The sequence below is a fragment of the Fibrobacter sp. UBA4309 genome, from assembly GCF_002395745.1.
Taxonomy (GTDB): domain Bacteria; phylum Fibrobacterota; class Fibrobacteria; order Fibrobacterales; family Fibrobacteraceae; genus Fibrobacter.
In genome coordinates, this window is record NZ_DGUN01000051.1 from 1 (window position 1) to 115,343 (window position 115,343).

The 115,343-nt window shown below is 52.2% G+C and carries 87 protein-coding genes (1 of these 87 running past the window's edge); 25 read left to right on the forward strand and 62 right to left on the reverse strand.

Annotation, left to right across the window (positions count from 1 at the left end; all coding sequences use genetic code 11):
• The coding region (locus B3M32_RS07235; RefSeq protein WP_290744678.1) for an acyl-CoA dehydrogenase family protein at window positions 1-1,007 on the forward strand (1,007 nt) is incomplete at its 5' end.
• A gap of 111 nt (window positions 1,008-1,118) precedes the next feature.
• Here the strand turns inward: B3M32_RS07235 and B3M32_RS07240 are convergent.
• From B3M32_RS07240 to rpsB, 4 genes are all read right to left on the reverse strand, one after another.
• Window positions 1,119-2,144, reverse strand: coding sequence for a hypothetical protein (locus B3M32_RS07240; RefSeq protein WP_290744680.1), 1,026 nt, complete (start codon window positions 2,142-2,144; stop codon window positions 1,119-1,121).
• A gap of 2 nt (window positions 2,145-2,146) precedes the next feature.
• On the reverse strand, window positions 2,147-3,271 hold the full coding sequence (gene glf, locus B3M32_RS07245) for a UDP-galactopyranose mutase (protein WP_290744682.1): 1,125 nt from the start codon (window positions 3,269-3,271) through the stop codon (window positions 2,147-2,149).
• Window positions 3,272-3,443: 172 nt separating this feature from the next.
• Window positions 3,444-4,325 carry a translation elongation factor Ts gene (gene tsf / locus B3M32_RS07250; RefSeq protein ID WP_290744684.1) on the reverse strand — a complete coding sequence of 294 codons (882 nt, stop codon included), beginning with the start codon at window positions 4,323-4,325 and terminating at the stop codon, window positions 3,444-3,446.
• A 1-nt stretch (window position 4,326) separates the two neighbouring features.
• The gene (gene rpsB, locus B3M32_RS07255) at window positions 4,327-5,064 is read right to left on the reverse strand and encodes a 30S ribosomal protein S2 (RefSeq protein ID WP_290744686.1); all 738 of its coding nucleotides are present in this window, start codon (window positions 5,062-5,064) and stop codon (window positions 4,327-4,329) included.
• Between the two features lie 174 nt (window positions 5,065-5,238).
• Here rpsB and B3M32_RS07260 point away from each other — a divergent pair, with 174 nt between their 5' ends.
• Window positions 5,239-5,994, forward strand: coding sequence for a flavodoxin family protein (locus tag B3M32_RS07260; RefSeq protein ID WP_290744689.1), 756 nt, complete (start codon window positions 5,239-5,241; stop codon window positions 5,992-5,994).
• Here B3M32_RS07260 and B3M32_RS07265 read toward each other — a convergent pair.
• The 6 genes from B3M32_RS07265 to sppA all read right to left on the reverse strand — a co-directional run bounded on the left by B3M32_RS07265 (window position 5,991) and on the right by sppA (window position 11,962).
• Window positions 5,991-6,635 carry a hypothetical protein gene (locus B3M32_RS07265; protein WP_290744691.1) on the reverse strand — a complete coding sequence of 215 codons (645 nt, stop codon included), beginning with the start codon at window positions 6,633-6,635 and terminating at the stop codon, window positions 5,991-5,993. The genes B3M32_RS07260 and B3M32_RS07265 overlap by 4 nt on opposite strands.
• A complete protein-coding gene (locus B3M32_RS07270) occupies window positions 6,625-7,458 on the reverse strand; it encodes a hypothetical protein (RefSeq protein ID WP_290744693.1) in 834 nt (277 codons plus the stop codon). The genes B3M32_RS07265 and B3M32_RS07270 overlap by 11 nt, the downstream gene beginning before the upstream one ends.
• A gap of 64 nt (window positions 7,459-7,522) precedes the next feature.
• Window positions 7,523-7,927, reverse strand: a complete 405-nt coding sequence (gene rpsI / locus B3M32_RS07275; protein WP_173447304.1) for a 30S ribosomal protein S9 — start codon at window positions 7,925-7,927, stop codon at window positions 7,523-7,525.
• Between the two features lie 21 nt (window positions 7,928-7,948).
• On the reverse strand, window positions 7,949-8,377 hold the full coding sequence (rplM, locus tag B3M32_RS07280; RefSeq protein WP_290744695.1) for a 50S ribosomal protein L13: 429 nt from the start codon (window positions 8,375-8,377) through the stop codon (window positions 7,949-7,951).
• A 222-nt stretch (window positions 8,378-8,599) separates the two neighbouring features.
• Entirely contained in the window at window positions 8,600-9,661 is a 1,062-nt protein-coding gene (locus B3M32_RS07285) for a hemolysin family protein (protein WP_290744697.1), read from the reverse strand.
• A 6-nt stretch (window positions 9,662-9,667) separates the two neighbouring features.
• Entirely contained in the window at window positions 9,668-11,962 is a 2,295-nt protein-coding gene (sppA, locus tag B3M32_RS07290; RefSeq protein ID WP_290744699.1) for a signal peptide peptidase SppA, read from the reverse strand.
• A 55-nt stretch (window positions 11,963-12,017) separates the two neighbouring features.
• Here sppA and B3M32_RS07295 point away from each other — a divergent pair, with 55 nt between their 5' ends.
• From B3M32_RS07295 to B3M32_RS07365, 15 genes are all read left to right on the forward strand, one after another.
• Window positions 12,018-13,034, forward strand: coding sequence for a glycosyltransferase family 2 protein (locus B3M32_RS07295; protein ID WP_290744701.1), 1,017 nt, complete (start codon window positions 12,018-12,020; stop codon window positions 13,032-13,034).
• Window position 13,035: 1 nt separating this feature from the next.
• Window positions 13,036-13,944 carry a LicD family protein gene (locus tag B3M32_RS07300; RefSeq protein WP_290744703.1) on the forward strand — a complete coding sequence of 303 codons (909 nt, stop codon included), beginning with the start codon at window positions 13,036-13,038 and terminating at the stop codon, window positions 13,942-13,944.
• A 10-nt stretch (window positions 13,945-13,954) separates the two neighbouring features.
• Window positions 13,955-15,412 (forward strand): lipopolysaccharide biosynthesis protein, encoded by a 1,458-nt coding sequence (locus tag B3M32_RS07305; RefSeq protein WP_290744705.1) that lies wholly within the window; start codon window positions 13,955-13,957, stop codon window positions 15,410-15,412.
• A 35-nt stretch (window positions 15,413-15,447) separates the two neighbouring features.
• Window positions 15,448-17,274: an aminotransferase class I/II-fold pyridoxal phosphate-dependent enzyme gene (locus B3M32_RS07310; RefSeq protein ID WP_290744707.1), complete on the forward strand. Its 1,827-nt coding sequence runs from the start codon at window positions 15,448-15,450 to the stop codon at window positions 17,272-17,274.
• The gene (locus B3M32_RS07315; RefSeq protein WP_290744709.1) at window positions 17,271-18,236 is read left to right on the forward strand and encodes a hypothetical protein; all 966 of its coding nucleotides are present in this window, start codon (window positions 17,271-17,273) and stop codon (window positions 18,234-18,236) included. Before B3M32_RS07310 ends, B3M32_RS07315 begins: the two co-directional genes overlap by 4 nt.
• A gap of 39 nt (window positions 18,237-18,275) precedes the next feature.
• On the forward strand, window positions 18,276-20,378 hold the full coding sequence (locus B3M32_RS07320; RefSeq protein WP_290744711.1) for a polysaccharide biosynthesis tyrosine autokinase: 2,103 nt from the start codon (window positions 18,276-18,278) through the stop codon (window positions 20,376-20,378).
• 3 nt (window positions 20,379-20,381) lie between these two features.
• Window positions 20,382-21,593 carry a CotH kinase family protein gene (locus tag B3M32_RS07325; protein WP_290744713.1) on the forward strand — a complete coding sequence of 404 codons (1,212 nt, stop codon included), beginning with the start codon at window positions 20,382-20,384 and terminating at the stop codon, window positions 21,591-21,593.
• 15 nt (window positions 21,594-21,608) lie between these two features.
• Window positions 21,609-23,057 carry a lipopolysaccharide biosynthesis protein gene (locus B3M32_RS07330; protein WP_290744715.1) on the forward strand — a complete coding sequence of 483 codons (1,449 nt, stop codon included), beginning with the start codon at window positions 21,609-21,611 and terminating at the stop codon, window positions 23,055-23,057.
• Entirely contained in the window at window positions 23,044-24,162 is a 1,119-nt protein-coding gene (locus B3M32_RS07335; protein ID WP_290744717.1) for a DegT/DnrJ/EryC1/StrS family aminotransferase, read from the forward strand. The genes B3M32_RS07330 and B3M32_RS07335 overlap by 14 nt, the downstream gene beginning before the upstream one ends.
• 7 nt (window positions 24,163-24,169) lie before the next feature.
• The gene (locus tag B3M32_RS07340) at window positions 24,170-25,372 is read left to right on the forward strand and encodes an ATP-grasp domain-containing protein (RefSeq protein ID WP_290744719.1); all 1,203 of its coding nucleotides are present in this window, start codon (window positions 24,170-24,172) and stop codon (window positions 25,370-25,372) included.
• 8 nt (window positions 25,373-25,380) lie between these two features.
• Window positions 25,381-26,340, forward strand: coding sequence for a hypothetical protein (locus B3M32_RS07345; RefSeq protein WP_290744721.1), 960 nt, complete (start codon window positions 25,381-25,383; stop codon window positions 26,338-26,340).
• 101 nt (window positions 26,341-26,441) lie between these two features.
• Window positions 26,442-27,722, forward strand: coding sequence for an ATP-grasp domain-containing protein (locus B3M32_RS07350; protein WP_290744723.1), 1,281 nt, complete (start codon window positions 26,442-26,444; stop codon window positions 27,720-27,722).
• Window positions 27,723-27,744: 22 nt separating this feature from the next.
• A complete protein-coding gene (locus tag B3M32_RS07355) occupies window positions 27,745-28,797 on the forward strand; it encodes an NAD/NADP-dependent octopine/nopaline dehydrogenase family protein (RefSeq protein ID WP_290744725.1) in 1,053 nt (350 codons plus the stop codon).
• Window positions 28,798-28,802: 5 nt separating this feature from the next.
• Window positions 28,803-30,524, forward strand: a complete 1,722-nt coding sequence (locus B3M32_RS07360; RefSeq protein ID WP_290744727.1) for a glycosyltransferase family 2 protein — start codon at window positions 28,803-28,805, stop codon at window positions 30,522-30,524.
• Between the two features lie 4 nt (window positions 30,525-30,528).
• The gene (locus tag B3M32_RS07365) at window positions 30,529-31,539 is read left to right on the forward strand and encodes an acyltransferase family protein (RefSeq protein WP_290744729.1); all 1,011 of its coding nucleotides are present in this window, start codon (window positions 30,529-30,531) and stop codon (window positions 31,537-31,539) included.
• On the opposite strand, the gene B3M32_RS07370 is transcribed toward B3M32_RS07365, so the two are convergent.
• The 3 genes from B3M32_RS07370 to B3M32_RS07380 are packed head-to-tail and all read right to left on the reverse strand — an operon-like array spanning window position 31,519 to window position 33,580.
• Window positions 31,519-32,118, reverse strand: coding sequence for a hypothetical protein (locus B3M32_RS07370; RefSeq protein WP_290744731.1), 600 nt, complete (start codon window positions 32,116-32,118; stop codon window positions 31,519-31,521). The genes B3M32_RS07365 and B3M32_RS07370 overlap by 21 nt on opposite strands.
• Window positions 32,115-32,714, reverse strand: a complete 600-nt coding sequence (locus B3M32_RS07375) for an SGNH/GDSL hydrolase family protein (RefSeq protein WP_290744733.1) — start codon at window positions 32,712-32,714, stop codon at window positions 32,115-32,117. The genes B3M32_RS07370 and B3M32_RS07375 overlap by 4 nt, the downstream gene beginning before the upstream one ends.
• Window positions 32,714-33,580, reverse strand: coding sequence for an endonuclease/exonuclease/phosphatase family protein (locus B3M32_RS07380; RefSeq protein ID WP_290744735.1), 867 nt, complete (start codon window positions 33,578-33,580; stop codon window positions 32,714-32,716). Before B3M32_RS07380 ends, B3M32_RS07375 begins: the two co-directional genes overlap by 1 nt.
• Window positions 33,581-33,746: 166 nt before the next feature.
• On the opposite strand from B3M32_RS07380, the gene B3M32_RS07385 reads away from it, so the two are divergent.
• Window positions 33,747-34,880 (forward strand): acyltransferase family protein, encoded by a 1,134-nt coding sequence (locus B3M32_RS07385; RefSeq protein WP_290744737.1) that lies wholly within the window; start codon window positions 33,747-33,749, stop codon window positions 34,878-34,880.
• Here the strand turns inward: B3M32_RS07385 and B3M32_RS07390 are convergent.
• From B3M32_RS07390 to B3M32_RS07505, 24 genes are all read right to left on the reverse strand, one after another.
• Window positions 34,858-35,385: a hypothetical protein gene (locus tag B3M32_RS07390; RefSeq protein ID WP_290744739.1), complete on the reverse strand. Its 528-nt coding sequence runs from the start codon at window positions 35,383-35,385 to the stop codon at window positions 34,858-34,860. The genes B3M32_RS07385 and B3M32_RS07390 overlap by 23 nt on opposite strands.
• Before the next feature lie 71 nt (window positions 35,386-35,456).
• Window positions 35,457-36,050 (reverse strand): SGNH/GDSL hydrolase family protein, encoded by a 594-nt coding sequence (locus tag B3M32_RS07395; protein WP_290744741.1) that lies wholly within the window; start codon window positions 36,048-36,050, stop codon window positions 35,457-35,459.
• 46 nt (window positions 36,051-36,096) lie between these two features.
• Window positions 36,097-36,990, reverse strand: coding sequence for a glycosyltransferase family 2 protein (locus B3M32_RS07400; protein WP_290745089.1), 894 nt, complete (start codon window positions 36,988-36,990; stop codon window positions 36,097-36,099).
• Between the two features lie 2 nt (window positions 36,991-36,992).
• Window positions 36,993-37,979, reverse strand: coding sequence for a Stealth CR1 domain-containing protein (locus tag B3M32_RS07405; protein ID WP_290744744.1), 987 nt, complete (start codon window positions 37,977-37,979; stop codon window positions 36,993-36,995).
• Between the two features lies 1 nt (window position 37,980).
• A complete protein-coding gene (locus B3M32_RS07410; protein ID WP_290744746.1) occupies window positions 37,981-39,078 on the reverse strand; it encodes an EpsG family protein in 1,098 nt (365 codons plus the stop codon).
• Window positions 39,079-39,080: 2 nt separating this feature from the next.
• A complete protein-coding gene (locus B3M32_RS07415; protein WP_290744748.1) occupies window positions 39,081-40,175 on the reverse strand; it encodes a glycosyltransferase in 1,095 nt (364 codons plus the stop codon).
• Between the two features lie 6 nt (window positions 40,176-40,181).
• Window positions 40,182-41,102, reverse strand: coding sequence for a glycosyltransferase family 2 protein (locus B3M32_RS07420; RefSeq protein ID WP_290744750.1), 921 nt, complete (start codon window positions 41,100-41,102; stop codon window positions 40,182-40,184).
• Window positions 41,099-42,064, reverse strand: coding sequence for an NAD-dependent epimerase/dehydratase family protein (locus B3M32_RS07425; RefSeq protein WP_290744752.1), 966 nt, complete (start codon window positions 42,062-42,064; stop codon window positions 41,099-41,101). The genes B3M32_RS07420 and B3M32_RS07425 overlap by 4 nt, the downstream gene beginning before the upstream one ends.
• Before the next feature lie 12 nt (window positions 42,065-42,076).
• Window positions 42,077-43,447: a nucleotide sugar dehydrogenase gene (locus tag B3M32_RS07430; protein WP_290744754.1), complete on the reverse strand. Its 1,371-nt coding sequence runs from the start codon at window positions 43,445-43,447 to the stop codon at window positions 42,077-42,079.
• 57 nt (window positions 43,448-43,504) lie between these two features.
• Window positions 43,505-46,258, reverse strand: coding sequence for a CotH kinase family protein (locus B3M32_RS07435; RefSeq protein WP_290744756.1), 2,754 nt, complete (start codon window positions 46,256-46,258; stop codon window positions 43,505-43,507).
• Between the two features lie 74 nt (window positions 46,259-46,332).
• Window positions 46,333-47,181: a DMT family transporter gene (locus B3M32_RS07440; protein WP_290744758.1), complete on the reverse strand. Its 849-nt coding sequence runs from the start codon at window positions 47,179-47,181 to the stop codon at window positions 46,333-46,335.
• A gap of 3 nt (window positions 47,182-47,184) precedes the next feature.
• Entirely contained in the window at window positions 47,185-49,518 is a 2,334-nt protein-coding gene (locus B3M32_RS07445; RefSeq protein WP_290744760.1) for a lytic transglycosylase domain-containing protein, read from the reverse strand.
• Window positions 49,502-51,307, reverse strand: coding sequence for a phosphoenolpyruvate--protein phosphotransferase (gene ptsP, locus B3M32_RS07450; protein WP_290744762.1), 1,806 nt, complete (start codon window positions 51,305-51,307; stop codon window positions 49,502-49,504). The genes B3M32_RS07445 and ptsP overlap by 17 nt, the downstream gene beginning before the upstream one ends.
• Entirely contained in the window at window positions 51,279-51,551 is a 273-nt protein-coding gene (locus B3M32_RS07455) for an HPr family phosphocarrier protein (protein ID WP_290744764.1), read from the reverse strand. The genes ptsP and B3M32_RS07455 overlap by 29 nt, the downstream gene beginning before the upstream one ends.
• Window positions 51,552-51,559: 8 nt before the next feature.
• Window positions 51,560-52,468, reverse strand: a complete 909-nt coding sequence (locus B3M32_RS07460) for an MlaD family protein (protein ID WP_290744767.1) — start codon at window positions 52,466-52,468, stop codon at window positions 51,560-51,562.
• A gap of 76 nt (window positions 52,469-52,544) precedes the next feature.
• Window positions 52,545-53,201 carry a TrmH family RNA methyltransferase gene (locus B3M32_RS07465; RefSeq protein WP_290744769.1) on the reverse strand — a complete coding sequence of 219 codons (657 nt, stop codon included), beginning with the start codon at window positions 53,199-53,201 and terminating at the stop codon, window positions 52,545-52,547.
• A complete protein-coding gene (locus B3M32_RS07470; RefSeq protein WP_290744771.1) occupies window positions 53,198-54,277 on the reverse strand; it encodes a hypothetical protein in 1,080 nt (359 codons plus the stop codon). Before B3M32_RS07470 ends, B3M32_RS07465 begins: the two co-directional genes overlap by 4 nt.
• A 4-nt stretch (window positions 54,278-54,281) precedes the next feature.
• Window positions 54,282-55,793: a M16 family metallopeptidase gene (locus tag B3M32_RS07475; RefSeq protein ID WP_290744773.1), complete on the reverse strand. Its 1,512-nt coding sequence runs from the start codon at window positions 55,791-55,793 to the stop codon at window positions 54,282-54,284.
• A gap of 277 nt (window positions 55,794-56,070) precedes the next feature.
• The gene (locus B3M32_RS07480) at window positions 56,071-57,099 is read right to left on the reverse strand and encodes a vWA domain-containing protein (protein ID WP_290744775.1); all 1,029 of its coding nucleotides are present in this window, start codon (window positions 57,097-57,099) and stop codon (window positions 56,071-56,073) included.
• A gap of 15 nt (window positions 57,100-57,114) precedes the next feature.
• The gene (locus B3M32_RS07485; protein ID WP_290744777.1) at window positions 57,115-58,218 is read right to left on the reverse strand and encodes a vWA domain-containing protein; all 1,104 of its coding nucleotides are present in this window, start codon (window positions 58,216-58,218) and stop codon (window positions 57,115-57,117) included.
• A 63-nt stretch (window positions 58,219-58,281) separates the two neighbouring features.
• Window positions 58,282-60,489: a glycosyl hydrolase family 8 gene (locus B3M32_RS07490; RefSeq protein WP_290744779.1), complete on the reverse strand. Its 2,208-nt coding sequence runs from the start codon at window positions 60,487-60,489 to the stop codon at window positions 58,282-58,284.
• Window positions 60,490-60,819: 330 nt separating this feature from the next.
• The gene (locus tag B3M32_RS07495; RefSeq protein WP_290744781.1) at window positions 60,820-61,995 is read right to left on the reverse strand and encodes an acyltransferase family protein; all 1,176 of its coding nucleotides are present in this window, start codon (window positions 61,993-61,995) and stop codon (window positions 60,820-60,822) included.
• Between the two features lie 102 nt (window positions 61,996-62,097).
• Entirely contained in the window at window positions 62,098-63,930 is a 1,833-nt protein-coding gene (locus B3M32_RS07500; protein WP_290744783.1) for an endo-1,4-beta-xylanase, read from the reverse strand.
• Between the two features lie 197 nt (window positions 63,931-64,127).
• Window positions 64,128-65,996: an endo-1,4-beta-xylanase gene (locus B3M32_RS07505; RefSeq protein WP_290744785.1), complete on the reverse strand. Its 1,869-nt coding sequence runs from the start codon at window positions 65,994-65,996 to the stop codon at window positions 64,128-64,130.
• Between the two features lie 287 nt (window positions 65,997-66,283).
• On the opposite strand from B3M32_RS07505, the gene B3M32_RS07510 reads away from it, so the two are divergent.
• Window positions 66,284-67,816: a PHB depolymerase family esterase gene (locus B3M32_RS07510; RefSeq protein WP_290744787.1), complete on the forward strand. Its 1,533-nt coding sequence runs from the start codon at window positions 66,284-66,286 to the stop codon at window positions 67,814-67,816.
• 122 nt (window positions 67,817-67,938) lie between these two features.
• Here the strand turns inward: B3M32_RS07510 and B3M32_RS07515 are convergent, their stop codons facing one another.
• From B3M32_RS07515 to B3M32_RS07610, 20 genes are all read right to left on the reverse strand, one after another.
• Window positions 67,939-70,923: a glycosyl hydrolase family 95 catalytic domain-containing protein gene (locus B3M32_RS07515; protein WP_290744789.1), complete on the reverse strand. Its 2,985-nt coding sequence runs from the start codon at window positions 70,921-70,923 to the stop codon at window positions 67,939-67,941.
• 76 nt (window positions 70,924-70,999) lie between these two features.
• Entirely contained in the window at window positions 71,000-74,464 is a 3,465-nt protein-coding gene (locus B3M32_RS07520; protein WP_290744791.1) for a glycoside hydrolase family 2 TIM barrel-domain containing protein, read from the reverse strand.
• 153 nt (window positions 74,465-74,617) lie between these two features.
• The gene (locus B3M32_RS07525) at window positions 74,618-76,684 is read right to left on the reverse strand and encodes a family 43 glycosylhydrolase (RefSeq protein WP_290744793.1); all 2,067 of its coding nucleotides are present in this window, start codon (window positions 76,682-76,684) and stop codon (window positions 74,618-74,620) included.
• A 123-nt stretch (window positions 76,685-76,807) separates the two neighbouring features.
• Entirely contained in the window at window positions 76,808-79,441 is a 2,634-nt protein-coding gene (locus tag B3M32_RS07530) for a carbohydrate-binding protein (RefSeq protein ID WP_290744795.1), read from the reverse strand.
• A gap of 113 nt (window positions 79,442-79,554) precedes the next feature.
• Complete coding sequence (locus tag B3M32_RS07535) at window positions 79,555-81,222, reverse strand: cellulase family glycosylhydrolase (RefSeq protein ID WP_290744797.1); 1,668 nt, start codon at window positions 81,220-81,222, stop codon at window positions 79,555-79,557.
• A 93-nt stretch (window positions 81,223-81,315) separates the two neighbouring features.
• Complete coding sequence (locus tag B3M32_RS07540) at window positions 81,316-83,994, reverse strand: beta-L-arabinofuranosidase domain-containing protein (RefSeq protein WP_414655176.1); 2,679 nt, start codon at window positions 83,992-83,994, stop codon at window positions 81,316-81,318.
• A 201-nt stretch (window positions 83,995-84,195) separates the two neighbouring features.
• Entirely contained in the window at window positions 84,196-86,010 is a 1,815-nt protein-coding gene (locus B3M32_RS07545; protein ID WP_290744801.1) for a carbohydrate-binding protein, read from the reverse strand.
• A gap of 127 nt (window positions 86,011-86,137) precedes the next feature.
• Window positions 86,138-87,619 carry a carbohydrate binding domain-containing protein gene (locus tag B3M32_RS07550; protein WP_290744803.1) on the reverse strand — a complete coding sequence of 494 codons (1,482 nt, stop codon included), beginning with the start codon at window positions 87,617-87,619 and terminating at the stop codon, window positions 86,138-86,140.
• 179 nt (window positions 87,620-87,798) lie between these two features.
• The gene (locus tag B3M32_RS07555) at window positions 87,799-90,102 is read right to left on the reverse strand and encodes a family 43 glycosylhydrolase (RefSeq protein WP_349679864.1); all 2,304 of its coding nucleotides are present in this window, start codon (window positions 90,100-90,102) and stop codon (window positions 87,799-87,801) included.
• Window positions 90,103-90,338: 236 nt separating this feature from the next.
• Window positions 90,339-92,000 (reverse strand): sialate O-acetylesterase, encoded by a 1,662-nt coding sequence (locus B3M32_RS07560; protein WP_290744805.1) that lies wholly within the window; start codon window positions 91,998-92,000, stop codon window positions 90,339-90,341.
• A 157-nt stretch (window positions 92,001-92,157) separates the two neighbouring features.
• Window positions 92,158-93,747: a sialate O-acetylesterase gene (locus tag B3M32_RS07565; protein ID WP_290744807.1), complete on the reverse strand. Its 1,590-nt coding sequence runs from the start codon at window positions 93,745-93,747 to the stop codon at window positions 92,158-92,160.
• Window positions 93,748-93,961: 214 nt separating this feature from the next.
• A complete protein-coding gene (locus B3M32_RS07570; RefSeq protein WP_290744809.1) occupies window positions 93,962-96,046 on the reverse strand; it encodes a carbohydrate-binding protein in 2,085 nt (694 codons plus the stop codon).
• Window positions 96,047-96,289: 243 nt separating this feature from the next.
• Window positions 96,290-98,527, reverse strand: a complete 2,238-nt coding sequence (locus B3M32_RS07575; RefSeq protein ID WP_290744811.1) for a carbohydrate-binding protein — start codon at window positions 98,525-98,527, stop codon at window positions 96,290-96,292.
• Window positions 98,528-98,737: 210 nt separating this feature from the next.
• Window positions 98,738-100,963, reverse strand: coding sequence for a carbohydrate-binding protein (locus B3M32_RS07580; RefSeq protein ID WP_290744813.1), 2,226 nt, complete (start codon window positions 100,961-100,963; stop codon window positions 98,738-98,740).
• 117 nt (window positions 100,964-101,080) lie between these two features.
• The gene (locus tag B3M32_RS07585; protein ID WP_290744816.1) at window positions 101,081-102,316 is read right to left on the reverse strand and encodes a carboxypeptidase-like regulatory domain-containing protein; all 1,236 of its coding nucleotides are present in this window, start codon (window positions 102,314-102,316) and stop codon (window positions 101,081-101,083) included.
• Window positions 102,313-103,176 (reverse strand): DUF4423 domain-containing protein, encoded by an 864-nt coding sequence (locus B3M32_RS07590; RefSeq protein WP_290744818.1) that lies wholly within the window; start codon window positions 103,174-103,176, stop codon window positions 102,313-102,315. Before B3M32_RS07590 ends, B3M32_RS07585 begins: the two co-directional genes overlap by 4 nt.
• Before the next feature lie 137 nt (window positions 103,177-103,313).
• Window positions 103,314-103,610, reverse strand: a complete 297-nt coding sequence (locus tag B3M32_RS07595) for an STAS domain-containing protein (RefSeq protein WP_290744820.1) — start codon at window positions 103,608-103,610, stop codon at window positions 103,314-103,316.
• Between the two features lie 44 nt (window positions 103,611-103,654).
• The gene (locus tag B3M32_RS07600) at window positions 103,655-105,589 is read right to left on the reverse strand and encodes a SpoIIE family protein phosphatase (RefSeq protein ID WP_290744822.1); all 1,935 of its coding nucleotides are present in this window, start codon (window positions 105,587-105,589) and stop codon (window positions 103,655-103,657) included.
• 16 nt (window positions 105,590-105,605) lie between these two features.
• On the reverse strand, window positions 105,606-106,724 hold the full coding sequence (locus B3M32_RS07605) for a GTP pyrophosphokinase (protein ID WP_290744824.1): 1,119 nt from the start codon (window positions 106,722-106,724) through the stop codon (window positions 105,606-105,608).
• Complete coding sequence (locus B3M32_RS07610) at window positions 106,724-107,290, reverse strand: HD domain-containing protein (RefSeq protein WP_290744826.1); 567 nt, start codon at window positions 107,288-107,290, stop codon at window positions 106,724-106,726. Before B3M32_RS07610 ends, B3M32_RS07605 begins: the two co-directional genes overlap by 1 nt.
• A 100-nt stretch (window positions 107,291-107,390) precedes the next feature.
• Between B3M32_RS07610 and B3M32_RS07615 the strand changes: the two genes are divergently transcribed.
• Genes B3M32_RS07615 through B3M32_RS07625 form a run of 3 tightly spaced genes read left to right on the forward strand, consistent with a single transcriptional unit; the run spans window position 107,391 to window position 108,865 of the window.
• Window positions 107,391-107,936: an RNA polymerase sigma factor gene (locus B3M32_RS07615; protein ID WP_290744829.1), complete on the forward strand. Its 546-nt coding sequence runs from the start codon at window positions 107,391-107,393 to the stop codon at window positions 107,934-107,936.
• Between the two features lie 2 nt (window positions 107,937-107,938).
• Window positions 107,939-108,301: a hypothetical protein gene (locus tag B3M32_RS07620; protein WP_290744831.1), complete on the forward strand. Its 363-nt coding sequence runs from the start codon at window positions 107,939-107,941 to the stop codon at window positions 108,299-108,301.
• Window positions 108,302-108,304: 3 nt separating this feature from the next.
• Entirely contained in the window at window positions 108,305-108,865 is a 561-nt protein-coding gene (locus B3M32_RS07625; protein ID WP_290744833.1) for a Spy/CpxP family protein refolding chaperone, read from the forward strand.
• Between the two features lie 69 nt (window positions 108,866-108,934).
• Here the strand turns inward: B3M32_RS07625 and B3M32_RS07630 are convergent, their stop codons facing one another.
• From B3M32_RS07630 to B3M32_RS07640, 3 genes are all read right to left on the reverse strand, one after another.
• Window positions 108,935-109,633: an SIMPL domain-containing protein gene (locus tag B3M32_RS07630; protein ID WP_290744835.1), complete on the reverse strand. Its 699-nt coding sequence runs from the start codon at window positions 109,631-109,633 to the stop codon at window positions 108,935-108,937.
• Between the two features lie 20 nt (window positions 109,634-109,653).
• Window positions 109,654-110,220 carry a hypothetical protein gene (locus tag B3M32_RS07635; RefSeq protein ID WP_290744837.1) on the reverse strand — a complete coding sequence of 189 codons (567 nt, stop codon included), beginning with the start codon at window positions 110,218-110,220 and terminating at the stop codon, window positions 109,654-109,656.
• 200 nt (window positions 110,221-110,420) lie between these two features.
• Window positions 110,421-110,918 carry a hypothetical protein gene (locus tag B3M32_RS07640; RefSeq protein ID WP_290744839.1) on the reverse strand — a complete coding sequence of 166 codons (498 nt, stop codon included), beginning with the start codon at window positions 110,916-110,918 and terminating at the stop codon, window positions 110,421-110,423.
• Between the two features lie 324 nt (window positions 110,919-111,242).
• Between B3M32_RS07640 and B3M32_RS07645 the strand changes: the two genes are divergently transcribed.
• Window positions 111,243-111,950, forward strand: coding sequence for a hypothetical protein (locus B3M32_RS07645; RefSeq protein ID WP_290744841.1), 708 nt, complete (start codon window positions 111,243-111,245; stop codon window positions 111,948-111,950).
• A 49-nt stretch (window positions 111,951-111,999) separates the two neighbouring features.
• Here the strand turns inward: B3M32_RS07645 and B3M32_RS07650 are convergent, their stop codons facing one another.
• The gene (locus B3M32_RS07650; RefSeq protein WP_290744843.1) at window positions 112,000-112,155 is read right to left on the reverse strand and encodes a hypothetical protein; all 156 of its coding nucleotides are present in this window, start codon (window positions 112,153-112,155) and stop codon (window positions 112,000-112,002) included.
• 317 nt (window positions 112,156-112,472) lie between these two features.
• Here B3M32_RS07650 and pgi point away from each other — a divergent pair, with 317 nt between their 5' ends.
• Complete coding sequence (gene pgi / locus B3M32_RS07655) at window positions 112,473-114,137, forward strand: glucose-6-phosphate isomerase (protein ID WP_290744846.1); 1,665 nt, start codon at window positions 112,473-112,475, stop codon at window positions 114,135-114,137.
• A 69-nt stretch (window positions 114,138-114,206) separates the two neighbouring features.
• Here the strand turns inward: pgi and B3M32_RS07660 are convergent, their stop codons facing one another.
• Complete coding sequence (locus tag B3M32_RS07660; RefSeq protein WP_290744848.1) at window positions 114,207-115,031, reverse strand: tetratricopeptide repeat protein; 825 nt, start codon at window positions 115,029-115,031, stop codon at window positions 114,207-114,209.
• A gap of 185 nt (window positions 115,032-115,216) precedes the next feature.
• Here B3M32_RS07660 and B3M32_RS07665 point away from each other — a divergent pair, with 185 nt between their 5' ends.
• A protein-coding gene (locus B3M32_RS07665) for a hypothetical protein (protein ID WP_290744850.1) crosses the window boundary here: on the forward strand, window positions 115,217-115,343 show its 5' end (the start). 377 nt of this gene lie beyond the right edge of the window; 127 of the gene's 504 nt are visible here — the first part of the coding sequence; it begins with the start codon at window positions 115,217-115,219; the stop codon falls past the right edge of the window.

Here is a 115,343-nt window from a genome sequence, read left to right on the forward strand (position 1 = left end):
TGTTCATCTACGACAAGCGCGACGGCGGCGTGAACGTGCGCCGCATCGAGAACAAGCTCGGCATCCACGGAAGCCCGACCTGCGAACTTGTCTACAAGAACGCGAAGGCTGAACTCTGCGGCCGCCGTAAGTTCGGTCTCATCAAGTACGTGATGGCCCTCATGAACGGTGCACGCCTCGGCATTGCCGCACAGTCCGTGGGCATCAGCCAGATGGCTTACAACGAAGCTCTCGCCTACGCCAAGGACCGTAAGCAGTTCGGTCAGGCTATCGTGAACTTCCCGGCCGTCTACGAGATGATTTCCAACATCAAGGCTCGCCTCGACGCAGGCCGCGCTCTCCTGTACCAGACAGCCCGCTATGTAGATATCTACAAGGGCCTCGAGGACATCGAGCGCACCCGCAAGCTCACCGACGAGGAGAAGGCAGAACTCAAGCTCTACCAGAAGCTCGCTTCCGCTTGCACGCCGCTTGCAAAGGGCATGAACTCCGAATACGCAAACCAGAACAGCTACGACTGTATCCAGGTTCACGGCGGTTCGGGCTACATGCTCGAATACGCTTGCCAGCGCCTGTACCGCGACGCCCGTATCACTTCGATTTACGAAGGTACGACGCAGTTGCAGACGGTTGCCGCTCTCCCGCACGTGACCACCGGTACTTACAGCCAGATGCTCGAAGAATTCGAAGCCCAGGATGTGCGCCCGGAATACGAAGCACTCAAGGCCCGCGCAAAGGCCATGGACGCCAAGTACAACGAAGCTGTGGAATTCGTGAAGTCCGTCGAGAACAACGAGTTCACCGACCTTTGCAGCCGTCACCTCTACGAACTCGCCGCCAACTGCGTGATGAGCCAACTCATGCTCCGCGACGCCACCAAGGCACCTGAACTGTTCGACAAGAGCATGAAGGTGTACTTGAACCTCGCCGAAGCCGAAGTCGCAAAGCACTACAACTTCGTGAAGAGCCTCGACGGCGCCGCGATGGAAAGCTACAAGCAGGCGTAAGAAGTGGTAAGTGGTTAGTGGCTAGTGATTAGTGAATAATCGCGGCTACGCCGCCTACTGAAACGCGAAAAGAAATTGCCCCGGCTCGTTTGAGTCGGGGCAATTTCTTTTTTACAAGTCTTCTTTCTCTTTATCCAAGATACACCAGACACCCGAATATTGGCTTGCCACTCCTAGAGGGCGGCAAAGTCTCGGGAAGACATCCGACGAGACGCCCATATTGCGCTGGATGCACTTGATGGCATCGTTATGATACTTTCCATAACCCTTGCACGATTCTTCCGGTGTGGCGTCAGAAGCGCTTTCGTAGCCCTTGGTTGTACAGGTCTCGTTTTTAAAGATCCATGTACTTTGGGAGCCCGTTATTTTCACATTGTATTTCTCGATGAAAATGGTGTCGACATAAGCCGAACTGGAATCGTCACCGACAAACGTCACCAGGGAATCATTTTCGAAATAGCTCTTTTTCCATCCGGTATGCAAGCTTGTATCCACCTGGGGCTGCACCGTGTAACTGGGATTCCTTTTTTGCCACACGGAAACAGTCGAATCCGTCAGCTGGACCAGCATCAGGATTTTTTCAAACTCGCCATAGTAAAAGACATCTCCACCGACCGTAATTTTTTTCGTATAGGCATACTCGTCTTCGCGGCAATCGCCCCAGACATAAGTGGAACAATTCTGCACATCGGAAAACAGGAGGGAGTCCTCATGGGCAATAAGCACCCAATCCATCCAGTAACCCGTCGCCATATAGGTGACGCCCACTTCTCCGTTCGGCACTTCTTTCACATAGCACGATGAATAGTTTTTCTGTTCGCCAGATACGACATTCTTTGTATTCTCGCCATACTCCGGCTCATTTTCGGCATAGTGTTCATAGCCATATATTTCAAATGTGGCACCGGCGGTATCAAAAGGAAGCTGGTCTTCTGACGAGGAGCTAGTTACCGGCTCTTCCGACGAAGAACTGCCAGGCGTTTCTTGCGAAGACGAACTCACCGCAAGCTCTTCTGACGAAGAAAGTTCCTCCGCTTCTTCCTGTGATTCCAGTTCCTGTGTCCGCGATGAAACTGACCCATCGCAGGCCGCCAAGAGCGCGACTGCGCCGACGAACAAAAAGCCAAGACCTTTCATAACTAAATATCCTTGATGTTCAACACCTGCTCGATCACAGGCGCCATGTCATAATACCTGTACTGTCCCAGGCGGCCCCCGAAAAGGACATCCTTTTCGTCCGCAACCAGTTTGCGATATTCTTCGGCCAGGGAATTATTGCGGTCGTCGTTTACAGGATAATAGGGTTCCATCCCAATCTTGTATTCCGTAGAATACTCTTCGGAAATGACCGTCTTGGGACAGTCATAGACGGCCTGGCCAAACATTTCGAAATGCTTGTGCTCGATAATGCGCGTGTACGGTTGGTCATGCGAGGTGTAGTTGACAACAGCGTTCCCCTGGAAATTCGGGAAATCTTCTACGCGCGTCTTGAAGCTGACCGTGCGCCAATCCAGCCGCCCGAGCCTATAGTCGAAATATTCGTCAAGGGCTCCTGTATAGACGAGCTTGTCCGCCACATGGCGCCAGTTTTTCTTGTAGTCCGTAAAGAAATCGACTCCGGTACGGCACTCGACGCCCCGCAGCAATCCGTCGACAAGCTTATTGTAACCGCCAACGGGAATTCCCTGGTACTTGTCGTTGAAATAATTGTTGTCGTACACAAAGCGGACCGGCAGACGCTTGATGATAAACGCAGGCAAATCCTTACAGCTGCGCCCCCATTGTTTTTCGGTATACTCCTTGATGAGTTTTTCGAAGATATCCTTGCCCACAAGCGAAAGCGCCTGTTCTTCGAGGTTTGCGGGTTCGCGATGGCCCAACGCCGCGACCGCCTCCGCTTTTTGCTCCTCAATTTTTGCACTGGCTTCGGCAGGAGTCGTCACGCCCCACATCTGGTAGAACGTGTTCATGTTGAACGGCAAGTTATAGAGCTTGCCCTTGTAGTTGGCAACAGGGCTATTCGTATAGCGGTTGAACTCCACGATCGAGTTCACGAAATCCCACACCTGCTTGTTGTTGGTATGGAAAATATGAGCCCCATACTTGTGGACATTGATGCCTTCAACGTTTTCACAGTAGACGTTGCCGCCCAGGTGTTCGCGCTTATCGATAACGAGACATTTCTTGCCCGCCTTGGTGGCACGGTAGGCAAAAGTCGCCCCGAACAAGCCCGAACCGACGATGAGGTAATCAAACTGATTCATTTTACCACTGTATAACCTTTTGATGGAATATAAAAAACTGGCCGCCCCGCGAGGGAGCGACCAATTCAATTTACGGTCTGGATCCTTCGCGCTGTCGCGCTCAGGATGACACGATAAGCTATTTGCTCAAAGGGCCGAAGGCCCGACCTCATAGCTCATCGCCCAAAACCTCTTAGTTACCGCGTTCGAAGCGGATGAAGTTCACAACCTTCAGGCTTGCAAGACCGAGCTGCTTGGCGACGACTTCCTGGAGGTAGTCCTTGACGCTGAGCTTCTTCGGGTTCTTTTCGGACATGAAGAATTCCTGGTCTTCGAGAACGATTTCCTTGAGGACCTTAGCCACGCGGCCATCGATCTGGCGCTGCATGAACTCAGGCTTGGTCTGCTTGCCGGAGGCTTCGATCTGGGCCTTGGCAATTTCCTTTTCCTTTTCGATCGTTTCGGCCGGAACGGAAGCATCGTTCAGGGCGACCGGAGCGAAAGCGGCAGCCTGCATGGCGATGTCCTTGGCGGCAGCCTTAAGGGCGGCTTCGTCGGCAGAGCCTTCGTAAGCGAGTTCGGTAATCACACCGATCTTGCCCTTCATGTGGCTGTACACACCGAACACGGAGTTCGGAACCTTCTTGAGCTCGGCGAACTTGCGGAAGTCGATGTTTTCCTGGATCTTCACGAGCACGTCCTGGAGACGGTCGCCAACCTTGACGCCATCGACGACGGCGTTCTTCAAGTCATCGACAGAAGCGATGGCCTGAGTTTCGACAGCCTTGACGGCGAGAGCGGCGAGAGCCACGAAGTCGTCGTTGTTGGACACCGGTTCGGTCTCGCAGGAGAGTTCGAATGCGGCAGCCTTGTCGGCGGTTTCGATGAGGTAGATGCGGCCTTCCTTGGCGGCCTTGTCGGCACGCTTGGCAGCAACGGCAGCACCCTGCTTGCGCAGGAGCTCGATGGCCTTGTCCATGTCGCCATCAGTTTCGACGAGGGCCTTCTTGCACTGCATCATGCCCACGCCAGTCTTCTGGCGGAGTTCGTTAACGAGGGAAGCGGTAATCTGCATATTACTTGTCCTCGCCGTTATCGAACTTCTTAGCTTCTTCCTTGGAAGCCTTCTTGTCAGTGGAACGGGCCTTGACGTTGGCAGCGATGTAGTCCACAATGAGCTTGATGGACTTCACGGCGTCGTCGTTGGCCGGAATCGGATAGTCCACGAGAGTCGGGTCGACGTTCGTGTCGCAGATGCCGATGATAGGAATGTGGAGGCGACGGGCTTCGGCCACGGCAATCTTTTCGTGGGCGAGGTCGGTCACGACCAGGAGACCCGGAAGGTTCACCATTTCACGGATGCCGCCGAACACGCCGAGCAGCTTTTCGCGTTCACGGTTCTTGTCGAGAACTTCCTTCTTGGAGAGGGCCTGGAAGGTACCGTCCTGTTCCATGGCGTCGATCTTGTCGATCTTCTTGATGGACTTGCGGACAGTCTGGAAGTTCGTGAGCATACCACCGAGCCAGCGGTTGGTGACGGAGAACTGGTTGCAGGTCGCGGCAGCGTCGAGCACGCACTGGCGGGCAGTCGGCTTGGTGCCGACGAAGAGCACGGTCTTGCCGGATTCGGAAATCTTGGCAGCGGCCTTGGCAGCTTCTTCGAGGAGGTCACGGGTCTTGGACAGGTTGAGAACGTAGATGCCGTTCTTTTCAGCCAAGATGTAGGGTTTCATTTTCGGGTTCCAGCGCTGAGTCTGGTGACCAAAGTGGGAGCCTGCAGCGAGCAGGTCTTCAACGGAAGGCAGATTTGCCATAATGTATTCCTTTCGGTTAGTTCTACCCGGCATGCAAATAAGCCGCGAAGCGAAGCCCGAACCTAGGGGTGTGGACCGCGCCACCGAAGCGACTCTCGCAAGCCGGTGATTGGTTTCACTTAGGCGAAATTGCCCAAGCGCGCCAAAAGATAGAAAAATTCTAAATTTGTGTCCATGCCTGAAAAGAAGAAAATACTCGTAATGGTCGCGAGCCCCAAAAACGAACGCAGCGGGACGCTCATCCCGACCAAGGCCTTTGTGCAGGGAATCGAAGAAAACGGCGAATACGAGACGGAATACCTCTTTATAGACCGCCTGAACGTGAAACCGTGCCGGGGCTGCCTCAGTTGCTGGGGCCGCGAAGACGGAAGCTGCTTCATGAAGGACGACGACATCCCGATGGTGCGGGAGAAGCTCATCAACTCGGACATCGTCATCTGGAGTTTCCCGCTGTTCCTGTTCAGCATTCCCGGGCAGATGAAGGTCCTGATGGACCGCATTGTAGGCATGGTCCACCCCTACATGGGACAGAAGCTTAAGGAAGGCGCGAATGCGCTGAACTCGCACTTGCACGGGCTGCAGTTCCAAAAGGAAGGCCAGAAGATCATCTTGCTTTCGAGCTGCGCCTGGATGGACCTGGACGTCGTCTACGAACCCATCCGCAAGCAGTTCGACATCATCCTCGGGCACGAAGGCTATACGCTTATCGCCTGCCCGCAGATGCGCGCGCTCGACCACCGCGGAGGCCCGCGCCGCCTTGCCATGCTGCGTGAAAAATACCGCAAGGGCGGCGCAGAACTCGCCAAGACCGGCAAGCTCTCTCAAGAAGCGATTGACGTGATGCAGAAGCCCATCTTCAGCGACGAAGCTTACGTAACGCTCGTGACCGAGTTCGTCACGCACATGTTCGACCGCGACGACAATTTCTAGTTGCGTTTCTGGCCGAACCAGTAGGTAAAATAAAGGCGGAACCGGAGTTCGTGTATATCAACTTTGCGGTAACTATCCGTTTCCTTGTACATACCCAAGAATTCATAACCCGTCCGGAGTCCCAATTCGACGCCATTGTTCTTGTATCCAAAAGCAACCACTGCATCTAGCCAAAGGTCATTGCCGTAATCCACTTCTTCTTGCGAAAAGACTTCGGTTCCATCCACTTCAATTTTCTCGTCGACTTGCGGGATTCTGAAACTGGGACCCGCCGAAACAAACACGTTTTCCGCCACAAAAACATTCCACATCACGGTAAATTCCATACCGTAGGTTTCCACCGAGTCCACAACCGTTCGACGCAAGTATTCGTATTCACCCGCAAAACCGAAGGTTCCGTCTAGACCAATATCGGCAAGTACCGATGCCCTTGATGTAACAGGGAACGCCATTCTAAAATATATCCCGAAGCCAGCCGAATAATTATCGCTGTATAGATTTTTGTCGGAACCTGTCATGTACGACGGGCCCATGCCGAGCATGGCGCCCATACTGAACTTTTCGAAAGCGTCCACGCCATCTGCAAAAGCGGGAACGGCAAGCCACAAAGAAAGGAGAACGGTAACAATTTTATTTTGCATCGTTCACCACCGGGATTACAATGGGACTATCATTCACACCGCCGGACAAAATCAACTTATTCGGAAGCGGGCTCACTTTCAAGTAAGGATCAAGCGAATTTTTCGTCTCAAAATTAACATCCAGAGCCTCAACAACAACCATACCGGAACCAACCTCCCAATTGCCCGCAGAGTCAATCCTCTTGAGAACCTTGCTAAGATCAATGGAAAGGGAAGCTCGATTTTTCTTACCATCCGAAACAGAAAAAATGATTTTTCCAGCCGCATCGGCGTAAATCGTATCCTTAATGACGATTGTGGTATCGCGTTTAATCCATTCGTCTCCTTTATAATACCCTTCCAGCGTAATCGCATTGACAGAATCTTTTGCACAATTGAGGTTCATAACGGAGGGTACATAGGTATCGCCTTTCATGAATTCAATTTCACCCTGGAAATAGGAAATCAATGGTTTCATCTCGCCCGAACTTTCATCCTTGACTTGCAGGGAAAGGAGCGATGCGTCCTTGAATCCAGAAATCGTTTTGTAATAGGTGCAACCGGTATTAGGCGAGCAATCACTAATCCGGGACTCCTCCAAGGTAAAACCGGAGAAGACGATTCCGCAACTTTTCGACTTGGCAACCACTCGACAAGACAGAGCGAATTCCAAACCGGCAAGGTCCGTAAGCAGCACCTCGTTTTCTTTTTCGTTGACCGTGGTGATGTAGGAATCACCGCTGTTTGTGCTACAAGCGACAAACAATAAAAAAGAGAGCAATATGAAAGCAAGCTTTTCCATCAAAAACAAAATAAACTCAAAACGCACGAACAGCAAATTCATTTGTAAAATAAAAAGAAAAACCCCGGCGCGAAGCCAGGGTTTTCCATAAAAGCAATTTCGCAGATTAGCGCTTGCTGAACTGGAAGTGCTTACGAGCCTTCTTGCGGCCGAACTTCTTACGTTCAACGGCACGAGAGTCGCGAGTCATCAAGCCTTCCTTCTTGAGGGCCGGCTTGTCTTCGGCGTTGTTCGCGACGAGAGCGCGAGCGATGCCGAGACGGACAGCACCCATCTGGCCGGCGATTCCACCGCCGCGGGCGGTGACTTCGACGTCCCATTCTTCAGCGTTGCCGAGGATGGCGAACGGAAGGTTGGCGATCATGTTCTGCACTTCAGAATGGAAGTAATCCTTGAAATCACGACCATTGATAGTGCGCTTGCCGGAACCCGGCTTCAGGATCACAGCGGCGATGGCATTCTTGCGACGGCCGGTGCCGCGGTAGATCTTCTTATTCTTTGCGGTAGCGATAGATTTATCCTCCGTTCTAAATTACAAGTCTACGACTTCGGGATTCTGTGCTGCGTACGGATGTTCGGCGCCAGCAAAGATTTTGAGTTTCTTGACCATCTTGTGACCGAGAGCGCTGTGAGGGAGCATACCCCAGATAGCGGCCGTCAGCGGAGCGGTCGGATCCTTAGCCATGAGGTCGGCAAAGTTGATCCAGCGTTCGCCGGCGATGTGACCGGTGTGGTGGAAGTATTCCTTCTGCAGGTTCTTGTTGCCGCTCACAGCAACCTTTTCGGCGTTGATAACAACGACGAAGTCGCCAGTGTCGACGTTCGGGGAGAAGATGGCCTTGTGCTTGCCCATGAGGAGACGAGCAACTTCGCTTGCAACGCGTCCCATCGGCTTGTCCGCGGCATCCACAAGCTTCCACTTGCGGGAGACGGACTTCGGGTTTACCGTAATGGTCTTCATGTAAATCCTCTAGTTAAGATTTCCGGAGCAACCTTTGCCCCGTGAAAGTAGAGCCAAATATAGATGTTTTTCCAGACCCGAACAAGGGCAAAAAAAAGCTTTTTTCAAAAAAAGCCGCCATATTACGGACTTTTTTGTTGTATCAATTATATCAATTATAGCAATTAATAGAACAAAATTGCGTTTTTCGGTTTTTTCCCCGTTTTTTTTCGGGATTCCGCCCTACTTCCGGTTTTTCATCTCCCGACGCATGAACGCGAGCGCCTTGGAACGGCGACGGGCCGTTTCCTGCAGGTTCACGGACTCGTCGTACTCGTCCACGATTTCGCGTCCGAGAATTTCTTCGAGGACGTCTTCCAGGCTCACGATGCCGGCAATGGCGCCAAATTCGTCCACCACGCCCACCATGTGGCTGCGCTGCTTTAGGAACCGGAGCAACAGCTTGTCCAGGGCGACACTGTCGGGAATGAGCTGGAGCGGACGCATGAACTGGCGCAGTTTGACATCGCGGTTGCCTTCGGCCAGATGGTTGTACGCATCACGGCGCAGCACCACGCCAATCCAGGAATCCTTCTTTTCACCGTAAATCGGTATGCGGGAAAACGGCCAGTTGCCGCGTTCGTCAAGAGTCTCGCCGATGGTCTTGTCGGCCGGGAGGCTGAATACGACCTGCCGGGGCGTCATGACCTTACGCGCCGTCACCGACTTGAGCGAAAGGATGTTCTTGATGACGGAAGCCTGCTGGCGATCGATGACATCTTCGCGGAGGCCAAGGCTCACGAGGCTGTTGATGTCCTCGATACTCACGTCCTTCTTTTCTTCGCTTTCGTGCGTCCAGTGCTTAGTCAGCGTCAGGCAGAGCCAAATAACGCCCGTCCAGCCGAGAATCTTCGTGATGTAGTAGAACGGCACTGCCACCAGCGGGGCAGCAATCTTTGCCTGCTTCACGCCGAGCGTCTTCGGGGTAATCTCGCCAAAAAGCAAGATAAGCACCGTCAAGACAATAGGGAGCGCCATAGCTCCCGCCGAAGAAAGCCGCTTTACGGCAAGAGCCGTCGCAAGGGAAGCCCCCACGGTATTGGCGACAGTATTCACCACGAGCACCGAGGCGATGTAGCGGTCGATGTTTTCCTTCACATGCGTAAGGTACCGGGCCGTAAATTTCTTCTGGCGCTGCAGGAGTTCCACCGTAGAAGGCGGCACGCTATAGAACGACGCTTCCGTCACGGAGCAGAACGCCGATATCGCAAGGCAGGCAAGGACAGTAAGTACAATTTCTAGCATCGGATTCTACTCGTACATCAGCAGAGACGGTTCAATCGCCCAGAATCTAGTTTGTTCAAAATCAACAATATAATCCAGGAGAGCCCTGGGACTCGGCACAATAAAGTCGCTATCGGTATTCAGCTGGACAAGCTCGATGTCGGTAGACGCCCCGATATCGGCCATCTGCCTCGCCGCGGCGATGGCGGCATCCATGCCTCCCAGGCCATGCACCAGCCCGGCCTCGTACGCCTTGTAGCCGATCATCACGCGACCGCCGCCATATGCGGTATCGACCGTCGCCTGCGGGACTCCCGTCGCCTTCGAGACGACTCCGGTAAAGCGGTTGTAAAAGTCATCCATGTAATCCTGGAGGGCGGCCTTTTCTTCGTCGGTCCACGGGCGCGCAAAGGATTCCGCATCCGAATGTTCATGGGTCTTCACAAATTCCGTCTTGAGGCCAACCTTCTGCAGGAGCCCGCTCAAGTCCACCTTGCCTCCATAGATGCCGATACTCCCGACAATGGAATAGTCCTCGGCAAAAATCGCATCGGCACCGCAGGCGATGTAATAGCCGCCCGACGCCCCGACACTACCGATACTCGCCACCACGGGAATCCCCTGGCCGCTCACGTTCCGCAACGCATGCCAGATCTTGTCCGAGGCGATGGCGCTTCCGCCCGGCGAAGAAATGCGCACAATCAGCGCCTGGGCATCCGTAGAAGGCAATTTCCGCAAGGTCTCGCTGACCTCGGCCTCCATCTTCCCATCGATAGTCCCATCGATATTGAGCAGGGCGACCGATGCGCGGGGAGCCCAGCTTTCGTTGAACATACGGCGTTCACCCGGTTTCCACGTACTGAACTTCGCATAGGGGGCGTCCAGGTCGAAGAACGTCTTGAGCGCGTATGCCGGCACCTGGTCTATATAAAGCGTCGTATCGACAATCCCCGCCTGCATGGCATACTTCGCCGTCACCAACGGGACATTCGCAAGCGAATCCAGCTGCGCCTTGCGCTGTTCCAGGCTTGCCGCGCCGCCACGGCGGTTGTTCGCGACATTCGATTCGAGAACGCCCCACAGGTCCTTGTAGAGCGTCTCCGAATTTTCGCGGGCTTCCGCAGACATCGAATCGGCCACGTAGGGTTCCACCGCCGACTTGTACGCCCCATGGCGCAGGAATTCCACCTTCACGCCAAGCTTGTCCAGAAGACCCTTGTAGAACAAGACGCCACCGCCAAGGCCCCGCCACGTGAAATGGGCGGACGGCTCGACAACGATCCTGTCGGCAGACGATGCGGCCAGCAATACAGAAGGACGGACATCGTCAAGATAGGCTACCACCTTGCCGCCACGAGCCTTGTGCCTCTGCACCATGCGGTTGATTTCGGCAGACACGCCGAGGTTGCCCCTGTATCCCGAAAAGTCGAGGACGACAAGGCCGCACGAGGGGTCGTTAAAAAGATGTTCGAACAGGTTGCGCACCTTCAAGATGCCGATGGAATTCCTGCGGAAAAACGCGAATTCGTCTTCGACTTCTGAAACCTGCATGTTAAGCGGGACGCGCACGATCTGTGCCGAGAATGTCGCACGCGGATTACGCGCCCTGTGGATTCCCATGGAGCCGCCCTTAGGCAAGAAATCGTCAAAGACCTTTACCGACATGTCCGTGTATCCGCCGAAGGACGAAGACAGCGTAATCGTGTACTTGTCGTCATCGCCATAGATAGGCAGCTTGAAACCGACGCGGAGGTTGTACAGTTCCATTTCCAGGAGGAGCCGGTGCTCTTCCCAGTCTTCCAGATCATAGCTTACGCCAAAACTGCGGCCGAGCCTCAATGTCGCACCGACATTGTGCACCCGCTTCATGGACTCGGGCCCCACATAGAGCAGGTTGTCGCAGGAATAGCCGAGCGACACGTTCCGGAACGGACGAATCATCGCCCCCAAGGAATACATCCACTCCGTGCCGCCAAAATCGGCGCTCCTGAAAGCCGTGAAACGACTGCCGAGGAACAGGTAGCGATTCAGCAAATCCGTCGAATGGACCAGGTTCCAACGGGACTCGTCAAAACCCTCGCCATCCTGCCTATAGTCAAAAGAAACTCCCCAGTGGTCGAGATTGCCACCGACGCGGAAAGCGGAAATACCGTCATCGAACTGGTAATCGACTAGCGCGCCCCAGGAATCGAACGCGGCAAGACCCGCCGGGTTCGCAAAGAGGCCATGGTCGCCTTCCAGCGAAACAAAGCGGGATTCGCCGGGAATATACGCAAAAGCGGCGGCGCAAAACGCCAAAATACTAACTGCAAACTTCTTCATCGCAAACATATTAGAAAAAAATTATATTTGACGAAATTGACAAAGGCCCGAACCGATGCGCAAATCGCTCACAATAATCATCCCGACCTACAACATGGAACGGTACCTGGAAAAGTGCCTGTCCTCGCTGGTCGCCGATGAAAAGACAATGGAAAGCCTGGAAGCGCTCGTCGTCATCGACGGCGCCACAGACGGTTCGGAAGCCATCGCCCAGAAATTCCAGGCACAGCACCCGGAAACATTCCGCGTCATCAGCAAGGAAAACGGAAATTACGGGTCGTGCATCAACCGCGGGCTCCAAGAAGCTTCCGGCAAATACGTAAAGATCCTGGATGCCGACGACAGTTTCGATACTGCCAGCCTCGAAAAACTGGTAGATTTCCTGGGCAGAACCGACGTGGACCTTGTCATTACCGACTACAGGAAAGTGGGCGAAGACGGGAACGTCCTGGACACGCCGCATTTCTACACCACGGCCGGCAAGGACCTTGCCTTTTCGGCCATCAAGCCGAAACTTTCCATGGAAATGCACATGGTCACGTACAAGACGGAGAACCTGCGCCATATCGGTTACAGACAAACGGAGAAGGTTTCGTATACCGACCAGGAATGGATTTTCGCACCGATGATTTCGGTGAGCACGCTCCAGTATCTCGACATCGTCCTCTACAACTACCTCTGGGGACGCGAAGGACAGACCATGGACCCCGCAGTCGCAGCAAAGTCCCAGGCACAGCTGATGAAGGTCTGCATGGCGATGGCCCACACGTTTGAATCGCTGGACACCGACAGCATACACCGCGCCTACCTGCAAGAGCGACTCCACAAGAACCTGTTGCGCATCTACAGAAACTTCTTGTTGCGCTGCATCGTAAGCGACATAAGCCCGCTCGTCGACTTTGACGCAGAGCTCATGCACGCCAGCCCGACCATGTACAAGGTGACGGGCAGCTATATGCTCAACCACGTGTTTCCCTACGTAAAACTGTGGCGCCTGTTCAAATACAAGCATACACCTGCGCTATTGCGGAAAATCTATACCGGATGCAAGTCCGTGAGGAATCTCAAATAACATGGACATGCAAGAAGAAATCCGCAACGGTTACACCGTGACGGCGCAGACGAAGCGCGTATGGGCCATCCAGATGGACATGGCGAAAAAGCTCATCGACGTGTGCAACAGGAACGGGCTCAAGATATGGGCCGCAAGCGGGACACTCATTGGTTGCGTTCGCGACCACGGCTTTATCCCCTGGGACGACGACATCGACATGGTGATGCTTCGCGACGACTACGACAAGCTTCTCGCCATCGCCGACAGGGAATTCACCCACCCCTACTTTTTCCAGACGGCCTATTCCGAAAAGGCCCCGTACCCGAGGGAACATGCGCAACTGCGATACGAAGGCACCGCGGCAATCCTCCCCTACGACATCTTCGCCGATTTCGACCAGAGCATTTTCGTAGACATCTTCGTCATGGACGGGATTCCCGAGAGCGAAGAAAAAATCGCCCGCAAGCTGAAACGAATCAACAAGCTCAAGTTTTACCTGCAGAAAAAGACTTTCGGGTACAAGGTGCGCATCGGAGCCCCCTCCACCTGGATCAAGTGGCTCAAGCTCAAACTGCACTACCTGTTCCATTCATTCATTGGCACCTACCGGACATTCGAAGACGAGCTGCGCAAGGACCCGGTGAACGAGCGCAAGTTCGTCACCAAGATCGGGCTGTTCAGCACCATGCAGTACGTCTCCACCCGCAAGCTAGACAGGGAATGGTACCGCGACACGGAATACCTCCCGTTCGAAGACATGCAGATGCCCGTACCGAACGGATACGACCAGGTACTGAAAGCCCTCTACGGGGACTACATGAAACCGGCGAAAGCCCCTACCATCCATGGCGGGTTTGCCGCTCTGGACACGGAACATTCCTATAGGGATTACCTGCCCAAACTCCGGGCCGCACACGCTAAAAAGTAACTTTACCGATATGGCAGAAGAGAGCTTAAAGAACAAAGTGATTGGCGGCATGGCCTGGACCGGAGTCGAGAAGGTCGTAAGCAAGGCTGTCAACTTTGCCATCGGCATCGCACTCGCCCGCATGCTCGCCCCGACAGACTATGGCGTCGTGGGCATGCTCGCCATATTCATCGCCGTCGCGAACACGTTCACCGACAGCGGCCTTTCTAACGCGCTTATCCAGAAGCAGAACCGCACCGAAAAGGACTTCTGCACCATCTTCTACTTCAACGTAGGCGTGTCAATAGCATTCTATGCGGCACTCTTCTTCGCTTCTCCCTACATTGCGAAGTTCTACAACATGCCCATCCTCGAAGACGTGACGAAGGTCGTCGCGCTTTCGCTCGTGATTACCGGGTTTACCGCGGTGCAGCGCACAAGGCTCACGATCGATCTCAGGTTCCAGACGCAGGCGCTCATTTCCGTCATCAGCATCCTCGTGACGGGTGCCGTGGGCCTTACCCTCGCGTTCTTCGGATGGGGCGTATGGGCACTCGTGTTCCAGGCGCTTGCCGGCCAGCTTATTTCTTCCATCTGCATCTGGTACTGCTCGCGCTGGATGCCCAAGCTCATGTTCTCGAAGGAATCCTTCAAGTCGCTTTTCGGGTTCGGTTCCAAGCTGCTCTGCTCCAGCCTCATCAACACCATATACGGCAACCTCTACACGCTTGTCATCGGCAAGGCTTTCTCTCCGGCAGATGTAGGCTACTACAACAGGGGCAACGAATACGCCCTGCTCCCCACGCAGGCGCTGCAGGACATGGCACTGAAGGTGAATTTCCCCGTACTCGCCAAGATGCAGGACGACAACGAGAGGCTGCTCCGCGCCTACCGCAAGCTGCTGCGGACGCCGCTGTTCCTGCTTTACCCCGTGCTTACGACCATCGCCGTCATCGGGGAACCGCTTATCGAAATCATGATTGGCCCGAAATGGCTGCCCTGCGTGCCGCTATTGCAAGTTCTCTGTTTCGGCTACATGTTCTCGCCCCTCACCCATATCAACCTGAACCTGCTGTACGTGAAGGGACGTACCGACCTCGTACTCAAGCTAGAACTCATGAAGAAACCTATCGGTTTCGCGATCCTGTTCGCGACCCTCCCCTTCGGCATATATGCCCTGGTTATCGGCAAGGCCGCCTACGAGTTTGTCGCCTTCTCGTTCAACTGCTACTATACCGGGAAGATCCTCGGCTACGGCGAGCTGAAGCAGCTAAAGGTCCTGTTCCCGGTATTCATCCAGATTGCCGTCATGGGCGTCGTCACGCATTTTGCCATCATGCCTTTTGACGGGAGCGTTGCCAAGGTGGCCGTAGGCATCGTCACCGCCGCGGTCGTGTATTTCGGGATCGCCGCCGTCATCAAGGACGAGAGTTTTGCGGATATCAAGGAAATCGTGGTCAACAAGTTTAGCCGCAAAGCAGCCAAATAAAACTATATTCAAAAGAAAACGGAGAGCTCGGAAAGATGCAAGCAATCATCCTCGCTGCGGGAATGGGCAAACGCCTAGGCGAATACACCAAGAACAATACGAAATGCATGGTTCCCGTAAACGGGGTCCCCCTGATTGACCGAACGCTTCGCCAATTGAGCAAGTTCAGCCTCAACCGGGTCGTCATCGTCATCGGCTACGAAGGACAGAAGCTGAAGGATTACATCGGCAACGAACGCGACGGACTCAAGATTGAGTACGTAAACAACCCGATTTACGACAAGACGAACAACATCTATTCCCTCGCGCTAGCAGGAAAACAGCTGCAAGAAGACGATACGCTCCTTATCGAAAGCGACTTGATTTATGACGACGGGATGTTCGACTTGCTCTTGAGCAATCCGTTCCCCAACCTGGCCCTCGTCGCCAAATACGAAACCTGGATGGACGGCACCATGGTGAAAATCGACCGCGACAACAATATCGTCAACTTCGTCACCAAGGCAGCCTTTGACTATAGCGAAATCGGCAGCTACTACAAGACGGTCAACATCTACAAGTTCAGCAAGGATTTTTCGAAGACAAAGTACATTCCCTTCCTTGACGCCTACTGCAAGGCCGTCGGCAACAATGAATACTACGAAAATGTACTGCGCATCATATCGTTCCTGAGCAAGAGCGACCTCAAGGCCTTGCCCATCACCAACGAGAAGTGGTACGAGATCGACGACAAACAGGACCTGGATATCGCCGAAGCCCTATTCGCCGAAGAGAAGGATGTGCTCCGCAAGTATTACGGCCGTTATGGCGGTTTCTGGCGCTTCCCGCAAATGCTGGACTACTGCTACTTGGTAAACCCGTATTTCCGCAACTCCCGCATCATCGATGAGATGAACGCCAACTTCAGGACCCTGGTCGGTGAATACCCCTCGGGCATGAAGGTTAACACCCTGCTCGCTTCCAAGTGCTGGGGCGTCAAGGAAGAATACATCATCCCCGGCAACGGTGCCGCCGAACTGATCAAGGCCCTAATGGAAGAACTCCCAGGATCGCTCGGGATTATCCGTCCTACTTTCGAGGAATACCCGAACCGTCGCGACAAGGACAGCCTCGTCACCTTTGTACCGCAAAATGCCGACTATCGCTACTCCGTCAAGGACCTGATGGAATTCTTCGGCAAGAATCATGCCGAAAACCTGCTGTTGATCAATCCGGACAACCCGTCGGGTAACTTCATCGCCAAGAAAGACGTTCTCGCCCTCGCGAAGTGGAGCGAAGAAAACAGGACGCGCCTTGTCGTAGACGAAAGCTTTGTCGACTTCAGCCACGGCTACGAAGAAAACACCCTCCTCGACGACAGAATCCTGGAAACCTTTCCCCACCTGGTGGTAATGAAGAGCATTTCCAAGAGCTACGGGGTCCCCGGCATCCGTCTCGGAATCCTCTGTTCCGCAGACAAGGCGCTAATTGCCAAGATGAAAAAGACCGTGAGCATCTGGAACCTGAATAGTTTCGCCGAATTCTTCATGCAGATCTATACCAAGTACGAAAAGGACTACAAGATTGCCTGCGAGCAGTTCATTACGGAACGCGACCGTTTTGGCGACGAACTCCGCCAGGTAAAGTTCCTGCGGGTCATGCCCTCGGAAGCGAACTATTTCCTCTGCGAAATCCTCCCGCCGTTCACGGCGAACGGGCTCGTACTCGCCATGCTGAAGAAATACAACATCCTCATGCGCGACTGCAGCGACAAGAAGGGACTTGACGGCAAACAATACATGCGCATCGCCGTACGTAGCCACGAAGACAACGCGCGACTTATCAAGGCTTTCAAGGAGTTGGAAGCAGGAGCCACCGTATGAGAATCATATCCGAACAGACTATCCGCAGCCTCGGGATTTCGCCCAAACAATGCACTGACTGGATCTACGAAAGCTTTGCACTAAAAAGCGAAGCCCAGTTACCCGCCAAGATTAGCGTACACCCGACAGACACGGATTTCTTCACGTCGATGCCCTGCTTGCTTCCTGAATCCAAAAGCAATCCGGACATCCGCTATTTCGGCATCAAGGAAGTCCACCGCATCGAAGGCGCCGTACCGAGCCTAGGGAGCGACATGCTCCTGTACAACGCCAAGAACGGCGACCTCCTCGCCCTATTGGACGGCGACTGGATTACCACCATGCGGACGGGAGCGGTCGCGGCCGCTTCTTCCAAGGCGCTTCGAAAAAAGGATTCTTCCCGCTATGGTATGCTCGGGCTCGGCAACACCGCGCGAGCGAGCCTGCTCTGCATCCTTGAAGCCGAACCCGAAAAGCATTTTGATGTCAAACTGTTACGCTACAAGAATCAAGCGGAACTATTTATCCAGCGTTTCCAAAACTACAAGAATGTTTCTTTTGAAATCGTCGACGACGTCAAAGAAATCGCCCAGTCCGTCGATGTTCTCATCAGCTGCATCACCAGCGCGAACGGCCTTATCGTAGAAGACGAAAGCCTGTTCCCTCCCGGCATCACCATCATTCCGGTACACATGCGCGGGTTCCAGAACTGCGACACCACCTTTGACCGCGTTTTTGGAGACGATACCGGGCATGTGAGGAACTTCAAGTTCTTCCCGCAGTACCACGATTACAACGAAATCGGTGAAGTCCTCGCCGGCAGGGATCCCGGCCGCAAATCCGAAAATCAAAGGATTATCGACTATAATTACGGTTTAGGCCTGCACGACACTCTTTTTGCATCGAAAATTTACGAGATGACCCTCGACAAATCCCTCCCGGAAATACCCATCATCAAGGAAACGGATAAATTCTGGGTATAGGAAATTGTTAAATTAGCTCATATAAGCTAAAGGTATACTATGGCATCTGCAAAAAAAGAAGAAACCGACCTTTTTGACCTTCTAAAAGACCTAGCCAAGAATTGGCACATCATGTTGCCATGTCTTATCCTATCTGGAGTCATTGGCGTCATTGTCGCCCTGTGGATTAGGCCCGTATACCAGGTAGATGCCCTGCTGCAAATAGAATCTAAAAGTAACAAGGGAATGGCCGGAGCCATGATGGGCGGCCTCGGAAGCCTGTTTGCCAGTTCCAGCCCCGCCGAAACAGAAATCGAGCTCATCAAGAGCAGGCAGATTATCGGTGATGCTGTAGACAAAATGCACTTGCAATACATAGCTGTCCCAACGCGTAAATTGCAAAGGCTTTTGCACAAGGAAGGCCGAATGGAGCTAGTCCAGCTAGAAATTCCTTGGGACAATCTTCCCGAAGAAGAACGGGGCAAGCCGTGGGTTGCCGTTGTTAAAGACAGCCTCACATTCAAATTACTTGACCACAATAAAAAATTGATTGTCGACAACTGTCATGCCGGAGAAACCTATAAAATCCCCTATGCAGGTGATACGGTAACTTTCAGCGTTTTAAGAATGAACGTAAAAAAAGGACAATTTTTCAATCTGTATAAGAAAAATCGTCTTGACGCCATTGACGCGTTTAAAAGTGCATTTGAAATTAAAGAAAAAGGGAAGAAAACCGGAATTCTTGAATTCAGCTATCAAGACATTTACCCCGACCGCGCAACAGAAATCCTGAACGAAATTGCGACGACATACCTACGTCAAAACGTAGAGCGTAGCAACGCGGAAGCCCAGAAGACACTGGAATTCCTTGAAAAGCAGCTCCCCGAAGTCAAGGCACAAATGGATAGCGCCATGCTGCGCTTCAACCACTATCGCAACCGCGTAGGCTCTGTCGACATCAATGCAGAAACACGTCTCGTCCTGGAAAAACGCACCAAATTGCAACAAGACCTTCTGGTGCTTCAGCAGAAGAAACAAGATGCAATCCGGCTGTTCCAGCCTGAGCATCCCACCATCAAGACATATGAAGAACAAGAAAACGCCTTGAAACGCGAACTTGCTTCTAACACAAGCGAATCCAAAAGATTACCCGCAACACAGCAAGAAGTCCTAAAGCTCAGCAACGAAGTCGAACTGGCAAAAGTCATGTACACGACCATGCTCAACAACATCCAGCAGTTGAAATTGGTTTCCGCCGGCGAAGTCGGCTCCGTGCGCATCATCGACTTTGCCGAACAGGTTTCCAGGCCAACTAAGCCGAAGAAAAAAATGATCGTTCTCATTGCGCTTTTCTTTGGATTGTTGCTTGGCGCCGCCATCGTCAGCATCAAGAGCAAGTTCAGCAACGGCGTACGTGACGCCCACTTCATTGAACGCGAAACCGGCTACAGCGTCTACGCCAAGGTCCCGAAGGGCAATCCCAAGGGCACCAAGGGCACGAGGCCTCTTGCCGTGGTCGAACCTGACGATGTCGCCGTGGAAGCCCTCCGCGCCCTCCGTAGCTCTCTCGAATTCAGCATGGACGAAGGCTGCCGCCCCATCATCGGCATCAGCGGCCTTATCCCCGGCGTCGGGAAAAGCTTTATTTCTGTCAACTTGGCTGCACTATTCGCCGGGCTCGGCAAGAAGGTGCTCCTCATTGATGCAGACCTCCGCAAAGGCCGCCTACATAAGGAATTCGGAATCAAACGCGGGAACGGTCTATCACAATTCCTGCTCCACGAAACAACACTTGACGATGTCATTCACAGCACTGAAGTCGAGAATCTCTTTATCATACCCTGCGGACATGTTCCCAGCAACCCGTCCGAAATCCTGGGTTCCAAGCATTATTCCGACATGATCGACGAATTGGAAAAGCGCTACGACCTAATCATTGTCGACACGCCTCCAATTATGTTGGTAACCGATGCTGCACTTGCTTGCCGCCAAGCGTCTCAAATCGTGATGGTCATTGAATACAACAAACACGGTATTGAAGCAATCCAAGACGGCATGTCCCAATTGCTCAAGGGCAATACCAGTGCTCACGCCAGCTTTGTCATCAACAAATACCAGCATAGCCATTCCGATGGATTCGGATACAAGTATGGCAAATATTAGCCGTTGAAGCAAGCAAAAAAAATATTAGCCTGCTTTTTATTGGCTGCTTGTTCATGGGACTCTTCTAACAGTCCTCAAGACTATTTACCTCTCAACGACAGCGAATATCCATTCGCTGGCGTTCCGCGCCTTGTTATAGAAACAGATGATTTCCGAGGCCTTCGCGACAAAGAAACGTTAATCAACGCGAAATTGCAAATTTACGAGAAAGACGGGCCGAGCAGCGAAATCAAGACTTTGACCGTAAGAGGCCGCGGAAATTCGTCTTTTCGGATGCCCAAATACGGAATCAAGCTCGACTTTGACCAAAAACAGAGTTTGTTCGGAATGCCCAAAGGGACCGATTTCGCCCTGGTCGCCAATTTCAAAGACAAGACCCATGTCAAAAATTATGTGACCTATCAGCTCGCCTCCATACTGGGGGACGATTACTCTCCAAGAACTCAATTTGTCGAAGTCTTTTTCAACCGGGAGTATTTAGGACTATACCTTTTGGTCGAATCCGTAAAGGTATCCAAAAACAGGGTCAACCTGAACAAGGACAAGGCAAGCTATTTAGTCGAAAAAACAACCTCCCACGACAACAAACCCTTCTTTGAAACTAAAAACGGGAACCTCTTTGAAATCAAATACCCCAAAGAGCCCTCACAAGAATCCATAGACATCGTTGCCGAGCACTTTAGCAAATTCGAATTCGCCCAAAAAGACACCGTCCACTTCATTCCGTCCAATTGGATTGACACCCTTGACTTTGCGCGCTACTACTGGATCCAGGAATTTGCCAAGAACTTCGACGCGAGATTCCTCCGGAGCCTCTTCACCACATGGGAACAGGGCGACGTCCTAAAAATGGGCCCCGTCTGGGATTTTGACCTAGCCTATGGAATTTTCAGGACGGGGACCACAGGACATAAAGACTGGATCGTGCGCAACTTCGGATGGTATAAATGGCTTTGGAAAAACGAATCCTTTAAAAACAGTTGCCTTAGCTATTGGACCCAAAACAAGCACCTCTTCAAGAACGTCCCCGATTCCATTGAAGCAGTCTCTCAACGGATAAAAAAAGCCGTCAAAAACGACAACAAACGTTGGCCAACGCTCAATTCCACAGAAAACATGTATCACGACATCGCTTTCGAATCCTATGAAGATGCGGTAGACTCACTAAAAAATTGGGTTTCAGAACGTTATTATTGGATTGACGAGAACCTATAATTCTATTTTTCTCCTATGCCATCCAAAAACACCATCATATCGTCGCTTTTCTGGAAGTTCTTCGAACGGTGCGGAGCGCAGCTGATCCAGTTCTTTTTAACCATTATTCTCGCCCGAGTTCTTGCACCAAACGACTTCGGCCTGGTTGCTCTTGTCACCGTTTTCATCACCTTTGCAAACGTCTTTGTCCAGAGCGGTTTAAACACAGCCCTTATACAAAAGAAGAATTCGGACAATCTTGACTTTTCTACAGTATTCATCGCCAGCATTGGCGTCGCCACCATACTCTACATCGTTCTTTTCTTTTGCGCCCCCCTTATCGCCCAATTTTATAACAATGAAACTTTAATACCCGTCATCCGTGTATTATCGATAACGCTTTTCCTTGGTGCGATTAATTCCGTACAGCTTGCCTACATTTCCAAAAACATGCTATTCAAAAAACTGTTCTACCGCAGTTTAGGGGCAATGATTCCATCCGGCATCCTCGGCGTCATTTTCGCTTTAGCTCATTTTGGCGTTTGGGCCCTAGTAATACAGCAGCTATCCAACGTATTTCTCGCAATCGTCATCATGTGGTTCACGGTTCCTTGGCGACCCAAAATGGAATTTTCCTTTTCCCGTCTAAAAGGACTTTTTTCCTTTGGATGGAAGTTGCTGTGTTCCGCTATTATAGATACCGGATACAATAATTTGACCGGACTTATCATCGGAAAAATGTTTTCGCCTGCAGATCTGGCTTATTACAACAGAGGCGAGCATTTCCCAAATTTCGTGGTAAACAACATCAATAGTTCCATTCAATCCGTCATGCTTCCGTCTCTTTCGGCTCACCAGGACGACAAGCCCCAAATGAAAAGGCTTATGCGACGGGCAATCAAGACAAGTTCATTCGTCATCATCCCTCTAATGACAGGTCTAGCCGTTCTCGCCAAGCCAGTCGTCCTGTTGCTGTTGGGAGAAAAATGGCTGCCTAGCGTTCCCTTTATCCAGGTATATTGCTTCATCTATCTTTTATACCCCATCCACACTTCAAACCTCTCTGCCATAAATGCAATGGGTAGAAGCGACATCTTTTTAAAGCTTGAAATCATAAAGAAATGCGTGGGGTTAACTTTCCTCATTGGGGGATTATACTACTTCAAATCTCCCATTGGCATCGCATACGGCGCATCAATCTCGACCTTGATTAACGCCTTTGTAAACGCCAATCCGAATAAAAAATTGATGGGTTACGGCTATTTTGAGCAAATAAAAGATATCTTCCCCTCATTTTTCATAGCAGCCCCGATGGGCGCCTGCGTTTACGCCGTAGGATTACTGAATCTACCCATACTACCCGGCTTATGCCTACAAACCCTTTGCGGAATAATATTCTATTTTAGTCTAGCAAAGATATTCAAACTCGAAAGTTTTGATTACCTGTTAAACACAGTAAAGGAATTCCGGAATGGCCGAAAATAAGTTGATCACGGTTACATCACCATTGCTGCCTTCTTTGGATGATTTTATCCCGATGCTCAAGGACATCTGGGAACGCAAGTGGCTTACCAACAACGGTCATTACCACAAAGAACTAGAAAAGCAGCTTGCCGACTACCTAGGCGTCGAATACATCAGTCTGTTCACCAACGGGACGCTCCCGCTGATTACAGCCTTACAAGCCCTGCGAATTTCGGGCGAAGTCATTACCACCCCATACAGTTTTGTGGCAACAACGCACTCCATCTGGTGGAACGGCCTTAAGCCGGTCTTCGTCGATGTGGACGAAGAAACGGGAAACCTCGATCCAGAAAAGATTGAAGCCGCCATAACGCCGCATACTACTGCAATTATGCCCGTCCACGTATATGGAACTCCATGTAACACGAAGCGCATCCAGGAGATTGCAGACATCTATGGTCTCAAGATCATCTATGATGCAGCCCACGCCTTCGGCGTCAAGGTAAACGGGGAATCCATCCTAAAGCAGGGAGACATGAGTACGCTCAGTTTCCACGCAACCAAAGTCTACAACACAGTAGAAGGCGGAGCTCTAGTCTGCCACGATGAAGCTACAAAGAAGCGCATTGATTTTCTCAAGAACTTCGGATTCAACGGAGAGACTACCGTCGTCGCTCCTGGCATCAACAGCAAGATGGACGAAATCCGTTCCGCATATGGGCTCTTGAACCTGAAGCAAGTAGATGATGCGATTGCGAAACGCAAGGCGACCGCAGAAAAATACCGCGAAGCACTCAAGGACATTCCTGGCATTCGCATGTTGAAAGATATCGAAGGAATCCGTCATAACTACGCCTACTTCCCAATATTTATTGATGAAAAGGCATACGGCATGAGCCGTGACGCCCTGTACGCGAAACTTCAAGAGCACAACATTTTCGGTCGCCGCTACTTCTATCCGCTCATCAGCACATTCAGCGCCTACAAGGGACTTGATTCGGCCAACCCGAAAAACCTGCCCATCGCCCACAAACTGGCTGACCAGGTGTTATGCCTTCCGATGTTTGCCGGACTCGACGAGGAATCCGCAAACCGAGTCCTAGACGTCGTCTTGAACAAGAAATAGGTAAGCCGTGAAAAAACTGATGCTCCTTGGCGGGTTACGGTACCTGCTCCCCGTAATCAACGAAGCACATAAAATGGGTGTACACGTAATTACGGCAGATTACCTCCCCGATAACATTGCCCATAAATATTCTGACGAATACTGCAATGTAAGTATCATCGACAAGGACGCTGTTCTGAAGGCCGCACAGGAACTCAAAATTGACGGAATCCTCTCCCATGCGGTAGATCCCGGAGTAACGACTGCGGCCTACGTGGCAGAAAAGATGGGACTTCCTTTCCAGTGCACCTACGAAGCCACCTGCTTTCTACAAGACAAATCGCTGTTCCGCAAGTTCCTCACTGATAATGGATTCAACTGCCCCAAGGCAAAAGGATACGACAACATTGACGACGCCCTAAAAGACGTCGATTACTTCAACTGGCCCGTCATCGTAAAACCTGTCGATTCCGCCGGCAGCAAGGGCGTCACGAAGGTCGAAAAAAGAGCCGATTTAAAAACAGCAATCGAAACGGCACTATCGGCATCGATTTCCAAAAACTTCATTGTCGAAGATTTTCTGGACAAAGTGGGCGCACAATCCAGCGCCGACATCTTCACGGCAGACGGCAAACTCGTGTACCCGGCCTATTCCGACCAGCTGTTTGACAAGAACGCCGCCAACCCATACACACCGGCCATCGAAATATGGCCAGCATCCATGGAACAAAAATATCAGGACGATCTGACAAACCAACTACAACGTCTGTTTACGCTCCTGAACGTAAAATCCGGCATCTACAACGTAGAAAGCCGCGTATGCTCCGACGGTAAGGCCTATATTATGGAAGTGAGCCCCCGCGGCGGTGGAAACCGCATCGCAGAACTTCAAGATATGGCGACCGGACAAAGTTTAATCCGCAACGAAATCAAAAAAGCGCTGGGAATGCCGTTGGATAACATTACCGCCCCTGTTTATGATGGCGTATGGTGCAACTACATTCTGCATTCTTCAACCGAAGGACAATTCGTCTCCATCGAGATAGATCCGGAATTCAAGCAAAAATACATCCGTGACGTGGGGCTGATCGTCAAGCCAGGAGACCATATCGTACCCTTCAAGGGAGCAAACAACTCTCTCGGCACTTTGTTCCTGCGATTCAAAACTCGCGAGGAACTTGAAAAAGCTTTGAGTGACACGACGTCATGGATGCATATCAATGTGAAGTAGAATCAACTATGAAACCTATCGGCGGATATTTTGAATGGGAATTCCCCACGGTGCAGAACCGCAGTTTGCACGAAGGAGCTGTTTATCTGAACAGCGGCCGACACGCCCTCGAATACATCCTGAAAGGTATCGGAAACGCCAGCCAGCTATGGATTCCCTATTTCACCTGCGACGCCGTACTAGAACCTCTAAAAAAAATCGGCATTCCCTGGAAGTTTTACCATACCAATGAAAAGTTGGAACTTGCAGAATCAATCCATCTGCAAGATGGGGAATACCTGCTATACACGAACTATTACGGCATCAAAGACGCCTATGCGCAAAAAATTCAAGAAACCTATGGCAATCGTGCTATTATAGATAACGCCCAGGCTCTTTATTGCCCCGCACAGAAGCACCACCAATTCTACAGCCCACGCAAATTCATGGGTATGCCGGACGGAGGTCTCGCGGTCACAAGCGTGCCACTCACGGTTAGCTCTCTGCCTATTGATTGTTCTTATGACCGCTGCTCGCATCTACTTAAGCGCACGGAACTGATTCCTGCAGAAGGCTACAGCGATTTCAAGGCAAACAGCAAGAAGATTGCAGAATCGCCTCTTTCCCAGATGAGCCAAATTTCAAGACACATTTTTGCCACCATCGACCTCGACTGCATAAAGCAAAAACGCCGCGAGAATTTTGAATACCTCCACAAAATTCTCGCATCAACAAATCGATTGGAAATTCCATCGTTAGACTCTTTTGCCTGCCCGCTCGTTTACCCATATTGGTCTAAATGCGGAAATGAGCTCAAGAAAAAGCTGATTGCGCAAAACATATTCGTTGCAACCTACTGGCCCAATGTTCTTGAATGGACGGGACAAAACGACTTGGAATATGAAATGGCAAATCATATTGTATGCATTCCCGTCGACCAAAGGTATGGGAAAGATGACATGGAAAGGATAATAGGGGCAATCCTCTAAAAAGCAGGCCGTACAGAGGCCTTTAGAGCGATTCAAAATCGAAAAAAGAGTATATTTAAATTTAAAGATTCCAAGGATTTTTTTGATAGGAAAAAAAGGCAATGACTAAATTTGAAGGCAAGAAACTTCTCATAATCGGAGCAACAACTACCGAATGCGACATTGTCCGTTACGCAAAAGCGGCAGGCATTTATACCATCGTTGCTGATTACAATGCCGATTCTCCAGCAAAAAAGATTGCAGACAAGCCTGTTTTGATCAACGCACTTGATGTAGACGCCCTAGTCGATTTTTGCAAGAAAGAAAAGGTAGACGGGGTCATCACTGGTTTTGTAGACATCTTGCTTAGACCATATATGGAAGTATGCAAGCGTCTCGGATTGCCCTGCTATATTACGGAAAAAATGCTGAGCATGTCGACAAACAAGGTCGACTTCAAGAACACATGCGACAAGTATGGCGTTCCCGTCCCTCAGACTTACCTGATGGGAAATAAGATCGACGACAACACTCTCAAACGAATCACCTATCCCGTATTTGTAAAGCCGCTTGACGGCAGCGGCTCCCGCGGCGCCGGCGTGTGCCGTAACGAGCAGGAATTGAAAGCCCGCTTTGAAGAAGCCGTCAGCTATTCAGCCAGCGGCAATGCGATAATTGAAGACTATATCAGCGGAAGGGAATTCCTTCTGGACTACATTGCGGTCGGCGGGGAATTCAGGCTGCTTTCCATTTTTGACCGCTTTATGGCTTCGGACAGAGGTTCTGCCATCAATTATTCCACCATAAGCATGTCGCCGTCAAAGGCCGTTGACTTCTATCTCGAAAAAGTCAACCCGGCAGTCATAAACATGTTCAAAAGCGAAGGCTTTACGGACGGAGTCCTTTTCATGCAAGGGTACTTTAACGGGAAAGACGTGAAGTTCTTTGAAATGGGCTGCCGTTTAGGCGGTTCGTATTTCAACCACGAACAGGCCTGCCTTGGCTACAACGCCATGGACATGATTATCGAGTTCGCATTGACCGGCAAGATGGTCGAAGACATCGGAACCATCAGCGAAGAATCGGCAAGGTACAAGAAATATGCCCTCGACTGTAACTATCTGCTGAAGGGCTATGACCAGACCGTCTCCAAAATCGTCGGCATGGATAAAGTTGAAGCCCTTCCAGAATGTATTGAAATACAGAAATATCATGATGTCGGCTATCATTACGGAAAAGACCGGACCGTCGACAGGCCTATTATGGTTGCCGAAATCGTCGCCGACAACAAGGACGAAGTCACAAGACTTGTAAATTACATAAACAAGGAATACGACGTTTTCAATGAGCGCGGAGAATCTTTGTTGATGGAAAAACTCAATCCTGAAGCCTTGTTTAAATAAAAAACTCAAAGGAGACCATTAAATGAAAGTAGCGATTATTGGAGCAGGAAATTCTGGTTGTGCCCAATCCATTAAGTTGATGCAAAATGGCCATCAGGTAAATCTGATAAAGACTTCGCATAGTCTGCATGACGATAACTTTGAGCAGCTTTTAAAAACAGGCGAAATCAGTTGTCTAGACACGACCGATAACAACAAGGAATTTGCACTAAAGCCGAAGCTTATTACAAGAGATATCGAAAAAGGCTTGGAAGGCGCCGAGGCGGTCATGATTCTGACTCAGAGCCTACAACACCGCGACCTGGCCAAAAGAGTCGGTCCGCTGCTGAAGGACGGTCAAATCGTATTTTTGATCCCCGGCAATATGGGTTCGACTCAATTCGCCAAGTACACCAAGGACAAGCACATCATTTATGTTGAGGGCGAATCCACCCCGTACGATGCACGCATCATAGCTCCTGGCAAAGTCGAAATTTTATTCAAGAATGTTCGCAATGCTGTATCGTTCCTCCACAAGGCCGACGAAAAGTATTTACCGGTTGTCACATCTTTGTTCGGCACGCACAAGTATTTAAGAACCAACGTAATCGAATCAACGCTGCACAACCCGAACATGGTCGTCCACACTATCGGTGCCATTATGTCGGCAAGCAGAATCGAATACGCGAAGGGCGAATTCTGGATGTACCGGGAAGCATTTTCACCTTCCGTATGGAACCTGATCGAAAAACTTGACGAAGAAAAGAAACAGGTCATCCGCGCCTACGGTGGAGAAAATGACATTAACTACTTAGACGCATGCAAATGGAGGAACGAAGAGGACCTTTCCATAGATAGCCTACAGGTGTTCAGAAATTACGCTGCAACGGGCGGTCCCAAGGGACCGGCCAGTTTGGACACCCGCTACATTTATGAAGACGTCCCCATGGAGTTATGTATGCTGGAAAAACTAGCCGCCCATAAAGGTTTTTCAACTCCAGTTGCATCGGCCTTGATTACGATAGCATCGGCGCTAAAATCTACCGATTATCGCAAAATCGGCTACGATTTCGATGATGTGAAGGATTATATCTAAAAAACATGAACGAAAAACCTCTCGTATCCATTCTTTGCGCGGCATACAATCAAAAGGATTTCATTGCGCAAACAATTGAAGGCTTTCTCATGCAGAAAGCAGATTTCCCTTTTGAAATCATCATCCATGACGATGCGTCAACAGATGGAACGGCAGACATTATTCGCAAATACGAAGCCGAGAACCCAGGCAAAGTAAAAGGCATTTACCAAACCGAGAATCAATATTCAAAAAAAGTTCCCATTTGGTGCACATTCATTTTCCCTTTGGCGCAAGGGAAGTACTATGCCGAATGCGAGGGGGACGATTATTGGACTGACCCTAACAAAATCCAAAGGCAAGCCGATTTTTTAGAGAGCCACCCAGATTACGTCCTTTCTACAGAAAACGCCCGCATTCTCTTTACAAAGACCAATATTGTTAAGCCTTTCTCCACCGAGCCTGAGCACGACATCACTCAAGAGGACCTACTTGTCAAAAGAAGATTTCCCACAGCTTCCGTCCTTTATCGTTCAGAGTTCATCCCAGAATTCATCCAAGAAGGCAAATCCGGTTTTGATACAAGCATGTGGGCTTTTTTCGCAAGCAAGGGAAAAATTCATTTCAATCCCGTTATATCGTCTGTATACCGCCGCGGAAGCGGGGTCACAGAAAGCAATAAAATCAGCTGGGCTTATCGAAGCGAATCCTTCAACGATCTTATAAACAAGCTTTACAAGCCTTCTGCACAAGTCAAAAAAGCACGCAAAAGGACCCTTTATTTTGACTATAAAAGCGGCTGGAAAGCGGCCAAAACGCAAAAGAATTCCAAAGATGCCCGCAAACTCCTTCTAAGGATGATTTTCAAAACGCCCTCTTTTTTCATCAAAGACCTGATTAAGAGTAAGGGAAATTATTACAAAGAAAAAATTATCACAAAATTCTGGAATTACTTCTATAAGATTCTTCCTGCACCAAGCTTAAAGCAAACAAACAGAGAGATCCCGGTAGTCGTATCCTTAACTAGCTACCCCGCACGGTTCAACACACTGCACCTAGTCATAAAAAGCATATTGAACCAAAAAAAACAGCCGGACAAGGTTGTTTTATATCTTGACAAGACCGTAGAATTAAAAGACGTTCCTTCGAAAGTCACTAAATTGCAAAAGAAAGGCCTTATCATACGAAACATCTGCGAAGATATAAAGCCGCATAAAAAGTATTTCTATGCAATGCAGGAGTATCCTGACGCAGCCATCATCACGGTCGATGACGACGTAATCTATGCCAAGGACACCGTATCGTCTCTTTACAGTTCTTTCCTTAAAAATCCAGAAGCCGTTTCCGCAAGGCGAGTCCATCAAATTTCGCGGGGCTTAAACGGCGAAAGCATGCCCTACAACACCTGGACGCAAGAAGTAACCCATTTGAAAAAAGGGGACAAGGACCTCATTTCCGTAGGTATCGGCGGAGTTCTGTACCCCCCGAAAATATTCGATTTTAGCAAGCCCTATTTTCAATTGGAAACAATCATTGAACAATGCCTGAAAGCCGATGACATCTGGCTTGCCTTCATAGAACGGGTAAACAACATCCCCATTTGTCCCGTTCCGAACAAGCTTCCCCATCCCTACAAGATTACGGACCCCGTATTAAAGGAAACGGCCCTCAGAAACCAGAATGTTTTTGAGAACCAGAACGACATATATATCCAAAAGTGCCGCGATTACTTCGGCATCGATTTGTAATCAGATGTTTCAATTTTCCAATTTAAGCAAGTACAGGTCAGCCCTGATGGGAATCGGCATATTGGGCGTCATGCTCGCCCATTATCTGTCATGGGCAAAAATAGCTTCAATCATCCCGACAGCATTCTTTAGACCTTTTACAGGTTTGGTTTTTACAGAAGGGTTCCTTCTTTTGTCCGGATTAGGACTTTATTATTCTTGGCAAAAAGATTCCAATACAAAATCATTTTACAAAAAAAGAATCTACCGTCTTTTCATCCCCTACATGCTGATTTCGTTTGCATTCATCGTCTATTCCACCATTATATCTAGCTCCACATTGCTGGAATCCACATTGCGTCTTCTGACATTAAAATTCTGGGTTTTCGGAAACGACTCCATGTGGTACATATCTGTTTCCCTTGCGCTTTATTTAGCATTCCCCTTTATTTACCGTTTTCTATTCAGCGGAAAAATGAGTCCCCATGTCAAATGTCTTGTCCTTGTCACATTATGGATTTCCCTCTGCTACGCCATTCATAATCTTTTTGCAGATTACTATAAATCTGTAGAATTAGGTTTCCCCAAAATATGGATGTTCTTTTTAGGCATGCTTCTAGGCAAGTACGCCTACTCAAACACCAAGACCTCAAAAGCACACATCGTGTTGTTCGGTTGTATTTTTGTCATGGCCGTTCTTTCAAATCTTTCGGACAACGACTTCATAAAGCCATTTGCCGATTGTTTACTCAGGCTCGTTACAATCCCAATCGTCTGCGTTCTATTCAATATCACACAAAAATGGAACGGCTTCTTCCACAAAATTCTTAGCTGGTTTGGAAAGTATTCCCTGGAGCTTTATATCATCCACCTATTGACATACGAGTCCATCAAATTCAGCTATCAATTCTTCAATTCCATTCCGTACACATCCTACAGCAGAATAGGCGCCACAATTAGCATTTTTGTAGCCATCTCGTCATGTTCTTTTGTACACGACGGAATCAATCGCCTTTTAAAAAGACAGCTCGTATAAGAAATTTACATGGACCCTGGTATATTGCGTTTTCAGGTTTGTTGGAATCGTAATCTCAGGGGACACGCTCAAATTCTTGACAGAAAAGCTCATTCCCGCCAAAAACCGACCTTCCGCTTTCCGGAATTCGGGAATATTCTTTATTCCCCCAAAAACAGCGATGTCCCTCCATCCTGAAATTTTGCCAACAAATTCATAGCCATAATTGAATTTCAAATCGCTATCATATTGGGGTCTAAAGCGGCCGTCAAGTTCAATCAAACGGTTAAAAAACAACGCCCTCAAAAACAAGTCGGCCCCGTAATCATAATACGTTTGCTCATAGGTCGTCCCATAAAAGACCGAATACTGTCCAGAGAGATTTTCATTTAGATGGAAATAATAAAAGGGGCTCAAACGAACATATTGCGAAGCGTCCTGGACCCATAGCGAATGCATTAAGGCAATACCAGCGCTTCTACCAGGCCTAAACCCAGCAATAGCATATTTTGAATTTTCCATACCAACAAAAGCAACAGCCGCAAGAGCGTTTCCTGCCACAAATGTTAAAAGAAATATCAGGCATTTTAACGTTTTCATAGGAACTTCTTCAACTCATTGCTTAAAACTTCATATCCTGCAGGACTGGGATGCAGGCCGTCGTTAAACAGTTCTTTTTTTATTTCATAGCCATCATCTAAAAAGAAGGAGAACACATCGACAAAAGAGCCGTTTTCAACATCTCGCACCACGCGGTCCTTAAGGCCCTGATTAAACGATTCAATAAACTTATTTACGCCTTCATCTTGACGATCATGCAGATTCCTCGGAAGGATTGACACAACAACAACAGACTCATAAGGGACCTTCTTCAACATTTCAACATAGCGATCTTCAACGGTTTCCTTTATTTTCTTATTATCCGTATTCACATACCCAATATCATTAGTACCGATTAGAACAACCGTTTTTCTCCCCTCACAGGAAGCGATATTCCAGCCCAGCGCATCCTGGACCTTGGCTCCAGACTTAGATATCTTCACAATCGAGAATTCCGGGAAATAATAATCGAGATCCCACAATTCAGTAATAGAATCTCCGATGAAACACAACTCCGTTTCTTCATATCCGTTCGAACAGGCCAGCAAAAAGCATACGCTCAAGCCCAGCAGAGTCCTTCTTAACAGTCCAAGCATCACTTCTTTTCCAAATTGATCTTGACGACAACAGGGAAATGGTCCGACGGGAAACGGTTTTCACCATATTGGTCAGGGTAAGTATCCAAAAGAACGTTGTATTCCAAGACGTTTATATTCTTCGTCACCAGAATATGGTCCAGGCGTTTATCTGATTTACGGTCCTTTTCAAAATTATTAAAGGTTCCTGCCACTTTTATCTTTTTCTGGGCAACATTAATGCAGTCTTCAATAACACCCGATTTAGTCAAAATATCATAACCCGGACTATCCTGGTTAAAATTCAAATCACCCATAACAATAACAGCAGCATTTTCTCCAGCAATTTCACGGATTTTGCGAAGCAACATCTTACAGGATTCTGCTTCAACTTCCCCACCCGCATAATCCATATGCGTATTGAAAACCCAGAAGACACGGGAGGTATTCCGTTCCACCAATTTCACCCACGTACAAGAGCGAATGTACTTGCCATTCCATCCCAGCATCGGGACATCTTCCCGCGGTGCAAAATAGAACATTCCACTTTTCTGTTCGTCAAACCTTTTCTTCTTGTAAAATACGGAATTAAATGTGCCAACCTTGCCATTTTCATGATTAGGGAACCCTTTTCGCGAAAAATAGGGTAACATAGAGTTCAATTCGTTTAATTCCTTGTTAAAATCTTCTTGAACGCCCCAAATATCAAAATCGTTCGATTGCACCATCTTTACAATCGCTTCGCGGCGATTACCCCAAATATTCCCCGCAATAGAATCTTTCTTTATGTTAATACGGATATTCCAGGTTGCGACTTTAATAGGGTCGGCAAAGGACATCCCTACAAACGAGCAACAAAAGAAAAAAAAGATGAAAAGCCTTTTCATAATCTTTAAATTTAATCTTTTTCTAGCAAATAACCAAAAAGCAACAAGCATAAAAGAACAAAAAACACACTTTCAGCCGCAAAGTGGACTAGGCCATTTAGTTTAATTCGTATAATTTCTATTCAGTCGCATATAATTCCTTTGAAAATTAAATTATCTTTAAAATATGGGCAATTCTACCGCCAAGACCTCTCCTCCGAATCAGCGATACGCCTTTGTTGACATTGCAAAGGGATTTGCAATTATCGCCGTTGTTTTATGGCACATCAATTTTGCCAACGACTTTAACGCCGCATTCCCCTTAAAAACAATTCTTGGTGGTGGTTGGCACGTACCCGCATTCTTCATTATTTCTGGATTCTTTTTAAAGGAAGACCGATTATTAGCCCCATTTCATTTTGCAAAAAGCAAGTTTAAAACGATTTATCTATGGACTATCGCGATTTACATCCCCGCCATCTTAATGCACAATTTTTTCTTTAAAATCGGGTTCTACAGCAGCGGACCAAATCTTGGGTATAGTCAAGCGCTGCAACCGTATACTTCCGTAGACTTCATCAAAAAAATCATTGAAGCGCTGCTATTTGCCGGAAGAGAGCCCATCGTTAGCCCCTTGTGGTTTGCGTATGTCTTATGCCTCGCCTTAATCGGCTATTCATTAATCACTTTTTTCTCCCAAAAAATTTGGAAAGACCAATATCCTCTAGCTCGGGTGTGCATTTGTGTATTTTTGTCCACGGCATCCAGCGTACTTTCTAATCAATTTGACTGGACCCTAAATAGATTCAGCAACACCCTCGTCGTTTTATCCCTCCTTTGTTGCGGCCAATACTTGTTCCAAGTCAAAAAAGTCAAGTTTGATTCTCTCCCCGTTTTTTTATGCGCAGTCATCGCGTCATGGCAAAACTTCTTATTCAACGGGAACATCCTTTTAAACGACAACAAATTCCACGATCTGTTCCATATCGCAATCGGATCTACCTGCGCCCTATATGCGATCTGCTTCCTGTCAAAAAAAATCGAAAGTTCTCTTTTGGGCAAAGGAATCCAGATTGTCGGAAAGAAATCCTTTTATATCATGGGATTACATCTATTGGCATTTAAAGCCGTTACATGTATACTTCACGAATTGGACGAATCCGTAAACCTCGCCCGGCTAACCCCACTTACAAACGACAACGCCTTGCTCATAGCCATTTACCTTATTGCCGGGGTCGGATTACCAGTTCTTTTCGCTTATTTATGGGAATTCTTGTATCACAAGACTACTAGCAAGATTAAAGCGAATTTCTGTAAATAAAATTCACCGTTATCCTAGTCGTTGACTTGCACCCTTTTTCCAAAGGCGTAGAGACCTCTGGTTTCAAAACAATATGAGGCAAGTCAAAAACCACGCCCATATAGGCCCGTCTTTCCAAGTCCCTATATTCAGCCTGATTCTTTATTCCAAGAAAAAGGCCTACTTCATCCAAAGGGATTGTCTGCACCCAGGCATTATAGGCATTTTTGGACTTTAAATCACTATCATAAAAGGGCTGGAACGTCCCCCCAATCTGAAGAAGCCGCCCCACTATATTGTAGTTCAACATCAACATGGCGCCAACATCATAAAAATCCCCATTGTAACGGCGACCATAATAAAGCGTATAGGCCCCTTCGAGCCCAAAGTTTAGATAAAACGTGTAAAAAGCCGCCGCCCTTGCATATTGGAGTTCGACTTCCTCAACAAAGATGGAATTTTCCAAAGCCACGCCCCAATGCCTTGTATTCTCGTATGCGGCATAAGCGTACTTCGAATTACGCATGCCTAACATATAGTAAGACGCGAAGGAGGAGGATATAAATAACAAGCAGCAAATCAGAAGAAGTCGGATTTTCATAATTTTTCTCGCACTCTCCTAGTTAAAACCTCATAGCCTTCGGGACTTGGATGTAGACCATCATACAACAGGTCTTCATCTATTTCGTACCCCTTCTCAAGGAAATAAGGGAACACATTGACAAAAGCAAATCGAAGCGACGACGATTGCAAAGAATCTTTCAAAACGGCATTCTGCAATTCAATATTCAAGTTCACGGAGGTATCTTGTTCCCCCAAATAATTTCGAGGCAAAATAGAAACGACTACCAACTTTTCCGCATTTATTCTTCTTGCGCGTTCCATAAAAAGTTTTGCGAAATAACTTCGACTCGACTTTGCATTTGAATCACCTGATCGAATCAATCCTATATCATTCGTTCCGATTAAAATTACCGTTGTAAGCCCTTCACAATCCGACACATCCCATCTATCAATATCTTGAACCTTAGCACCCACAACAGCATGTTTTTTTATGCTATACCCAGGAAAATAATAATCCAAGTCCCATTGGTGTGTTATAGAATCGCCAATAAAGCACAATTCCGAATCGCCTTCATCAAAAGCGCAGGCGCCCAAAAAACACATCAAACCAATCAAAAAGATTCTCATAGGCATAAATCAGGACAATTAGTTTCGCACAGACTTCATTCGCTTTCTAGGATTTTTTCTTCAACATATCGTTTTTCAAATTTGAAAGAAATCCTCTGACAAAGCCCTTCAATCCTATAGTTTTCACGACACGAGAGCAATTGCAAATTCCCTTCCACAGGGATTTCTTTAACAACAAATAGAACCAATATTCAACATGTTTTGCCCTGTATTGAGCGCAGCCGTCATCAATCAACAAGCCTTCACATTTTAAAGCGACATCAAGCCTGCATCGCAAGGCTTCCACAGAAGACGCTTTAATCAAGGAGTCGTTTCTGTACGTATAATTGTATATGCGAGAATCTATATATTCAACATTTTGGGCAAGCAAAGCTATCCGTGTACTGAACCAGGCGTCATTACTCCAGCGAGTTTCATCAAACCTCACATTATTGGTTTCAACAAGCTCTCGACGAATAAACTTCGCCCATGGAGCATTTCGTCTGTATCGAATATAGCCTTGGTCGTTTTCTTTTTTCGCCAAATCAAAAATAGAATTCGCCTTATGCTCAAAATTTGCAATCACCAGGGATTCCGAATCCTTATAATTTATCTTAAAAAGAACAAGGTCACAAACATCATCCTTGAAGGCGTCCATTTGGGAATCAAGCAAATCTTTTTCAAAGAAATCATCGCAATCTGCAAATACAAGCCACTTACCCGAGGCCTTCAAAAGGCCGACGTTGCGAGCATGCCCTGCCCCCAGGCCCGTTTTGTCAAAAACGACTTGAACATTCTTTCTTTGAAGGCCTGGAAATTTTTCAAAATTGACAACAGAAGGATCGCTATTGTCATCCACGACAATCGTTTCAACATCATCCCGTTCAGGAATCGAATCAAGGCACCTCTGCAAAAGCTTCGGCAAGTTCTTGTGCGGAATAATGATGGAGTAATTATACATGGTCAAATTTCAAAGGTAGACTTATTGGGAAGCAACTTGTCAAATATTTTTATAAGCTCGTTCTTCAATTTTTCAAAATTCATCTTCGGATCAGAATCGTTCAAACAGACCATCGGCTCGCGCTGATTCAAAATGACGTCCTCAATTTCCTTCATGGATGATTCCGATATTTCCATGAACCGACCTCTGCTTTTACAAGGGACAAAGTTCCCCTTCGCATAGCGCCAGTACCTAAAGAGCCAATTGGTCACGTCGTCATTTTGCCTAAACTTATGAATCGTCGTCTTTTCAAGAGTTTCAGCTTCACTGTTCCAAACCTCTTCCATGAGAGTCTTGGTATGGGCTATCGGAAGATGGTCGTCATAAAATCCCGTAAACTGTCCCCATGGTATCAAGGCAAGATTTCTATACAGATTCAATCCGTATTTTAGCGAAAAATATTTGCAGAAGTTTCGTTTTAAACAATTTTTCTTCGAAAAGTTTTTGTTCACCAGCGCCATGTTGTTGGCCCTTAAACTGAACAAGGATTCCCCATTCGGAATAAGCGCATTAAAAACAGCCCTGTCGCAAGGGAGGCCCTTCTTGAAAAAGAATCCCGGGCGCAGACTTTTCAAAAGGAACATATCATCGTTAAAATAGACAAATTGCTCCGACAATTCCGGAATTCTATGCAAATTGAGTTCCAGAGGATTGCAATTAAACGTCGGCAAAACATCGGGCTGCAAAAAATCGGAATGCTTCACTATATGCAATTTAGGATGCTCCGTATTCAAGAATTTGGGCAAATGTCCATAGGTTACAAAATGGATTCTATTTACCCACGGAGTAAATTTTTCAACAGCCCTGAACCAATACTGTAGATTATCCCAATCACGAAAACGAATCACCGACTCGGGGGTATAATTCGGATCCCATCTGTTTTTCTCAGCGAGCCACTTCGGGTCATTCCCGTCGACCCACAAAAGAACAAAATCTATTTTTTCATTCATCTTACAGCCACTGTTTCAAAATAATCGATGTATATGGGAACGTGTCGTGATAACCATTATATATAAACATATAATACCAATATGCGACATAAAAACACATTCCCAGAGTTCCCACCACCTTTTGCCAGGTCTTATTCAAATGCGCACAAACAAATGGCAAAGCAAAAATTTGGGTTATTACGAAATAATTCATAATACGTTCGGCATCATTGCCGATAAGTTCTCTCGCTTGCGTTGCAACGACCATGACAATCAAAGAAAACGCCAAGTATATCGTTTCCTTTCTGAAAAACCTTTTCCTATAACAAAAGAAAATGATCGGCATGGGCAGTGTAATTAGGAATTTCGTAATAAAGAACCCATGCGTACTGTCTTTAAAATAATGCGCATAGTCGGCATTCAATCCCATTGTCGCTAACACCACATCCACCGACTTCTGGACCAATAAGGCCATGACAATCCCCATAATCACCATGGACCACATCATTTTATACGACTGGGTTCTTCTAAGAAAAATGAACAGGGGATAGATAGCAAAAGCCACAAATGCGGATATATGGAAGGTACAAGCAAACGCGACAACGATCAAGAAGGGCAGCAATTTACGCTTATACGCATAGGTACAGGCAAACAGGACTATTGCGCAAGCCGCACTTTGCCTCATTTGGTTCAGCGAAATGTTGTAATATGAGAAATAATAAACAAGAAGCGCCAACCATACAGGCATACGATTCCTGAACACTAGCAGAGCTCTCATCACGAAGAACATCTGCAAGGCCATCAGAACACCAAAAAAAACATTATAACTATCTGTAAACCGACTTACCAAATAATTCAAAAACAAATAACCCGGTTCCATGCGGATCATCCAAACGAGATCTATTTCTGAATACCACCTACTATGATAGACATCTAAAAAGCAATCTTTACCATACACCAAAACGTCCGTGCCAATGCAATCATCGCGCACACCGGCAATCAATGCCACCGGCAAAATGGAAAGCAACACCAAAAACCAACGCTGCCTAGCATCGCTAATTCTAGACGCTTTATAAAAAAACAGCGTTGACAGGGCGAATATGATTATATAGATAAGCAAATTTACAACTCTTTCAGATAAGCGGGAATCGACCTGCTCTGATATTTTCTAAGGAATAAATTCTTAAATTCGCCCCTGGCGGCACAATCAAATACAATTGAATCTATTCTCTTCGCATAATCCGAAGGCGATTCTGCAAGCAGCATGAAATCCGAGAAATCCTTCGAAATGCCTTCAAAGGCAAATTCATTCCCGATAACAGGCGTGCCGCACGCAAGGGATTCAACAACTTTCACCTTTACGCCAGCCCCCGAAAAAATCGGGGAAATAACAGCCTTGCTGTTCGCAATGATTTCGTACGGATTGTCGACAAAGCCCAAATATTCCACGTTTGAAAGGTTTTCGACATACTTCTTGAAATCATCCGGCAAGCCGATTCCGATAATCACATATTTTTCCGTTTTCGGCCGACTAGGATAAACATTGTCAAAATACCATTTCAGTCCATCAAAATTGTCAGGGCGTTTCCACTTGCCAAAAAAGACAAGGCGGTCCTCGACCTTTTGAGGCACGGCCTTTACAATGTTCTCGTCCAAATAGAAATTCGTATAGAGGGAAGGCAAACCATACGCGTTCTGCACCAAGTCAACGTCTTTCTGGCTAAATGTAAAGATGGTCAACTTGGGCATATGCATCAAGCGGCCTTCAGACTGTCTCACGAATTTTGCAACTAGGCCGCCATTATGCCCATAGCGTTCCGCCATGACATCGTGCGACATCAGGACCTTCTTGGCATCCGGGAAATGTTTGCCGTACAAAAGCATCTGGCTATGGTCCAGATACAGCAAATCGTAGGAATTCTGCTTCCATGCTTTTTTCAAGAAACGCAGCAACCTGTAGCTAAAACGAATGGAGAAAGTCGGGTGAAGCGTCGGATGTTTAACACTGTTCCAAAGCTTCACCAGCGTAGAATTCTTACAAACTTTCAGAACGCGAATATTTTCGTTCGGGCACACGTACTCTTTATCAAAGGAATACTTGTAATACACCAAATCTACTTGATTTTCCTTGGACAAATCCTCAAGCAACAATTTGGTGAATTTTTCTCCACCCGCCCTATCACTCGGCACATACGGCGTCAGAAACAATATTCGCATAAATACCTATTCGTGTGTTTTCCAATAGTTTTTATTCAGAGCGAATCGAATTCTGGTTTTCTTTGACAATTTCTTGTATCGGGCGCCCAGCTTATTCGCCAAAAGCTTTGTCGCACATTCAAGAACATAATAGCCTGCAGCGATAAGCCGTCCCCGTTTCACCAATCGCAAAAGGATCCACTTCACCATCTTCATGCCTTCAGATGCAGCGGACACATTGGCAAACAGGTCACCGTTCATTTTCATGAAGGCGGCAACATCAAAATTTCGAGTAAACTGTTGCTTTAGGGAATAATTGTGGGAATGATAAACTCCGGCGGTTCCCACATAGGCAATCTTGTAACCGGCAAAGATAAACTGGGCGGCAATTTTCATGTCCTCGTTCACCAGGATATCCTTGTCAAAGCCGCCGATAGCATTGTACGCCGTCCTCCGATAAGCGGAGCAACAATCCGACGAGAAGAATGTCTTGACACCCAGACGCGGCAAGTCTTCCTTGCTACGGACAAACACATGCTCCGGGTAATTGAATTCGCGGTTCAACTTTTCCGTCACGGGGGCGTCGTCCCTTGCAATCTGCCTTCCGCTCGACATCGCGATCTTTTCGTCGTCCGCAAAAGGCGCAATCAAGTTCGCAGCGTAGTTTTCATCGACGGGCAAGGCGTCCTGCGTCAAGCAGAGAATTATATCGCCAGTCGTTTTTTGAATAGCTGTGTCGCGAGTGCCGCCATGGTTAAAATTCCTGCGTTCGACATTAAGAACGGTCACACCCGCAAAAGACTTGGCGATTTCGACGGTCTTGTCTGTAGATTCCGAATCTATGACGACAATCTCGTTGAACTTTACCGTCTGGGACAAGAGCCTTTCAAGGAGAGCGCCGATGAAGCGTTCCGCATTTAACGTAGGAATGACGACACTCGCACTCATTCGAGGACCTTTCCGTCGCAATCCTTGAACCAGTCCGCAAAGGCTTCTTCCAGAGAGTACTTCAACGGGTACTTTTCCGACAGGGCCTTGCCACAGATGTTGGTGCTGACCATAAGCTTTTTAACGCGATCGGGACATATTCCCAAACCGAGCCCGCCGAGCATTCCACCAACGCGTGCAGCAAACATCATGGGCTTTTTGGGGATATAGGGAACGCAGCGATTCATTTTCGTCGCCTTGAGCATTGTCTTGACAATGGTTTCGATCGTGGGGGCCGGATAAGAACAGCAATTGTACAACTGGAACCTATCGGAATCGTTGGCCATCAGCCACATCACGCGGACCAAGTCCTTCACGTAGATATTCGCCTTGACCGTATCCTTGCGGCCGGCATAGGCAAAGCGGCGTTTTTTCAACCCCGCATACAGACGGGTCATGTTGCCGTGTTCGCCCGTACCAAAAACAATTCCCGGACGCGCAATGGACAGTTTCCGATTCGGGTCGCCCGCAAGCCATGTCTGGTGTATTTTTTCAGCCACCAGCTTGGAAATGCCATACGGGGTATTTGGAGTCGGCAGAGTTTCCTCGGTCTTGACGTCTTCGGACGCCCCGTATGGGGCGATGCTACTGGTAAAAACAATGTTGTTGATACCATGCGCCTCGGCAAACGCACAAACGTTTTCCGCACCTCGGATATTCGTTTCGAAGTAAGCCCTGTCAGGATGTCCCGGAGTACGATGGACCGCAGCAAAATTGAAAATGATAGTATCCGAGCCGAAGTCACCTTCAATGTCTATCGGATTACGCACATCCACCTTGCATTCAAATGGGCTCGACCCATCTGCCAAGATATCGGCCACATAAACCTTCAATTCCGGAGCGTTTTCCTTCAGAAAAGAAACCAAATGCGAGCCAATAAAGCCCTTGCCACCAAAGATCACGACGTTCTTACAAGCGACCATAATACCTGCTTCTTACTCCGCTTTCCCCTTTCCGATGCTGGACACCTCGAAGCCGATCTTACGGAGAGCGTCGGCATCCAAAATGTTACGGCCGTCGAACACGAAGGCCGGCTTTGCCATGCCCTTGTAGATGCGGTTCCAGTCGAGTTCGGCGAAGCACTTCCATTCAGTGCAGACAACCACGGCATGAGCGCCTTCAGCCGCCTTGTACGGGTCCTCCTCAAACTGAACCTGATCGAGAACGTCCTTCAGGTCGCGCTTGGCATCGGGAATCGCCTTCGGGTCAGTCACGACCGGCTGTGCATGTTCGGCGAGCAGGTCACGGACAACGAGGTTCGCGGGGCTTTCGCGGGTATCGCCGGTGTTCGCCTTGAAGGCGAAACCGAACACGGCAATCTTCTTGCTTGCAATCGTGTTGAACATGGTCTCGAGCATGCGGTCCACCACGCGGTGAGTCTGCCACTCGTTGATCTTCACGACGCTTTCCCAGTAGGCGGCGACTTCGGGAAGTCCGTAGTAACCGCACAGGTACACGAGGTTCAAAATGTCTTTCTTGAAGCAGGAGCCACCGAAGCCGATGGAGGCCTTGAGGAACTTGGGCCCAATACGGCGGTCCTTGCCCATCACGTAGGCGACTTCGTCCACGTCGGCGCCGGTCTTTTCGCAGAGGGCGCTGATGGAGTTGATAGAGCTGATGCGCTGCGCCAGGAAGGCGTTCGCGGTGAGCTTCGTGAGTTCGGAACTCCAGAGGTTCGTCGTGAGGATGCGGTCACGCGGCACCCAGTGGGCATAGACGTCCACCAACTTCTGGCAGGCGGCGAGACCCGATTCCGTCTGGTGGCTGCCGATGAGCACGCGGTCCGGTTCGAACAGGTCGTTGATGGCGGTACCTTCGGCAAGGAACTCGGGGTTGCTGAGCACTTCGAAGTGCAGGCCCTTGTCGTTGGAATTCAAGATGCGTTCCATCGCGGCAGCGGTACGAACAGGGAGAGTCGACTTCTCGACGATAATCTTGCCTTCGTCGGCAATTTCAAGGATATTGCGTGCCGTCTTTTCCCAATACTGCAAGTCGGAAGCCTTGCCGGCGCCATGGCCGAACGTCTTGGTCGGAGTGTTCACCGAAACAAAAATGATGTCCGCTTCCTTGATGGCGGCAGGGATGTCCGTGCTGAAGAACAAATTGCGGCCGCGGGCACGCTTTACCACGTCGTCGAGGCCGGGTTCAAAAATCGGGAGATTGTCGCTATTCCAGGCATCGATACGGGCCTGGTTGATATCGACTACGGTCACTTTCACATCGGGGCACTTGTCGGCGATAACAGTCATAGTGGGGCCACCGACGTAACCCGCGCCAATGCACAAAATCTTGGTATTGTAATTCATAGTACTTAAAAACTAGCAAAAAACAGTTTTTTAGACTGTCCGGATTTCTGTTCTATACTATTTAAACGACGCCATCAAGGAGGCCTCTTCGCCAGGCATTACCGTCCGGGTCTCCCCCATCTCGCCATCGTCCCAACCGGCCCAGACACCGCCCGCCGCAGGCACCGCCGTAACAGTTACCGGGAACCCTTTAAAGAAGTTTACCGTCATGGGGGATTCATCCAATTTGAGTCCATGGACGTATACAGCTCCGGGACCCGAAACTGCCAATTTAACAGGGGCGGCAGCCCCCAGGAAGAAATACTCGCGGAGCTCGTTGTATACAATTCCGGGTCGGTTTGCCGCAAAATCCTTGATGAGTTCCAACTGGCGTTCCATGCGGCTCTTGCTCTGTCCCCAGCGTTCCTGGTCGCGGGGGATTTCCGACTCTATTTCGGACATCATCTTGTTTATCCGCGCCGTCACGCGGGATGTCGCAAAGTTCATCTGCAACAGTACGGCCATCCGGTTGATAAACGCCGCCTTGAAGCCATCATTTTCAAGCATGCGGCGAAGCAGCAACGTGTGCTCCGGACCATTGGGCCAGCCGGGACCATCTTCCGCCGTCGCAAAGTCGAAAATGTTTAGATCGCTGTATTCGCTGTACTCGTTTCCATAGCCAAAATCCAGGTCGTACAGGAACCATTTCCATTTAGTTACCGGATTCGTCCCGCGCCACTTTTTCATGTTATTCGCAGGCCAGTCACGATTATCCGCAAAGATTTCAGTCTGCATGTAGTTAATGAAATTGTCCACATCAATCTGCGACGCGACATAGGCATAATTCTCGTCGCTGTCCAGATGGTGCGTTTCGAGCCAAGCCGCCAACGCCACGTAGTCTACGGCAGAACCCGCCGAAACCGCATTATCCGCCTTGAGCAAGTCTATCGCATCCGGATCCATGCCATAATGCGTTTCGAAATAATATTCCGTAGAACGTTCGCGGATACTGTGTATGCCGAAATACTCGCCATTGTAATACACGACAGCAAATCGCCCTCTCTGGTAATCAACTCCAAGGCCTTCGCTTACGGAACTGGCGAGACGGTCACGGATATAGTCGTTAGGGAAATTGCTTCCGTTGTTGCGCAGCAGGAACACCTTGAACTTGTTCAGCTCGGGAAATTCGGGAAAAAGCGCGTATTTGAGCCGGCTATCGCCGTATTTTTCGCGAAAGGTAATGGCGACAGATTTCTTGTCGTTCTGGCGGCTGTAATTGCCGAATATCTTGATTCCGGCGTGCTTCGCGAATGCAGGATTCCTTGTTCCCGGTTCCATGAGTTCCACGAAAACGGGGAGTTCCTTGTCCAGCCAATAGTTCGCCCCGTAATGCGGTTCCTTTTCCTGCGCAAAATTGCCTTCCGCATAGATTCCCGTATCCGGGTCGAACAGCGAATTCGGATCGGCCGTCAGGAACACTGCAGGAACCTTGGGAGCATCTTCGAAGACGTAGGTCCGCGTCAGTTCATCGCCCGGCAAGTTTCCGTCTACAAAACTTGCGCACCGGAGCGTTGTAGTTTCACCGATTTGGATCGAAGTCGTCGGAGAATCGTTTGCCGACGGAGCAAGGCCTCCTTTGCCGCACCGCACCTTCGCCTCGTCCGGGAAAACAATCGTTATCTTGTCCGCATAGAACCCGGACGGAGGCATTTCCACAAGCGTATCTAGCGACGGAGACCTTCCCTGTATAACATTCCCTACAGTTTGTCCGTTCGGTGACGGCTCTGCAAAGCCGAATCCCGATTCCCCAAGAGACCAGGACTTTCCCAGCGGCATGTCGGGATACGCCACGGAATCTACTATGGCCGTGTCCGCATTCACCAGGAACAATGTCGCACCGGATTTTTTCAGCTTGAATCCCGCATGCGGTTCATGACCGCTGTTCCGGGCAATGTAGCTGAACACCTTGACAGTCATCTCTTGTGATTCATTCGCTTCAGGACTTATTCGGGTGCCGTAAATATTCTTGAGGTCCGGGAACGTCTTCCCTGTAGGAATCGCCTGGCGGTACACCGTCGAAGAATCCCCTGTTCCCGTAAGCACGATCTCATAACCCTTCCAATCATCAATATCGGGCTGGGTCAATCGCAGAGAGAGTTTCCTGTCCCTGGTGATAAAGGCCCGTATCAGGATTTCGTTTGTCTGCGACATGTCCAGGACATCTTCCTTGTCGGAACTTCCCGTTCCCACGAAGGCCGCAATCGACGACCATCCCAGTTCCTCGTTTTCGCCCAACCGCATCACCGCGCCGAAACGACGCTGACCATCTTCAGAAAAGCAGTTCTTCGTCTTGCCCGCGAGCGGTTCCGCATAGCTGAATCCCGGCGGGTCACTCTGCGCATCCGTCCATGTCCAGCAACCGGGACCAATCAGGTTCAGCGAATCATGCGGAAAGACATAGTCAGGATAATCCTTCCCCGACATAAAGACAATCAAGAAGGAATTCGGGGCCATTTTCACATTCCCGAACTTCCACTTGAACGGTTCCGCCGGGGAATCCGTCAAGAACATCCCGGACAAGTCAACCGTATCTGCAGACGTATTGAAAAGTTCTACCCAACCCGCATCGTCGCCCTCGTGATCCTTCAAATCGAGATTGACCGGATTGACTTCCGTAAAAACCACCGGGCCGCCCACATAAGGCAGACGGGGCATAGACGCATTTTCCTGTCCATCGGAATACGGTTCCGTTTCCGAGGAATAATCCCCGGAACAGGAGCAAAGGGTTCCCAGAGCCACGCAAAAGAAAAAGCTACGGAGACGATACATCATAACTTGAATATATACTCTAACACGGCAATTGGAAATGTACTGTGGTTCAGGACACGCTATCGTGCACGGAATTGCTACAGAGATGCTCCAGAATGCGACTTACGCGGCCTGCGCACCACGAAAAGCGCGGCACCGGTCAAAACGAGCGCAACGGAGATTGCCTTTCCCAGAGGGAAAGCTTCCGAGAAAACGAGAGCCCCGGCCAGGGTCGGCACGGCCGCCCCGACTGCCGCGCTGAACGGGATAATGAACAGGGCCCGGCCACGCGAGAAAGATATCTGGGAATAGAGGAAAGCTATTCCGTAGGTGGCAATATAGCCGAGCGTCCTGAAATCGAGCAGCAGGTTCGCCACCGACGACATTTCGATATGGCCCAAGTCGAAATCCATGGCGAGGCTCTTGTAGAATGCCGCCGAAAGCCCGAATCCCACGCCCATAATCAGCGAATCCACCATCTCGCGGTTCTTCACGAGCACGTGCGCCACCAGGGTAGCAAGGCAGAGCGTCCCGGCATACATCCAGAGCAATCCGACATTCTGTACCGCGGTCGATTCGCCGAGGTTCTCGACGGAATAAAGAAGCCCGGCCACTACGAAACATATCGCCACGACGATACGCTTTGTCAGGACCTCTTTCAAGATGCAGAAACCCATCAATGCGGTAAGCACCGGATTCAGCACCATCATGGGCTGCACCTGGCTCAAGTCGTACCGCGCCATGGCAACATAATAGCCCAGCGTCGCAAGTCCCGAGCAGCATATTCCCAGCCACCAGAACTTGTTCGTAATCACGCCCTTGAAGAACTCCCACGGCCTGGATGTACCGCCGGTACGCTTGCCCACCGTAGACACCCCTGACTTTTCAAGGATATTGCCGCAGGCAAACAGGAACGCCGGACCGATTGTGAGCAGAAGGAAAAGCATGGGCTAAAGACCGTCATAAATCTCTTGATAGATCCAGTAATTCCCCATGACACGTTTCACGTAGTCTCGGGTTTCCCAGAAGCTGATTTCTTCGGCTCGGACATCCCAGGGTTTCCCCTCGCCGGCAGCCTGCCAGCGTCTGGTCGGTTTCGGACCCGCATTATAGTTGCCCAGGACATACATGTAGTCGTCGCTGTATTCGGCCTTCAGGTCTACCAGGTAGCGGATTCCCAGGCGAATGTTCATGTACGGGTTGTAAAGCAGTTTCGGGTCGAACCAGTCGGCAATGGATTCCTTTTCCGCCAGCATCTTTCCGGTAGCCGGCATAATCTGCAACAAGCCGCATGCGCCTACCGGCGATGCAATCTGGAAGTTGAAAATGGATTCCTGGCGCATGACGCTGTATACGAAGAATGGGTCGATGCGCTCTCCGGAATGGAACTTGACCTGTTCTGAGAAAGGAACCGGATAGAGGTAATGCAGCACGCCGATCGGCGGGGTCATGAGACGGCGGCGGTCAATGTTGTTCTGGAACTGGCGTGCCAGGCGATAGCCCGCGGCCGTCTCGCCCATCTCGTAAAAGAGGTTGCCGTACTCGTACAAGAAGTCCAGACGCTTGTAGTTCTTCTTGCGGGCTTCGTCATAAAGCGCAAACGCCTCGTCGGCAAAACCGTACAGGAACAGGTTCCTGATGCGCTGATAACGGTCACGGTTATAGGTGGACGTATCCGCCTTGACGCCCTTCTGACTCGCACGGATCCATGCCAGAGTCTCTTCGGCAGACATCGACACCCCGTGGGCAAACGGCACGTCTTTCTCGTTCATCAGCTTGTATTCGACAAGCTTGGTACGCGAGCGGTGTGCGTAATAGGCCAACGGGAAATCGCGGATGCAGTCCAGGTACGCCTCGCGGGCAAGAGAATCCTTGCCGAGCTTCATGTACGCATCGCCCAGGAACATGCGGGCGCCACTGCCGCTCCACAAGAACGGATCCTTGGTCGCGTCGATAAAGGCGGTCACGGCCTCGTTCCATTTCTCCTGCTTGAAATAGATAAAGCCTATGCGGAACTTGGCCCACTGGCGCTTGATGTTGTTCTTGAACTTCTTGTCGGCAAGCGTCCTGAAGCAGACGATAGCGCTGTCGTAGAGTTCTTTCTGTTCGTATTCGAAACCGCGCACCCACAGGTTGTTCGCGTTTTCCTTGCTGTAGCGGTTCACTTCCTGCAACAGGGAATCCATCAACTTGATTTCGGCCGCATATGCCTTCGGATCGTTGCGGTAAAGGCGTAGCGTAGACTGCATCCACAGAGGACGCGCCTCGACCGAATCCAGAAGGTACTTGAACTGGGCGATGGATTCCTTTTCGCGCTTGAGCGTACGCAGCACGACAGCGCGTTTTTCCCACAGCATGATGCGTGTAGCCATGTCGAGCGAGCTCGGCGGCAACAGCCTCTGCAGGGAATCTTCGGGAAGCGGGAGGGCCGTCTCCGGTTTTTTCGCCACCTGCAGGGAATCCAGGATGCGGATGGAATCGAGCAATGTGAGGCAGTTGCCGATTTCGTCCTTGGCGCAGGCCAACTTTGCGTACGCAACCTTCTCGCTCAAGCTTTCCGGAGTCCCCTTCACCTTGCGCAACCTGCGAATAGCCGAGAACGCGGAATCCTTGTAGGCCGTAGCGCTAGTCAGCAACTGCATATAATAGCGCTTGGCCTGCTTGAGCTGCTTGAACTGTTCCAGGTAAACCGCATAGCGGTATTTCAGCGCCGCGGCATCGTCCCCCTTCGGGTACTTTTCCAAAAAGACTTTCAGCGAGTCGGCATGGGCATGATCCGTCAGCGTGGTATCGGCCATGGCGGCCTCGATGCGCATGCGGGACGAGGACTTGTCGAATTCAGCATCGGTAGCGAACTTCTTGCCGAGAGCCAGCGCGTTTCTCATCTGCTTGTAGTCACCCTGCATAAAGCGGGCCTTCGCCATCCTCAAAACGACGCTTTTCTCGAGCAACGAATCACGGGAACGGAGAGAATCGTAGGCGGCATAGGCGCTGTCCCAAGATTCCGAATAGAAATAAGAAGCCGCCATCGCAAAGTCGCGGACATTCTTCGGGAGTGTCGTATCGGCAGCGGCCTTCCTGGAACGCTCCGCGCGCACTACCAAGTTCTGAAAATGACCCGCGGGAATTTTTTCCAGTTCCTCGTAAGGATCCGCCGGAACTATAGGCATCGATGCAATGAGGCTATCCGTAAGGGACGCCGGAGCGACATTCACCGAATCCGCCCAGGCGTTACAAAGAAACGCGGTAAAGACTAATCCAATAAACCTAATTCTGCTTTTCACCATCATCTCCCAACAAGCTGGAGATTCCCAAGTCTTTTATCGTCTGCGCATATTTCGCCTTCAAGTAGGCGTTAACCGATTCGGCATCGTCCATCGTGAGCACCGTCAAGGCCGTCTCGCGTACGTCCTCGAAGTTCATCGAGCGGATAATCTTCTTTGTCGCCATCACGCTCCAGGGAGTCATGGAAAGTTCGTCGACACCGAGCCCTACGAGCAGGAGCACGCTGAACGGATCGGAACCCATTTCTCCGCAGACCGCCACGGGAATTCCCTGCCGGTGCGCGGCCATCACCGTCTGGTAGATCATGCTGAGCACTGCCGGATGGTGCGGCTGGAACATGTCGGTAATCAATTCGTTGGTACGGTCCACCGCCAGAGTAAACTGAATCAGGTCGTTCGTACCGATACTGAAAAAGTCCGCTTCTTTCGCCAGCTTGTCCACCAGCATCACCGCCGCCGGGACTTCGATCATCACACCGACCTTTACCGCGGCCACCTTGTGCCCGCGGCTTTCCAGCTCTTCGCGGCAGCGATTGATAAGCATCTTCGCCCTACGGAGTTCCGAAAGTCCCGAAATCATCGGGAGCAGGATCCTCAGGTTGCCACGCATGTTCGCCATGAGCAAAGCACGCAACTGCTCACAGAAAATTTCTTCGCGGTCCAGGCAAACACGGATACTACGCCATCCCATAAAGGGATTCGCCTCGTTTGCCGAGGTAATACCGGGAACGAGCTTGTCACCGCCGGCATCGAGCGTACGTATAGTTACCGGACAAGGAGCGACTGTCTCGAGGATCTGCTTGTAGGCTTCGCACTGTTCCTGCTCCGACGGAGCGTCCTTGCGGAAAAACAGAAATTCGGAACGGTAAAGTCCTATGCCCGTCGCGCCGAAATCCATGACCTTCTCGGCTTCTGTCGGAAGTTCTATGTTGGCGTGCAACGTAATGTACTTGCCGTCACGGGTCATCGGCTCCAAGCGGCGCATCGTAAAGAGCTCGCGGCGCTGGCGTTCGTAAACTTCTTGCCGTTCATGGAACCTGCGGATATCGTCTTCGTTCGGATTGACAATGACCATGCCTCCCGAACCGTCCACGATAATCGTATCTTCCGGCTTGATTAGCGCAGCGACATTGCGGAGACCCGAAACCACGGGAACCTGCAATGAACGGGCAAGAATCGCCACGTGGCTAGTGCGTCCACCCGTATCCATGGCCAGGGCGCTTACCTGTCCCGGCTTTATCGTCATCAAGAAACTCGGCAGGAACTCGTGGGCGACGAGAACCACCCCGTCATCCGTAGCGACATCCTCAAGTACCGGTCCGGAATCGTCCATCGCCCCCAGCAACCTGTTATACAGGTCGCGCAGGTCGGCAGCCTTGTCGCGCATCGCCGGGGAATCGATCTTCTCGAACTTGTCTATGTAGCTGCCAAGGACCACATGCACCGCCCAGCGGGCGTTCTTGTGATCTTTCCTGATCTTGTCGAGAATCCCGTTCACGAGTCCCGGGTCCTGCAGGATCATCAAGTGCGTCGCAAATATCAGGCTATCGCGGAGCCCGGTACGGCTTTCCGAGATTTCCTTTATCTTGTTGATTTCGGCAACGGTCTTGTTGACCGCCTTCAAAAAAAGCTGTTCTTCGGCCGCGATGCGGCTTTCGGGCAAGGTCTCTTCAACAACAGAAACTTCCCGATTGATAATCGGGAACGCTTTTCCCATGGCGAAGCCAGGGGACGCAGGAACGCCAACCAAGACGGTCCGTTCAGCCTGGTTCTTCGTTGAACTTGTCATCAAAGAGTTTTTCCAACTTCTGCACGACTTCGGCCTCGTCCTCCCCATCCACCTCGAATTTCACTTCGGAGCCGAGCGGGATAGCGAGCATCATCACATTCAGGATGCTCTTGGCGTTGGCCTTGGATCCTTCAAAGACGATAGAAACATCGCTCTTGGCCGGGCCGGTAATATCCACAATCATTCCAGCAGGTCGGGCGTGTATACCCAATTTGTTAGTGACTGTAAGAGTTTTAACTATCATTCTGTTCCTCAGAAAAAGTCCACATTCACGTCGAGGCCGTCATGCAGGATAACCCTGAACAGGCTGTCGGCGGAATGGACGGTCTTCACCAGATCGTCATGCAAAGTTCTGTCGTGCAGGAGAGTTCCCACGGTATTGTCGGTAGACTGCACACGAGCAATAAGTTCGTCCAGGTGCTTCGTCACCCCTTCCAGCTCGGCAATCAGGCCGTTGGCATTCACCATCACCTTGTCGGCACCGGCAAAGAGGTTGTCTATGGGCGGCTTCACGTTATCCACGAGTTCGCCGACCTTCACCGTCACCTCGTTCAGACCGGCAAGGCTCTTCCGGAGCTGCGGATCCGTGGTATTCACCAGGTTCATCATGCGGTCTTCGAGATTTTCAGCCTTTACGAGGATAGTCTTGAACCTGTCCTGGAAATCCGGGCTGGCAATAGTCCCGTTCAGGGCGGCCTTTACCGATTCCAACAGCACCTTGGTGCTGTCGCAGACTTCGCCAGCAAGGCCAAGGGCTTCTGCGATACCCGCATCGAACTGGCCGTTAATGGTGTCTCCGGGAGCATAATATGTCGCGGAGTCGCCCAAAATCATGCCGATCTGGCGTTCGCCCATGATACCGATATTCTGCACGCGGATTTCGGAATCCTTCGGTATCTTCACGTCGGTACGCAGACGGATCGTCACGACAACACGGTGACCGGCAAGTTCGATGTTCTCGACCTTGCCCAACTTGACGCCATTGACCTTGACAGGGTCATCCAGCACGAGGGTACTTACCTGGCTGAATCTCAAATAGAAATGGTTAAACGTTTCGCGGGGGTCCTTCTCGTTCAGGAAGAATACCCCGAAAATCAAAATGACGATGGCAAGGAGAACGACCAAGCCAACAGAAAGGTAAAGTGCAGAATTCTTTTTCATTCTACACTCAAATTAGCATATTTTGTGAAAGACAAAGCCCAATCAGGCACAAAAGAGGCTTTTTTGCACCATTTTCCTATTCTTCCACCCGCACAATCGGGCTATTGTTCTCGATGCCGTTCACATGGCGGTCGAGCCAGTCGTGCAGAAGGGCGTCCCTTTCGGCAGGGGGCAGCACGAATTTTTCGCGGCCTTCCTTTTGCATGTAGACGTCGAGATAGGTCATGAGCACGCCGCCGGCCACGGAGACGTTCATGGATTCCGTAATGCCGTATTGCGGCAGCTTGAATTCGTAGTCGGCATGGGCAAGCGTATCCGGGTGGTTCCCGTGAAACTCGCTACCGAGGTAAAAAGCGGTAGGCTGGCTCAGGTCCAAGTCCAGCACCGAATTCGTGGTGTTCGTGCTCGCGACGGCAATCTTGTAACCCTTGGCGCGGAGCTTTTCCATGCAGAGCATCCTCTTCTTGTACAGGTAGAGGCTCATCCACTTGTAGCTGCCCTTAAGGATGGACTTGTTCACGCTGTAAGCATTGTCCTCTTCGATGATATGCACATCCTGCAGGCCGAACACTTCCGCCGTACGGATAACGGCGGAGATGTTGTGCGGATCGAACAGGTCTTCCAGCACCATGCAGAAATGACGCGTACGGCGGTTCACTACTTGCGTCAACAGTTCCTTGCGACGGTCGGTCACACGTTCCAAAAGGGATTCCAGGGATTCTTGGTTCGTCATTTCAATATCCTTGTTTCTTCTTGCCTTAGGGGTACAGGCGCTTCCCGCTGTTTTTTCCGTTCTTTTTGAAGTTTTTCGAAATCGCCCAGCTTCCAGGGAGCCCCATTTACCACGTTTTCAAAATCAATCACGTACTGTACGTTCTCTTGCGACCTAAGTGCCGCATCCCGGAGCATCGGTTCCTTGTCTCCGCCAAAATACATGCCCGACGCCTTCTTGATGTCGTCAACAATGTTGTCAATCTTTTCGTTCACGACCTTCTTGAACACGTTCATCTGCATGATGGAATTCAGCACGGAATTGCTCGGGAACACGATGGCCGTTAATTTGTACTTAAGTTCCTTTCGGGAGACTTCGTCCATGTCCAGGAAGGCGATAGCGGAACCGTGCAAGGACCAGCGCAACACCTTCGCATGCCCATAGCCAAAGAACAGATTGCGCATGCCGAGCTTTTGCCCGGCACTGTCCTGTAGCGCCCAGTAGAATTCGCCCGAAAGGCTGCGGCCGTTGCTGCCGTTAAAGAAACGGTGGTTACGGCTCGTGTAGCCGAGCGTGTAGTTCGATTTCAGGTAGGCGTTGATCAGCTGCGCCGTAAAAGGCATATTGTCGAACAGGTAACTGATGATATCCGCACCGAGCGGGAGCGTTCCATGGTTCACGTAGATGGCTCGATACTGGCGCCCCAGACGGGCGAATATTTCCGTCGCCATGGGCTGCCGCAAGTCGGCAGGGAACCCGCGCTTGACAATTTCGTGGTAGGGAGCGCAGTATTCCGCATCGTACTTGACCTTCGGCCAGGGCTTGAAATCGGCCTCGGTGCAAAAATCGTAACGGGTACCAAGGCACTTCTCTACACCGGAGCAGAGGCTACGCACATCGTCTTCCTTGCCGGCGAGCTGCATCAACACGCGGCCGCGCTTACGGGATTTCATCACGGAATCCTGGTGGGCGGCCATCTGTTCCGCCTTGGAAAGCGATTCGGGCGTCGAGGGAACGGCCAGCGACGGGGCAGCAGCAAGCACAACGCAAAGAACTGCGTAGAAAATCGCGCGTATGCCCTGTCCGCCTATCCGCATTTTCTTACCTGAATTCCAGGCTGTCCAGCGGGACAACCGTAAACGTTCCCAGCTTTTCAAGCTTGGAAACCGGACCCACGACCGAGATGGTCATCTTGCTCTTGTCAAAATACTTGGCGGTCATCGCCTTCACCTGTTCCGCCGTCACCGCGTTGACCTCGTTCACGAAGTCCACGTAATGCGTCTGCTTCTTGCCGAGAAGTTCATCCTTCGCAAAAATCTGCGCAGTCGCTTCCGGCGAATCAAAAAGACTCGGCAAGCTTTCGACAATGGACTTCTTGGCCTGTTCCAGTTCTTCGGGAGTAGGTCCGTCCTTCGCGAGCTTGTCTATTTCTTCAAAGACGAGCTTGATGGCGAAATCGGCGGATTCCACCTTCGTCTGGAGGGCAATCGTCGTCATGGCCGTATCGCGGTAGTCGTTGCCGGCACTGCTATAGACGCTGTAGGCAAGGCCCTCGTCGCTACGCACGCGGTTCATGAGCCTGCTCGTAAAACTGCCTCCGCCCAAAATAAAGCTCGCTACCGCCGTCGGGTAATAATCCGGATGCGGACGCTTTACGAACGGCTGGTTCATCGAGATGTTCGCCTGGGAGATGTCCTTGTCCACGACATAGATTCCGGGCTTCCTGATGAACGAAAGCGGCTGCGGAACGGGTTTCGGTTCCTTCGGGGCAGCGACCTTCCATGCCGCAAAGAATTCCTTCAACTGCGTCACGGCAGAATCGCGATCCACGTCTCCCGAAAGGGCAAACACGATGCGGTCTGAAGAGAACACGCCTTCGGCAAGGCGTTTCACGTCGGCCACGGAGACCTTCTTGTATTCGTCGCCGGTAGCGTCCCAAAGGCGGGCGTTCGGGGCGTAGTTCACCTTGGAGCGGAGGGCCGAAAGCACCTTCGCGGGAGTATCGTAGCGGCGTTCGTAGGCCGTCACGAAATTCGCCTTCACGATTTCCAGTTGGTCCTTGTCGAATGACGGAGCGGTAAGCACGTTCTTCGCAAGGGCGAGCATCGAGGCATAGTCCTTCGAAAGGCAGTCAATGTCAATCGACGCCAGGAACGTCCCCGTCCCTGTAGAAAGCGATGCGCTGATAAACTCGAGCGAATCGTCCAATGCCGCAGGAGACATCCCGCCGCCCGCTCCCCGGCGCAGCATCGAGCCGACCATACCGGAAGCGGCCTCGTCACGGATCGTGGCGGGGATATTGGATTCCTCGAAATAAATCGTCAGGTTCACGAGCGGCAAGCTGCGGTCGCTTACGATATAGCCAGAAATGCCCTCCGCCAGCTGTATACGGAATTCTCCCGGGACGGGCGCCACATACTTGAATTCCGGGAACACCACATCCTTGTAGCTTGCAGGGAGCGCCGGTTCTGCAGCGGGCCCGGAAGCCGGAGGTTCGGCCGGAGCCGCCTGGGAAACGGGTTTTGCCGCCTCGGGAGCCGGAGTCGGCGAACACGCGGCAAGCAGCAGCGTACCGACAATGTTAAAAACAACGAAAAGACCGATTTTTTGCATTTCCCTAAATATAGATATTACGCCACCACACAGGCGCAAAAGGATTCCAATTTGGAATATCGATTTAAAAAAAGATTTGGCTCGAGCCCCCGAAAAGGCCTATATTATTCCCATAGAGCCTTTCCGGTGGATTATCACGCGGCATCGCACAGCGAGCCGACCGTCTCCAAGAGAGACACACCCACCCGAAAGGCTTTTTTTGTACCCCGTCATGGCGGTTCCGGCTCGGAGGCCGGAATGACGGACCCGCCATCCAGAAAGTTTCCTATAGCATGTACTACGAGAATCTTCCCGCGAGCTGCTTGCGACGGCGGCCTCGTTCGGACACAGTCGCCTCTATCAAGAACAACAACGCCGACAATGCCAGGAAGATCTGGTAGCGGTCCTGGTAATTTTCCATGCGGTCGGTAGCCTGTTCCTTTTTCTCGAGGCCCGCAATTTCGGTCAGCACTTTCTGCAACTGGAATTCGCCGGGACTCGCATAGAAATACAGCCCGCCCGTCACGCTCGCAATCTCCTGCAAGGTCGATTCTTCCAGGCGCGTCGTCACGATATTGCCCTGCATGTCCTTCTTGTAGGCGACTTCGCCGTTACGCGTCTTTACCGGTATGGGCACGCCTTCGCGCGAACCGATTCCAATCGTATAGATCTTTATTCCCAGCTCGGCGGCTTCCTTCGCGGCATTCACGGCGGCGTCTTCGAGTTCTTCGCCGTCACTCATGAGGATCATCACGGAATACTGCCCGGCACCGCCGGAATTCTTGTACAGGCTCATCCCCTTGCGGATAGCCTGCTCCAGGTTCGTGCCCGGCATGAGCCAGCCCGGATTCAGTTCCCTGAGCATCATCTGTACAGTGCCGTAATCGAGCGTGAGAGGCACCATCACCTGGGCTTCGCCGCTAAAGGCGACAAGGCCGACACGGTCGCCAGCAAGGCTTTCGAGGAACGCCGAAATCTCGTGGCGGCTGCGCACGAGCCTGTTCGGTTTCACGTCTTCGGCCAGCATCGAAAGGGAAATATCCTGCAAAAGCACAAGGTCCAGGCCGCGGCGTTCAATATGTTCCATCTTACGGCCCCACTGCGGGCGCGCCAACGCGACGAACAAGAAGGCGATGGCAAGCAAAAGCAGGAGCACCTTGGCCAAGCGTCGCCACGGCGAAACGCTCGTCGAAAGCTTGGGCAGCATTGAAAGCGATACGAACCGCGCTGCCAGTTTCTTGCGACGGCGGTAGGCATAGTAGAAAAGAAGCGCAAATAGCGGCAGAGTGAACAGGCCCCACAAAAAATTCGGTTCGGCAAATCTCATGGCATTCCCCCTTCCCTACGGGATCCTCACGAAGCGCGTGTTCGCGAGCAAAAGTTCAAGCAAAATGAGCAAGGCACCGGCCAATAGCCAGGGGTAAAATTTTTCGGCATAGCGAGCATAGGCGACCGTCTCGATTTCCGATTTCTCGAGCTGGTCGATTTCGGCATAGATTTCTTCGAGCTGTTCCTTGTTCTCGGCACGGTAGAACTTGCCACCGGTCTTCTGCGCCACGGCAGCGAGAGTCCTCTCGTCGATACCTTCTTCCGGAGTAATATCGCGTTCGCCCCAGGAAATTTCGCCCGTCCACGGGTTCTGCTGGAAAGAGAGAATCTTTCCGTTTTTCTTGCCCACGCCCACCGTATAGACCTTGATTCCCAGCGACTGGGCGACATCGGCGGCTCGCACGGGCGAAATCACGCTCGCGTTGTCACGGCCGTCGGTCAGGAGCACCACCACGCGGGACTTGGCATCGGACTTTTCCAGGCGGGCGAGCGCGTTCATGAGGCCATCACCGATAGCCGTTCGGCTCGCAATAATGGAATCCCGGGCCAATTCATCGGTGGCACCCAGAATCTCGAGAAGACTCCCGTAATCGAGCGTAAGCGGACACTGCGTCACGGCACGGCTACCGAAAGCCGAAAGCCCTATGCGGTCGCTGTGGCGCTTCTGGATAAATTCGGCAATCACCACCTGGGCATAGCCCATACGGCTGTACTTCCAGTAATCGCCCGATTTCAGGATGCGTTCCGCGTTCATCACGCCGAGTTTTGCCTGTTCGGTACGGGTCAGCATGTCGAGCGTCCCCATGGAGCCCGAGACGTCAAGGGCAAGCATGATATCGACGCCGTCGGTATTGGTATATTCCACCTCCATGGCGTTCTGCGGGCGGGCAAGCGCCACGATAAAGCAGCAGAGGGCCGCGAGGCGCAGAGCCGGCACGATATGCCTAAAACGCACCCTACGGCTAGGGACAGCCCTTTTCGCGATAGAAAGGGCAGGAAACTTGATAGTACTCTTACGACGGTGCTGACGGTACACGTACAGCGCAACAAGAACAGGAACCAGGATAAACAGCCAGAAGGCTTCCGGGTTCTGGAAATGAAGCGATCCTATATCCATGGCCGAGAATATACAAAAAACCGGAGCCCGAAGGCCCCGGTTTTTCAAAGAAAAACGAAGGTTTTACTTAACGCTGACAGGACGGATGTCGCCGTTTACCTTCACAAGGAACACACCCTTGTTCGGGAGGGTGACAGCGTGCGAGGCGCTAGTAATCTTGCCAGAAGCAACCACCTTGCCCTGGACGCTCATGATAGCGTAGCTGGAGCCGATCTTGGCGTTGAGAATCTGGACCTGGAGACCGCTCGTGTGGACCTTGATGGTGCTGAGAGCGTCAGCCATGGCGATGGACACGGAGCCCGAACTGGAAGAGCCGCCGATGGAGGCAGAAGAGCCCACAACCGTGCTGGAAGAAGACGGCGGGATAACTTCCTTGATTTCGATGCCCGTCAGCTTGACCGGATCGATAACCTGGCCGCTCGCATCGAGGAACTCGATGGACTTGAGGGAGATGGAAGCGTAGCCACCCTTAGGCATCTTGGCTTCGAACTTCACGCCAGAAGCAGTCTTCATGACATCGTTCGCAGTGGAGGGGTCATTGACCCAAGTCGGAACAGTAAGATCGCCAACAGTGGGTGAGCCGCCACCAGCCAATTTGAGCTTGATGGTTTCATAACCATTGGTCGTTTCCAGCATATAGCCCGGTTCACCACCCGCTTCGGAAGTAGAGGTATTGAGCAAGGCAAAGCGGATTGTTCCTTCAGTCTTGATATTGAACCGAACAGCGCTCACACCAAGAGCGGTGAAATCCACACCGGATTCATCGGCCTTGAAGTTCATGGCGATACCGGCACTCGGATAGTGACCGGCATTGGCATCAGCAGAACCATAAGCCGGTTCCGGGCCGATCTCGATAAACGCTTCGGCGGTAATGCCTTCGCTACCGAGGAACAGCGGAGAAGAACCGGAATCCGGCTTCATCTGCGTACCGGTATTGGACCACTTGTCATGATAGGCACCCCATTTCCAGAAACCAGAAAGACCGACCGAAGAATCTTCCTTAGCCTGCTGGATACCGGAAGGCATCCTGACGCCACGCATCAAGGACGGATCGGGGGTAAACTTCGTAAAGCTGTTCATATCGTAGAAGTTGGGCATGTTACCGGTCATGAGGAGCAAATAGAGGATATTCAAGGTTGCCGGGTAGTACTTTTCACCCGGAACATTGTCTTGACCGCAATTGCTGGCAGACTCGCAGCTAGTCAGAGAAGCAAGGACCTTGTACACAGTTTCCATGTAAGCCTTGTCCGCTTCACCATCGAAACTGGATGCCGCAAGGCCGAGACCGCCGGAGAACGTAGAAGAAACGAACTTACGGGCACTGATATTGGGGTCGGAACCATCGGGCTTGTAACCGGACTGGATACCACCGGCATCGTTGAAGGTGGCAGAATAGAGCCAGTTCACAATTTTCTTGTTGAAGCTCTTGGCATCATTATTGCCATACCAGTAGTAGGCCCAGGCGGTACGCCACGGAGTACGGGCGGCATCGTCAAAGAAGGCGGCCATTGTAGCACCGTCACCAACGGCAGCCTCGCGGTTGATCATCGGCTGATGGGAATTCCAGTCACACCAGTCGGTCACGAGACCCGACGTACCATTTTGGCACTGACTCAAATCACTAGCCGTAGTCGAAAGTACATTGCTCCACGGACCGTTAGTGTCAACAGATTTGAAAAGTTCAATCGTGGCGAGAGCGCCATAGCTCGGGTTGAATGCGGTATTCCACCTGTTACCCGGCTTGACATGGCCACCGTTGATATCGTTCTGGGCAATCCAACTGATAAGGGTTTTGGCGTCGTTCAAGTAGGAGTCGTTACTCCACTGCTTTGCAGCCATCAAGAGAGCGAGAGCCGCATCGAAGTCAGCGTCCGTTGCCGTGCCACCCTGGGCACCGTCACCCACACGCCAGTTCATACCACCACCGGTACCGTCGGCATTGCTCTTCCAGGTGCTATAGAGTTTATCAAACATCTCCTTGGCGCCATTGGAGCCGTCATCCATATACACGGCAATCAACATACCATAAGCAATACCTTCAGAAACGGTAGAGCCGGTTCCGTCCGGAGATAAAATCCAGCCACGGTTACCGTCGTAAAAGGCAGTCTTCCACCGATTGAAGTGCGCCTTGATCATATCCGTATCGGCAAACGGGATAGTATAGCCGTGCGGATTCTTCACGTTCTGCGGGAACGGATACTTCGGGGCAGCAGTACCCGCGACAGCGGCCAACGCGACCGCGCATGTCGTAATCTTCAGTAAAGATTTCATTCTTTTTTCCTTCGTTTTTTTTGTTTTCCCACCCACCCTAAATATAATTGAACCCACGAAATATTGCACCCCACAGTATGTAATAATTCCGTTGCACACGGCGTAAAAACGTCGGTTCGTAAACAAAAAATTTCAAACAAGATGTTGCCAAAGTGCCCTGCGTCACACGAAAACGCGGAGTGTAGGATGATTGATAATTGAGAGTCATCCTTGACCAGTCATCCTCCGAAGGAGGATCCATCATTTTTATACCATCGCTAGTCCAACCCGCCGAGGATCATCACTTTCATACAGGCGCATGTACAAGAGTGATGGGGCCCCCTCTAAGTTCTAATTACCCACTGCTTTCTTCCGCTTGCGGCGCCAAGTCTTGAACTCCATATACAGCGTACTGACCGCATACACGAACACCATGAAGAGAACGGTATTTTTGGGGCAGTTCAAGTTGCAAATGCCCCAGGCGATCGTAATGAACGGCAGGTGGATGAGGTACGGATAGAAGCTCGCGCGGCCGACACGGCGCACAATCCCGATGCAGAAAAACCGGGCCATGAACCCCTTGCCGCTCAGAAGCGACAAGACGAACATCCCGTAAACGAGAATCGGGAAACTATGGTGAATAAAGTAATTCACGCCGGGATTGTTGGACGGCCCCATCAGGAAGAGGCTCCCGTAAAGTGCGGCCAGCAACACCGCCTGCGCGAGCCCGCTAACGTAATCGCGCTTGAGAAAATCAAAGAAACCTTCCTTGTACAACCGGAAAATGACCATGCCGAAAATGTACTCGAATATGCGCACCGGCGCGAACATGTGGAAGAACCTGTACTTGGCCGCATAGCCGTCGAACCAGAGATTCCCGGTCAGGCCGAAGACCGCCGCCCAGACAATCCCCGGAACAAACACCGCGCCAAAGAGAATCCAGAGCGTGCGTCGGTTCTGCCTAAAGAGCCAGCGGCTGAACCACGGCGTAATGGCGTAGCACACGAAAAAACTCGTAAGCGACCAGGAGGGTTCGTTCAGTTTCATCCCCAAGTCGGGGACAATGGACCACGTCAGCGAAAGGTGCAAGAGCAGGCTCCGCCAGGGATGCGCCATCGCGGCAAGCCCGCGGGACGCGCAATCACCCAGCTCGCCAAGCGACGGCAAGTGCGAATACCCGCTGAACTTGAACACGAGTACCACGAACATCAGGAGCGTCATAAAGAAATGCAGCCGGTAAAGCTTGGCGATACGGCTGAACATGAACGGGATGGTCGCGATACGCCTGTCCGGGTCGTTGAACTTGCTTGCGAACAGGAATCCGGCAAATACGTAGAAAATGCCCGCCGCAAACGCGGGTGCGTCGATGATGGGCATGAGCCACTTGCAATCCGACATGTAGGCTAGCGCATTCGAGCTCCCCAGGTGGAGCATCACGATATTGATGCTCGCCAGGAGGCGCAGCCCGTCGATAGCCGGGAAATAGTTGGCCTTCCCTGGAGATGTGGTCGCAACATATTCTGCCATAACGCGCCGAAATCTAGAAATATTTCCGGCAACTTTTTCCAAGAAAATAAATAGACCCCCGGATAACTCCGGGGGCCTGCGGTGTTTTGGATTAGGATTCTCTTAACGGGCCACGCGGACGCTCTGGAGCTGTCCAGTGAGGCGGTTACGCAGGTAGTAGACGCCCGAGTTCTTCACTGCGCTGGAAGTCTTGAGGATTTCAGCGGCAGCATCGAAGCCGTAGGCGCTCAGCACGCCGAGGCGCACGCCCTGCTGGTCAAACACGAAGTAGTCCTGGAGGGTGTTCTGTTCGAACTGGACGTCCTTCACGATTCCATCGGTTCCGCCGCCGATCGGTTCCGGGTCGGTCGCGTTGGCACCCTTCACGAAGGTGAAGTAGTCCACGTCGAACCAGGCGCCAGTCACATCCATGCGGAGGATATGCTTGCCGGCCGGGAGCGTCACGTTGGCAGAGACCTTGTTGTAGTCGTCGTAGTTCTCTTCGCCAGAAGATGCGGCCGGCACAGAAATCTTGTCGGTGAGTTCCTTGCCATCGAGGGACATCTGGAAGCTGGAGGTAGAACCTGCGGCAGCCACGGCGGCAAAGAAGGTATATTCGCCTGCTTCGGCAACATTGATAGTGTATTCGAGCCAGTCGCCTTCGTTGTTGTAGCCCACCACGACCCCGGTAGCCTTCTTGTACAGGTCAACGCCGGTATCGCTGCGGTAGTCGGAGTTGCCATGGTTTTCGGAATCGGCGTCATAGTAAGACTGGTTGGAGGAGCCGTCTTCGTTCTTGCCCTTGCCCGGAATGTCGAAATCTTCGGCTTCAACCTTGCCCGGGACGGCAATCGCTTCGCCCTTGAACGGGAGCTGCGGTTCCGGATCGACCTGAGTGAGTTCGCCCGTCGGAAGGCCCGTCGTGTTGACACCCTTGTTCTTGGAGAGGTAATCCTTGAGCCAGGTCATGGCCGGACGATCCTTGCCATCCCTGATAATACCGGAGTTACCGTTCGTGGTCCAAGTTGAACCGTAGATATAGCCCCAAAGGGTGATACCGGCGATGTGTTCATTTTCCATGAAGTAGGAGATCTGCTGAGAGTAGCAGTTCTTCTGGTCGTTATCGTCTGCAGTAGCGATATCGTATTCAGAGATGAACATCGGCATCTGGGTTTTGCTCCAGATTTCTTCAATAGCGCTCTTGAGCGTATTGATGTTCAAGCAGGAACCGCCACCGCCCTGGCCACCAGCCTGACCGCCGGAAACCTGCATGTCGTGAGCCTGCAAGCCGTAGGCGTCAACCGGAGCACCAGCCTTTTTCAGCTTGTTGATCAGGTCGATACCTTCGTTCTTCTGCCACTGCACAGTGTTATAGTCGTTATAAATGAGGATTGCATCCGGCCAACGTTCACGAGCCATCTTGAATGCGGTCACCACGAATTCGTAGTTGCCGTTATCGCCACCGAGTGCCGGAATGATGTTGTTGTTATTGCCGTATCCAGAGTGGTAACCGCCACCAGACTTGATAGCTTCGTTCACCACGTCAATCATTTCAAGATCGGGGTAATGTTTCTTGACGGCGTCCATCCAGTTCGTGATGGCCGTCTTGGTATCGTTTGCGCTAAGGCCGTTCAACCAGTTCGGATACTGGGAGCCCCAAACCAGGGCATGGAACTTGAAGTGCCCGCCATTGTTCTTTGCCCAGTTGTAGGCAGCATCGCAACCGCTCCAGTTGAAATTACCGCGGGAACCTTCGATAGAGGCCCACTTACATTCGTTTTCGGCGGTAATCTGGTTCCACAACTGCGTAAAGTCGCTACGAACCTGACCGCGTGTCGTAATGTTACCGACGAACTTGGCAGCGCCATCGGCCAGGCCGGGCCCTGCGAAAGAGACCGTCGACGCCGCAAGAGCGATCGTTGCGGCCCTAGCAACTGATGAAAGTATGTTTTTCATGATCCACATCCTTGAATTATTGTTAATAAGGCCGACAGCCTTGCCAACCCATAATAAAACTACCCCGAAAAATGTGGACTTTTTCACGCCTGAAGAGTGTTTCCATGGACAATCTATCCATAGAAACAGCAAAAACGACCCCCGAAACCTCCGTTTCGGGACCCGTTTTCTAGAATTTCGAGCTTTTCAGGGTACGATTAGCGGGCGATACGGATTTTTTGCATTTCTCCGGTAAAGCGGTTACGCAGCAGGTACACACCCGAGCACTTAATGTCGGCAGAAGAACGGAGGATTTCCGCGGCGCCGTCGAAACCATAGGCACTCATGACACCCAGGTTGACGCCGTGCATGTCGAACACGAAGTAATCCTGGAGGGCGTTCGGGTCGTATTTCACGACCTGCGGGATAGCGTCCGTGCCCGGTTCATCCTTCACAATCGGTTCCGGATCGGTAGCGTCCTTCCCCTTCACGAAGGTGAAGTAGTCCACGTCGAACCAGGCGCCGGTCACGTCCATGCGCAAGATATGCTTGCCCGCCGGGAGGGTCACATTCGCGCTGACCTTGTTGTAGTCATCGTAGTTTTCTTCGCCAGACGTTGCCGCAGGAACCGAAACCACGCCGGTGAGTTCCTTGCCGTCGAGAGAAAGCTGGAAGCTAGAGGTAGAACCTGCGGCTGCCACGGCGGCAAACATGGTGTAGTCGCCCGCCTCCTTCACGTTCACGGTCCATTCGAGCCAGTCGCCTTCGCTGTTGTAGCCAACGATAACGCCCGTCGCCTTCTTGTACAGGTCGACGCCAGTGCCCTTGCGGTAGTCGCTGTCGCCATGGTTCTCGGAATCGTCACCGTAAGAATCGTTGCTGGTGCCGTCTTCGTTACGGCCCACGCCCGGAATGTCAAAGTCTTCGGCCTCGATCTTGCCCGGGATGGCGATGGCCTCTCCCTTGAACGGGAGCTGCGGTTCGGGATCCACGGTCGTCAAGACGCCAGTCGGAAGGCCGGTCGTGTTCACGCCCTTGTTGGTCTTCAGGTAATCCCTGAGCCACGCCAGGGCGGCGCGGTCCTTGCCGTCCTTGAGAATGCCGGAGCATCCGGGAGCCTTTCCGTTACAGTCGAGCCAGGTATGGCCATAGACATAGCCCCACAAGGTAATACCCGCAACATGCTCGTTTTCCATGAAGTGCGAAATCTGTTCGGAGTAGCACTGCTTCTGGATGTTGTCGTCGGTAGTCGCGATGTCGTATTCGCTGATGAACATCGGGGTCTGGGTCTTGTCCCAGATTTCCTTGGTAATGCTCTTGAGCGTATTGATGTTCAAGCAGACGCCGCCGCCACCGGTACCGCCCTGGCCACCGCCCTGGCTCATCATGTCGTGGGCCTGCAGGCCGTAGGCATCGACCGGAGCGCCGTTTTTCTTGATGGTCTGGATAAGCTGGATACCCTGATCCTTGTTCCACTGGACAGTGTTGTAGTCGTTATAGATAAGGATTGCCTTCGGCCAGCGTTCACGCGCCATCTTGAAGGCGGTGGTTATGAAGGTATAGTCACCATTGTTGTCGCCGCCGAGAGCCGGAATGATGTTGTTGTTCTTGCCGTAGGGAGAATGATAGCTGTTGTTGCCCGTACGGATAGCCTCGTTCACCACGTCAATCATCTCGATTTCGGGGTAATGTTCCTTGACCGCATCGAACCAGGCGGTAATCGCCTTCCTGGTTTCGTCGACGCTGAGGCCGTTAAGCCAGCCCGGATACTGGGAGCCCCACACCAAGGCGTGGAACTTGAAGTGCCCACCGTTATTCTTTGCCCAGTTATAGGCGGCATCGCAGGAGCCCCAGTTGTAGCGGCCGCGGGTTCCTTCGACAGAGCCCCACTTACAGCCGTTTTCGGCTGTAGCCTGGTTCCAGAGTTGGGTAAACTGGTCATTAGGACCAGGAGCAGTGCCAGACTGAGTGATGTTACCGATGAACTTCGCGGCGCCATCGGCCAAGCCGGGCCCTGCGAAAGAGAAAGTCGATGCCGCAAGAGCCACGGCAGCAACCCTTGTTGCAGTTAAGAGAATATTTTTCATATCCTGTACATCCCTTATTTTAATGCGGCCGGCCACCACGCCAACCCACATAGAAAAAAATATCTCGCAAAAAAGGCAATGCATTGCGGGGAAATCAAGGTTCTATTGACACTTTATCCAAGTACAATTTTTTCTTACACGAATTTTTATTGTTTTTTGCGCATTTTAGGCAATCCGTTATTTATATCAACATTTTTTTACACAATACTCTAGCATTTGAGACGAAAAAGATTTACTTTTCTAAAAGAATACCGCAAGGGAGCGGTTTGGAAAAAAAGGAGTCAAAAATGAAATTTCCCCAAATTATGGGACTTGCCAGCATTTTGGCAATGTCTAGTACTATGGCGTTCGCCTGGAGTATTAGCGGTAAAGTCCAATCTGCCGGCTCGGGCAGAGCACTCGCTGGCGTAACCATCAACTCTTTCAACTACGCAGGAGTCGCTACAACGACCGCCGAAGACGGTACGTTCAGCATCAACACCGATTCGGACGCCCTGTTCGGCGTTGCCAGCGCAAGGATGTCCGCAAACATCCACGGCGGCGTTTTCTCGCTTGACGGCGTGAACGCCCACCAACTCAAGATTTCTGCAATCAACGCTCTCGGCAAGGTCACCTTCCAGCGTTCCTTCTACGAGATTAACGGCTCCGTGAGCATTGACCTCGCCAAGGCTGCCGGCCATAGCGCAAACTTCGTACGCGTAACCGCCGACGGATCCTCGCAGACCTATATCGTGAAGGGCAAGAATGCTCTCCTCAAGGAAGGCGATCCGCTTCCTTCCCTCATGTTCGCGCTGGACGGCTACAAGAACGTCTCCTACACGATGTCTGCAGAAGTGGAAACAGACGTAGTCATCAAGATGGAACGCGGCACCAACACCACGAGTTCTGCCACGGTCGCCCAGAGCTCGAATGACGTCGTCAAGTCTTCTTCTAGTGTCGAGGCTCCGACCAGCTCCGAAGAGGCAAAGTCCTCCGCGAGCCAGGACCCGATTACGGTCGACTGCTCCGGCAAGACCGCAAAGCACGTAGACAAGCAGCAAATGTACGTGACCGTCGACGGCAAGAAGCGTACCTTCATTATGCACATTCCGGACACCTACAAGGGCGACAAGCCGGTACCGCTCGTTGTCGACTACCACCCGATTGGCGGATCCGGTGAAGGCCAGTACAGTGGCACGACTTACAGGTCCCAGACCGATCCCGAAGGCGTAATCACCCTGTACCCGGATGGCACGGCCAAGGGCGGTGGCGGAATGATGGGCAACATGCCCGGCTGGAACGTAGGTCCCTGCTGCTCTAACGACGACGACGTCAAGTTCTCCCGCGAAATGATCAAGGCAGTCAAGGAAATCGCCTGTATCGACCCGCAGCGCATCTATGCGACCGGTTTCTCCATGGGAGGCGGTATGAGTAACCACGTGGCCTGTTTCATGTCTGACGTCTATGCCGCAGTCGCTCCTGCAGGTATGGACCTGAACAAGACGAACAGCGCCCAGTGCAACCCGGATCGTCCGATTTCTGTCATCAACTTCCGCGGCACCAACGACGGTACCTGCCGTTACGAAGGTGGCGATAGCGGCTTCAATGACGGTTTGAACTTCCTCGGAGCCAAGGGAACCTTCGAATTCTGGAAAGAAAAGAACGGATGCACCGGTTCTGCAACCAAGAACGCCAGCGGCTGCGACGAATACTCCAACTGCAGGGACGGCGTGAAGGTCGTGCTCTGCACCAAGCAGGGTGGCGGTCACGAACAGGGCGACGGCAAGATTGGCTGGCCGTTCCTCAAGCAGTTCACGCTGCCTGCCAGCTTCGTGAAGTAAGATTACTTTATATTCTCTCCCCCCAAAGGCGTCCTTTCCGGGACGCCTTTTCTACATCACAAAAAGCGCTCCGGTATCCCGGAGCGTTTTTTGGGTTGGATGTGGAGATCTTTCTTAAAGAATTACAAAGCCTTTATTTTAATGACCTTGCTTGCGGAACCGCAGCGGACTTGCGCCACGTAGATTCCAGATTTCAGCGAGGCGAATTCCACGACACCGGAACCCGAGCCAGTCTTCTTTGCCACCAGATTCCCGTTGGTGTCGTAGAGCACCGCCGTAAAGCCAGTACCAGCCGGCACGTTGACCATCAGGGCTACCGAGGCTCGCGCCATACGGATTTCGCGAACGGAGATCATGGATACAGCCGTATGGACAGGCATGACCGGCATTCCCTCCCCCTTGATTTCGTACCAGTCCACATTCATCAGGTACGTGTCGCCACCGTTATAGGTGAACACGAGCTTCTGTTCGCCGGCAGCCAAATCAAGGGTGCCCGTGGCTTCGTACCAATCGTTCCAACCATCTGTCTTCGAGGGGTCTACGGTAATGGAGCCAAGCACCTTCCCCGCCGTATCCGTCACGGTAATGGAGCTTTCTTCTTCGGAGGCCGTCGCCACACGGGCCGTGAGAGTGTATTTCCCTGCCGAAGGAATCTTCACCAGGTAGCTGGACCAGTCACCGTCATTGATCCAGCCGAGATTCGGCACGCCGGCCTCGTCGGGTTCAATCTGCACGCCATCCATAGCGACATAGCTCTCGGCTTCGATCTTGCCCGGGACCTCGACCGGTTCGTACGGCTGGTTCGTGAGCTTGAGGTTGCCGTCGAATTCATAGACTTTTCCGGGAACCGTCGCAGTAGTGAACTTGTTGGAGCCGTTCACCAAGTTGAGCGTCTGCCCCACATCGGACTTGATGGCGACATACGTGAGCTTGCCGCCCTTCCAGGCCATAGAATCAATCTCGAAGCCGCCGCGGGCACGGATACCCCTGATGCTTCCATCCTTCCACTGCGAGGGGAGCGCGGGCAGCAAGTTAATCCTGTTGTTATGACTCTGCATGAGCATCTCGTTCACGCCCGAGACCGCACCGAAGTTGCCGTCAATCTGGAACGGCGGGTGCGCATCGAAGAGGTTGTTGTAAGTCTTGTTCGGCGTAAGGAGCATGCGGATCATCTTGTAGGCATGATCGCCGTCGTGCATGCGGGCCCAGAAGTTGATTTTCCAGGCCAAGGACCAACCGGTCGCATCGTCGCCGCGCTGCTGCAGCGTGACGCCTGCGCCCTTGATCAGGTCGGGAGTCTCTTCGGGCGTAATCTGCGCGCTCGGGAAAAGGCCGTACAAGTGCGAAATATGGCGGTTCTTGTTGTTCGGGTCGTCCCAGTCCTGGAGCCATTCCGTAATCTGGCCGTACTTGCCCGTCTTTGTAGGCGGGAGCCTCTTGACGGTCGCTTCCATCTTGGCTCGAACATCCTCGTCGACGCCGAGAATCTTGGACGCCTCAATCGTGTAGTTCAGCACGTCGCGGATAATCTGGTTATCCATCGTCGGGCCAAAGCAGACGTTGTAGCCGCTGTGGTCGTTTTCCGGAGAATCGCTCGGGGCCGTTACCAGGTACTTGTTGCCGGTCGTCGGCTCTTCCACAAGGCTGTTCACGAAGAAGAGCGCCGCTCCCTTCATGGTAGAATAGACATCCTGCAAATAAGCCTTGTCGGTCGGATTGAAGAGGAAATGCTCCCACAGGTGCGTGCTGAGCCAGCCAGCACCACTCGGCCAGAGCCCCCACGCGCCGTCAATCGGGGCAGAACGGTTCCAGAGGTCGGTATTGTGGTGTTCCACCCAGCCTTCGTCTACGCCCCAGTGCACCTTGGCAGTCTTTTCGCCCTGCGGCACCATGCTCTTGATTTTGTCGATGAGAGGCCACACGCATTCCTCGAGGTTCGCCGTCTCTACCGGCCAGTAGTTCATTTCGAGGTTGATGTTCGTGGTGTACTTGCTACCCCACATCGGGTTCGTGTCCTTGTTCCAGATCCCCTGCAGGTTCGCGGGCTGGCCGCCCTTGCGGGAACTTGCAATAAGCAGGTAGCGTCCGAACTGGTAATGGAGTTCCACAAGCGAGGGGTCGTTCGTAGAATTGAAATTCTTCACGCGGGTGCTGGTGATGTCGCCCGCGCTCTTGTCGGCGGTGCCCAGATCAATACTCACGCGATTGAAAATCGCCTGGTAGTCCTTCAAGTGGGCATTGAACAAGTCATCGTAAGACTTGCCCTCGACCTTGCTCATGATGCCCTCGGCAATGGCACCCGGGTCACCCGAAACATCGTTATACGACTTGAAGTTTGTCGCAATCGTAAGCACGAGCATCGCGGAATTCGCGCCCTGCACGTTGATATTCCCGTTCGAGACGGAAACCGTACCGCCATCGGCCACCACGTTCAGGCGGTTTTGGAACTTGATGGAATTTACCGTCACGTCGTAAACGAGCGTATTGCCGCTATTCGACATCTTGTTGTTGCGGTGCGGAGTCGTCATGGTCGCGCCGAAACTCACCGATCCGCTCTTGTCTGCAGACAAACGAACAACAATCACGTGGTCCGGGTAACTCGCGAAATATTCGCGCGTGTACTTCACGCCGCCCGCCGTATAGGTCGTCTTTGCAAGAGCCGTCTTGAGGTCGAGTTCGCGGCGGTAATTCGTGGCACCCGAATGTGACGTGGTAATCACGAGATCGCCCACCGGCTGGAAACTTGCCGGGCCGGGGCCAATCATGTAGTTCGATACGATGGATTCGGCAGTCCTGTAGTCACCGCGCCACAGGGCATCGCGGGCATCCTTCAGGTGGCTAGCCGCCCCCTGCTTGTTGTTGTCGCCCGGGCCGCCCGACCAGACGGTACCTTCGTTCAGGCCGATGATATCCTTGGCAACGCCACCGTAGACGATACCACCCATGTAGCCGTTCCCGATGGGGAGCGCGTTCGTGAATTCCGTCCCCGCATCGCTATCGTACCAGAGCGTAAGCGGATTTTCCGCCTGCGTTTCCGTAAAGGTGCCACAAGCCAGCACAAGCGCCAGGCCGAACTTTACAGCTTTATTCTTAACGAAATGAACCATCTCTCCTCACTTTCCAGAAAACATTCCGGAAGATACTCTCCCGGAATGCTTTTGGTATGGTGTGTGTATAGGAACTTTACTTCTTGACCTTGATGCGGAATGTCTGGCCACCGTTACTGGGTTTCACCAGATAAATTCCCGAACGCTGTACCGCGCTAGCGGTTTTTTCGTGAAGGTCTTCGACACCGCGCGTCATGAACTTCGCCACAATGCGGCCCTGCATGTCGAACACGCGATAGCTTTGCTCGGTTTCGGAATTTCTGAAGACGAGAGGCTTGGAGACCTTTATCGGGAGAGTGACATCTATATCCGGCTGGTTCTCGTATATCGCGTCCATTTCCTTCTGACCATAGGGTTCCGCCGGCAAATCGTTCCAGCCAAAGTTCTTGAAGCCGAGCAGCGAGTATTCGGTCGGGTCGTTCAACAGCTGGCGGATCGGGGCTATGCGGAACTTATGCGAGTATTCCTTGTTCGCATTCAGGCGGTAGGCGGCAAGCGGTTCGGCTCCCCAGGAATTGATACCACCGAGACCCATCTGGTGCAGATCGACGCGGAGGGTGATGTCCTTGTTGCGCTTGAGTTCCCACGGGAGCTTCACGTCGGAGAGCTGTTCCGGGGTGTAATGCTGGGCGCTGAATTCCATGCGCGGGTTACCCACAATCATGAGGCCCTTGCCTTCCTTGTTCGTGAGAGTCGCCCACTTCACGTCGGTACGCTGGCCCGTTTCGCCAATTTCCATGTACTTGACCGTCATGGAGTCGGCAAGCGTGGAGAATAGGCCCATAAAGCTTCCGCGGTTACGACCGATGTAGTTCTCGTCCGGGCCGCGGCCGAACCAGCGGACCTTCTCGTAGCCTTCCGGAACCGTGAATAGCGTACCCACGTTCGGGATGTAGCTCTTGGAGCCGTCCGGATTGAAAGTGTATTCCACAACGATATCGCCACTGCCGTAAACGTAGTAGGTCATCTTCATCTTGGAGCTGCCCACATCCGGGAAACCGAAGTTGAATGTCACCTGGGTCTCTTGCGGAGAAACTTCCTTGACTTCGGAGGACACATTACGGTTCTTGCTCGCCTTGCGCCATTCGCCGTGGCCCCTTTCCATATTGAATCCCTTGTCGTTGTCGGTCGGGGCGCGCCAGAAGTTGGGAATGCCACCGTTCTTGATGATGGTATCCTTACCGAGAATATAGCTGGCAAGCGTACCTGCCTTCTCATCAAAGTTGATCTTGAAATCCGTGCCCTCGATGGAGAGCCCGCTCACGCGGGAGACCTTGAAACCGTTCATGGTGCTGACATCCACTTCGGTGGACCAGAGCTGGCCCAAATCGATACCGAACTGTTCGTGACCGACGCTATGTCCCGCCTTCGCCCAGAGTTCATCCTTCTTGAGGCGGAAATCGATATCCAGGTGGTATTCGGCACCGACTGTTGTCTCGATTTTCGGCATCTCGATGGTCACTTCCTTCTTCTGCAGGGGACCGATGTTCATCTGCGAACCATCTAGCCTGCCAGTCTTGATGACCTTGCCGTTTTCCCTGATTTCCCAGACGGCATCGAGGAAGTCGCCCAGGTTCTTGAAAAGATAGCGGTTTTCGATTTCGAGCTTGCCCTTGGCGGCATCGACATTCTTCACGCGCAGTTGGCTGTACTGGTACTTGACTTCCCACATTTCCGGCTGGATTGCACGGTCGGGGAACACGAGACCGTTCGCACAGAAGTTGTCGTCGTTCTGCCAGTCACCCCACATGCCACCGAATTCCCAGTACGGAGTGCCCTTGTGGTGCAGGCCCTGGTCGATGAAGTCCCAGATGAAGCCGCCGAAGGCGCGCGGGTTGCCATAGAAGGCGTCCATGTATTCCTTCAGGTCGCCCACGGAGTTGCCCATGGCGTGTTCGTATTCGCAGAGCATCACGGGCTTGTTCGCATCCTTGTAACCTGCGATATAGTCGTATCCCCAGTACATCTGGCTCGTCACGTCGGCATTGTTGTTGTCGCCTTCGTAATGCACGTAGCGGGTGGAGTCAATCTCGTGAGCGCGCTGGCGTTCGGAGGCGAACACGTTGCCGTTACCCGCTTCGTTACCGAGCGACCACAGAATAATACAGGGGTGGTTCTTGTCGCGCTGCACCATGCTGTTCAGGCGATCCACCACCGGGGCGCGCCAGTCGTCGCTGCTCTTGGGCAGGTCACCGTTCGCACCGTGGCTTTCGACGTTCGCCTCGTCAATCACGTAAATGCCGTACTTGTCGCAAAGATCGTACATCATCGGATTGTTCGGGTAGTGGGACATGCGGAGCGCATTGATATTGAATTTCTTCATCAGGATGATGTCCTGTTCCATGCGCTCGTAGTTCACCGCGCGACCGTTATCCGGATCGAGTTCGTGACGGTTCACGCCATGGAACTTCACCGGCATGCCGTTCACCAGCAGACGCGGGGCCCCGTTTTCCTTCTTGATTTCGACCTTGCGGAAACCGATCTTGTTGCTTTCGACCTGGATTACCTTGCCGCTGCCGTCCTTGATGACAAGCACCGCGGAATAAAGGTTCGGGGTTTCAGCAGACCAGCGGTCCGGCTTGGTAAGAGGCAGTTCAAAATGCACGCTCTTCTCGCCACCAGCGCTGATTCCCGAAACCTTCTGCGAAGAGGGAGCAATCACTTCAGCACCCTTGTCGTTGTAAAGCGAAAGCTCCACAGTGTAGTCGCCGGAAGCGGACGCCGTAGAGTTGTAAATCCATGCGGTAGTCTTCAGCAAACCGTCGGTGTAGTTGTTGGTGAGTGTCGCATCGATCTGGAAATCCTGAATATGTACCGTCGGCACGGCGTAGATATATACATCGCGCATGATGCCCGAGAGACGGATGAAGTCCTGGTCTTCGAGCCAGGAGCCGTCGCACCAGCGGAACACCTGCACGGAGATATTGTTCTCACCCTTGCGCAGGTACTTGTTGATATCGAATTCATGACCGGTGAAGGTATCTTCGCTATAACCCACGTAGTTGCCGTTCACCCAGACGTAGTAAGCAGATTCCACGCCTTCAAAGTGCAAGCGAATTCTCTTGCCATCCCACTTTTCGGGAACGGTGAAGGTGCGGCGGTAATGGCCCACCGGGTTAAAGTCCGTAGGAGCATACGGAGCAGAGACCCTGTTGTTCTGTGCCCACGGATAAACCACATTCGTGTATATCGGATGGTCATAACCAAGGATTTGCCAAGAAGACGGCACCGGGATTTCGTCCCAGCCCGAAACATCGTAGTTGTCCTTGTAGAAGTCGTTGTTGCGCTGGCTAGGCTTATCGACATGGAAGAACTTCCACTTGCCCGAAAGCGTCTGGTACCACTCGGAAGCATGGCGGTCGCCCTTGATAGCCTCTTCCACCGTAGTGTAGGGCATCGAGGTCACGTGCGGATTAAGCCGGTTTACGCCGAAAACACGCGGTTTGCCGTTCCATTCGTCGTTCGGTTGAGCCCATGCGGACGCACAGGCAAAAAGGCCGATAAGGCCAAGAAATCCAATTTTCTTGAAACTCTTGTTCATAACATCCCTCATAAAACTCCATGTGTAATAAAAAAATACCCCTTTTCGAGGCTGTTTACAATACAGCAAAAACAATCTTCATGGACGTTTTATCAAAAGCAAAAAAAGCCCCGTCTCGACAGACGGGGCATCCGAGATTTTCCTTGTGGGAAATTACCTTACTTGTACACGCTGGAGCCTGGATTGTCCCCTGTCACGAACCATGTATACCCCGCGGGCAAACCCTTCCCGTGCAAGCGCTCTGGATATCGTTTCGCCCCGCAGTTCCACGCGGCCCATGTACTGACCCAGAAGTCCGTAGACATCGAACGTGGTCTGTGCATGCACATCGAGGTGCATATCCTTCGCGATGGAAATCGTGCCGTTCGGGTCGGTAAACTGCAACCAGTCCACATTCAGGTAGCCGCCCGTAATGAGCAACTTGAGTACGTGTTCGCCTTTCTTGAGTTCCACGGAGCCCACATCGACAACCTTGTAGGTGGTGAAAACGGAATCCACTTTTTCGAACGTAATCGCATCCGTAATCGCTTTGTCGTCAACAAACAGCTGCATACCGGCAGTTTCGAACGCAGTCGCGACGTTCGCAGTGATATCGTACTTGGCATCCGCCGTGACATTGACGGTGTACTCCACCCATTCGCCTTCGTTGGTGTAGCCGATGGCGTAGCCCGTGCAGGCCACTTCGCCGCACTTGGAATCGCTAATGTCAACGACGTCGACTTCGTCTTCGCGGTAGGCCTTGCCCTGATTTTCGCGGTCGTTGTCGTAGAAGGCCTTGTTGTGGCCGCCTTCGTCGTAGTTTTCCGCCTCGATCTTGCCCGGAATTGTCGCCGGCTTGTCGTTGTAAGCCGTCTGCGGAACGGCAGTCTTTTCGCTTTCCATGTACCAGTAGTCAAAATCGAAACCGCCCTGTTTGACGACAAAGAACAGGTCGTCGACGCCGGCGGCATCGGTCACGTCGAAGGTATGTTCTTCCCAAGCAGAACTAGACGGGATATTCATGGACGCAAGGAGTGCGCCGTTTTCGGAACCGGCATGGAGTTCAAGCTTGCCGCCGTTACCCCTGGTGCAAACGATAATGCGGTCGGCACCGTCGCCCATGTCAACAGAACGCACCTTGGTATAGAATCCGCTGTTCATTTTGGTGAGGAAGACATTGCCGTATTCGGCACCGACATGTTCGATGATGGTGTAGCCGCCCGACGTATTGACAGTCATGCCGCCAACCCAAGCCTTGGTTTCGGCTTCCACGCGCACGAACGGGTCAAGGTTCTTGATGGGCTTTACGACGCCATTGTTGGTGGCGCGGATCGTGGGAATGGTACCGTCGGCATTCCAGGTGAATTCTTCGATGGCAGTAGAACGGCTGTAGCCGCCGCCCTTCACGTTCTTCTGGTTGTGATAGAAGAAGAAGCTGCGGCCCTTAAAGTCGACAATGCCGGAGTGGACGGTGAACGCGGCACCCGGTTCGTTTTTCGGCATAATGACGCCCTTATAGGTCCAGGGGCCCGTCGGGGAATCGCTCCAGGAATAGTCAATAGATTCGGGAATGCCGCCGGCGGCGTAAATCATGTAATATTTTTTGCCGCGCTTGTGAATCCATGGGCCTTCGGTATACTTGCCGTTAAAGGTGCTCATGTCGGAGACCTTGATTTCGCTTGCGCATTCAATCATGTTCTCCTTGAGGGGGCAATAATAAAGCTTCGGGTTACCCCAGTAGAGCCATGCCTGGCCATCGTCGTCAATAAACACGGTGGGGTCGATGTAGTCCCAGTTGGGACCCGCCAGGTGCTTGCCGTTCAGGGCATCCTTGAAGGGGCCTTCCTTCTTGTCGGACACGGCCACGTTGACGGCGCGGCCGCCGCGGGTGGATTCCACGGTCACGTAATAATAGTACTTGTCATTGCGGCGAATGCATTGAGACGCCCAGTCGCCGTTTTTCTTGGCAGAACCGTTAAAGTCGCCCGCTTCCAGAATGAGGGTGTTCATGTCGGTCCAGTTCACCATATCCGTGGTGCAGGAGACGCGCCAGCCGTGCATCGTGAAGAAACTGCCACCCTCGTCGTTGCCGGAATAGGTGCAAAGCGTATCGCCAAACACCACAGGCGCCGGGTCCGGAGAATAATATGTCTGGATAAGCGGGTTTTCGGCCATGGCAGAGGAGCAGAGCCCCAAAACGAGCAAAGCCGACGACAATTTCAAATTCTTTCCTATCCTCATTGTTACATCCCTTTCGCTAGAAAAAAGCGTTTTTTCCAACCCACCATGATAAAAATACCCCCAAAAACGGGGGTTTTTCACCTCAGAAAGCCACTTCGCATGGACAAGTTATCAAAGGGCGGCCTACTTCACCTGCACCCGGAGCGCCTTGCCATGGCCCGACCCGCGAACGATGTAGATGCCGTTCGCAAATCCGGCCAATTTCAGGGTTTCTCCCAGGTTCTTGCCCTTGCTGTTTTCAACACGCCCGAGAAGTCGGCCATTTGCGCCGTACACCTTGAGCGAGCGGTCCATATTCGGCATAAAGTCCATGTTGTACGCAACACTCTTGATGCCAGTGAGTTCTTCCTTGGTGAGAGCGAACTGGATCCAGTCGAGGTTCACGTAACTGCCGGTAAACAGGATGCGAAGCACGTGGTCGCCCTTCGCGATTTCGGAGGTTTCGCCTTCCACGAACCCGTAGGTGTTCCAGTCTTCGCCCTGCGGCACCGCGATGGTATCGGTAACGGCCTTGCCGTCGATGAGCAGCATGAAACTACCGCCTTCGAGGCCTGTTGCGACATTCGCGCGGAACACGAACTTGCCCGCAATGACGGAGTTCACGGTGTATTCGACCCATTCGCCAGCCTGCGTGTAACCGACGGCATAGCCGTTGCAATCCTGGGTCATGGCGGAATCGGAACAGTCTAGACCCACAACATCCACGCCGTCTTCGCGGTAGACTTTACCCTCGTTCACGAAGTCCTTGTCGCTGAACGAGACGCTCTGCCCGCCCATATCGTAGTCTTCGGCCTGCACAACGCCCGGGATGCTCATCACGGCCTTGAAGGCCTCCTGTGACACAGTGTTGCTGAAATCAGCCAGCGGGATTTCCTTGATATCGCGGATGTAGCGGAAATCTTTTTCGATACCGGCATTGTTCACGACTTCGTCGCTGTAATAGTTGTTGGACTGCTGGAGATTATTCTGACCCGCCTGATTCTGGCCCACGCCTGCAGGGGAATTCTTGAACACGTTTTCCTTCACGGTAAAACCGCTGGAGCCTTCGTCCAAGTAGATGGGCACATTCCAGTAGTCGGCCCACTTGGAAGTTCCGTTATCGTGGATATAGTTGTGCTGGATTTCGCTGCCGGTACCCTGGTTACTCAAGGTGTAAATCGGGCCGGAATCGCAAAGCAAGCGGGCAATATGGTGAATTTCGTTCCAGTTCACATGGTTATTGGTCATGGCCGTCTGGGCCTTTGTCCAGCCAAAACCGATGGAAATGCCGGAGTAGTAAGTGTAAGAGACTTCGTTATGCTCGATCACCACGTAGCGGGGGTAACCGGCGCCAATGCCCACGGCTCCCTGATGCTCATTCGTCACGTTGGTGACCAGGTTGTTCTTGACCGTATCGCGGGTGCTGATTTCGTCCTTGTCGCTAGGATTATAAGCGATATGGATTTCGGTCGTGGAGTCCTGATAGAACTTGCCAAGCATAATGCCAGCGGCACCGATTTCGAAGAAGGCGTTACCCTGGATCATGTCATCGTTAGTGCCCGAGACAAAGTCGAGGCCCGTAGCCGCAATCTGCGAGAACACGTTGCCCTGCACCAAGAAATGATGGGCATTTTCTACGCGGAACGCCGCATCGGGGCGCCACAGCAAATACTTGTTGCTGTTCAGCTTTTCCCAGTTTCCACGGCCAGGATCCGGAAGCACGTCTACATTGAAGTTTGCCGCCTGCAAATCCAAAAAGCCTTCGTCACTGGGGCGGGTAAAGTTGGAATGGGCGAAGGTCAGGCCTTCGAAAGACATGTAGCCCACTTTGTTCTTGGTATCCTTACCCAAGACGCTGAACAAGGTATTGAGGCGAGGTGCAACCACATGGGCAGTCGCCATGCTTTCGCCTTCACGGGGCTTGTAATAAAGCGTTTGATTCTTTTCGTCCAGGTACCATTCACCCGGAGCGTCAATCAGGTCGTAGGAATTTTCCAGATAAAAGACCTGCTGCTTGGGCGGATTGCTCATGAAGGCGGTGCCGAGCATGGGGAAAGCGCGGTGGAACAGCTTGGTGCGTTCGGGATCCTTGGGAATGAGCTTTGCGGTGCCGCCGTTCACCTGAGCCTTTTCCAAGCGCAAGATGTTTTCGGACCAGGCAATCATCAAGTGGATTTCGACATCTTCGATGTTCTTGATATTCTTGACGTAGTCAGCAGAGACATCGAAGGCGCGGCCCGTAGAGTCCACCTTCGTGAGGCGCACAAAGTCGTGGTCGAAACCGCCGTTGCCTTTTTCCTTTGCATCAATCACGTTGGGGAAGCACGCACGAACCGCCTTGCGGTTGTTCACGTAGAGCTGGCGGAATCGACCGTCTACGCCTTCGGCTTTCCAGATGTTGTTCGCTTCGTCATGCAGAGTCCAGCCCGTAATGGGCATACCGCCGGTAATCAAGGGTTTTTCGCCATCGGCCGCCTTATAGCGCACGTAGTGGCCGTCCTTACCGCCATCGGCTTCGGTGAAGTTGACAGTTGCCGGCAACGCGTAGGTGCCCTCGCGGAGAATCACCTCGATGTCGCCCGTCATAGTGCCGTTTATGGCACGCACGGCTTTTTGCGCCTGCGTAATCGTCTTGAAGGGAGCATCCTTAGTACCTTCCGCGGCATCGTTGCCCGAAGGGGACACGTAGAAGGTTGCCTGGGGGGCAGCAAGAGCCGCAGATACCATCAAGGCAGTCGCACAAATGACCGATTTCTCGGCAAGAATCCATAATCCCATAGATCTCCTCATACACCCCTTATTGGCGTATAGTTCCGAAACAAAAAATACCCTCTAAAAGAGGGTATTTCTAGGTAAAAACACTTCTTTTCATTGACAAGTTATCAATGGAACTACTTTATGCGGTGCCCCGTCAAGTCAAAGCGCACGCCGTTCCTTTCGACAAACAGCCGGCCACCCTGCTTGCGGAGGCGCGGGGCCGAAGTCCTGGTAACGGATGCAGGCATGATTTCGTGAATTCCCAAAGTTTCTTCGCACTTTTCGCCTTCGCAGAACTTGAGCCAGTCCACGTTCACGTAGCTCCCTGCAATAGCGAGTTTCAGGATGTGTTCACCTGCCGTAAGGTCTGCTACGCCGATATCGACTTCCTTGTACACCGTCCATACAGTGTCGACCTTCTCGAAAGTCACCGTATCGCCAATCGCCTTGCCGTCGACAAAAAGCTGGATTTTTGATGTCTCGGATGCGGTCGCCACGTTCGCACGGATTGCGAACTTACCGCTTGTGGCGACCTTCACGCTATATTCGAGCCACTCGCCCGCCTCGGTATACCCGACGGCATAGCCCTTGCAGGCATCGCCGTTGCAGGTTGCGCCATCCAGGGTAACGACATCTACAGCATCTTCGCGGTAGGTTTCGCCCTTGTTCGCGGCATCCTTGTCGTAAAAGCTGAAGCGATTACCGCCCTTGTCGTAATTTTCGGCCTCGATTACGCCCGGAATTGCAGCAGGTTCGCCATTAAACGCCTCGCGTACGAGCGGGGTCGTCTCGACCGTATCGGCCCAGGCCATCTTCATGCGGTCCACGCCCGATTGGTTCACGATTTCGAGCTTGATATTGGCGCCTTCGCCGGTGCGCTTAGTCATGCTGTACCAGTCGCCATCGCGCAGGCCCGGCCAGTAAAAACTACCCATTTCCCATTCGCGCAATTGATCGGACATGCCGCGAATGTAGGCCGTAAAATAGTTGTTAGGCGGCTGGTTGTAATCCATGTAGTCGTAATGCACGCCATTCTTTTCGCCCGGGCCCATGGCGCCGCCCCACTCCGTACACACGGTGCGGTCGGCATACTTGCCCACCTTGCCCTTGAAGCTGTTCTTCCAGCCCTGCTCGGTGGTGATGCTCATGTTCCAGAACGTGTATTCGTGCACCGCGAAAAGGCAACCCTCGAAGCGCGGGTCGTCGGCAATATCGGGCACGTTCCACGCAAGGCCCGAGCCGTCAAGCAGAATATGGTCGCGCGGAACATCAGGGAACTTGCTCAACCACTGGGCATAAAGGTCGCGCAGTTCAGTCTTGCTGTACATGTGCGGTTCGTTGAAGATTTCAAAGTAGGCATTCGGGTGGTCGCCGTATTTTTCGACGATTTTTGCCCACATGCTCCACCAGTCATTCATATTCTTGGGGCCAGAAGGCTGTGCGGGGCCCCAGTAGCCCATCACGACACGGCCCTTGGAAAGGCCCATGTCGATAACGCCCGTGTAGGTGTCCCAGAACGTGAGGATTGTGGGTTCGTTCACCGGAATGCGCACGCTGTTGGTGCCGAACAGTTCCTGGAACTGTCCGATAACGCGGTCTGCCACCACCGATGCCGACTGGTAATTGTCCGAAAGGCTCATGCCCGAAAGAACGAGCACGCCAGAGACGAAATTGTCGCGTTTGTCCGCCCAGTTTACACCGCGGAACTGGCTCGTAACCGCGAAAGAACTCACCGCCGAAAGTGCGGTTGCAATCAAAACGGAACAGGCGATTCGCCTATACTTGATTCCAAACATCTTCATACTCCTTGTTCCTGCCCCCAGGCAACAACTATAAAATATCTTTTACAAGCCTTCAAAAGAACCCCCTGCGGGGGGATTCTTATGGACAGAATGTCAAAAGCCGCCCTTCCTGAACAGCGTAGAAGCATAGCTGAAGCCATCGCGTTGGATTTTCAGGATATACGTGCCGTTACCGAGCCCCGCAATACCGATACCAAAGCTGGACTGACCTGCCGGAAGCGCAACGGATTTTACCAGGCGTCCGTTCATCGCATAAATTCTTGCGGCAAAGCCCTGCGAAAGTGCCGTTGCGGAAGCAATTTGCAACTCGTCACCCATCACGCGCGCCTTCAAGTCGGGGTGCGCGGGCGCAGTAACCGTCGTCGGAAAGGCATCCGTCACTTCGGGCTTGGGCTTGTTGCGGAGCAGTCGCACGCCGTAGAGGCCGCCCACCATGTTGCCCGCACCCGCCTTGAACGTCACGCGGACTTCTTTTTTGCCCTTGATCATGGCGTCGGGAATCGCGTAGATTTCGTTCACGAATTCCTTCTTGTTCCACTTGCCTTCGATGCTTTCGGTCGCAAGTTTTTCGCCATCGATCATAATGTCAAACGTACGCGAGCAGGATTCGTTGCCCCAGTAGCGAACCATAAGGCTCAAGGAATCTTCGCTATTGGTTTCGAGCACGTAGCTAATAGAGCCACCGTCGCCCGCATTGCACTTACCCGCGTCGCGGTAGAATTCACCGTTTGCCGTGCCAGAGGTCGTATTTTCGGTTTTCATCTGGTGGTCCACTTCGGGCTGCTGCTCGCCAGGCGCTACTTTATCTACAGTCTTCTCGTCAAGCGCCAACGCTTCTTCCTGTTCCTTTTTCAAGCGTTCCAGAATCGAGGGGTCGGTAAGTACCATCCAGTACATCATGTAGCGGGCATCATGCACTTCGTAGAACGGCTCCAGCAACAAGTTTGCGTCCTTCTTGTTCGCAAAAAGGTAGGGCGCCTTGAAGTGCATCGGCTCGCCCTTCACGGGTTCCACTTTTGAAGGGATATCTTCCTTCTTGCTCGCCAACATGGGGGCCTGATCCAGGGATTCAAGCGCTCCCGACGCGATATGGCTCCAGCGTCCGTCATCGGCAACGAGGCCGTTCAGGTTCGCAGTCCCCGTCTTTGCGGAAAGCACGATGGGGCCATGCATAAGCGCCACGTAGTCAGAAACATTCGGGAGTTCTTCCACGTGCGTGTACATCGGGAACAGCACCTCGATCACGTCGCCGGACTTCCAGGACTTACCCGCAGAAACGTAGCTCGACGGGTCTGATTTCTTCACGACGGTATCGCCGTTCACGATGACCTTGAAGGCGTCTTCCTTCACCCAGTACGGATGGCGGATCTTCATGTCGAAACTACCGCTTCCCGTAATGGTAAACTTTGCGCTTTCGCCCTTCGGAAATTCGGTTTCCTGCTTGATCTTGACGCCCTTCGCCTTCCAGTTCAAAAGCGATGCACTAAACAAGTTCACGTACAGGTCATCGCCATCCTTCGTGTAAATGAACTGGTTGTACTTCGCGGGGTTTTCCATACCCGAGCCCACGCAACACCACATGGCGGCATTCACCTTGGAATACACCCGATAATGACGGGGACGTGCTGGAGTGAAGTACACGTACCCGCCATGTTTCGGGTGTATAGTAGAAAGGATATGGTTGAATAAAGCGCGCTCATAGAAATCCGCCTGTTTGGCGCCGTGGTCCATGTTGAACAGGCGCTCCGTCAGCTTGAGCATATTGTAGGTGTTGCAAGATTCGGGTCCTTCGCGTTCTTCCACGTACTTCTTGTGGTTGTCGAAAGACGGGAAATGTTCCGAAATACTGTTGCCACCAATCGCGATGCTCCTCTTGTTCACGACGCGGTCCCAAAAATACTCGGAGCCCTTCACGTAAGTCTGGTCCCCCGAAAGTTCCGCGATACGCGCAAAGCCCACTACCTTCGGCACTTGCGTGTTCGCGTGAACATTCGTGAGGTTGTCGTTATTTGCCGACATCGCATTCAAAAGCCACTTGTGCGACCAGCGCTTGGCCTCGTTCAAGTACTTCGTATTCTTGGTAAGCGCATAGGCATCGGCATAGACCTCCGCCATGCCGCCATGTTCCGTACCGAGCATGGATTCCATCTTGGAATCGTTGAGCCCGCCCGTAATGGTAAGCCCCCAGTCACAAAGAGCAAGGAACATCGTCTTCGCCTGCTCGTAGCCCGCATAGATGTAGGCATCACGAAGGCCCGCAAAAAGCTTGTGGATGTTGTACCAGGGGACCCAATAGCCGTTCTGCGCACCGGCATTGCCGCTCTTCATGCTGAGCCACATCTTTTTGCCGTTGGGCACGCCGCTAATGTAGCCCTTGAAATTATTGTCCTTGGAATTCTGGTCCTGGATAGTCTTGAGCTCGCTCAGAACGTACTCCAGACGCTCTTTTACCAACTCGTCACCGCTTGCCGCATAGTGCATCGCCAAGGCGCTCAGGTAATGGCCCAGCACGTGGCCATCGAGGCCCGCCCAGTTCGGGAACTTGGAAGCCTTCGGACGCATTCCCGCCTCTTCGTAAAACGGGGCAAGCAGGCGGTCCGTATCGTAGCTGAGCAGCGTTTCCACGTTCAGGTCCTGACGGTCCTTCAGGGGCCCGCCAAGCAACTGCACGTCGCCCAGCGCGAACATGTCGGGGTAAAGCAAGTCTTGCGCCAAGCCCTGCGAAACAGCGCTCCCCAATACAGCGAGAACGATGCCGGCGAACCGATCCATCTTAAATCCAAACATCTTATACCATCCTTTCCCTATGTCCATGCACCCATATAAAAAATAGTCCCGATCACAGGCGAAAAACACCCCTTCGGGAGTTTTACTTTTGACAAGATTGCAAAAGCTAAAAAGCACAAAAAAAAAGTTTCCCGTCATTGCCGACGGGAAACCTGCATTGTCAGGAGAGTATTCTTATGGAATTTTTTACTTGAGTCGATGGCCGGTCAAGTCGAAGCGCATACCATTCTTCTCGACAAAGAGCGTATTGCCCTTCTTGACAAAGCGCGGTGCAGAAGCGTCGCCGCGAACGACAGGCATCAGCTGGCGAACAGCGTCCGTACCCGGCTCAGCGAACTCGATGTAGTCAATGTCCATCCAGTCGCCAGTGACAGTGAAGCGGAGAATGTGTTCGCCCTCGGTCAGGCTCACTTCGGCCTTGACCGTATTGTATTCATCGTAGTTGTCCTCACCCGAGGTTGCAGCAGGCACTGCGATTTCTTCAGTGATGTCCTTGCCGTCCATAGAAAGCTTGAAGCCAGAAGTGGCATTGGCAGAGGCAACGGAAGCGTTCATCGTGTAAGTTCCCGTCTTGGCGACCTTCACGCTGTATTCAAGCCATTCACCCGCCTGGTTGTAACCGACGATGATCCCCGTAGCCTTCTTGTACAGGTCTACACCGGTACCCGGACGGTAGTCAGAATCGCCGTGATTCTCGGTATCGTTTTCGTTGTAGGCGGTGTTGCCCTGTCCCACGCCGTTAATGTCGAAATCTTCCACTTCGATTTTGCCCGGAATGGCGAGAGCCTCGCCCTTGAACGGCTTGCGCGGAACCGGCTTGAGAACCAAGCGGAGGAGTGCCGAGCCGTGAGCAGGAAGTTCGATAGAAACGTGCGAAACCGGGCCCAGGTCTTTCTTTTTCCAGGCATCGCGGACTTCCACTTCGCCTTCCACGCCGACGTCTGCAAAGTTGCATTCCACAGTCTGGGTAGAATTGTTGTTGTTGAGGAGAGCCACGGCAAGGTCACCGTTCTGCAAGGGCTTGGTCCAGACCTGCTTGCCTTGCTTGTCAGAAACGCGGTGGCCCTGAACGCCCAGGGAATCCTGGTTGATGGCAATCATGTCCTTGTTCAGGTAGAGTTCCTTGGTCTCGTTGCTCATGTTGCGCACGTCGGAACTGATCATGATGGGAGCGGCCATGATAGACCACATCGTCATCTGGGAGCGCTGTTCTTCGTAAGAGAGGCCCCTGTTGCCCACTTCAAGCATGTCCGGGTCATTCCAGTGACCGGGTTTTGCAATCTGCCAGTACTTGTTGTTCGCATCGATAATTTCGTAGACGCCGCGGTACCACGAAGTCGAAATCCATTCAGGGCCGATATCGAAAGTGGTACGCCAGAGGTTAGCGATTTTGGGCATCCAGTCCTTGTATTCCCACATGCAAATGCTGAACACGATATCGCGTCCGGAATTGCGGAGAGCGTTGGACATGGCAGTGTAATCTTTTTCCTGGGTTTTCGGATCGGAATCGCAGTTATCGTACTTCCAGTAGTCCACGCCCCATTCGGCGAGTTTCTTGGCATCCTGTTCTTCGTGACCGTTGGAACCGCTTTCGCTCTGCCAGTTGCTGTTGTAATGGTGGCAGGTACGCTTGCCGCGGTCGCCGTAAAGACCGAACTTCAGGCCCTTGCTATGCACGTAATCGGCAATGGCCTTCATGCCGCTCGGGAAAGTCTTCGGGTTGTTCTGGAGGTTGCCCTGGGCATCGCGCTTGGTATCCATCCAGTTATCGTCGAGGTTCAGGTAAATGTAGCCCGCATCCTTCAAGCCGGAATTGACCATCGCATCGGCAATTTCCTGAATCTGCTTTTCGTTGATGTTTTCGTGGAACACGTTCCAGCTGTTCCACCCCAGCGGGGGAGTAAGCACCAAACTATCGGGGTGTGCCAAAGCCTGGGAGGCCATTCCAAGCGAAACAAGAGCGAAAGCTCCACCAATAGAGATCTTTTTCAATCCAAACATCTTTGTCACTCCTTAAAGACTATGGTAAAAATACTCCCCAAAAGCGGCAAAACACCCTTCAAAAGGGAAGACGCCATTGATTATTTATCAATGGCGCACTCCGAAAAAATGGCGATTTTAGCGTTTTTTAGCGAAAAACAGGCACCAGGAGGTAGGCTCCCTTCGTATATCTCGCACGTACAAGCGCCTCCGCCTCGGTAGCATCGCGCTTTTCGACCGTCCCGAGCCTGTGTCCGCGCAGGTCGAACACGGCATACGCCGCCGGCTGTCCGCGTTCAAGCCGCACCCCGCGCAAGGCGGTCGTTCCCGTATCGGCAGGGGCTTCCGTCTTCGCGATTTTCACGTTGTCGAGCGTGAGCGTGCCGGTGGCGGCCCCCGCATTGAAACTCAAACGGCTGTTGGTATCGGTCGCGGCCGTCATCTGGAACTTGAACGTGTACGTTTTCGAGGTCGTCCCGATTTCGAAATTCTGCTTTTCCTTGAGGTAAGATGCCCACGGATCGTTGTGCTGTTCCACGTTCACCTCGAGCGTACGGGCCGCTCCCGCGTTCGCGTCAAAACTGATTTCGTACCACTGGCCCTTTTCGAGGTGCAGGTCATGCTGGATAAGCTGCACCTGGTAATTCTCGGTACCGACGGCAGAAATGGCCAGCTGGTACTTGCCATCCTTGGCATCACCGGTTGCAGCGGCATCGCCGTGCACCTGCAAGTCCCAGGCTACCGCACTGGAATCGAAGCCACCGTTAAAGATGCTGTCGCGGTTGGTGGGCACCACAATCGCGGGCGGGGGCGGTGTAATGCTCGAGCCGTCCAGCGAGTAATTCTTCACGAAGTTCCATATTTCCACGCTCGTATTGACGCTCACGGCCTCGTCCATGGAATACCAGTGGCCCTTGCCGTCAATAGTCAGCAGGCGCACCTCGACGCCATCGGTGCAGCCACTCCAGATTTCGAGAGAAGCGGCAGACCCCGGCTTGGTCGACGGATACGGCTTGATCTTCTGCGAATTGCCGGAGCACTTCTGCGCGTTTACCCAGCCCTTGAGGGTATTCACGGTGCTGTTGTAGTTCACCACGTCGTCGGTGGTGCCGTGCGTATGCATAATCGGCATCGCGCGCTTGGGCGAATTCACGCCACCGCCACCCGACACAGGCGCAATGGCCGCAATCTGGTCGCCCATCTTGTTTGCCACATGGTAGCTCATCATGCCTCCCATCGAGAAGCCCGAAACATATACACGATTTTTATCAATTCCGTACTTTTGATACATTTCGTTGATGATAGCCTTTATGAAATTGAGGTCCTTATCGCCTCCGATATCCCACGCCTTGTTTTCGCCATTCGGGAATACCACCACAAAGCGCGCCGTGTCGGCAATGGGCTCCCACTTGGCGGCATTCTTCTGGTAAGGCGCATCCTGGTTCATGCCATGCATCTGGATGATGAGCGGGCGATTCTTCTCGATGCCCGAGGGGGCATACACGAGCATGCTGCGATTCTTGCCATCGACAGTTATATTGTCTGCAAACGAAGGAAGAACGGCAACAGAGAGAATTGCCGCCGTAAGGACGGCGATTTTCTTCGCCGAGATAAGCTTAATACCAAACATCTATTCTCCTTGGGGCATACACCATTCTGCCCCATCTTAATATATTCCTCTAAATTATTGAAATTCCGTTCCCCAAAAACATTCCATTGTCATTTTGTAAAAAGGGCTTTGACAAAGCCTCCCGAGACAACCGCCACGGGAGGCATTATTATGGGAGTACTCAGGAGGAGTTTCTTTTTTTAACGTACAGGACGAACGTAGAAGGCGCCCTTGGGCTTCACGACCGTGCGAACCTGCTGTTGCACTTCCGCAGCGTTCTTCGCACTAATTCGCCCGAGGAAACTGCCGTCTAGGCCGTACACACGGTAGGTCCGTGCACCCTGCACATCGAGGCGCACCGCATTTGCAAGGTCCGTCCCAATGGGCTCCGGATCCGTAGCGTCCTTGCCCTTCACGAACGTGAAGTAGTCAATATCGAGCCAAGCGCCAGTAACCGTAAAGCGGAGCACATGTTCGCCAGCAGGGAGCGTGACATTTGCCTTAACCTTGTTGTAATCGTCGTAATTCTCTTCGCCGGAGCTTGCTGCCGGCACCGCGATTTCTTCGGTGATGTCCTTGCCGTCCAGGGAGAGCTTGAAGCTCGAGGTAGAGCCAGCCGCAGCCACGGCCGCGAACATGGTGTAATCACCCGCATCCTTTACGTTCACGGTGTATTCGAGCCAGTCGCCTTCGCTGTTGTAGCCCACAATGACGCCGGTCGCCTTCTTGTAAAGGTCAACGCCCGTGCCCTTGCGGTAATCGCTATCGCCGTGGTTTTCGGAATCGGCGTCATAGTAAGAGGTGCCATCCTTGCCCTTGCCCGGCACGTCGAAGTTTTCGGCCTCGATCTTGCCCGGGAGCGCAATTGCCGGGCAGTTTTCGCCGGCGGCACAGAACGGAGTCTGCGGTACAGGTTCAGAACCTGCGCCGTCGAGATAAATTTCATCGTTCACGTCAACACCGACCTTGAACCAGTCAAAGTCCGCATAGCCGCCAGCCTGCTTGGTCGCAAAGTTGAAGAGGCCCCAGCGCACGCCCACGAACATGTGCAGGTCGTAATTGAGCTTCACGTCGCTACCGATCTTTGTCCAGGTATTGCCATCGGTGCTGTAGTAGAAGTAAGCCGTACCACGGTCAATCGGCAGGTCGAAATCGATACGCAGGTAAACCTTGGAACCCGAAAGGGCCTGGCTTGCAGCCTGTTTTTCACCATCCTTATTACCGGTGTACATCACCACCTTGTAGCTGCCGCCATCTTTAGCAAGCGCCACGAAGCCCTTGTCATCTTGCAGGGCAACGAGGCCGGCCATATCGCCATCCTTCATGCCGGTGCCATCGACAAGCGTACGGCCAGAACTCTTGGGGCCAAAGGAACGCTGGGTCAGGGTGTTCTTCGCATTCACCACGCGGCTATCGGTACGGCTCGTAGTAATGCGGTAGAAGCCCGGATTTGCGGAGAGACTCCAGTTCTTGTTATCGGGGTTATGGTTGAACTGCCATTCGAGAGCAAGTTCACTAGATTCAAAGTCATCAGAAGTCACCATGCCGTAGCCCGGGAGCGGAGATTCCGGCAAGTCAATTGTGGAGGGAGCCTTGGAGCCGCTAGTCGGGACCGGCCAGCCGTCCTTCCATTCCATCGGAACCAGGTGCGACATACGGCCAACCGGGCCAGAATCGCGGAACAGGAGGGCATACCACTTGCCATCGGGAGTATCGAAAATGCCACCCTGCGCAACGCCGTTATCGGAGAGGAAGTACCTTCCGCTGTAACCGGAGAGCAGGCTCTTGGAACGATAAACGATTTCGCTACGGCTTTTGCCGGCCGGCCAGGAAATCGTGAACAGGTAGTATTCGCCGTTCACCTTTTCCATGTGCGAGCCTTCCTGCTGCACGTAGTAGTTGCTGGTGCCGGTCACCTGGTTCACGCTCACGCCGCCGAGCTTGCCGCTCTTGCCGCCGGCCTTCACGCCGCTCGCATCGTCATTGAGCTGCACGTAGCTAATCTGGTCGCCGCTGCCGTAGAACACCCACACGGTGCCGTCGTCATCGAAGAAGAGGGACGGATCGTGATAGAACGGAAGCTGCACTTCGCTCCACTGGCCGCTTTCCACGTCGGCGGTCTTGTACAGGTGAGTCTTGCCTGTCGTGTAGGACGGGGTCAGCACGTAGAAGAATCCCTTGTGGTAACGGATGCTCGATGCCCACGAGCCCTTTCCGTAGGCGTCCTTGCCGCCATTCAGGTTTTGCTGGTCGTTGTTGGTGAGCGTCTGGTAGGCATAGCCCACCGTGCGCCACTGGGCCAAATCGGTGCTCTTGAAAACGGGCACGCCTGGGGCAAAGTGCATCGTGGTGGTCACCATGTAGTAGGCGTCGTCAACGCGGACAATCGAGGGGTCCGGGCTATCGACATACATAATCGGATTGTTGACCGTTGCCGCAAAGGCGGTCACCGCAAAAATGCCTGCAAAAAAGGCAGACTTGCCCATGCTCTTGAAACATCCCATAAGAACTCCTTTTCAGTTCCCTATAAAAATATTTCACGGAGCACAAAAATCCCATAAACAAATTCGATGTTCTATGGATGTTTTATCAATAAAGAGGGGTTTCGCGGGCAAAAAAACACCCCGGCACGTTGCCAGGGCGTTTTTATGATATGGAGGTTTAGTTCTACCCGTAGATAAAGCCCAACGTTACAGCAATTGCCATAAAGAGGACTATCTGCTTCACGATGACGATTTCACTACTTTTCATAAATTACCACCTTTTTCATGAAATGGTGTTTACTCTTTGTATTAGAAATTACAAAAAACACCCCGCCAGAGACCATGTTTTTCGTCACATTTTCCCTAGTTTTTTTAACGGCCTCTTCCATGGTTGTGGCCTTAATCACACCCAATTTGCGGCCCTGCATATCAACGATTGCAAAACTGGTTTCCGTTTCGGGAACATCCATACGGATTTTCACCAAATTGTCGGTTCCAGTCGCCGTCTTGAATTCCACGTAGTCGATGTCAACCCAGTCGTTGGTAATCTCAAGTTTCAGTTCGTGCTCGCCCGCCTTAAGCGTAGCCTTGCCGCCGCTTACAACTTCGAACGCATCAAAGCCGTTTCCGGTATTGGCCATCCCGGTACCGATAGGCTGGTCGTCCATGTAAAGCGTCAAGCTACCGGTGCCATTCTCGCCCGCCACGTTGGCAGAAATCTCGTATTCGCCATCGGCGGCCACGTTCACGGTGTACTTGAGCCATTCGCCCTTCTGGCAGTGGCCCACGACAATGCCCATGTTCGGCTGATAAATATCCACATCGTCCTTACGGAGCTTGCCGCCTTCGTTGCCCTTGCTCAAATCGTAATAAGCCTTGTCGGCACCGCCCTTGTTGTAGTTCTCGGCCTGCACCTTGCCCGGGATTTCGATCGGGTCGGTATACGGGCCATATTCCTCGGGAGGTTCGTCAGGAACCGTAGACTGGCTCGGGTCCACCAGGTTTACCGGCGGGGCATCCGGGTCAATCGTCTTGTCGATAAGCTTGAGCATCTCGGAGCAGTAGCGCTTGCCGAGTTCAATCACGCCCGCGCGCCCGAAGTGGTACGGGTCCTTGCCGTTGCCCTGCAGGCCCTTCGAAGATGCAAGCCCGAACTTCTTGAAGTTGTTCTTGAGCTGGGCAATGCCGCCATTCTTGCTTCCGCAGCAGTTGTTACCTTCTTGCAGCAACTCGCCCGCCACGAACGGGACTTCGTTCTCGTCGAGATCGAGCGCGTCGATAATGTCCTTGTAGGTCTTGTAGACGGTGCGGCGCCAGTTGTCGTCGGTACCGTCACTTTCGCCCTGGTGGAAGATGAAGCCCTTGATGACGCCCACTTCCTTAGCCTTCTTGGCGAGTTCCAGGATGCGTCCCGGAGGATTGTTGTCGTAATCCTTGGGCCAACCCCAACTCATGATGTCCTTGCCGTCGCCCTTGAAGTAACTTTCATACTGGTCCTTGTCGAAAGCGCGAATGCTCACTGCGCCGATAGCCACCGGGATGATACCCACGGTCACGCCCGGGAGGGAATCGACCATCGCGCGGCCGAAGTAGTCCGCCGGGGAGAGGTTCTCGAAGGGGTGGAACATCGGGGGGATTGCCGTATACCATTCGCCAGTCTTGATGGACTGATTCGTCTTGCCGCTGCGCTGGCTCGCGTTTGCGTTATGCGAGGCGAGCATCAGGAACTTGTCCTTGTACTTGTCCTGGTCTTCGGAAGGGACGATATCTCCGTTACCGGCCATATTGGACTGGCCATAAGCGATATAAATGTGAAAATTGGGATTCGGGGCGGCATTCGCAATTGCCGTGAACATCAAAAGTCCACCCACAAGCCACAACACGATCGTCAAGAAATCCGAAGCCTTTTTTACATCCATAGCACACTCCTTGTATACTTTAAAGATACCCCCTAAAAAGCGAGAAAACACTCGAAAAAAGGCTTTTCCCATGGACAAAAAATCAATACCTGGAGACCAAAAAAAGCCCGCTTTCGCGGGCTTCTCGTCAACAAAAATTTACTTCGTAATTTTCAGGTTACTTTGCAATTCTGATTTGCAGGGTTTTGCCCGAAACAGACCTCGCCAGATAGGTTCCGCCACACTTGACAAGGCCAGCCGCACTTTCGCGGAGATTCTGCATCCCCACGGCACGAACCATACCGAGGTAGACGCCATTCATATCAAAGATGCGGAAGTTTTCGACTTCAGTCGGCATATCCAGGCGGACATCGGCAATCCCAAGGCCGCATTCTTCGCAAGGATCCTGCACCGCCGAGAAGCTGATATAGTCAATATCGAAATATTGCTGCGTCGCATCCATGCGCAGAACATGCTTACCGGCAGGAAGATTCACCATCTGCGTAACGTCAGTGAAATCATCGTAGCTAGAACCCGTAACCGTGAATTCGGCAATGGACTTGCCGTCGATAGAGAGCGTAAAGGCGCCTTCGCCCTCAGTAGCGACAGAAGCCGTAGCAGTGTAATCGCCAGCTTCGGCTATATCGACAGTCCATTCGAGCCAGTCGCCGGTAGTGTTGTAGCCTGCGGCAATTCCGGTAGCCTTCTTGTACAGGTCAACGCCGGTATCCTTGCGGTAGTCGGAGTCGCCGTGATTTTCGCTATCGTCGCCGTAGGAATCGTTGGTGGTACCGTCTTCGTTCTTGCCCTTACCCGGAATATCGAAGTCCTCAACTTCAATCTTGCCCGGGATAGCAAGAGCTTTTCCCTTGAACGGGGTCTGCGGTTCAGGCTCGACCGGCGCCGAGCTGATGTGCTTGAGCATCTCTGCAGCATAGCGGCGGCCGAATTCCTGGTAGGATTCGCTACTGAAATGATACGAGTCCTTGCCGTTGCCCTTGAGACCTTCGGACGAGACGAAGTAGGTATTGTCCATCACGTTCGGGAGCGTCTTGATATTGTTGTCGGTAAAGCTCCAGCAGCAACCGCCGGCGGCACGGTCTTCCAGGCCGCCCGCAAGGAACGGAACCGTATCGGAACTCAAGTTCAGGGCCTTCAAGATATCGTCGCGGGTCTTCTTGACTTCTTGCTGCCAGTTATTGCCGTTCATGGCACCCGATTCGCCCTGATGGAAAATGAAGCCCTTGATGACGCCGACCTGCTGCGCCTTCTTAGCGACTTCCACAATACGGGCATATGCGTTACCGTCGCTGCCGTAGTCCTTGGCCCAGTTCACAAGCCAATTCTCGGCAGTAGAAAGGTAATTGGCGTACTTGTCCTTGTCGAACAGTTCGATTTTCGTTCCGCCCACGGCCACGGGAATCACGCCCACGGTCACGTCGGGGAGGCTATCAGCCAGGTAACGGCCAAACCAGTCGGCCACAGAAAGACCTTCGCCGCAGTGGAACATCGGGGGAATTGCCGGGTAGATTTCGCCTACGTTCGGGTAGCGAGTACACGACGTGGTCGCGAACATCTTGTAGCGCGAATGCTCCTTGTCGTCGGTACCCTTGCGGATATCGCCCGCGCCCGCCATGTTGGACTGGCCGTAGGCAATATAGACGTGGAAGTTCGGGTCCGGAGCGGCAGAAGCTTCTGTTACGGATCCAACGCCAAGAAAAGCGGAGATCGCGGCAGCGCCCACCGATAGCGACAGGAAATTCTTCATACCCATTTTTCCTTCTTTCGTAAAACTCTAACGTTAAAAATATTCTCTAAATCGCAAAATGTCTCAAAAAAGAACCTATTTCTTTAACTTTCTAAAAAATGCCCCTGACCGAGGCGCAATGTCCTGAATCTGCGTAGCAGAAAAACGTCCCGCCAATTGGCGAGACGTTTGTGGTAGTGTATGAGGAGAGTCCTTGCGATTTTCCGTATGCGGTCTATTTTGCCACGGAAAGTCTAAACATCTTTTTGCCCTTGGCCGACTTGATGACGTATACCCCGCCCTTGCTGACGAGATTTTTCACCTTTTGCGCGGCATCTTCCGCATTCATGGCCTGGATTCGCCCAACGCAGGCTCCATTCAGGTCGAAAACGCCATAGGTCGCCATCGCATCGGCCTTTTCAAATTTCACACCGACAAGTTGCGTGCCGCCGCCAATCGGTTCGGGATCGGTCGCGTCCTTGCCCTTCACGAAGGTGAAGTAGTCCACGTCCATCCAGTCGCCAACCACAGTAAAGCGGAGGATGTGCTGGCCGGCAGGGAGCGTCACGTTCTTCTGCACCTTGTTGTAGTCGTCGTAGTTCTCTTCGCCGTCATTCTTCGGGACAGAGATATCGCCCGTGAGTTCATTGCCATCGAGAGTCATGTTGAAACCGGAGGTCGCATTGGCGGAGGCAACCGCGGCAAAGAAGGTGTAGTCACCCGCTTCCTTCACGTTCACCGTGTATTCAAGCCATTCGCCAGCCTGGTTGTAACCCACGATGTAGCCGGTAGCCTTCTTGTAGATATCGACACCGGTACCTTCGCGGTAGTCAGAGTCTCCGTGGTTATCGGAATCGTTCTCGTTGTAGGTCTTGTTTTCCTTGCCCGTACCCGGAATGTCGAAATTTTCAGCCTCGATCTTGCCCGGAATTTCAGCGACCTTGCCGCCGAACGGTTCGCGAGGAATAGGATCGGCCGGAGTGCCCACGCCCACGAGCGTCACGATGCAGTCCTTGAAGTTGTTGCCACCAGACTGCATTTTGATAGTCACTTCGCCGTTCTTGACTTCGACTTCGCCTTCGTCCTTGGCGTTCTTCGTTTCGCTGGTGGTGTACATGTGGAAAGTCTGGACATCGGCGCCCTGCACCTTGACGGTCACTTCCTTGTCGTTGCCGTAATCGCGGTTCACGAGCACCACGATGACGGAGTCGCCACCGGCGCTCTTGTAGGCGCTCGCAAACAGGTTCGCCTCGGGCTTTGCCGTTGCACCCACGCGCACAGCACCCGGGCGGATAAAGCGCGCGAACTGGCTCATCACGTAACCACGCTTGGAGACCTTGCCGATTTCGTTGGACGGTATCTGGAGTTTGTTGCCGAAGTCCTTCTCCATGATGAGGCCGTAGCAACGGCGGATATACCACCAGGTGTACTGATTGAAGTTGCCCACGACCATCGCTCGATGGATTTCGTAAGCCACGTCCATGGCGTTCACGGTATCGCGCTTGTTCTGGTTCGCCTGGTCACCCGTATTCGTAACCGTGCGCCAGTAGTTGCCGCTTCCCTGGCTTTCGGTGTAGTGTTCCGTCATCCAGCGTTCCACACCCTTCTGGTCTGCAAGGCTATACTGGAAGAAATCGTCCCCAGTTCTTCTGTCGCTTGCGTAGAAGTGCGCACCGAGAATGTCCCAGTTCTTGAGGGCGTTGGCGTCATTCAACACCTTGTTGTAGAGGTTTTTGTCGTAGCGGAACGATTCCGTCGAAATCACCTTGGCACCGTTCTTGCGCATTTTATCGGCATAGCCCTTGGTGAAGTTGTAGATTTCGTCTGCACTCCAGCAAGCCCATTCACCGCACCAGTCCGGTTCGTTACTAATGGAGATGGCGTACAGGGGAACGCCCTGGTTTTTCATGTAATCGTTAAAGCCGTTCAGGTGGTCCACATACTTCTGGTAGTTAGACGAAGACATGTGCTGGTTTGCGCCCGCATACGGAGAAGTCCACGGGGTTGCATACAAGATAAAGTCATCTCCGGCGTACTTCTTCGCGTACTTTGCGGCCTGAACTTCTTTATTGAAATCACTGGAATTTGCATATACAGGAATACGCAGTGTGTTGAGGCCAATCTGGCCATCGCCCGTACCGAATGCGAGCTTGGCATCGGCCTCGGAAAGTCCGCCACCGCCCTGCCACTGGTTATGCACCATGCCGCCAAAACCGCGAATGACCTGGTGTTCCTCGGTGACATCCACATTCACCGTCGAAGCATATGCTGCAACCGCAAAAACAGTGCAGCCAAGTATAAAGCTGTGAGAGCTTTTCATACACGTACCTTTTATCCAAACAGAGCCCGCTGAATTACGGGTTCCCATCACTTATCTTAAAATTACCTGCTTTATGCGCTCTTTTCGACCATCATCAATATTTTTCCTTTTACATTTTGTCAATGCGAATCACATAAAATTCCATAAAAAAAAACTCCACGGAACATTCGTCCCGAGGAGTTTTCTGACGCCGAAAAGGCGCCGGTTTGGATGTGCGGTGTTTAGGGATTCCTTTCGGGTCCGCTACCTAGAAACGGACACCATAAACTTCTTGTCACCGCGGACAGAACGGAGCATGTAGACACCTTGAGAGTACCCTGCAGCACGGAGGGCGTCGCCCACCTTTGCGCCGTCGAGTTTCACGGAGCCCACCTGTTTTCCCTTCAAATCGAACACAAGGAACATATTCGAAGCGAACGGATTGAACTGGGCCGTCTGCTGGATTGCATCCGTGCCGCCGCCAATCGGTTCAGGATCAGTTGCATTTTCACCTTCGACAAACGTGATGTAGTCGATATCCATCCAGTCGCCCGTAACGGTAAAGCGCAAAATATGTTCACCGGCAGCGAGATTCACATTCGTCTTGACCTTGTTGTAGTCGTCGTAGTTCTCTTCGCCTTCATTTTTCGGCACAGAAATCTCATCGGTAATGTTCTCGCCATCAATAGACAGCTGGAAACCGGAAGTCGCATTGGCGGAAGCGACAGCGGCAAACATCGTGTAAGCACCGGCCTTCGCCACGTTCACCGTGTATTCGAGCCATTCGCCAGCCTGATTGTAGCCAACCACGTAACCGGTTGCTTTCTTGTAAATATCGACACCAGTACCTTCGCGGTAGCTCTTGCCGCCGTTGCTTTCGGCGCCATGGTCATCGGCATCGTTATCGCTGTAAGAATCCATTCCGGCACCGCGGCCCGTACCCGGTTCGTCAAAATTTTCCATCTCGATTTTGCCGGGGATTGCCCAGGCCTTGCCGCCAAACGGTTTCTGCGGTTCGGGAGGAGTCGTTCCGCTGCCCTCGAAGCCCCAGGCCTTGACAACCATGGTGGAATCCTGAGAGCCCTTGAACACCAGGAACACCTGTGCCACGACACCCTTGAGACCTTCGACATCGCACTTGTTTTCGACAAAGGTCGTCTTGTTGCCAGTATTCTTGATTGCACAAGTACCAGCCAACGTTCCGGTTGCAGAACCGGTGTGGATTTCGATCTTGTTGCCGTCGGCAATGCTTGCCGCCTCTACCGCGAAGCCAGTGGCGGCCGTACCGAAGTCAACACCAGACACGCGAAGCCACGATTCCTTGGAAGAAAGCGGAAGCAAAACGTGTTCGGCCTTCTTGCCCTGCACAAAGTTGGAGCGGCTACGGATGCCCTTCTGCTTGGAACTCGTGAGCGCCGGATACCAGTCGTACGGATCGAAGTTCTCGATCTGCTTCGGGCCTTCGTTAGTCACCGTGACAGTCTTGATAGTGCCGTCGTTATTATAGAACATTTCGTCTACAGAAACGCTACGGTGGTAACCTTCGTTCGGTTTCGGCTGACCGTCATCGGCCGGAATAATTTCAAGTCCGTTATGGCCCTTGGCAATACGGCGGTCATGGTACACCACATAGGAATGTCCCTTGAATTCGGCAATACCGTGGTGGTTGTTGTTGCCGTTGATGCTCCTGCCGTTCATGCTCGGGTCACCGAGAATCGTGCCCTTCCAGGTGTACGGTCCCATTACGTTGTTCGACATACCGTAATCGATGGTAGGCGCACCCTGCTGCCAGCCGGTACTGTAAGAGAAGTAGTAATTGCTCCCGTGCTTGTGGATGTAAGACGCCTCAAGCATCTTGCGGGTCGGGAGGTTGTTCACCTTCACGTGAGAGCCGTTACCCACCGGAGCATCCTTCGCGTCGTTCAGTTTGACGATATCGAAGTTGTCGGTATTCGGACGGCTATTGCTTTCGCCGCCGCCCCACGTGACGTAGGTGGTGCCGTCGTCGTCGATAAAGATACCCGGGTCAAAGCACCAGGAAACACCATCGCAACCGATAATGCCACGGCCGCCGACAAGTTTGTCCTTGCCCTGGCCCACGGCATTTGTCCACGGGCCGTCGATTGCAGGCGCCTTGATGTAGCCGATACCGCCGCCACCGCCATCGGGGAACACGATGTAGAACGTGCCGTTATGCACCGCGATGCCGGATGCCCAAATATCGTTAATGCCGTTCACCTTGCGGGCATCGTAAATAATGCCGTAGTCAGTCCAGTTCTGCATATCCTTGCTGCGGAATGCATAGAGGGCGTAAATCTTGTAACCATTGGAATTGTACGGAGCCGGGTCATCGGAGTCCGTGATGATGTAGAAATATTCGTCGTCGGCGGCTGCACCCGGATCCGCCAAGTAGTGATAGGTAGAAATCGGATTGTCGGCAAGAGCCGCACCGGCAAGGCAACCAACAACCAAGCCCAGCTTTCTTATAGAAATCTTTTTCATCTTAAACATCCCTTTTGACCGCACCATACGGCCTATCCACTTTAAAATTTACCCCCTAAAAGGACTTTTTTTCACCCATTGCAGCAAATTATCATTGACGGATTATCCACACCCACCCCCTAAAAAAGCTTTTTTTGCAAAAAAACACCCCGGAACGGTATCCGGGGTGTGTTCTCCTAACTCCTTTATGGATTTTTTTCTATACGTGCCCTATTTTGTAACGCGGGCCATGAACTTCCTGTCGCCGTGCACGGAACGGAGCATGTAGACACCCTGGATATACCCTGCCGCGCGGAGAGCCTCACCCGCACTTGCGCCGTTCAGGTTGACAGTGCCCACCTGCTTGCCCTTCAGATCGAACACTCGATAAGATTCGTACTGTTGAGCCTTGAACGCGACAGAATTCCTGATAGCATCCGTGCCAATCGGTTCCGTATCCGGAGCATCCTTGCCTTCAAGGATATTGAAGTAGTCGATATCGAACCACGCACCGACAACCGTGAGCCTCAGGACATGCTCGCCAGCCGGGAGCGTGATGTTGGCCTTGACCTTGTTGTAGTCTTCGTAATTTTCTTCGCCCGAGCTTGCCGCGGGCACGGAAATCTCTTCGGTAATGTCCGTTCCGTCGAGAGAGAACTTGAAGCTGGAGGTGCTTCCGGCGGCAGCGACAGCGGCATAGAGCGTGTAATCGCCAGCCTTCGACACATTGACAGTGTATTCCAGCCATTCGCCTTCGGTATTGTAGCCCACCACGACACCGGTAGCCTTCTTGTACAGGTCTACGCCGGTACCGTCGCGATAGTCGGAGTCACCGTGGTTCTCGGAATCGGATTCGCTGTAAGAATCGACATCGCCACCGCGGCCCGTACCCGGTTCATCGAAGTTTTCGGCCTCGATCTTGCACGGAACGGCCCAAGCCTTGCCGCCGAACGGCTTCTGCGGTTCCGGCGGCGTCGTACCGCTGCCTTCGAAACCCCAGGCCTTGATAGCCATCGTGGAGTCCCTATTGCCCTTGAACACGAGGAATATCTGGTCTACAATGCCCTTGAGGCCTTCGACCTCGCACTTGTTCTCGGCGAAGGAATTCTTGTTGCCGGTATTCTTGAGCGTGCAGGTGCCGGCAAGCGTACCCGTCGCAGAACCCGTATGGATTTCAATCTTGTCGCCATCGGCCGTGCTTGCGGCCTGCACCACGAAACCGGTCGCGGCAGTACCGAAGTCGACGCCGCTCACGCGGATCCAGGATTCCTTCGTGGAAAGCGGGAGCAACAGATGTTCGGCGACCTTGCCCAAGCTCCAGTTGGAGCGGCTGCGGATACCCTTCTGCTTGGAGCTCGTGAGGGCCGGATACCAGTCATACGGATCGAAGTTTTCGATCTGCTTCGGGCCATCCTTGGTAAATGTCAGCGACTTCATGGTACCGTCGTCGTTGTAGAAGAATTCATCGACGCTTACGCTACGGTGGTATGCCGGGTTCGGATTTGCCTGGCCATCTTCGGCAGGAATCTTTTCCAGGCCATCGTAACCGTTCGCAATGCGGCGGTCATGGTAGGCAACGTACCAGTGGCCCTTGAATTCGGCAATGCCATGGTGGTTATTGTTGTTCGCGTTGATGTTCTGGCCGTTGATGCTCGGATTACCCATGAAGATTCCCTTATATTCATAGGGACCCATGGGATTGCTCGACATACCGTAGGCAATGCGCAAATCGGCCGTACTGTAAGACAGATAGTACTTGCCCTTGTACTTGTGAATGTACGAGGCTTCCATCGCCTTCGGGCCACCAATCTTCAGGTGAGTCTTGGAACTCACATCGAAGCCCTTCATATCGGGGTTGAACTTGTATATGTTGAAAATATCGTTGTTGTTGTCCCTGGCCGGGCGGGAATCGCTGCTACCGCCACCAAAGGTGAAGTAGCCCGTGCCGTCATCATCAAAGAAAATACCCGGGTCAAAGCACCAGCCGATGCCGTCGCAGTCCGCAAGGCCGCCGCCCCAGTTATTGATGAGTTTCTTGCCACCCGAAACAGGGTTCGCCCACGGGCCGGCAATGCTGTCGGCGCTAATGAGGCCCACACCGCCGCCACCGCCATCGGGGAACACGATGTAGAGTTTTCCGTCCTTGGGGTTCACGTCAATGTCGGACGCCCAGATATCGCCGATACCGTCCACCTTGCGGGCATCGTAAATGATACCGAAGTCGGTCCAGTTTTTCATGTCCTTGGTGCGGAAACCATAAAGGGCCTTGATGCTGTAACCATTGGCATTTGCCGGAGCCGGATCGTCGGAGTCGGTGATGACATAGAAATACGTATCGTCAGCAGCTGCACCCGGATCCGCCAAGTAGTGGTAAACAGAGATCGGGTTGTCGGCCAATGCGACAGAGACAAAACCCGCAGCAAGACCCATTATCCCCGCGCGACTCAAAATCCTCATAGAATACTCCTTATGGGGGCCCTAAACAATTTCTCCCCACGACAATAAAGTTATCTACAGGTATGCAAAAAGTGCTGCCCAAGGCAGCACTTTCCGTGGATGTTTTATCCACAATTGCTATTCGTCGTCTTTTGCCGGTTCCTTCTTCTTGATCTCGAAGGGGCGCAGGCCGTAAATTTCGATATTGTCTATCCAGAATTCGCCGCCCGTACCGCCGAAAATCGAGAACTTGCTCACATGGGCCTTCACGGAATCCCAGCCCACGTTTCCGGCCGTATTCAGGCTATCCGGCTCAATCAGGGCGGTGGGAATCACCACGTAGCGGGTCCACACGGAATCGATATCAAAGCGCTGCCAAGCCTTGCCCTCTTCGATACCCTTCGCACTATCGGTGACCATGTCGAACGAGAAATGGACAAAAATACTTTCCATATCCGGTTTCGTCTTGGCGGCACGCGCCCAGAACACCACCGAGTCGAGCTCGCTCATATCGACCGCTTCTCCGAAGGAAATCCCCATCAGGACCCAGTTCGCGTTGGAATCGTTTTCGCAAACGAAATGCGCCACCTTGCCATCGCGGCCCTTGCCCGCATCGGCGGCATCGATTTCGCCACTAGCGTACCTGGACGAGAATACATACCAGTTGTCGACGCCGTTTTCGAAATCCTCGAACACGAACTGCTTGGGCATCTTGGCAGAATCGCCGATAAACACGGTTCCCTGCTTGCCGGGTTCCAGCTTGACAACCGTCGAGCCGTAGCTGACGAACGATTCGTCTTCGTCCGCAGAATCGCTATAGGCATAGGCGACCATGTTGAGTTCACCCGCAGGCAGCGACTCGAACTTGAAATTACCGATGGAGTCCGTCTGGGTGCGGTATTCCAAACCTTCGACACCCACGGATACAGAAGCTACGCCCTTGGGCAGGTAGACTTGACCGGAAACGGCACCCGGTTCTTCGACACCCATGGAAAGCTGGACAGCCCCGCTATCCTGGTCGTCGTAAGACACCTTTGTAACGCCCTTCATCGAAACGCCACGCGCTTCAACAACATACTTGCCCGATTCGATAGACTTGAATTCAACCGTACCGTTATCGTCGGTTTCAAAATTCATGTTGGCATTCACCATAGAATCGGCAACAGCGCCCTCGGCTCCAGGCAGGTATCCTTCAGGGCGTACAAAAATCTTCATACGGGCGGCAGGGGTGCCGTCCGCCAAACGCACAGTAAGCGCGATGGAGTTCTCCGTCTCCATCGACGAACCAGCAGTATCGTCACCGACGCTACTGCTGCAAGCTACAAAGGCGCCTCCCAATGCAGCCAGACCTAATATCCACACCCATTGCTTCATTTTTTCGCTCCCGCATTTTCCCCCATATTAGCAATTCCTGAAGCATCCTTCTTGCGTGCAACAGGGTAAAATGCCATCGAAAGCTGCATAACGCGGTCCGGATTCTTGGATTCGTCAATACGTTTTTGTACTAGGCGACGGAATTCCCTCAGCATATCGCCAAGATCCTCGAAACAGGACTGGTCCACAGACACCGTAAGTGTCGAAATATTACGTTCGTTCACCGGAATATTTTCCAGTGCGTCGCTGGCCAGGCTCAACACCTGACGCTGGAAATTGCGGACGGCCTTGGCCTTTTCCGGTCCACCGACCGTCAAGTGCGCTTCCGTCAGGGCAAGGCGGCCGCTAGCCAACTTCTTGACCAGGCCGACTTCCTTCAAAATCTCGATGGCCTCGGTCGCCTGTTCTTCGGTGATAGGCGGGCAGATGTCCTTCGCAATCTGTTTCACGTTCACCACGCCACCGTTCAGTTCCAGGTAGGCGCGTACGGCGGGGATCCACCAGTTTTCCAAGAGCTTGAGCTCGGCAGCCTGGAGGCTATGGCGTTCCACATCCCTCAGGGAGAGGGCCTTGGCCATCAGTTCTTCCTGCTTCGCCTTGTCTTTGGTAATTGCAGCGGTAAACAGCAGGTCGAAAAACTCGGCCTGACGTCCGTTCAACGCAAGGATTTCCTTCGCTGCCGGAAGAGCGTGCGCCGGCAGGTGCTGCTTCTTCTGCAGTACGCGGTACAGGTAGCTGGAATCCAGTCCCAGCTTGTCACCCATCATGCGGTAACTGTAGAAGGGCATCTCGGCCTTACGGCGCTCGTAGTAGTCCTTCAGGAAGTCGCGGTAATCCGCTATGTCTGAAAAAGTAACCATCAATAACTAAATTACTTATTCGAAGGGCCTTTTGTTTATGCAATTTAACAAATTCTATTGACTTTTTATCCATGCACCAAGTGGCGTAAATTCTCGAAAATCAGCAATTTAGCCACAAAATGAGACCGTCATCACACCTATTCGATGGTCAATATGTCACTGAATCCCGTAACATCGAAGATTTCGCGGACTTCCTGGCAAACCTTCTTCAAGACCATGTCCCCCTGCTTGCTCATGATCTTCTGCGCCACGAGCATCACGCGGAGCCCCGCCGAAGAAATATAGGCGAGCTTCTCGAAGTCGATTACGAGATGGGCTACACCGTCCAGTTTCCCCTGAATTTCGGATTCAAGCTGCGGAGATGTTAACGAATCCAGTCGGCCATCGAGAGCAATGGTCAATGTTCCACCCTGTTGGGTCTTGACGATCTGCATAATAACCTCACTATAGTTTCATCGTTTAAAACTTATAACCAGAATTACCTGTTATCCTTCTCCCCGTCATAGCGAACAGCAAGCATCGCAATATCGTCCATCTGACGCGCTTCGCCAACGAAGCTGTCCATACGGGCCTTCACGAACTTGCACAATTCTGCCGGATCGTGTTCGCAGCATTCCGACAGAGCCTTAAGCAATTCAAACTTTCCAAACGGTTTCCCTTCGCTGTTTTCGGCTTCGATGATACCGTCCGTGTACAAGAAGAGCGAATCGCCCGGAGCAAGCGTCATGGATTCCTGGGTGTACCTGGATTCTTCCATGACAGCCATCGCCAGGTTGGGCTTGCCCTTGACAAATTCTACAGAGCAGTCCTTATGGTGGATTACCGGAGGCCTATGGCCGGCCGAAACGTAGTCAACGCGTCCAGTCTTCAAGTTCAGTACGCCCATCCACATCGCCACAAACAGGTTATCCTTGTTCCTGCGCGACAGTTCATAGTTCGTCTCGTTGAAGATTTCGGAAACGGAATCGACATGCATTGCCAGGGTACGAATCACGATACGCGACACCATCATGAGCAGCGTCGCAGGCACGCCCTTTCCGGACACGTCCGCAATCACGATGGCGAGGCGGTCGTTGTCCAGTTTGAAGAAGTCATAGAAATCTCCACCGATATCTTCTGCAGGCAAGAGCAGCGGAGCAAGCGCATGCCTATCATCAGCCGTATTTTCTTCCGATTCATCCTTGGGAAGAAGCCCAACCTGGATCCCGCGCGAGAAATCCAAATCCCGCTTGACGCGGTCCATGCTCTTCTCCGATTCGAAATAGGCCTGCAGCGATTGACGCATATCTTCGAAGGACTTGGCCAACTGGGAAATTTCGTCGTCACCCGGAAGCGCGGGAATCTCGGCACTGAAATCGCCCTGCCCAATCTTGCCGGCAGCCGCGGCAATCGCCTTGAGAGGGCGCGAAACGCGGAACATCGACACAAGGACAATGACAAACAAGATAAAATAGCCGCATAGGCTGATAAATGCGAACATATGCCCCACGGAACGCTGTTCTTCCATGAAGACCTCCGCCGGCCACACGATCAGGAACTTCCAGTTGATGGATTCCATCGCCGTAAAATAGATAGCCGCGTCCTGGCCATCGACAGAAGTGCCCAGGAACAATCCGTGCTTCATCTGGTCCACCGCGTTTTCGAATTCAACGAGCCTCTTGTGCGAAGCGCTCCTCGAAATCGATGCGAAATTGGACTTGAACGTCAATTCATTTTTCGGATGGGCGATAATCGTATTGTCTGCAGAAAGCACCACCGCATAGCCCGAACTCGATATCGGGATGCTCGCGATGGCATCCTTGAGGAAGGCGATGGAAATGTCGACACAAAGAACACCTACGAACTCCTTTTGCCCCGATGCATCCGTACGGAAAATAGGCGTCGTGTAGATTACTATCGGTTCCTTGATGAACTGCCCAATGAACGGTTCCTGCCATTGGCCCTTCAGGCTATCCTTGGTACCCTTGTACCATTTCGTTTCCCCGTAATCGCCACCGTTAATAACGGACGTTTCCTTCCCCGAATAGTACGCAAGGCGCATGTATTCGCCCTCAACACCCCCCGGGGCCTTCCCCGGCTCAAAGGCGACCACCATGGCCACCACCTGCGGTATCGTCGCACGCACGCCCGTAAGCGAATGCAGCAGGAATTCATCGAGTTCCTCTCCGCCAAGATTCTGTGTACCGATCTCGACCGAAAGTTCTTCGCCGATACTCTTGCCCGAACTGAAAAGGTTGTTGATGAGGGCCACGTTCGCCCGGCTAATTTCTTCGCCCTTCTGCAAAAGCATCTGGGACAGCTTCTCGTTGATCCGCAGACCGCCAAGTCCGAACAATATCGCGAACACGATGCTGATGCTCACGAGAACCGTTACAGATTGCTTAAACGCCAAGCTTTGCACGTTTATCTTCATCGTTTCACCTCCAAAACTACCCGTTCTGAGATTCCATAAAGGCGAGTTTTTTTGCTCGGCTATACATTTTTTCAGCCCGCTCCCGATTGACATCAGAAGTTCCGTTCAGCTCGTTCAGGCAACGGGTCAATTCCAGGACTCCGCCCCCACGCTTCAACAAGTATACCGCGCAGAGGTTCACTACCGCTAACGACGAGTTGATGATATCGAGGTCCGTATTCGCCAACTGGAACGCCGCCAGATGGTACGCGTCTTCGGAACAGCTGCGAATCATCTTCTCGACATCGCCCAGGGTCGTGAATCCAAGGGAGCGGAACACCTTAAGGAACCCGAAAAGCGACGTCTCGTAAATCTCCGCCTGGTTGATAGCGGCGATGCGCTTGTTCAGCGAATCGAACGGACGCAGCTCCAGGTAGTTCCCGAAGGAATCGCCATCCAGGGCCACTTCGTCAAAACGGCCGGAGCTCACCAGGGACTGCACATGGCGTCTGTAATTGCTGAGGCCGGCACGGATTACGCAGAACTGTTCGTCGATCAATTCCAGCATTCCCGCCAAGCGGCTCAAGTTGCGCTGGTATTCCCTGGGTACTTCGAATCCGGACTTGTAACCCGTATCGTGGTCGAGGACCGCCCACACATGCTGCAGGGCGGAACGCATCTGCACTTCGAAACGGATTTTATTCAGCTCGGGATAATCGGGATCTTCGTAAAGGCTCTTGGGAACGCGGCAAATATAGTGGAGCGAACTGTAACCAAAGCTATGGATTTCGTGCATCCTGCGTTTGTCGATGCTGTTTTCCCAATCGATTTCGAACAGGCGGCCAACCAGCGCGGCAATCTTGTCGACCTCGTCGTTATAGCAGGTGATGACGCGAATACCGACAATATCCGTCAGGCTGAGCAGGTCAGAATACTTGTTACCCTTGCGTTCGAGCTTCCCGGCCAGGCTTTCTTCTGTCTTGACACGCGCCTCGATTGCATTGACGTAGAGATTGTTTTCCTTGATGCTTTTGGTCAAAACGTCTTTCACGAACGTCATCAGCCTTTCATAGGCCGCGCGCTTTTCACGGAGTTCCTGGATAATCTTGACTCCGCGGGGAGGAAGCCTGTAATCTGTCACATCCCTCTTTTCCATCAGGACCTCTCGAACACCTTGTCGACGGTTTCTTCGAATTCCTTGTAGGCAAACGTTTCGTGCAGGCTACGGAGGGCGCGGGCCAAGCCGCGGAAATGCCATTCATGCGACGCGGCATCCTTGACGCTGAACAGGTCCCATACCTTGTCGCCTATCACCTGGTAGTCGCGGTAAATGGCTCGGATATTGCTCAGTTTGTCGGCTAGCGCGACGATTTTCGCATCGTTGTCCGCAGCAGAAAGGCGTTCGATGGCCTCTTCCTTGCGTAGCCTCCAGCTTTCTGCCCGGCTCTTGCCGGCAAACTCGATGTCGGATTCCACTTCGACCAGCATGGCTATCCGCTTGCCGAACTCGCGCTCGATATCCTTGAGCGTAATGGACGAATCTTCGACGGTATCGTGCAACGCCGCCGCCGCCAGGAGTTCCTGGTCGTTCGTCATGGTCGCAGCAATCGCCACCGCTTCGAGGGGATGCACTATATAGGGGAAACCCTTTCCCTTACGCTCCGCACCTTCGTGCACCTTGACAGCGAAAACAATCGCCTTGTCCAACAGTTTCGTGTCCATATCAATAATGTAACAAAAAAATGAGGAGTCCGCCTTCAAAGGCCTTTTTTTTACTTTTTTTATGCAACCGAACCTCTCCCACCGGCATCAAAAGGGTAACATGGACGAAAAAGTGATACTTCAACACCTCAAGGACGGCAGCCGTGAAGCGCTATCCCTGCTCTGGCAGGAACACAGTGCAAACGTGCTCAATTTGGCCTTCCGGATGCTGAAGGACCGCGACCAGGCCGAAGATATCCTCATGGATGTCTTTGTGCAGGTGCCGAAAGCCGTACAGGGATTCCGGGGGCAGTCCGCGCTCAACACGTGGCTCTACCGGCTTACGGTCAACGCATGCCTCATGAAGCTCCGGGCACAAAAGCGACACCGCGAGCTCGAAGAGGAAAAGCTGGACGTCCTTGTCGAAGAAGTATTCGGCAAGGACGACTCGCGGGAAGAATCCTTTGACGTCGAACTTTTGGAAAAGGGGCTTGCGCAGTTGCCGGCAGAAACCCGCAGCATGCTCTGGCTCAAGGATGCCGAGGACTTGGACGTGAGGGGTCTAGCCGAAATTTACAAGATGCCCGAAGGCACCGTCAAGGCAAGACTCAGCCGCGCAAGAAACTTTGTTCGAAACTATTTGAAAGAATACAGACAAGGAGCGTAACCATGCCAGACAAAATCGACTTCTCGAAAATGGAACGGCTTAGCCCCAGAGCAGACTCCTGGGCGAAGGTCTGCGCCCGTCTGGACGCGGAAGCCGCTACCGCGCACAAGACCATCGACATAAAGAACTGGTACAGCGCCATCCCGATTGCCGCGAGCCTCGTGCTCGTGAGCCTCACGGCCATCCTTCCCGCCATCACCGACAACGTCGGCAGCCCGGAAGAAACATCGGTCGAAACCATTTCCATCAACAGTTCCGCCCCCTCCGAAGTCCTGAGCTGGTACTCCAGCCTGGGCAGCTCGGCGAGCGACGAGTTCGAAACGCTCGAGGAAACTATCGGATTCAGCTATCTAATCAAGGAGTAAAATATGAATGGAGCAAAACTCTTCACCGCAAGCCTTGCCGTGCTTGCCCTGGCCCTGGGATTCTTCCTGGGCAGTTTCTGCGGCAAAAGCAGCCCGTGCTGTAGCAAGGGCGAAATGACCTGCTGCAAAAAAATGGACGGCGACTTCAAGAGCCACGGGCCACACGGCGACTTCAAGGGCCACGGTCCGAACTTCAAGCACAAGATGGACCCGGCAGCCATCGATTCCATGCTGGAAGTAACACCGGAGCAGAAGACTGCGCTTGAAGCGAGCCGCGCCAAGGGCGATTCGATTTTCAAGGACTTGCGCAAGAACAAGCACGAAGCCGAGAAGGCCCTTGGCCAGGCCCTCGAGAACAGCGATCCGGCCGCTATCGAAGCCGCGAAGGCCCAAGTCCTCGACGCCGACAAGGCCCTGCTCGAACACCGTATCAACGGCGTTGCCGCGCTCGCCAGCATCCTTTCCAAGGAACAGCTCGACAAGTTCAACCAGTTCCACAAGGAACAGATGAAGAAGTTCCGCGAACGCAAGCACGGCAATCCACCTGCACCGCCACAGGAATAAGATTCAGCTTCTTACAAGAAACTCCCGGCAACGATGCCGGGAGTTTTGCTTTTTATGGTGTTGTGGCTGTTAGTCTTCTAAGAAATACTGTACGTTCGTAACGACGCGGACCTTCTTGATATAAGGAGTATTCTCGTCGCGGTCCTCGATGGAGAACAGGCCCTGGCTAGCCGTCTTGATCTTGCCGAGCTTGCTTTCGGAATCCGTAGCAAACTTCTGGGCAGCGGCACGGGCGTTCTTGTTCGCTTCGTCGATCATTTCGGGCTTGACGTCGTTGAGACCGTTGAAGGAATAGACCTTGCGGTAACGGTAGTCGCCCTCGCTAAAGGCGATTCCCTGCTTCAAGAGTTCGCCCTGCTTGCCCATAATCCCGCGGAGCTTTTCGACATCCTTGGACGCGACCGTCATCACCACCGTCGCCACATAGCGCTGGGACCGTTTTTCGCTCGCATAGATTTCGCTTTCGGTATCGGTGATATCGGGAGAAGCCTTGCTGATTTCTTCTGCCGCGACCCCGTTATCCAAAAGGAATTTCTCGAGTGTCGCCGTCTTGTTCTGCACGGATTCATAAAGCGCGACCAGGTCGTTCCTCACCTCCTTGAAAACGATCGGCCAAATCACGTAGTCGGCCTTGACTTCGCGTTCCGAAAGTCCCTTGACCGAAACCACGCGGTCGCGGTCTTTCGTATGCATCATGGCGCAATAGAGGAACGCCCCCAGCCCGAGAACAGCGATCGCGAGAACAACAGACTCTTTAATCCTAGACATTTTCAATTCTCCTTTTTTTATTAGATAGACCTTGCGTCCCAGCCGTAATCCTTATACATGGTGACGGCGAGATCGTGCGCTTTTACATATTTAGCAATCGTCTTTGCACGAATCTTTTCGCGGATTTCCGTATTGGCCTCGACATTCTTGAACGTGCCGTAGAACTTCCCGAAAATCTTCTTGGCGCTCTTAGTGTACTGGGAACCGTCGGCAACCATTTCGAAAGACTTGACTTCGTAGCCGTCGACCGTGTGTTCCAGGCGGAAGAGCCCCGGATATTCGCCACCCGACGTGCAGATGAGCGTATCGCCTTCCAGGTCATAATTGAACACCCAGAAAGAACCCCAGACAAGCGTTTCGTTCTTGTTGCTGTAATCGACGGCAATCACGTTCACCACAGGGATCGAGACGTCGGCGACATCGTCTTCCGGAGCATATTCGCTCAACACGTAATCCGACACGGCCCCTTCGATAACATCTGCACCATCGTAATGGTATGCAGGAATTTTAAATCTGTCCCTACCGGAAGCGAACACGGATGTGGCGGCCAAGGCACAGACCATTGCGATTTTCAAAAACGTTTTCATTTTAGGCTCCTTTTATAAAGGTTTGTATTATTCTTGTTTACACCAAAAATATACCTTGGGAAATTCATAAAGTCAAATGCATAATTCTAATAGTTTTAATCATATTTTTTGATGAATAGAAGCACTGCCCCGTCAAAAAAAAATTGAAATCCCCTCCAGAATCCTGGAGGGGATTGTTTGATGGAGCCTAACTCGTCGATTTAGCCATTTTCTCTCTCTTTAGAATCGCCCACGTCGGCCGCAGACAGTTCCACCACTAGGCACGAGCTACGTTCCATCTTCATGTTGAGCCCGAAGGATAGCGCTAACTCCTCCGGACTCCCCCTCGATATTACCGTGATCTTGTCGCCTTCGCACTTTACTTCATCCCCCTCCATATCAAAGCACTCGGCCGCCAAGAAAGAATACGGCGCGTCCTTGTAGGTACTGACGCTTACGAGGGAATCCCCCTTCAACATCGTCACGCGATTGATGCCTACGCCATCTTCTATCGCGTCCATCTCGAAATAAGACGTCGAGTCCGTCTTGAAAACACAGGAGTTCACGGTCGCCGCTGTCATTTCGTTAATCGCGCCCGCCATGTCGCGGGAGCACCCCGAAAAGAGGGCCTGCGCACCGGAGCACAAGAAGTAAGCCAAAGGCAGAATAGAGGTTCTTGCTATCGCGGCCTGCGTATTGTTGTTCGTCTGAGTTTTCACGGCAAAGTCCTATATCGAAAATTTTCACCGAAAATATACCCACGCCAATTCATAAAAACAAATGCATTATTCTAATCGCTTTAATTATTTTTTTTGATAAACGCTCGTCAAGCCCATATAATACGGCGTCACCACATATAAAAAACGCCACCAGACGTCAAAAATAAAACTCATTTTTTTTCGCACCATCTGCTATATATAGTCACACGTTTTTCTTTCATCAACAGAATTGATTAATTCGATGAAAATTATGCATTTGACAATATAGTTTTCAAACACTATATTAGTGACATAAAAGAAAACAAATTTTCAAAGGAAATCAACATGAAAATAATTCACGCACTCTTGAGCACCGCTTTACTCACCGGCATCTTCACCACCTCCGCTATCGCCGCCCCCTCCGACAACGCCCCGTCAACAGCAGAAAAGAGCTGGACCCACACAGGAAGCATAGGCTTCGCGGCACCCGTTTCAAAATTCAAGACCGGAGGGAAGGACGTAGGCACCGTCGGCTTCGGCCTCGACCTCAATTATATCGGAATGGCCCGCAACGGATTTTCTATCGGGGCATCCTTTGCGGGAGGAGCGTCCGCCACGGACGACATCAAGTTCGAAGGCTCCAAAGACGACTCCCAGACCGGCAGGTTCACCGCTTTCGACATCGGTCTCGGCTACACCTTTGGCGCCGGGAAAAAATTCAGCGTATCGGTACTCGGCACCGTCGGATTCGAAATAGCGTATTTCGAAAGCGAAAAGAACGAATACAAACACGAAGAGTTGGGCAAGGTAGACAAGTACTTTACGGAAACCCTGGGTGGGCTCGCCCTGGGCGGCGACGTCGTCGTCTACAAGGGCCTCTCGGAACGCGCGGGCATTTACGCAAGCATCGCCGGCCGTTGGCTAGCAAAGTCCGCATCGATATCGACGACAAACTACGAAAAGGGTGACGACACCCGCACCGACACCCACGCCGACGCCCACTCCGGACTCTACAGCATCGTCCCCGCCGTGGGCGCGATGTTCAACTTCTAACCGAACGACACAAGAACAAACACCCGCCATTTTTTGCGACGGGATTTTTCTATAACGAAGCCACGCGACCGAAAAAGACGACAATCTCGGCGTTTTCCGGACCAACAGCTTCACGCAGGGCTTCCAGGAAATCATCGGCAATGCCCCAAACGTTTCCTTGCGGGATACGTATCTGGACCTCGCCTGCAAGGTCACGAATTCCCATGTGCACCTATATAATACGGAAAATTACGGCAGCGTCTACACGGAAGATTTGAGCGAGTTCTTCGGCTCCTTCTAAACCGGTAGGGCGCTCGCCCTATTCAAAAATTTCTAAATTTGCACGCTTCGCGTGCATATAGCACGGCTCGGTCATGTCAGAACGCAAGCGTTCTGCCGCGACGCTCGCCTTTTGACGCCTTCGGCGTCCGTGGCTGCGGTTCGCATATACGAAAACAAGTTTTCGTGCATGGCTCACCTTGCACACTTTTGCTATATTTGCCCCTGTAACAAATACCCGCGTGTAGCGGAAAGGATTAATCTATGTCGAAACTGACTGATTCTCAGGAATGGAAGGCCCTCGAGGCCCACGCCGAAGTCGCAAAGACTTGGCACATGAAGGAACTCTTCGCGAAGGACCCGGCCCGCGCCGAGAAGTTCAGCCTGGAAGCCTGCGGACTCTTCCTGGACTACTCCAAGAACATCATCACCGACGAGACCATGACCAAGCTCCAGGACTTGCTTAAGTCCGCGAACTTCGAAGACATGCGCAAGAAGTACTTCGCCGGCGAAAAGATTAACACCACCGAAAAGCGCGCCGTGCTCCACACCGCGCTCCGCTACAAGGGCAACGACCCGATTTGCGTCGACGGCAAGGACGTTATGCCCGAAGTCCGTGCGGTCCTCAAGCACATGGAAGACTTCACCCACCTCGTCCGCAGCGGCAAGTGGAAAGGCCACACCGGCAAGTCCATCAAGTACGTGGTGAACATCGGTATCGGCGGCTCCGACCTCGGTCCGGTGATGGTCACCGAAGCCCTCAAGCCCTACGCCGACAAGCCGATTGCCGGCGAAACCTCTCCGGAAGTCTACTTCGTTTCTAACATCGACGGCACCCACATGGCCGAAACCCTCAAGAAGGTGAACATCGAAGAGACGCTCTTCATCGTCGCTTCCAAGACGTTCACGACTCTTGAAACCATGACGAACGCCGAAACGGCCAAGGCCGCCGTCCTCAAGGCCTTCAATGGCGACGAGAAGTCCATCGCCAAGCACTTCGTTGCGCTTTCCACCAACACCGAGGCCGTTGCCGCTTTCGGTATCGACACTGCCAACATGTTCGAATTCTGGAACTGGGTCGGCGGCCGCTACTCCCTGTGGTCTGCCATCGGTCTTTCCATCGCGCTCCGCATTGGCTTCGAGAACTACATGAAGCTTCACCAGGGCGCCTATGAGATGGATCAGCACTTCAAGACCGCCCCGGCCGACAAGAACATGCCGGTGATCCTCGCCCTCATCGGCGTGTGGTACAACAACTTCTTCGGTGCATCCAGCTACGCGATGCTCCCGTACGACCAGTACCTGCACCGCCTCGCCGCCTACTTCCAGCAGGCCGACATGGAATCGAACGGCAAGACCGTTGACCGCGACTCCAAGCGCGTGAACTACCAAACCGGCCCGATCCTCTGGGGCGAACCGGGCACGAACGGCCAGCACGCCTTCTACCAGCTCATCCACCAGGGCACCAAGATGATTCCGTGCGACTTCATCGCCCCGGCAAACAGCCACAACAAGGTCGGCGACCATCACCAGAAGCTGCTCAGCAACTTCTTTGCGCAGCCCGAAGCCTTGATGAACGGCAAGACCCTCGCCCAGGCCCAGGAAGAACTCCGCAAGGACGGCAAGAGCGAAGAAGAAATCGCATTCCTCGCCCCGCACAAGGTGTTCGAAGGCAACAAGCCGACCAACTCCATCATGATGGACTACGTTTCTCCGGAAACGCTCGGCGCCCTCATCGCCATGTACGAACACAAGATCTTCACGCAGGGCGTTATCTGGAACATCAACAGCTACGACCAGTGGGGTGTTGAACTCGGCAAGCAGCTCGCGAAGAAGATCCTTCCGGAACTTGCAAAGGCCGACGCCGAACTGAACCACGACAGCTCCACCAACGGGCTCATCAAGTGGTATAAGGCTCACCAGAAGTAAGCTGAAGACAAAGCTTTAGAAAAGGCCGCGGTTTAAAAGCCGCGGCCCTTTTCGTTTTTTCAAATCGATTTAAATGAACATCATCGTATTGAGTTTCGCCCGGTACTTCCAGGTAAGCTCGTGCTTCGGCCCCAGAACGCCGAACAGCGTAAGCATCGCCTTCTTGGCGGCGCCATCGTTCCACTCAGGGGCTTCCACGAACAAGTTAAGGAAGGCCTGCAGGGCGCTTTCGAAATCTTCGGCGGCAGCCAACTTGCACGCTTCGTGATAGACTACGGCTTCCTTGCCCTGCACATCCTTCTTGGCAGCTTCGGCATGGAAATCCAGGAGTTCCAGAAGCGACTTGGCTTCGCGATACTGGTCGTCGGCCTCGGTGAACTTGCCGAGAACCGTTTTCGCCTTTTCAGTATCGCCCATGCCGAGACTCGCCTTCGCCCACAGGAGCTGCATTTTCTTGTCGTCGGGATTTTTCTGCAGGGCATCTTCCAGCAAGGGAAGCGCCCGGTCAAAATCCTTCTGTGCGATAGCGTCTTCAAGCGAATTCGCCAAGCGGGCCTCTTCGGACACATAGAACTTCTCGAGTCGCTTTTTCAGTTCTTCTTCGGGAAGGACTCCCTGGATGACATCGGCAATCTGCCCCTTGTCGACCACATGGATTTCGGGAACGGACTGTACACGGAACATCTGGATCAACCGCATGTTTTCACGGTCATCGCAGCTGACGACGCCCAGGGTGAAATCCATGCTCGTAGAAAGCTGGCCCATCAGCTGGGAGAATGGACCGCAATCCGGATATTCCGCAGAAGAGAACAGGACTGCGACAGCGCGGGTTTCCGAAGCCTGGATGACCTCGGTTTCAAAATTTTCAACGGTTATCTGTACAACTTTAGCCATAGTGGTAAATATAGAAAGGTATGGGCTCGGGGCGATGCCCCTTTGAGTAATGGGGTCGGCACGGCGTGCCTTTGAGCGATTGATAAAAAAAATTCCTCATATCTCATACCCCAGAGCGCCATAGGCGCGACCTCAAACCTCAAAGGGAGCCGAAGGCGACCGACCTAATTACTATATTCCCCTCCATGAGTACCTGCCCTTTCTGCAAATCAGAGGTTGCCGCAGTCAAGATTCTCCATCTCGATCTGCGCATTTGCCCCAAATGCTTTTCGACGTTTTTCCCGTGCAACCAGACCATGGCCCTGCGCGGAG

Excerpts from the sequence above, each read along its gene's own strand:
- B3M32_RS07240 (WP_290744680.1), bottom strand. The coding sequence starts at position 2,144 with ATGAAAGGTCTTGGCTTTTTGTTCGTCGGCGCAGTCGCGCTCTTGGCG.
- glf (WP_290744682.1), bottom strand. The coding sequence starts at position 3,271 with ATGAATCAGTTTGATTACCTCATCGTCGGTTCGGGCTTGTTCGGGGCG.
- tsf (WP_290744684.1), bottom strand. The coding sequence starts at position 4,325 with ATGCAGATTACCGCTTCCCTCGTTAACGAACTCCGCCAGAAGACTGGC.
- rpsB (WP_290744686.1), bottom strand. The coding sequence starts at position 5,064 with ATGGCAAATCTGCCTTCCGTTGAAGACCTGCTCGCTGCAGGCTCCCAC.
- B3M32_RS07260 (WP_290744689.1), top strand. The coding sequence starts at position 5,239 with ATGCCTGAAAAGAAGAAAATACTCGTAATGGTCGCGAGCCCCAAAAAC.
- B3M32_RS07265 (WP_290744691.1), bottom strand. The coding sequence starts at position 6,635 with ATGCAAAATAAAATTGTTACCGTTCTCCTTTCTTTGTGGCTTGCCGTT.
- B3M32_RS07270 (WP_290744693.1), bottom strand. The coding sequence starts at position 7,458 with ATGAATTTGCTGTTCGTGCGTTTTGAGTTTATTTTGTTTTTGATGGAA.
- rplM (WP_290744695.1), bottom strand. The coding sequence starts at position 8,377 with ATGAAGACCATTACGGTAAACCCGAAGTCCGTCTCCCGCAAGTGGAAG.
- B3M32_RS07285 (WP_290744697.1), bottom strand. The coding sequence starts at position 9,661 with ATGCTAGAAATTGTACTTACTGTCCTTGCCTGCCTTGCGATATCGGCG.
- sppA (WP_290744699.1), bottom strand. The coding sequence starts at position 11,962 with ATGAAGAAGTTTGCAGTTAGTATTTTGGCGTTTTGCGCCGCCGCTTTT.
- B3M32_RS07295 (WP_290744701.1), top strand. The coding sequence starts at position 12,018 with ATGCGCAAATCGCTCACAATAATCATCCCGACCTACAACATGGAACGG.
- B3M32_RS07300 (WP_290744703.1), top strand. The coding sequence starts at position 13,036 with ATGGACATGCAAGAAGAAATCCGCAACGGTTACACCGTGACGGCGCAG.
- B3M32_RS07305 (WP_290744705.1), top strand. The coding sequence starts at position 13,955 with ATGGCAGAAGAGAGCTTAAAGAACAAAGTGATTGGCGGCATGGCCTGG.
- B3M32_RS07310 (WP_290744707.1), top strand. The coding sequence starts at position 15,448 with ATGCAAGCAATCATCCTCGCTGCGGGAATGGGCAAACGCCTAGGCGAA.
- B3M32_RS07315 (WP_290744709.1), top strand. The coding sequence starts at position 17,271 with ATGAGAATCATATCCGAACAGACTATCCGCAGCCTCGGGATTTCGCCC.
- B3M32_RS07320 (WP_290744711.1), top strand. The coding sequence starts at position 18,276 with ATGGCATCTGCAAAAAAAGAAGAAACCGACCTTTTTGACCTTCTAAAA.
- B3M32_RS07330 (WP_290744715.1), top strand. The coding sequence starts at position 21,609 with ATGCCATCCAAAAACACCATCATATCGTCGCTTTTCTGGAAGTTCTTC.
- B3M32_RS07335 (WP_290744717.1), top strand. The coding sequence starts at position 23,044 with ATGGCCGAAAATAAGTTGATCACGGTTACATCACCATTGCTGCCTTCT.
- B3M32_RS07345 (WP_290744721.1), top strand. The coding sequence starts at position 25,381 with ATGAAACCTATCGGCGGATATTTTGAATGGGAATTCCCCACGGTGCAG.
- B3M32_RS07350 (WP_290744723.1), top strand. The coding sequence starts at position 26,442 with ATGACTAAATTTGAAGGCAAGAAACTTCTCATAATCGGAGCAACAACT.
- B3M32_RS07355 (WP_290744725.1), top strand. The coding sequence starts at position 27,745 with ATGAAAGTAGCGATTATTGGAGCAGGAAATTCTGGTTGTGCCCAATCC.
- B3M32_RS07360 (WP_290744727.1), top strand. The coding sequence starts at position 28,803 with ATGAACGAAAAACCTCTCGTATCCATTCTTTGCGCGGCATACAATCAA.
- B3M32_RS07365 (WP_290744729.1), top strand. The coding sequence starts at position 30,529 with ATGTTTCAATTTTCCAATTTAAGCAAGTACAGGTCAGCCCTGATGGGA.
- B3M32_RS07370 (WP_290744731.1), bottom strand. The coding sequence starts at position 32,118 with ATGAAAACGTTAAAATGCCTGATATTTCTTTTAACATTTGTGGCAGGA.
- B3M32_RS07375 (WP_290744733.1), bottom strand. The coding sequence starts at position 32,714 with ATGCTTGGACTGTTAAGAAGGACTCTGCTGGGCTTGAGCGTATGCTTT.
- B3M32_RS07380 (WP_290744735.1), bottom strand. The coding sequence starts at position 33,580 with ATGAAAAGGCTTTTCATCTTTTTTTTCTTTTGTTGCTCGTTTGTAGGG.
- B3M32_RS07385 (WP_290744737.1), top strand. The coding sequence starts at position 33,747 with ATGGGCAATTCTACCGCCAAGACCTCTCCTCCGAATCAGCGATACGCC.
- B3M32_RS07390 (WP_290744739.1), bottom strand. The coding sequence starts at position 35,385 with ATGCGTAATTCGAAGTACGCTTATGCCGCATACGAGAATACAAGGCAT.
- B3M32_RS07395 (WP_290744741.1), bottom strand. The coding sequence starts at position 36,050 with ATGAGAATCTTTTTGATTGGTTTGATGTGTTTTTTGGGCGCCTGCGCT.
- B3M32_RS07400 (WP_290745089.1), bottom strand. The coding sequence starts at position 36,990 with ATGTATAATTACTCCATCATTATTCCGCACAAGAACTTGCCGAAGCTT.
- B3M32_RS07405 (WP_290744744.1), bottom strand. The coding sequence starts at position 37,979 with ATGAATGAAAAAATAGATTTTGTTCTTTTGTGGGTCGACGGGAATGAC.
- B3M32_RS07415 (WP_290744748.1), bottom strand. The coding sequence starts at position 40,175 with ATGCGAATATTGTTTCTGACGCCGTATGTGCCGAGTGATAGGGCGGGT.
- B3M32_RS07420 (WP_290744750.1), bottom strand. The coding sequence starts at position 41,102 with ATGAGTGCGAGTGTCGTCATTCCTACGTTAAATGCGGAACGCTTCATC.
- B3M32_RS07425 (WP_290744752.1), bottom strand. The coding sequence starts at position 42,064 with ATGGTCGCTTGTAAGAACGTCGTGATCTTTGGTGGCAAGGGCTTTATT.
- B3M32_RS07430 (WP_290744754.1), bottom strand. The coding sequence starts at position 43,447 with ATGAATTACAATACCAAGATTTTGTGCATTGGCGCGGGTTACGTCGGT.
- B3M32_RS07435 (WP_290744756.1), bottom strand. The coding sequence starts at position 46,258 with ATGATGTATCGTCTCCGTAGCTTTTTCTTTTGCGTGGCTCTGGGAACC.
- B3M32_RS07440 (WP_290744758.1), bottom strand. The coding sequence starts at position 47,181 with ATGCTTTTCCTTCTGCTCACAATCGGTCCGGCGTTCCTGTTTGCCTGC.
- ptsP (WP_290744762.1), bottom strand. The coding sequence starts at position 51,307 with ATGACAAGTTCAACGAAGAACCAGGCTGAACGGACCGTCTTGGTTGGC.
- B3M32_RS07455 (WP_290744764.1), bottom strand. The coding sequence starts at position 51,551 with ATGATAGTTAAAACTCTTACAGTCACTAACAAATTGGGTATACACGCC.
- B3M32_RS07460 (WP_290744767.1), bottom strand. The coding sequence starts at position 52,468 with ATGAAAAAGAATTCTGCACTTTACCTTTCTGTTGGCTTGGTCGTTCTC.
- B3M32_RS07465 (WP_290744769.1), bottom strand. The coding sequence starts at position 53,201 with ATGACGAACCAAGAATCCCTGGAATCCCTTTTGGAACGTGTGACCGAC.
- B3M32_RS07470 (WP_290744771.1), bottom strand. The coding sequence starts at position 54,277 with ATGCGGATAGGCGGACAGGGCATACGCGCGATTTTCTACGCAGTTCTT.
- B3M32_RS07475 (WP_290744773.1), bottom strand. The coding sequence starts at position 55,793 with ATGCAAAAAATCGGTCTTTTCGTTGTTTTTAACATTGTCGGTACGCTG.
- B3M32_RS07480 (WP_290744775.1), bottom strand. The coding sequence starts at position 57,099 with ATGAGATTTGCCGAACCGAATTTTTTGTGGGGCCTGTTCACTCTGCCG.
- B3M32_RS07485 (WP_290744777.1), bottom strand. The coding sequence starts at position 58,218 with ATGGATATAGGATCGCTTCATTTCCAGAACCCGGAAGCCTTCTGGCTG.
- B3M32_RS07490 (WP_290744779.1), bottom strand. The coding sequence starts at position 60,489 with ATGAAATCTTTACTGAAGATTACGACATGCGCGGTCGCGTTGGCCGCT.
- B3M32_RS07495 (WP_290744781.1), bottom strand. The coding sequence starts at position 61,995 with ATGGCAGAATATGTTGCGACCACATCTCCAGGGAAGGCCAACTATTTC.
- B3M32_RS07500 (WP_290744783.1), bottom strand. The coding sequence starts at position 63,930 with ATGAAAAACATACTTTCATCAGTTGCTAGGGCCGCAACGATCGCTCTT.
- B3M32_RS07505 (WP_290744785.1), bottom strand. The coding sequence starts at position 65,996 with ATGAAAAATATTCTCTTAACTGCAACAAGGGTTGCTGCCGTGGCTCTT.
- B3M32_RS07510 (WP_290744787.1), top strand. The coding sequence starts at position 66,284 with ATGAAATTTCCCCAAATTATGGGACTTGCCAGCATTTTGGCAATGTCT.
- B3M32_RS07515 (WP_290744789.1), bottom strand. The coding sequence starts at position 70,923 with ATGGTTCATTTCGTTAAGAATAAAGCTGTAAAGTTCGGCCTGGCGCTT.
- B3M32_RS07520 (WP_290744791.1), bottom strand. The coding sequence starts at position 74,464 with ATGAACAAGAGTTTCAAGAAAATTGGATTTCTTGGCCTTATCGGCCTT.
- B3M32_RS07525 (WP_290744793.1), bottom strand. The coding sequence starts at position 76,684 with ATGAGGATAGGAAAGAATTTGAAATTGTCGTCGGCTTTGCTCGTTTTG.
- B3M32_RS07530 (WP_290744795.1), bottom strand. The coding sequence starts at position 79,441 with ATGGGATTATGGATTCTTGCCGAGAAATCGGTCATTTGTGCGACTGCC.
- B3M32_RS07535 (WP_290744797.1), bottom strand. The coding sequence starts at position 81,222 with ATGAAGATGTTTGGAATCAAGTATAGGCGAATCGCCTGTTCCGTTTTG.
- B3M32_RS07540 (WP_414655176.1), bottom strand. The coding sequence starts at position 83,994 with ATGGATCGGTTCGCCGGCATCGTTCTCGCTGTATTGGGGAGCGCTGTT.
- B3M32_RS07545 (WP_290744801.1), bottom strand. The coding sequence starts at position 86,010 with ATGTTTGGATTGAAAAAGATCTCTATTGGTGGAGCTTTCGCTCTTGTT.
- B3M32_RS07550 (WP_290744803.1), bottom strand. The coding sequence starts at position 87,619 with ATGTTTGGTATTAAGCTTATCTCGGCGAAGAAAATCGCCGTCCTTACG.
- B3M32_RS07555 (WP_349679864.1), bottom strand. The coding sequence starts at position 90,102 with ATGGGATGTTTCAAGAGCATGGGCAAGTCTGCCTTTTTTGCAGGCATT.
- B3M32_RS07560 (WP_290744805.1), bottom strand. The coding sequence starts at position 92,000 with ATGGATGTAAAAAAGGCTTCGGATTTCTTGACGATCGTGTTGTGGCTT.
- B3M32_RS07565 (WP_290744807.1), bottom strand. The coding sequence starts at position 93,747 with ATGAAGAATTTCCTGTCGCTATCGGTGGGCGCTGCCGCGATCTCCGCT.
- B3M32_RS07570 (WP_290744809.1), bottom strand. The coding sequence starts at position 96,046 with ATGAAAAGCTCTCACAGCTTTATACTTGGCTGCACTGTTTTTGCGGTT.
- B3M32_RS07575 (WP_290744811.1), bottom strand. The coding sequence starts at position 98,527 with ATGAAAAAGATTTCTATAAGAAAGCTGGGCTTGGTTGTTGGTTGCCTT.
- B3M32_RS07580 (WP_290744813.1), bottom strand. The coding sequence starts at position 100,963 with ATGAGGATTTTGAGTCGCGCGGGGATAATGGGTCTTGCTGCGGGTTTT.
- B3M32_RS07585 (WP_290744816.1), bottom strand. The coding sequence starts at position 102,316 with ATGAAGCAATGGGTGTGGATATTAGGTCTGGCTGCATTGGGAGGCGCC.
- B3M32_RS07590 (WP_290744818.1), bottom strand. The coding sequence starts at position 103,176 with ATGGTTACTTTTTCAGACATAGCGGATTACCGCGACTTCCTGAAGGAC.
- B3M32_RS07595 (WP_290744820.1), bottom strand. The coding sequence starts at position 103,610 with ATGCAGATCGTCAAGACCCAACAGGGTGGAACATTGACCATTGCTCTC.
- B3M32_RS07600 (WP_290744822.1), bottom strand. The coding sequence starts at position 105,589 with ATGAAGATAAACGTGCAAAGCTTGGCGTTTAAGCAATCTGTAACGGTT.
- B3M32_RS07605 (WP_290744824.1), bottom strand. The coding sequence starts at position 106,724 with ATGGAAAAGAGGGATGTGACAGATTACAGGCTTCCTCCCCGCGGAGTC.
- B3M32_RS07610 (WP_290744826.1), bottom strand. The coding sequence starts at position 107,290 with ATGGACACGAAACTGTTGGACAAGGCGATTGTTTTCGCTGTCAAGGTG.
- B3M32_RS07615 (WP_290744829.1), top strand. The coding sequence starts at position 107,391 with ATGGACGAAAAAGTGATACTTCAACACCTCAAGGACGGCAGCCGTGAA.
- B3M32_RS07620 (WP_290744831.1), top strand. The coding sequence starts at position 107,939 with ATGCCAGACAAAATCGACTTCTCGAAAATGGAACGGCTTAGCCCCAGA.
- B3M32_RS07625 (WP_290744833.1), top strand. The coding sequence starts at position 108,305 with ATGAATGGAGCAAAACTCTTCACCGCAAGCCTTGCCGTGCTTGCCCTG.
- B3M32_RS07630 (WP_290744835.1), bottom strand. The coding sequence starts at position 109,633 with ATGTCTAGGATTAAAGAGTCTGTTGTTCTCGCGATCGCTGTTCTCGGG.
- B3M32_RS07635 (WP_290744837.1), bottom strand. The coding sequence starts at position 110,220 with ATGAAAACGTTTTTGAAAATCGCAATGGTCTGTGCCTTGGCCGCCACA.
- B3M32_RS07645 (WP_290744841.1), top strand. The coding sequence starts at position 111,243 with ATGAAAATAATTCACGCACTCTTGAGCACCGCTTTACTCACCGGCATC.
- B3M32_RS07650 (WP_290744843.1), bottom strand. The coding sequence starts at position 112,155 with ATGGGAATTCGTGACCTTGCAGGCGAGGTCCAGATACGTATCCCGCAA.
- pgi (WP_290744846.1), top strand. The coding sequence starts at position 112,473 with ATGTCGAAACTGACTGATTCTCAGGAATGGAAGGCCCTCGAGGCCCAC.
- B3M32_RS07660 (WP_290744848.1), bottom strand. The coding sequence starts at position 115,031 with ATGGCTAAAGTTGTACAGATAACCGTTGAAAATTTTGAAACCGAGGTC.